The organism is Nocardioides sp. Soil805, from assembly GCF_001429625.1.
Classification (GTDB): Bacteria; Actinomycetota; Actinomycetes; order Propionibacteriales; family Nocardioidaceae; genus Nocardioides.
The window spans coordinates 56685-168685 of sequence record NZ_LMSU01000004.1 but is presented as its reverse complement, the minus strand read 5'-3'; the positions used below and the strand labels follow the sequence as shown (position 1 = coordinate 168685).

The 112001-nt window shown below is 71.2% G+C and carries 111 protein-coding genes (2 of these 111 cut by a window edge); 47 read left to right on the top strand and 64 right to left on the bottom strand.

Features of this window, described 5'->3' with window-relative positions; all coding sequences use genetic code 11:
- The 4 genes from gcvP to ASG94_RS18210 all read left to right on the top strand — a co-directional run.
- Positions 1–2542, top strand: the 3' portion of a protein-coding gene (gene gcvP, locus ASG94_RS18225; protein ID WP_056927901.1) for an aminomethyl-transferring glycine dehydrogenase. It extends 308 nt beyond the left edge of the window; only the last 2542 of its 2850 coding nucleotides appear in the window; the start codon falls outside the window, past its left edge; the stop codon is at positions 2540–2542.
- Entirely contained in the window at positions 2539–3912 is a 1374-nt protein-coding gene (locus tag ASG94_RS18220; protein ID WP_056927900.1) for a serine hydrolase domain-containing protein, read from the top strand. Before gcvP ends, ASG94_RS18220 begins: the two co-directional genes overlap by 4 nt.
- Before the next feature lie 86 nt (positions 3913–3998).
- Positions 3999–5531 (top strand): CYTH and CHAD domain-containing protein, encoded by a 1533-nt coding sequence (locus ASG94_RS18215; RefSeq protein ID WP_056927899.1) that lies wholly within the window; start codon positions 3999–4001, stop codon positions 5529–5531.
- On the top strand, positions 5528–5893 hold the full coding sequence (locus ASG94_RS18210) for a hypothetical protein (protein WP_156411694.1): 366 nt from the start codon (positions 5528–5530) through the stop codon (positions 5891–5893). Before ASG94_RS18215 ends, ASG94_RS18210 begins: the two co-directional genes overlap by 4 nt.
- A 3-nt stretch (positions 5894–5896) precedes the next feature.
- Here the strand turns inward: ASG94_RS18210 and ASG94_RS18205 are convergent, their stop codons facing one another.
- Positions 5897–7291, bottom strand: coding sequence for a metallopeptidase TldD-related protein (locus tag ASG94_RS18205; RefSeq protein ID WP_056927897.1), 1395 nt, complete (start codon positions 7289–7291; stop codon positions 5897–5899).
- On the bottom strand, positions 7291–7560 hold the full coding sequence (locus ASG94_RS18200) for a hypothetical protein (RefSeq protein ID WP_056927896.1): 270 nt from the start codon (positions 7558–7560) through the stop codon (positions 7291–7293). The genes ASG94_RS18205 and ASG94_RS18200 overlap by 1 nt, the downstream gene beginning before the upstream one ends.
- A 533-nt stretch (positions 7561–8093) precedes the next feature.
- Between ASG94_RS18200 and ASG94_RS21460 the strand changes: the two genes are divergently transcribed.
- Both ASG94_RS21460 and ASG94_RS21885 read left to right on the top strand, forming a co-directional pair.
- A complete protein-coding gene (locus ASG94_RS21460; protein ID WP_082624335.1) occupies positions 8094–8336 on the top strand; it encodes a helix-turn-helix domain-containing protein in 243 nt (80 codons plus the stop codon).
- A 48-nt stretch (positions 8337–8384) separates the two neighbouring features.
- On the top strand, positions 8385–9761 hold the full coding sequence (locus ASG94_RS21885) for a hypothetical protein (RefSeq protein WP_156411693.1): 1377 nt from the start codon (positions 8385–8387) through the stop codon (positions 9759–9761).
- 12 nt (positions 9762–9773) lie between these two features.
- Here ASG94_RS21885 and ASG94_RS18195 read toward each other — a convergent pair whose 3' ends face one another.
- Together ASG94_RS18195 and ASG94_RS18190 are read right to left on the bottom strand one after the other, a co-directional pair.
- Positions 9774–11078 carry a hypothetical protein gene (locus tag ASG94_RS18195; protein ID WP_056927895.1) on the bottom strand — a complete coding sequence of 435 codons (1305 nt, stop codon included), beginning with the start codon at positions 11076–11078 and terminating at the stop codon, positions 9774–9776.
- Positions 11079–11094: 16 nt separating this feature from the next.
- A complete protein-coding gene (locus tag ASG94_RS18190; protein ID WP_056927894.1) occupies positions 11095–12615 on the bottom strand; it encodes a TldD/PmbA family protein in 1521 nt (506 codons plus the stop codon).
- A gap of 36 nt (positions 12616–12651) precedes the next feature.
- Between ASG94_RS18190 and ASG94_RS18185 the strand changes: the two genes are divergently transcribed.
- A complete protein-coding gene (locus ASG94_RS18185) occupies positions 12652–13347 on the top strand; it encodes a sulfotransferase domain-containing protein (RefSeq protein WP_056927893.1) in 696 nt (231 codons plus the stop codon).
- A gap of 21 nt (positions 13348–13368) precedes the next feature.
- Here the strand turns inward: ASG94_RS18185 and ASG94_RS18180 are convergent, their stop codons facing one another.
- A complete protein-coding gene (locus ASG94_RS18180) occupies positions 13369–14007 on the bottom strand; it encodes a uridine kinase (RefSeq protein ID WP_235537324.1) in 639 nt (212 codons plus the stop codon).
- Positions 14008–14061: 54 nt separating this feature from the next.
- Here ASG94_RS18180 and ASG94_RS18175 point away from each other — a divergent pair, with 54 nt between their 5' ends.
- Entirely contained in the window at positions 14062–15054 is a 993-nt protein-coding gene (locus ASG94_RS18175) for a DUF2332 domain-containing protein (protein ID WP_056927891.1), read from the top strand.
- Between the two features lie 193 nt (positions 15055–15247).
- Positions 15248–16333: a phospho-N-acetylmuramoyl-pentapeptide-transferase gene (gene mraY, locus ASG94_RS18170; protein ID WP_056927890.1), complete on the top strand. Its 1086-nt coding sequence runs from the start codon at positions 15248–15250 to the stop codon at positions 16331–16333.
- Between the two features lie 35 nt (positions 16334–16368).
- On the opposite strand, the gene ASG94_RS18165 is transcribed toward mraY, so the two are convergent.
- The 4 genes from ASG94_RS18165 to pepN are packed head-to-tail and all read right to left on the bottom strand — an operon-like array spanning position 16369 to position 23892.
- Positions 16369–19347: an AAA family ATPase gene (locus ASG94_RS18165; RefSeq protein WP_056927889.1), complete on the bottom strand. Its 2979-nt coding sequence runs from the start codon at positions 19345–19347 to the stop codon at positions 16369–16371.
- Entirely contained in the window at positions 19347–20510 is a 1164-nt protein-coding gene (locus tag ASG94_RS18160; protein ID WP_056927888.1) for an exonuclease SbcCD subunit D, read from the bottom strand. Before ASG94_RS18160 ends, ASG94_RS18165 begins: the two co-directional genes overlap by 1 nt.
- Positions 20511–20569: 59 nt before the next feature.
- Positions 20570–21406, bottom strand: a complete 837-nt coding sequence (locus ASG94_RS18155; RefSeq protein WP_056927887.1) for a formate dehydrogenase accessory sulfurtransferase FdhD — start codon at positions 21404–21406, stop codon at positions 20570–20572.
- Positions 21403–23892 (bottom strand): aminopeptidase N, encoded by a 2490-nt coding sequence (pepN, locus tag ASG94_RS18150; RefSeq protein WP_056927886.1) that lies wholly within the window; start codon positions 23890–23892, stop codon positions 21403–21405. The genes ASG94_RS18155 and pepN overlap by 4 nt, the downstream gene beginning before the upstream one ends.
- A 183-nt stretch (positions 23893–24075) precedes the next feature.
- Between pepN and ASG94_RS21880 the strand changes: the two genes are divergently transcribed.
- Genes ASG94_RS21880 through ASG94_RS18140 form a run of 3 tightly spaced genes read left to right on the top strand, consistent with a single transcriptional unit; the run spans position 24076 to position 25138 of the window.
- Entirely contained in the window at positions 24076–24219 is a 144-nt protein-coding gene (locus tag ASG94_RS21880) for a hypothetical protein (RefSeq protein ID WP_156411692.1), read from the top strand.
- 42 nt (positions 24220–24261) lie between these two features.
- Positions 24262–24726: an OsmC family protein gene (locus ASG94_RS18145; protein WP_056927885.1), complete on the top strand. Its 465-nt coding sequence runs from the start codon at positions 24262–24264 to the stop codon at positions 24724–24726.
- A gap of 31 nt (positions 24727–24757) precedes the next feature.
- Positions 24758–25138, top strand: a complete 381-nt coding sequence (locus ASG94_RS18140; protein WP_235537323.1) for a VOC family protein — start codon at positions 24758–24760, stop codon at positions 25136–25138.
- A 48-nt stretch (positions 25139–25186) separates the two neighbouring features.
- Here ASG94_RS18140 and ASG94_RS18135 read toward each other — a convergent pair whose 3' ends face one another.
- A complete protein-coding gene (locus ASG94_RS18135; protein WP_056927883.1) occupies positions 25187–25900 on the bottom strand; it encodes a peptidylprolyl isomerase in 714 nt (237 codons plus the stop codon).
- A gap of 56 nt (positions 25901–25956) precedes the next feature.
- Here ASG94_RS18135 and ASG94_RS18130 point away from each other — a divergent pair, with 56 nt between their 5' ends.
- The 4 genes from ASG94_RS18130 (at position 25957) to ASG94_RS18115 (ending at position 28837) form a co-directional block, all read left to right on the top strand.
- On the top strand, positions 25957–26316 hold the full coding sequence (locus tag ASG94_RS18130; RefSeq protein WP_056927882.1) for a hypothetical protein: 360 nt from the start codon (positions 25957–25959) through the stop codon (positions 26314–26316).
- 123 nt (positions 26317–26439) lie between these two features.
- On the top strand, positions 26440–27291 hold the full coding sequence (locus ASG94_RS18125; protein WP_056927881.1) for a lysylphosphatidylglycerol synthase domain-containing protein: 852 nt from the start codon (positions 26440–26442) through the stop codon (positions 27289–27291).
- A 142-nt stretch (positions 27292–27433) separates the two neighbouring features.
- Complete coding sequence (locus ASG94_RS18120) at positions 27434–28174, top strand: phosphatase PAP2 family protein (RefSeq protein WP_056927880.1); 741 nt, start codon at positions 27434–27436, stop codon at positions 28172–28174.
- Positions 28175–28837, top strand: coding sequence for a glycerophosphodiester phosphodiesterase (locus tag ASG94_RS18115; RefSeq protein WP_056927879.1), 663 nt, complete (start codon positions 28175–28177; stop codon positions 28835–28837). It begins immediately after the preceding gene.
- Between the two features lie 8 nt (positions 28838–28845).
- Here the strand turns inward: ASG94_RS18115 and ASG94_RS18110 are convergent, their stop codons facing one another.
- From ASG94_RS18110 to ASG94_RS18085, 6 genes are all read right to left on the bottom strand, one after another.
- Entirely contained in the window at positions 28846–30279 is a 1434-nt protein-coding gene (locus tag ASG94_RS18110; protein ID WP_056927878.1) for a glycosyltransferase, read from the bottom strand.
- A gap of 4 nt (positions 30280–30283) precedes the next feature.
- A complete protein-coding gene (locus ASG94_RS18105) occupies positions 30284–31909 on the bottom strand; it encodes an NAD(P)-binding protein (RefSeq protein ID WP_200958187.1) in 1626 nt (541 codons plus the stop codon).
- Positions 31909–32910 carry a thiamine pyrophosphate-dependent enzyme gene (locus ASG94_RS18100; RefSeq protein ID WP_056927876.1) on the bottom strand — a complete coding sequence of 334 codons (1002 nt, stop codon included), beginning with the start codon at positions 32908–32910 and terminating at the stop codon, positions 31909–31911. The genes ASG94_RS18105 and ASG94_RS18100 overlap by 1 nt, the downstream gene beginning before the upstream one ends.
- A complete protein-coding gene (locus tag ASG94_RS18095; protein ID WP_056927875.1) occupies positions 32910–34181 on the bottom strand; it encodes a transketolase C-terminal domain-containing protein in 1272 nt (423 codons plus the stop codon). The genes ASG94_RS18100 and ASG94_RS18095 overlap by 1 nt, the downstream gene beginning before the upstream one ends.
- Positions 34174–34755, bottom strand: coding sequence for a 2-oxoacid:acceptor oxidoreductase family protein (locus ASG94_RS18090; protein WP_056927874.1), 582 nt, complete (start codon positions 34753–34755; stop codon positions 34174–34176). The genes ASG94_RS18095 and ASG94_RS18090 overlap by 8 nt, the downstream gene beginning before the upstream one ends.
- Positions 34756–34861: 106 nt before the next feature.
- Positions 34862–35047, bottom strand: a complete 186-nt coding sequence (locus ASG94_RS18085; RefSeq protein ID WP_056927873.1) for a hypothetical protein — start codon at positions 35045–35047, stop codon at positions 34862–34864.
- Positions 35048–35173: 126 nt separating this feature from the next.
- On the opposite strand from ASG94_RS18085, the gene ASG94_RS18080 reads away from it, so the two are divergent.
- Positions 35174–35491: an ArsR/SmtB family transcription factor gene (locus ASG94_RS18080; protein WP_056927986.1), complete on the top strand. Its 318-nt coding sequence runs from the start codon at positions 35174–35176 to the stop codon at positions 35489–35491.
- A complete protein-coding gene (locus ASG94_RS18075) occupies positions 35488–36012 on the top strand; it encodes an SRPBCC domain-containing protein (RefSeq protein WP_056927872.1) in 525 nt (174 codons plus the stop codon). The genes ASG94_RS18080 and ASG94_RS18075 overlap by 4 nt, the downstream gene beginning before the upstream one ends.
- Positions 36013–36108: 96 nt before the next feature.
- On the opposite strand, the gene ASG94_RS18070 is transcribed toward ASG94_RS18075, so the two are convergent.
- The 3 genes from ASG94_RS18070 to ASG94_RS18060 are packed head-to-tail and all read right to left on the bottom strand — an operon-like array spanning position 36109 to position 38479.
- On the bottom strand, positions 36109–37278 hold the full coding sequence (locus ASG94_RS18070; protein ID WP_082624334.1) for an AI-2E family transporter: 1170 nt from the start codon (positions 37276–37278) through the stop codon (positions 36109–36111).
- Positions 37279–37311: 33 nt separating this feature from the next.
- On the bottom strand, positions 37312–37902 hold the full coding sequence (locus ASG94_RS18065; protein WP_056927870.1) for a GAP family protein: 591 nt from the start codon (positions 37900–37902) through the stop codon (positions 37312–37314).
- Positions 37868–38479, bottom strand: coding sequence for a GNAT family N-acetyltransferase (locus ASG94_RS18060; protein WP_056927869.1), 612 nt, complete (start codon positions 38477–38479; stop codon positions 37868–37870). Before ASG94_RS18060 ends, ASG94_RS18065 begins: the two co-directional genes overlap by 35 nt.
- Positions 38480–38709: 230 nt before the next feature.
- Here ASG94_RS18060 and ASG94_RS18055 point away from each other — a divergent pair, with 230 nt between their 5' ends.
- The 4 genes from ASG94_RS18055 (at position 38710) to helR (ending at position 43987) form a co-directional block, all read left to right on the top strand.
- A complete protein-coding gene (locus tag ASG94_RS18055; protein WP_235537322.1) occupies positions 38710–40002 on the top strand; it encodes an ABC transporter substrate-binding protein in 1293 nt (430 codons plus the stop codon).
- Positions 39999–40913 carry a carbohydrate ABC transporter permease gene (locus ASG94_RS18050; protein WP_082624332.1) on the top strand — a complete coding sequence of 305 codons (915 nt, stop codon included), beginning with the start codon at positions 39999–40001 and terminating at the stop codon, positions 40911–40913. The genes ASG94_RS18055 and ASG94_RS18050 overlap by 4 nt, the downstream gene beginning before the upstream one ends.
- Before the next feature lies 1 nt (position 40914).
- Positions 40915–41724, top strand: a complete 810-nt coding sequence (locus ASG94_RS18045; RefSeq protein WP_056927868.1) for a carbohydrate ABC transporter permease — start codon at positions 40915–40917, stop codon at positions 41722–41724.
- Between the two features lie 121 nt (positions 41725–41845).
- Positions 41846–43987, top strand: coding sequence for an RNA polymerase recycling motor ATPase HelR (helR, locus tag ASG94_RS18040; RefSeq protein ID WP_056927983.1), 2142 nt, complete (start codon positions 41846–41848; stop codon positions 43985–43987).
- On the opposite strand, the gene ASG94_RS18035 is transcribed toward helR, so the two are convergent.
- The gene (locus ASG94_RS18035) at positions 43974–44435 is read right to left on the bottom strand and encodes a VanZ family protein (protein ID WP_056927867.1); all 462 of its coding nucleotides are present in this window, start codon (positions 44433–44435) and stop codon (positions 43974–43976) included. The two genes, helR and ASG94_RS18035, sit on opposite strands and share 14 nt — an antisense overlap.
- A 34-nt stretch (positions 44436–44469) precedes the next feature.
- Complete coding sequence (locus ASG94_RS18030; protein ID WP_082624330.1) at positions 44470–44832, bottom strand: DNA polymerase ligase N-terminal domain-containing protein; 363 nt, start codon at positions 44830–44832, stop codon at positions 44470–44472.
- An 84-nt stretch (positions 44833–44916) separates the two neighbouring features.
- Between ASG94_RS18030 and ASG94_RS18025 the strand changes: the two genes are divergently transcribed.
- Positions 44917–45765 carry a DNA-formamidopyrimidine glycosylase family protein gene (locus ASG94_RS18025; RefSeq protein WP_056927865.1) on the top strand — a complete coding sequence of 283 codons (849 nt, stop codon included), beginning with the start codon at positions 44917–44919 and terminating at the stop codon, positions 45763–45765.
- 12 nt (positions 45766–45777) lie between these two features.
- Here the strand turns inward: ASG94_RS18025 and ASG94_RS18020 are convergent, their stop codons facing one another.
- The gene (locus tag ASG94_RS18020) at positions 45778–48144 is read right to left on the bottom strand and encodes an ATP-binding cassette domain-containing protein (RefSeq protein ID WP_056927864.1); all 2367 of its coding nucleotides are present in this window, start codon (positions 48142–48144) and stop codon (positions 45778–45780) included.
- 115 nt (positions 48145–48259) lie between these two features.
- Here ASG94_RS18020 and ASG94_RS18015 point away from each other — a divergent pair, with 115 nt between their 5' ends.
- From ASG94_RS18015 to ASG94_RS22240, 4 genes are all read left to right on the top strand, one after another.
- Positions 48260–49471 carry a benzoate/H(+) symporter BenE family transporter gene (locus ASG94_RS18015; RefSeq protein ID WP_056927863.1) on the top strand — a complete coding sequence of 404 codons (1212 nt, stop codon included), beginning with the start codon at positions 48260–48262 and terminating at the stop codon, positions 49469–49471.
- Between the two features lie 12 nt (positions 49472–49483).
- Positions 49484–49966, top strand: a complete 483-nt coding sequence (locus tag ASG94_RS18010; RefSeq protein ID WP_056927862.1) for a pyridoxamine 5'-phosphate oxidase family protein — start codon at positions 49484–49486, stop codon at positions 49964–49966.
- 31 nt (positions 49967–49997) lie between these two features.
- On the top strand, positions 49998–50636 hold the full coding sequence (locus ASG94_RS18005) for an HIT family protein (RefSeq protein ID WP_056927861.1): 639 nt from the start codon (positions 49998–50000) through the stop codon (positions 50634–50636).
- Between the two features lie 205 nt (positions 50637–50841).
- Positions 50842–50988 carry a hypothetical protein gene (locus ASG94_RS22240; protein WP_200958186.1) on the top strand — a complete coding sequence of 49 codons (147 nt, stop codon included), beginning with the start codon at positions 50842–50844 and terminating at the stop codon, positions 50986–50988.
- 43 nt (positions 50989–51031) lie between these two features.
- Here ASG94_RS22240 and ASG94_RS18000 read toward each other — a convergent pair whose 3' ends face one another.
- Both ASG94_RS18000 and ASG94_RS17995 read right to left on the bottom strand, forming a co-directional pair.
- Positions 51032–52750, bottom strand: a complete 1719-nt coding sequence (locus tag ASG94_RS18000; protein WP_056927860.1) for an alkaline phosphatase D family protein — start codon at positions 52748–52750, stop codon at positions 51032–51034.
- 1 nt (position 52751) lies between these two features.
- Positions 52752–53768, bottom strand: coding sequence for a zinc-dependent alcohol dehydrogenase family protein (locus ASG94_RS17995; RefSeq protein ID WP_056927859.1), 1017 nt, complete (start codon positions 53766–53768; stop codon positions 52752–52754).
- A gap of 91 nt (positions 53769–53859) precedes the next feature.
- Between ASG94_RS17995 and ASG94_RS17990 the strand changes: the two genes are divergently transcribed.
- Positions 53860–55386, top strand: a complete 1527-nt coding sequence (locus ASG94_RS17990) for a helix-turn-helix domain-containing protein (protein WP_056927982.1) — start codon at positions 53860–53862, stop codon at positions 55384–55386.
- A 215-nt stretch (positions 55387–55601) separates the two neighbouring features.
- Here the strand turns inward: ASG94_RS17990 and ASG94_RS17985 are convergent, their stop codons facing one another.
- On the bottom strand, positions 55602–55862 hold the full coding sequence (locus ASG94_RS17985; RefSeq protein ID WP_082624329.1) for a TFIIB-type zinc ribbon-containing protein: 261 nt from the start codon (positions 55860–55862) through the stop codon (positions 55602–55604).
- Positions 55863–55901: 39 nt separating this feature from the next.
- Between ASG94_RS17985 and ASG94_RS17980 the strand changes: the two genes are divergently transcribed.
- The 3 genes from ASG94_RS17980 to ASG94_RS17970 all read left to right on the top strand — a co-directional run bounded on the left by ASG94_RS17980 (position 55902) and on the right by ASG94_RS17970 (position 58607).
- On the top strand, positions 55902–56687 hold the full coding sequence (locus ASG94_RS17980) for a glycerophosphodiester phosphodiesterase (RefSeq protein ID WP_056927857.1): 786 nt from the start codon (positions 55902–55904) through the stop codon (positions 56685–56687).
- On the top strand, positions 56684–58042 hold the full coding sequence (locus ASG94_RS17975; RefSeq protein WP_235537321.1) for an MFS transporter: 1359 nt from the start codon (positions 56684–56686) through the stop codon (positions 58040–58042). The genes ASG94_RS17980 and ASG94_RS17975 overlap by 4 nt, the downstream gene beginning before the upstream one ends.
- A 178-nt stretch (positions 58043–58220) precedes the next feature.
- The gene (locus ASG94_RS17970; protein WP_056889132.1) at positions 58221–58607 is read left to right on the top strand and encodes an RNA polymerase-binding protein RbpA; all 387 of its coding nucleotides are present in this window, start codon (positions 58221–58223) and stop codon (positions 58605–58607) included.
- Between the two features lie 32 nt (positions 58608–58639).
- On the opposite strand, the gene ASG94_RS17965 is transcribed toward ASG94_RS17970, so the two are convergent.
- The 7 genes from ASG94_RS17965 to ASG94_RS17935 all read right to left on the bottom strand — a co-directional run bounded on the left by ASG94_RS17965 (position 58640) and on the right by ASG94_RS17935 (position 65757).
- On the bottom strand, positions 58640–59140 hold the full coding sequence (locus ASG94_RS17965; protein WP_056927856.1) for an FxsA family protein: 501 nt from the start codon (positions 59138–59140) through the stop codon (positions 58640–58642).
- Positions 59137–59910, bottom strand: coding sequence for a polyprenol monophosphomannose synthase (locus ASG94_RS17960; protein ID WP_056927855.1), 774 nt, complete (start codon positions 59908–59910; stop codon positions 59137–59139). Before ASG94_RS17960 ends, ASG94_RS17965 begins: the two co-directional genes overlap by 4 nt.
- Entirely contained in the window at positions 59907–61460 is a 1554-nt protein-coding gene (lnt, locus tag ASG94_RS17955) for an apolipoprotein N-acyltransferase (RefSeq protein WP_082624327.1), read from the bottom strand. The genes ASG94_RS17960 and lnt overlap by 4 nt, the downstream gene beginning before the upstream one ends.
- A 449-nt stretch (positions 61461–61909) precedes the next feature.
- On the bottom strand, positions 61910–62329 hold the full coding sequence (locus ASG94_RS17950; protein ID WP_056927854.1) for a hotdog domain-containing protein: 420 nt from the start codon (positions 62327–62329) through the stop codon (positions 61910–61912).
- Positions 62326–63063 (bottom strand): OAM dimerization domain-containing protein, encoded by a 738-nt coding sequence (locus ASG94_RS17945; protein WP_056927853.1) that lies wholly within the window; start codon positions 63061–63063, stop codon positions 62326–62328. The genes ASG94_RS17950 and ASG94_RS17945 overlap by 4 nt, the downstream gene beginning before the upstream one ends.
- 70 nt (positions 63064–63133) lie before the next feature.
- Entirely contained in the window at positions 63134–64705 is a 1572-nt protein-coding gene (locus ASG94_RS17940; protein WP_056927852.1) for a lysine 5,6-aminomutase subunit alpha, read from the bottom strand.
- The gene (locus ASG94_RS17935; protein WP_056927851.1) at positions 64705–65757 is read right to left on the bottom strand and encodes a hypothetical protein; all 1053 of its coding nucleotides are present in this window, start codon (positions 65755–65757) and stop codon (positions 64705–64707) included. Before ASG94_RS17935 ends, ASG94_RS17940 begins: the two co-directional genes overlap by 1 nt.
- Positions 65758–65938: 181 nt before the next feature.
- Here ASG94_RS17935 and ASG94_RS17930 point away from each other — a divergent pair, with 181 nt between their 5' ends.
- Positions 65939–67393, top strand: coding sequence for a KamA family radical SAM protein (locus tag ASG94_RS17930; RefSeq protein WP_056927850.1), 1455 nt, complete (start codon positions 65939–65941; stop codon positions 67391–67393).
- Positions 67394–67594: 201 nt separating this feature from the next.
- Positions 67595–68545, top strand: a complete 951-nt coding sequence (locus ASG94_RS17925; protein WP_056927849.1) for a type IV toxin-antitoxin system AbiEi family antitoxin domain-containing protein — start codon at positions 67595–67597, stop codon at positions 68543–68545.
- 101 nt (positions 68546–68646) lie between these two features.
- On the opposite strand, the gene ASG94_RS17920 is transcribed toward ASG94_RS17925, so the two are convergent.
- Positions 68647–69093: an Lrp/AsnC family transcriptional regulator gene (locus tag ASG94_RS17920; protein WP_156411701.1), complete on the bottom strand. Its 447-nt coding sequence runs from the start codon at positions 69091–69093 to the stop codon at positions 68647–68649.
- Positions 69094–69157: 64 nt separating this feature from the next.
- On the opposite strand from ASG94_RS17920, the gene ASG94_RS17915 reads away from it, so the two are divergent.
- Positions 69158–70069, top strand: a complete 912-nt coding sequence (locus ASG94_RS17915; protein WP_056927847.1) for a 5'-3' exonuclease — start codon at positions 69158–69160, stop codon at positions 70067–70069.
- A 29-nt stretch (positions 70070–70098) separates the two neighbouring features.
- Here ASG94_RS17915 and ASG94_RS17910 read toward each other — a convergent pair whose 3' ends face one another.
- The 12 genes from ASG94_RS17910 to ASG94_RS17855 all read right to left on the bottom strand — a co-directional run bounded on the left by ASG94_RS17910 (position 70099) and on the right by ASG94_RS17855 (position 82116).
- Positions 70099–72891 (bottom strand): DEAD/DEAH box helicase, encoded by a 2793-nt coding sequence (locus ASG94_RS17910; protein ID WP_056927846.1) that lies wholly within the window; start codon positions 72889–72891, stop codon positions 70099–70101.
- Positions 72888–73796 (bottom strand): diacylglycerol kinase, encoded by a 909-nt coding sequence (locus ASG94_RS17905; RefSeq protein ID WP_200958185.1) that lies wholly within the window; start codon positions 73794–73796, stop codon positions 72888–72890. Before ASG94_RS17905 ends, ASG94_RS17910 begins: the two co-directional genes overlap by 4 nt.
- Before the next feature lie 30 nt (positions 73797–73826).
- Positions 73827–74243: a hypothetical protein gene (locus ASG94_RS17900; RefSeq protein WP_056927845.1), complete on the bottom strand. Its 417-nt coding sequence runs from the start codon at positions 74241–74243 to the stop codon at positions 73827–73829.
- A gap of 19 nt (positions 74244–74262) precedes the next feature.
- The gene (gene tatC, locus ASG94_RS17895) at positions 74263–75099 is read right to left on the bottom strand and encodes a twin-arginine translocase subunit TatC (protein ID WP_056927844.1); all 837 of its coding nucleotides are present in this window, start codon (positions 75097–75099) and stop codon (positions 74263–74265) included.
- Positions 75100–75121: 22 nt separating this feature from the next.
- Positions 75122–75421: a Sec-independent protein translocase subunit TatA gene (locus ASG94_RS21455; protein ID WP_082624349.1), complete on the bottom strand. Its 300-nt coding sequence runs from the start codon at positions 75419–75421 to the stop codon at positions 75122–75124.
- A gap of 43 nt (positions 75422–75464) precedes the next feature.
- Positions 75465–76472, bottom strand: coding sequence for a helix-turn-helix transcriptional regulator (locus ASG94_RS17885; protein ID WP_056927843.1), 1008 nt, complete (start codon positions 76470–76472; stop codon positions 75465–75467).
- Positions 76469–77461, bottom strand: a complete 993-nt coding sequence (locus tag ASG94_RS17880) for a helix-turn-helix transcriptional regulator (RefSeq protein ID WP_056927842.1) — start codon at positions 77459–77461, stop codon at positions 76469–76471. Before ASG94_RS17880 ends, ASG94_RS17885 begins: the two co-directional genes overlap by 4 nt.
- Positions 77462–77535: 74 nt before the next feature.
- Positions 77536–78492, bottom strand: coding sequence for an FKBP-type peptidyl-prolyl cis-trans isomerase (locus tag ASG94_RS17875; RefSeq protein ID WP_056927841.1), 957 nt, complete (start codon positions 78490–78492; stop codon positions 77536–77538).
- Between the two features lie 89 nt (positions 78493–78581).
- Positions 78582–79943: a Pup--protein ligase gene (gene pafA, locus ASG94_RS17870; RefSeq protein WP_056927979.1), complete on the bottom strand. Its 1362-nt coding sequence runs from the start codon at positions 79941–79943 to the stop codon at positions 78582–78584.
- A 79-nt stretch (positions 79944–80022) separates the two neighbouring features.
- Positions 80023–81030 carry a proteasome subunit alpha gene (gene prcA, locus ASG94_RS17865; RefSeq protein ID WP_082624326.1) on the bottom strand — a complete coding sequence of 336 codons (1008 nt, stop codon included), beginning with the start codon at positions 81028–81030 and terminating at the stop codon, positions 80023–80025.
- Between the two features lie 8 nt (positions 81031–81038).
- Complete coding sequence (gene prcB / locus ASG94_RS17860) at positions 81039–81869, bottom strand: proteasome subunit beta (protein WP_056927840.1); 831 nt, start codon at positions 81867–81869, stop codon at positions 81039–81041.
- Between the two features lie 49 nt (positions 81870–81918).
- The gene (locus ASG94_RS17855; RefSeq protein WP_056927839.1) at positions 81919–82116 is read right to left on the bottom strand and encodes a ubiquitin-like protein Pup; all 198 of its coding nucleotides are present in this window, start codon (positions 82114–82116) and stop codon (positions 81919–81921) included.
- Between the two features lie 58 nt (positions 82117–82174).
- Here ASG94_RS17855 and ASG94_RS17850 point away from each other — a divergent pair, with 58 nt between their 5' ends.
- Positions 82175–82885, top strand: a complete 711-nt coding sequence (locus ASG94_RS17850) for a transporter substrate-binding domain-containing protein (RefSeq protein ID WP_056927838.1) — start codon at positions 82175–82177, stop codon at positions 82883–82885.
- 27 nt (positions 82886–82912) lie between these two features.
- On the opposite strand, the gene dop is transcribed toward ASG94_RS17850, so the two are convergent.
- The 7 genes from dop to ASG94_RS17810 all read right to left on the bottom strand — a co-directional run bounded on the left by dop (position 82913) and on the right by ASG94_RS17810 (position 91658).
- The gene (gene dop / locus ASG94_RS17845) at positions 82913–84424 is read right to left on the bottom strand and encodes a depupylase/deamidase Dop (protein ID WP_056927837.1); all 1512 of its coding nucleotides are present in this window, start codon (positions 84422–84424) and stop codon (positions 82913–82915) included.
- Positions 84425–84669: 245 nt separating this feature from the next.
- Entirely contained in the window at positions 84670–85026 is a 357-nt protein-coding gene (locus ASG94_RS17840; protein ID WP_056927836.1) for a hypothetical protein, read from the bottom strand.
- Positions 85023–86777 carry a proteasome ATPase gene (gene arc / locus ASG94_RS17835; RefSeq protein WP_056927835.1) on the bottom strand — a complete coding sequence of 585 codons (1755 nt, stop codon included), beginning with the start codon at positions 86775–86777 and terminating at the stop codon, positions 85023–85025. Before arc ends, ASG94_RS17840 begins: the two co-directional genes overlap by 4 nt.
- A 115-nt stretch (positions 86778–86892) precedes the next feature.
- A complete protein-coding gene (locus ASG94_RS17830; RefSeq protein WP_056927834.1) occupies positions 86893–87441 on the bottom strand; it encodes a GrpB family protein in 549 nt (182 codons plus the stop codon).
- A complete protein-coding gene (locus ASG94_RS17825; protein WP_056927833.1) occupies positions 87438–88445 on the bottom strand; it encodes a tRNA (adenine-N1)-methyltransferase in 1008 nt (335 codons plus the stop codon). Before ASG94_RS17825 ends, ASG94_RS17830 begins: the two co-directional genes overlap by 4 nt.
- Before the next feature lie 249 nt (positions 88446–88694).
- On the bottom strand, positions 88695–89177 hold the full coding sequence (locus tag ASG94_RS22235; protein WP_200958190.1) for an HNH endonuclease signature motif containing protein: 483 nt from the start codon (positions 89175–89177) through the stop codon (positions 88695–88697).
- A gap of 1320 nt (positions 89178–90497) precedes the next feature.
- Complete coding sequence (locus ASG94_RS17810) at positions 90498–91658, bottom strand: site-2 protease family protein (protein WP_082624325.1); 1161 nt, start codon at positions 91656–91658, stop codon at positions 90498–90500.
- Between the two features lie 55 nt (positions 91659–91713).
- Here ASG94_RS17810 and ASG94_RS17805 point away from each other — a divergent pair, with 55 nt between their 5' ends.
- Entirely contained in the window at positions 91714–92622 is a 909-nt protein-coding gene (locus tag ASG94_RS17805; protein WP_056927829.1) for a RecB family exonuclease, read from the top strand.
- A 198-nt stretch (positions 92623–92820) separates the two neighbouring features.
- A complete protein-coding gene (locus tag ASG94_RS17800) occupies positions 92821–94017 on the top strand; it encodes a site-2 protease family protein (protein ID WP_082624324.1) in 1197 nt (398 codons plus the stop codon).
- A 34-nt stretch (positions 94018–94051) separates the two neighbouring features.
- Here ASG94_RS17800 and ASG94_RS17795 read toward each other — a convergent pair whose 3' ends face one another.
- Positions 94052–94762 (bottom strand): HAD family hydrolase, encoded by a 711-nt coding sequence (locus tag ASG94_RS17795; protein ID WP_268788632.1) that lies wholly within the window; start codon positions 94760–94762, stop codon positions 94052–94054.
- Positions 94763–94910: 148 nt separating this feature from the next.
- On the opposite strand from ASG94_RS17795, the gene ASG94_RS17790 reads away from it, so the two are divergent.
- The gene (locus tag ASG94_RS17790; protein ID WP_056927826.1) at positions 94911–95171 is read left to right on the top strand and encodes a helix-turn-helix domain-containing protein; all 261 of its coding nucleotides are present in this window, start codon (positions 94911–94913) and stop codon (positions 95169–95171) included.
- Positions 95168–96493 carry a tyrosine-type recombinase/integrase gene (locus ASG94_RS17785; protein WP_082624323.1) on the top strand — a complete coding sequence of 442 codons (1326 nt, stop codon included), beginning with the start codon at positions 95168–95170 and terminating at the stop codon, positions 96491–96493. The genes ASG94_RS17790 and ASG94_RS17785 overlap by 4 nt, the downstream gene beginning before the upstream one ends.
- A 291-nt stretch (positions 96494–96784) precedes the next feature.
- Here the strand turns inward: ASG94_RS17785 and ASG94_RS17780 are convergent, their stop codons facing one another.
- The 8 genes from ASG94_RS17780 to ASG94_RS17745 form a co-directional block, all read right to left on the bottom strand.
- Positions 96785–97621: an NmrA family NAD(P)-binding protein gene (locus ASG94_RS17780; RefSeq protein WP_056927824.1), complete on the bottom strand. Its 837-nt coding sequence runs from the start codon at positions 97619–97621 to the stop codon at positions 96785–96787.
- A 76-nt stretch (positions 97622–97697) separates the two neighbouring features.
- Positions 97698–98528, bottom strand: coding sequence for an alpha/beta fold hydrolase (locus ASG94_RS17775; RefSeq protein ID WP_082624322.1), 831 nt, complete (start codon positions 98526–98528; stop codon positions 97698–97700).
- Between the two features lie 94 nt (positions 98529–98622).
- Positions 98623–98868: a (4Fe-4S)-binding protein gene (locus ASG94_RS17770; RefSeq protein WP_056927823.1), complete on the bottom strand. Its 246-nt coding sequence runs from the start codon at positions 98866–98868 to the stop codon at positions 98623–98625.
- Between the two features lies 1 nt (position 98869).
- Entirely contained in the window at positions 98870–99211 is a 342-nt protein-coding gene (locus tag ASG94_RS17765; RefSeq protein WP_200958184.1) for a GNAT family N-acetyltransferase, read from the bottom strand.
- Positions 99208–99573 carry a nuclear transport factor 2 family protein gene (locus tag ASG94_RS17760; RefSeq protein WP_162260838.1) on the bottom strand — a complete coding sequence of 122 codons (366 nt, stop codon included), beginning with the start codon at positions 99571–99573 and terminating at the stop codon, positions 99208–99210. The genes ASG94_RS17765 and ASG94_RS17760 overlap by 4 nt, the downstream gene beginning before the upstream one ends.
- 24 nt (positions 99574–99597) lie before the next feature.
- Positions 99598–100890, bottom strand: coding sequence for a glutaminase (locus ASG94_RS17755; RefSeq protein WP_056927976.1), 1293 nt, complete (start codon positions 100888–100890; stop codon positions 99598–99600).
- A 50-nt stretch (positions 100891–100940) separates the two neighbouring features.
- On the bottom strand, positions 100941–101642 hold the full coding sequence (locus ASG94_RS17750; RefSeq protein ID WP_056927821.1) for a hydrolase: 702 nt from the start codon (positions 101640–101642) through the stop codon (positions 100941–100943).
- 876 nt (positions 101643–102518) lie between these two features.
- A complete protein-coding gene (locus ASG94_RS17745; RefSeq protein WP_268788631.1) occupies positions 102519–103118 on the bottom strand; it encodes a DUF6518 family protein in 600 nt (199 codons plus the stop codon).
- Positions 103119–103336: 218 nt separating this feature from the next.
- Here ASG94_RS17745 and ASG94_RS17735 point away from each other — a divergent pair, with 218 nt between their 5' ends.
- The 6 genes from ASG94_RS17735 (at position 103337) to ASG94_RS17710 (ending at position 108947) form a co-directional block, all read left to right on the top strand.
- Positions 103337–103963: a M15 family metallopeptidase gene (locus tag ASG94_RS17735; RefSeq protein ID WP_056927818.1), complete on the top strand. Its 627-nt coding sequence runs from the start codon at positions 103337–103339 to the stop codon at positions 103961–103963.
- Positions 103960–105114: an alanine racemase gene (alr, locus tag ASG94_RS17730; protein ID WP_056927817.1), complete on the top strand. Its 1155-nt coding sequence runs from the start codon at positions 103960–103962 to the stop codon at positions 105112–105114. The genes ASG94_RS17735 and alr overlap by 4 nt, the downstream gene beginning before the upstream one ends.
- On the top strand, positions 105114–106055 hold the full coding sequence (locus tag ASG94_RS17725; RefSeq protein ID WP_056927816.1) for a D-alanine--D-alanine ligase family protein: 942 nt from the start codon (positions 105114–105116) through the stop codon (positions 106053–106055). The genes alr and ASG94_RS17725 overlap by 1 nt, the downstream gene beginning before the upstream one ends.
- Positions 106052–107056 (top strand): acyltransferase family protein, encoded by a 1005-nt coding sequence (locus ASG94_RS17720; protein ID WP_056927815.1) that lies wholly within the window; start codon positions 106052–106054, stop codon positions 107054–107056. The genes ASG94_RS17725 and ASG94_RS17720 overlap by 4 nt, the downstream gene beginning before the upstream one ends.
- Before the next feature lie 107 nt (positions 107057–107163).
- Positions 107164–108285 carry a sensor histidine kinase gene (locus ASG94_RS17715; RefSeq protein WP_162260837.1) on the top strand — a complete coding sequence of 374 codons (1122 nt, stop codon included), beginning with the start codon at positions 107164–107166 and terminating at the stop codon, positions 108283–108285.
- Positions 108282–108947, top strand: coding sequence for a response regulator (locus tag ASG94_RS17710; protein ID WP_056927813.1), 666 nt, complete (start codon positions 108282–108284; stop codon positions 108945–108947). The genes ASG94_RS17715 and ASG94_RS17710 overlap by 4 nt, the downstream gene beginning before the upstream one ends.
- 116 nt (positions 108948–109063) lie before the next feature.
- On the opposite strand, the gene ASG94_RS17705 is transcribed toward ASG94_RS17710, so the two are convergent.
- On the bottom strand, positions 109064–109564 hold the full coding sequence (locus tag ASG94_RS17705; RefSeq protein ID WP_056927812.1) for a helix-turn-helix transcriptional regulator: 501 nt from the start codon (positions 109562–109564) through the stop codon (positions 109064–109066).
- 204 nt (positions 109565–109768) lie between these two features.
- Between ASG94_RS17705 and ASG94_RS17700 the strand changes: the two genes are divergently transcribed.
- Positions 109769–110194, top strand: coding sequence for a Rid family hydrolase (locus ASG94_RS17700; protein WP_056927811.1), 426 nt, complete (start codon positions 109769–109771; stop codon positions 110192–110194).
- A gap of 151 nt (positions 110195–110345) precedes the next feature.
- Positions 110346–110762 carry a hypothetical protein gene (locus tag ASG94_RS17695; RefSeq protein ID WP_156411689.1) on the top strand — a complete coding sequence of 139 codons (417 nt, stop codon included), beginning with the start codon at positions 110346–110348 and terminating at the stop codon, positions 110760–110762.
- A 49-nt stretch (positions 110763–110811) separates the two neighbouring features.
- Here ASG94_RS17695 and bla read toward each other — a convergent pair whose 3' ends face one another.
- Together bla and ASG94_RS17685 are read right to left on the bottom strand one after the other, a co-directional pair.
- Positions 110812–111792, bottom strand: a complete 981-nt coding sequence (gene bla, locus ASG94_RS17690; RefSeq protein WP_200958183.1) for a class A beta-lactamase — start codon at positions 111790–111792, stop codon at positions 110812–110814.
- A 198-nt stretch (positions 111793–111990) separates the two neighbouring features.
- A protein-coding gene (locus tag ASG94_RS17685; RefSeq protein WP_056927809.1) for an SDR family oxidoreductase crosses the window boundary here: on the bottom strand, positions 111991–112001 show its 3' end. 709 nt of this gene lie beyond the right edge of the window; only the last 11 of its 720 coding nucleotides appear in the window; the start codon falls outside the window, past its right edge — the gene reads right to left on this strand; it ends in the stop codon at positions 111991–111993.

Here is a 112001-nt window from a genome sequence, read left to right as displayed (position 1 = left end):
CCCGAGCTGGTACACCGCCTACACGCCGTACCAGCCGGAGATCTCCCAGGGCCGGCTCGAGGCCCTGATCAACTTCCAGACGGTGATCGGGGACCTGACCGGCCTGCCGACCGCCAACGCGTCGCTGCTCGACGAGGGCACCGCGGCCGCCGAGGCGATGACGCTCGTACGCCGCGGCAACCGCAAGGCCGCCGGCCCGTTCGTCGTGGACGCCGACGCGCTCCCGCAGACGATCGACGTGGTGCGCACCCGCGCCGAGGCGATGGGCATCGACGTGGTCGTGGCCGACCTCGCCGAGGGCCTCCCCGACGGCGAGCTCTCCGGGGTCCTGGTGCAGTACCCCGGCGCCTCGGGTCGCGTGCTCGACCCGCGACCGGTGATCGAGGCCGCCCACGAGCGCAACGCGCTGACCGTGGTGGCTGCCGACCTGCTGGCGCTGACCGTGCTGGAGGCGCCGGGCGAGCTCGGCGCCGACGTGGTCGTCGGCTCCTCCCAGCGTTTCGGGGTGCCGCTGTTCTACGGCGGCCCCCACGCCGGCTACATGGCGGTCGCGGACGGGCTCGAGCGGCACCTGCCCGGTCGCCTCGTCGGAGTCTCCGTCGACGCGGAGGGCCGCCCGGCGTACCGCCTCGCCCTGCAGACCCGCGAGCAGCACATCCGCCGCGACAAGGCGACCTCCAACATCTGCACCGCGCAGGTGCTGCTGGCGGTCGTGGCGTCGATGTACGCCGTCTACCACGGTCCCGACGGGCTGCGAGAGATCGCGCGCCGCACGCACCGCTCCGCCGCTCGCATCGCCGCCGCCCTGCGGGCCGGGGGAGTGGAGCTCGAGCACGACACCTTCTTCGACACCCTGACCGCCGTGGTGCCCGGTCGCGCCGCCGACGTGGTGGCGGGGGCCCGCAGCCTGGGCCTGCACCTGCGCCACGTCGACGGCGACCGGGTCGGCATCAGCACCTCCGAGTGCACCACGCCGGCCACCGTCGCGTGCGTGCTGCGCGCCTTCGGGGTCACGGCCCACGTCGACGACGAGGACGTGGCCGAGGGGCTGCCCGCGGACCTGCGCCGCGCGACTGCGTACCTCACCCACGAGGTCTTCACCAGCCACCACAGCGAGACGCAGATGCTGCGCTACCTGCGTCGACTCTCGGGCCGCGACTACGCGCTGGACCGCGGGATGATCCCGCTCGGCTCCTGCACGATGAAGCTCAACGCCACCACCGAGATGGAGCCGATCAGCCTGCCCGGCTTCGCCGACCTGCACCCCTTCGCCCCCGCCGAGGACGCGGCCGGCTACCGGCAGCTCGTGGACGAGCTCGAGGGCTGGCTGGCCGAGGTCACCGGCTACGACCGGGTCTCGATCCAGCCCAACGCCGGTTCGCAGGGCGAGCTGGCCGGCCTGCTCGCGATCCGCGGCTACCACCGCGGGCGGGGCGACGAGGCCCGCAATGTCTGCCTCATCCCCTCGTCCGCCCACGGCACCAACGCGGCCTCCGCGGTGATGGCCGGCATGAAGGTCGTGGTGGTGAAGGCCGGTGACGACGGCACCGTCGACCTCGACGACCTGCGGGCGGCGTGCGAGAAGCACGCCGACGAGCTGGCCGCGATCATGGTGACCTACCCCTCGACCCACGGGGCCTACGAGGACACCATCACCGAGCTGTGCGAGATCGTGCACGGCCACGGCGGCCAGGTGTACGTCGACGGCGCCAACCTCAACGCCCTGCTCGGCCACGCCAAGCCGGGTGAGTTCGGCGGCGACGTGTCGCACCTCAACCTGCACAAGACCTTCTGCATCCCGCACGGCGGCGGTGGCCCCGGCGTCGGCCCGGTGGCGGTGCGCGAGCACCTCGCGCCGTACCTCCCGTCGCACCCCATGCACCCCGAGGAGGGCAAGCGCACGGGCATCGGCGCGATCAGCGCGGCGCCGTACGGCTCGGCGGGCATCCTGCCGATCTCGTGGGCCTACATCCGGCTCATGGGCGGCCCGGGCCTCACCCGCGCGACCTCGGTGGCGGTGCTCAGCGCCAACTACGTCGCGCACCGGCTCCAGGAGCACTACCCGGTGCTCTACCGCGGCCACGGGGGCCTGGTGGCCCACGAGTGCATCCTCGACGTGCGCGGGCTGACCAAGGAGTCGGGGGTGAGCGTCGACGACGTGGCCAAGCGGCTGGTCGACTACGGCTTCCACGCGCCGACCATGTCGTTCCCGGTCGCCGGGACCCTCATGGTCGAGCCGACCGAGTCCGAGGACCTCGCCGAGATCGACCGCTTCTGCGACGCGATGATCGCGATCCGCGAGGAGATCGCCCAGGTCCAGGCCGGGACGTGGAGCCCGGAGGACTCTCCGCTGCGCAACGCCCCGCACACCGCCCGCGCGCTGGTCGGCGAGTGGGACCGCGCCTACTCCCGCGAGGTCGGCGTCTTCCCGACCGGCGTGGACCCCGACAAGTACTGGCCGCCGGTGGCGCGCATCGACCAGGCGTACGGCGACCGCAACCTCGTGTGCGCCTGCCCGCCGCCCGAGGCCTTCGCCGAATGAGCCCGGAGGGCCCGGCACGCGGTCACGATGGCGCCCTGCTCGGCGACGCCGTCACCGACCACACGGCGCGACGGCTGCGCTGGCGCACGGCCACAGCACAGGCCGAGGGCCACGTGCCCTCGGTCGTCGCCGGCATCGTGCGCGGCGGCGGGCTCGCGTGGGCCGACGGCGTCGGCGACGTGCCCGGCGACGTCGTCGACACGCAGTACAAGATCGGCTCGATCACCAAGACCCTCACCGCCGTGCTGGTCCTCCAGCTCGTCGAGGAGGGGGCGCTGTCCCTCGACTCGCCGGCGTCCGAGGTGCTCGGCGAGGTCGGCTATGCCGACCGCACGATCCGCCAGCTGCTCGCCCACTCCGGGGGCCTGCAGGCCGAGCCGGCCGGGTCGTGGTGGGAGCGGACCGAGGGCGGGACGTTCGAGGAGCTCGCCGAGGCCAACGACGGCTCTGCGGCGGCGTTCGACCCCGACCGGCAGTTCCACTACTCCAACCTCGGCTACGGGCTGTTGGGCGAGGTCGTGGCCCGGCTGCGCGGACAGACCTGGTGGGAGGCGGTCGAGGAGCGGATCCTCGAGCCCCTCGGCATGACCCGGACGTCGTACCAGGCGAGCGGTGCGCACGCGCTCGGCTGGTCGGTGCACCCGTACGCGCAGACGCTGATCCCCGAGCCGCTGCCCGACACCGCCGCCATGGCGCCCGCCGGCCAGGTGTGGAGCACCGTCGCCGACCTCGCGACCTACTGCACGTTCCTGCTCGACGGCCACGACGCCGTCCTGCCCGCCCCGGTCCTGGCGCGGGCCTTCACACCGCAGGCGGGTGAGGAATCCAGTGGGCTGGCCTACGCGCACGGCCTGGGCTTCCAGGTCTTCCGCGGCGGCGCCGGCACCCTCGTCGGGCACAGCGGCTCGATGCCCGGCTTCCACGCGATCTGCCTCGTCGACCGCACCCGGCGCACCGGCGTGGTCGGGCTCGTCAACGCCACCGGCGGCGTGCCGGTCGCGGCCTTCGGAGCCGCGCTGCTCGACGAGCTGGAGCGGTGCGAGCCGACCCTGCCGCCCGTGTGGCGTCCCAACGAGAGCGTGCCGGAGTCCTTCGCCGACGTGCTCGGCGTCTGGCACTGGGGTGCCACGCCCTACGTGTTCGCCTGCGAGGGCGGCCACCTGGTCGCTCGCCGCCGGCAGGTCGAGCTGTGGCGGTTCGCGGACGTCGAGGGCCGGATCGTCGGGTCGCGCGGCTACCACGCGGGGGAGGAGCTGCTCGTCGTACGCCGCCCCGACGGGTCGGTCTCGCACCTCGACGTGGGCACGTTCATCCTCACCCGGCAGCCCTACGAGCCCGGTGCCCCCGTGCCCGGCGGACACCCCGCCTGAACAGATCCGGTCCGGGCATGCCCTGTCCTGGGGACTCGTACCGGGCGGACGAGGCGGGACCCCCGGCGGTGCGATAGACCTCAGGGGTGCCGGACCACCACGAGGTCGAGCTGACGTGGTCGCCTGCCGCCGAGGCGGAGGTGCCCGACCTGACCGGCCTGCCCGGGGTCGTCTCCGTCCTGCCGGGCGGCACCGACGAGCTGACCGCCGTCTACTTCGACACCGCCGACCTGTCGCTGATGGCCGCCGGCGTCACGCTCCGCCGACGTGAGGGCGGCGCTGACGAGGGCTGGCACCTCAAGATCCCGGCGGGGAGCGGACGTGACGAGGTGCACCTGCCCCTGGCGCGGGCGCGGCACGTCGTGCCGAAGCCCCTGCGCGAGGCTGTGCTCGCCTGGAGCCGGGGGGCGGACCTCGTGCCGGTGGCCACCGTCGACACCCACCGCACCACCCACCGTCTCGTCGGACAGGGCGGAGCCGACCTCGCCGAGCTGGCGGACGACCGGGTCCGTGGCCGGCTGCCCGACACCGCGGACACGCCGGTCGAGTGGCGGGAGTGGGAGCTCGAGCTCGTCACGGACGGTCCGGACCTGCTGGAGGCGGCCACCCGGCTGCTGGGCGACCAAGGCGTCGGGCTGAGCACGGTGCAGCGCAAGGTGGAGCACGTCCTCGGGGACCGGGTCCCGCGAGCCACCCCGTCGCGACGACCGAAGCCGCGGCGACCGGCCGGCCTGGCCCTGGTCGCGCTGCTGCGCGAGCAGCGGGCGGAGCTGGCGTGCCGGGACAGCGCCATCCGCCGCGGTGAGCCGGACTCCGTGCACCGGGCGCGCATCGCCACCCGACGCATCCGGTCGGCGTTGGGGGCCTTCGGAACGCTGCTGGAGCCCGACGTGGCCGACAGGGTCGGGCACGAGCTCCGCTGGCTGGCCCGGACGCTCGGCGACTCGCGCGACGTCGAGGTCGCGCACGCCCGCCTGCTGCACCTCGTCGACGCGCAGCCCGCCGACCTGGTCGTCGGTCCCGTACGACGCCGCATCGACGCGACGTACGCCGAGCGCCAGCGGCGCGCCGACGACCAGGTCCGCACCGCCCTGGAGTCGCCGCGCTACCTGGCGCTCCTGGCGTCCCTGGACACCCTCGTGCTGGACGGTCGGGTGGGCGACGCCCCGTGGACCGAGCTGGCGGGCCGGCCGGCCCGCGACGTGCTGCGCCCGCTGGTCGTCGAGGAGTGGAGGGAGCTGCGGCGTCAGGTCCGCGCCATGCCGGACGCGGACGACCGCGACGCCGCGGTGCACGACGCCCGGAAGGCGGCCAAGCGGCTGCGCTACGTGGTGGAGGCGCTGGTCCCCGTCTGGGGCGACGACGCCCGCGCGCTCGCCGGTGCGGCCAAGCGCATGTCCTCCGTGCTCGGCGACCGCCAGGACACCGTCGTCGCCCGTACCGACCTGCTCGACCTCGCCGCCGCGGCCACCGCGGCGGGCGAGAGCGCCTTCACCTACGGCCGGCTGCACGCCGGCGAGGAGGCGCATGCCGAGCGCCTCGACCGGGACTTCGACCGGCTCTGGGCCGCCGACGTGAGCCGCAAGAAGCTGCGCGCCTGGCTGAAGGGCGCGAGGTGACCGGGCCCCCCGGGGCCACGGTGGAGGAGGGTGCCCGGGACGTGCACCGCGCCTGGTGGTCCCTGCTGCTCTTCCCGGTGTCGTTCCTCGGCGCGTTCGCCGTGGGCGAGGGCCTCGCGTCCCTGTTCGGCCACCCGTCGGGGGACAGCGGGGACGTGCCGGTGTGGGTCATGGCGGTCGCAGGCGGGCCCGCGCTGCTGGTCTTCGTGCTCCCCGCGATCCTGGCGGTGGTGTCCTGCCGGCGGGCACAGCGGCAGGGCAACCCCGGCGGTCGCGTGCCGATGCGGATCGCGGTCGGCACGGCTGCACTCTTCGTGCTGCTGAACGTCGTGCAGGGAGTCCTCGTCGTCGTGCTCGACTGAGCCCTACAGCGCCTGCGACACGCTCGACATGTTGAAGTCCGGGATCCGCAGGGCCGGGGTGGCGGTCCGGGAGAAGTAGTCGTCGCCCCACTCCCGGCTGAAGCTGGGCACCGTCGAGCTGGCCGCGGTGAAGCGGTCGAGCAGGTCGACCGGGCTCTCGTTCCACCGGAAGTTGTTGACCGCCCCGGTGATCTCGCCGCCCTCGACGAGGTAGACCCCGTCGCGGGTGAGGCCGGTCAGCAGCATCGTCTGCGGGTCGACCTCCCGGATGTACCACAGGCAGGTCACCACCAGGCCGCGCTCGGTCCCGGCCACCAGGTCCTCGATCCCGCCGGCGGCGCCGTCGACCTCGAGCACCAGGTTGTCGATCATCGGCGTCGCCGGCTGGCCGGTCATCGCCGCCGAGTGCCGGGTCTGGATGAGGGAGGCGAGCTCGCCGTCGCGGATCCAGTCGGTGCGTCCGAGGGGGAGACCGTTGTCGAAGACCGACTCGGTGTTGTCCGAGGCGGCCGCGACGTTGAACGGCGCGCAGGCCAGGGCGGCGTACGCCGGGTCGGAGTAGAGGTGGACGCCCGGGCGGGCGATCCGCTCGCCGATGCGGGTGCCGCCTCCGCGCCGGCTGTAGACGGACTCGCCCTCGTGGGCGACCCGGGCACCGGCGCCCCAGTAGGCGTCGATCATCAGGTCGGCCACCGAGCTCGGCGGCAGGATCGTGTCGTAGCGGCCGGCCGGCAGGTCGGTACGCCGCCGGCCCCAGCCGAGGCGGGTGGCGACCTGGTCGGCCATGGTGAGGGCGTCCACGTCGGTGAAGTCCCGCGTGGCGCCGCCGACCCAGGCGCTGCTGGCGAGGTCGGTCGTCTTGGCCGTGCACGCGTAGTGACCGGTCGGCTGCGTGTGCCGCAGTCGCAGGCCGCGGGTCGAGCCGAGGAACGTGGTGACCAGCTCGTGGTTGACGAACCCGTAGAGCACGCGATCCGCCGAGGATGCCTGCCCGAACGCCTCGCCGAGGGCCGGCGCGAACGCGTCGTACACGTGGATGTCGGTCTGCTCGGGCACGTCGTCCCAGTCGGGGCTGGTGCGGTCGGCGACGAGGTCGGCGGTGTCCTCGGCGGGGGTGGCTGCCCGAGCCGCGGCGTCGGCCGCCCGCACCAGGGCGTCGGCCTGCTCGCGGGTGCTGGCCGACCCGGACACCGAGCCGGTCGCCGTGCCGGATGCGGCGCCGACGAAGGAGATGACGGTGACGTCGCTGGAGACCATGACGCCGTTGGTGGTGAGGGTGTTGTTGGCCCAGCGCAGGTTGGCGCTGCTCGTCGCCCGCACGATGACCACGCAGTCGTCCGCCGTGGAGGCGGCGAGCGCGTGCTCGAGCAGCTGCTGGGGGGTCACGGTGGTCGCCATCAGTGGCCTGCCTCGTCGTTCGTGTTGAGGATGCGTACGTCGCGGAACAGCGCGGTCGGGCAGCCGTGGCTGACCGCCGCGACCTGGCCGGGCTGGGCCTTGCCGCAGTTGAACGCGCCGCCGAGCACCCAGGTGTCCGGCCCGCCGACCGCCTCCATCGAGCCCCAGAAGTCCGTGGTGGTCGCCTGGTAGGCGACGTCGCGGAGCTGGCCGCCGAGCTGCCCGTCGCGGATCTCGAAGAACCGCTGTCCGGTGAACTGGAAGTTCAAAAGGTTTGCTTGCGGTGTATGCACTTGAGTGTGCGAACGGCCCTCAACGAGGTCGTCGCCTGACGCCCTCGAAGAAGACGACGGCTCGTCGCTGTTCCTCGGTGAGGGGCGGGTATCCGTTCTCACGGAAGTACTTACGAATGGACTTGGCCATCTCGCTGTCCGGGGTAGGGATTCCGCCGGCGCGGGGGCGTGGACCGCCCCGAGGCCGTACGGTGCCAGCTGCATACCCCGCCTTGTCGGTCGCGTTCAGTGAGTGATTGCAGCATATGACCTGGTGGACGCCGTCGGTCCAGTCACCCACGCCGCTCAGCGCGCGTTCTTCATCTGATCTGGTTCCCAGTCTGATGCCGCGCCTCGGGGTTGACCCCATGGGTACGCGCAAGGTCACGCCAGGCATGCCGAGCCGGGGGACCCGGACACGTCGGACCTCACCGTGAGCCTGACGGTCAACCTCGACTCCCCACCACGCCATACCGGGATGCTACTTATAGTCTGTCGACTTATACAAGGCACTCAACGAGTCTCTGGCCGTGCGACAGCGAGGGACGGAAGCGACTCGGAGGCTCCAGCAGTTGGGGCATCGGATTCGGGCTCTGCGTGAGGCACAGGGGCTGTCACAAGAGGCTCTGGCTGAGCGAGCCTCGTTGCACCGGACCTACATCGGATCGGTGGAGCGCGGGGAGCGGAACATCACCGTCGTCAACCTCTGGGCTGTGGCGGACGCACTGGGCGTCGCCGGCGCGGCACTGCTCGAAGAATCAAGCAAGTCGTGAACCCGAGCGCCATCTTGTCGGTTTTTAACATCTTGGGGGATGTCGCGGATGAACGACGCACAGAGTCACATTCGAGCGCTCGCGAGTTTCGCCAAGATCATCGCCAAGAGTGACTTCGTAGATGCAGATGAGATCTGGCAATTGCAGTTGGACCTTCTAGAAGCCCAGCAGGGAATCCAAGTCTCGATCGCGGCAGAAAAGACGCTGCCGCGGGCAAAGCAAGATCGAGAGCGGCTAGAGGAACTTCGGCGGATCCGCTGGCACGCTCGCTCGATGGGTGACGCGCTCGTATGGGTTCTTCTTGGGGGCGACAAGCAGTTGATCGGCGCGCTCTCTCACAACTCGCCTGTGCCTATAGCGGAGGACGGGTACGGAACTCGAGGTGCCCAACACATAGCTGCCGGTCTCAGCAGTCAGGGCTGGGGGTTCCCGGTTCTCCACGACATCTCGAATCTCTTGAGGATTGGAGACGTCACTTTTGTTCGGGTAGATGGGCGGGTGCCCCGGTCGATCACAGTAGAGGTGAAGACGCAACTTCTAGACGTGTCGGAACCCGATGACTCTGGAAAGCGGACCTACCAAGTCAAGACGAAGGTTCTCACGCCGGTCCCGCTAGATGATTCTGGGAATCTGCCACCGGATGTCGTCTATGAACCTGCGGAGCTTCCCCGGGACGACATGCCTCGTGGTCGAGTCGGTCGCCAAAAGGAGCGGATGCGACGTGCCGCCATCCTGGGTTCGTCTCCTGATGGCGTCGTATCGGGACTGACTGAGCCGTTCATCCACATGTCGGTCGACACCTCGTCAACGGACAACTGGCCTCACCTGCGTCGGATCATCCGTCGCGCGCATGCGGAAGGCTTTGCGGGCGAGGTTGTTGACGACGCCTTCTATTACGGAGCGTTCTATTCCAAAGGTGGGGTGACGGCCGACGATATTGCCGCAGCGCCGTTAGAAGAGTCTTTAAAAGACTCCGCATTCAAGAGGACAGATGCGACGGCGGACCGCCCGGTGCTTGTTTGGACGCTGCCGACAGAGCCCTCCCGCGCGCCGACGGTATCGCTGCCCTACGTTCTGTACCCCGTGACCCAGCGCGCCGTTCTTGAGCTCCTGAGATACGAGCTATTGCTCTTGGTCATGGTGGACCAAACGGTAGTTTGCGATGCCTTACGCGCTCGTGGGCTGGAAGTCGAAGTGCGCCCACAGGCTGGGGGACCGGGCGAGATCGTCGTAGTAGACCGTTGGGTGAACGATGACGGTGACCACGTCAAGGCTGAACTTCACGCTGTTCGCCACATCATGCAGGAGACGATCGACGAGTTCCGCGGGCTCGACTACCTCGCAGACATGGTGGCGGGGATGGTTGCCGGGATGCGGACCCACGCCCCCGCTGAGTGGGACGAGGATGAGGCGGGCCAGTCGTAGCGTCGCACGCGCTCACCTCCAGTCAGGTGGGGTTTCGTGCGGCTGGTCCCCCCAAGTTGGGTCAGCGCCCGGAAAATCCTGGGGTGGGAGCTCGCCCGCGTATAGCCACTCGTTCTCTCTGCCCTCGTCCATCGCAATACCTAGTACCAGTCCGCTGGGGGTCCGCCTCCACGCGAACCAGCCCTGACCGTTCCGGCTCACTCGCATGGTGATGCCGTGGTCATGTGGCAGCCCCTGCCGCTTGAAGTCGTCGAGCAGCACCCCACTCATCAGGTCTGGTCGATACCTGCCTCGATTGTTGTAGTGGCCGAGGTGGCAGGTCTGTATCCAGCGAAGCGCCTCACGAGTCTGCTCAAACTCTCGCTGATCGAGCGCCCGGCCGTCGTCGTCGACTCCTTTCAAACCCGCGTTGCGCACGAGTCGGGCTGCTGCTTCTTCCTCAAGGCGTTGTGCCTGAGCTCGGGCCTCCTTGTACAACCGAACACTCGTCAAGCCCTCGCGAAGTGACCGAGATCGGACGATCGCGCGATACTCAGCGTGGTGGCGCGGAAGATCATTGACGGCTTGAAGATCGCCATGAAGCCCGAGAATGAGTGCCACCCGCGCACCTAGAGAGGGTGGCTTGTCGTCGTTGTGAAACCGAGCTCTAGACAGATTTGCGCTGTAGGTGAGCACCAAGGAGAAGAAGTACACGAAGGGCAGCATCGCTAGCGGAAACCAGAGGGAGAACGCGAACTCCAGGCCCTTCTCCTCCGGGTCGAGTCCTTTCCAGGACGCGAGCAGGCCTCGCGTCGTCGCAACGATGATCCAAAGGCCAAGGATTGTGAGCAGGAGGTTGAAGAAGGACTGGGCGGGGCGGGTCTTCCGGTTCGTTCGGGCAACGGCCTCGAGTATGAAGAGGCTGGTGACTAGTGGCAGCAGGGCGAGTTCAATCACAAAGGCGAAGGTGTGAAGGTTAAGAAGGAACTGCATGAGGGCACCCACGCTGACAGCTGCGAGGACGGCGCGGCGGAAGAAGTGCTTCTCCTTCCCCGCTCGCAATGCAGAGAAGATCGCTGCGACGCCATACACGACAACCCATACGATGGTGTCTTTCAGTAGGTGCCTGTTCCACGCACCGATTAGGTGCGCGCCGAAGCAGACGAGCGCAACCCAACCGAGGAACAGCAGGAGGGTGACGTGAAGCTGCCAGAATGCGCCGATCTGGCGTGCCAGCGGCGAGAGTGCTCGCCGTGCCGGCGGGTAGGCCACTGCCGCCAGAACAAGCACGGCCACCCAACAAACGCTCGCCCACTCTCGCGTGTTGAGCGCGTCCATCAACGCTCAGCCTCGCTCAATGGCCGGCTTCGTCGACGGTGTTGAGGATGTTGACCCCGCGGAAAAGGGCGCTCGGACAGCCGTGGCTGACGGCAGCGACCTGGCCAGGTTGGGCCTTGCCACAGTTGAACGCCCCGCCGAGGACCCACGTGTCAGGCCCACCCACGGCCTCCATCGAGCCCCAGAAGTCAGTCGTGGTCGCTTGGTATGCCACGTCTCGTAGCATCCCGTCGATCTTCCCGTCTACGACTTTGTAGAATCTTTGGGCGGTAAATTGAAAGTTGAACCGCTGCATGTCGATGCTCCAGGACTTGTCGCCCACGACGTAGATGCCGCGCTCGACGCGGCCGATGAGCTCGTCGGTGGAGGGGCCGTCGGCGGCCGGCTGGAGCGACACGTTGGCCATCCGCTGGATGGGGATGTGGCCGGGGGAGTCGGCGTACGCGCAGCCGTTGGAGCGGCCGTCGTGGAGCTCGGGCTTCATGTGGCCCATCGACCGGTCCAGCTGGTAGCCGACGAGCACCCCGTCGCGGACGATGTCCCACGACTGCGTCCGCACGCCCTCGTCGTCGTAGCCGACCGTGGCCAGGCCGTGCTCGGTGGTGCGGTCGCCGGTCACGTTCATCACCGGGGAGCCGTACTGCAGCGTCCCGAGCTTGTCGTAGGTGGCGAAGGACGTGCCGGCGTAGTTGGCCTCGTAGCCGAGCGCCCGGTCCAGCTCGGTGGCGTGCCCGATCGACTCGTGGATGGTCAGCCACAGGTTGGACGGGTGGATGACCAGGTCGTAGGTGCCTGCCTCGACGCTCGGCGCCGCCAGCTTGGCCGCGAGCAGGTCGGGGACCTCGGCGAGCTCGGCGTCCCAGTCCCACGTGCCGTCGGTGACGTACTCCCAACCGCGGCCCACGGGCGGCGCGATCGAGGCCATCGAGTCGAAGACGCCGGTGCGCTCGTCGGAGCCCGTCGCCTCGAAGCCGGGCATCATCCGCACCCGCTGCTGGGTGGTGCGGGTGCCGGCGAGGTCGGCGTAGTACTTGTTCTCCTGCACCTGCTGGACGAAGGACGTCGCGTGCGCGACCGCGGCGTGCGCGCGCAGCCGGTCGGTCCAGTCGAGGAGCACGGCCGCCTTGTCGGCGGTGGGCACCTCGAGCGGGTTCACGTCGTACGCCGAGATCCAGGTGACGTCGTCGTGGACGGGCTCGGTAGCGATCTCGACGGGGGTGGTCGTCATCTCCGCGGCGACCTCGGCCACCGCGACCGCGGTCTCGGCGATCCGCCGCGCCTCCTCCGGGGTGAGCACCACGCCGGACGCGAACCCCCATGCCCCGCGGTGGATCACCCGCACCGCGAAGCCGAGGTCCTCGGTGTCCATCGCGGTCTGCAGGTTGCCGTCGCGGGCCGCGAGGTACTGGTAGCGGACCCGCTCGAAGCGGAAGTCGGCGTGGGTCGCCCCGAGCTCGCGGGCACGGCCCAGCGCGACGTCTCCGAGGTCGCGGTAGGGCAGGGCGGCGAAGGTGGGGTCGAGGCCGGGAGCACTCATGGGTCCGAACCTAGCCCAGCGGTTAGGGTGCTCCGCATGACGACACCGGCGTGGCTCGGGATCGGTGCCCAGCGGTCGGGGACGACGTGGTTCACCGACCTGCTCGTCCAGCACCCGGAGGTCGGTCTCGGGACGAACGGCAAGAAGGAGCAGCACCTGCTGCACAAGGTCGGCGACGGCGTGGTGCCGCAGGACGAGTACCTCGACCTGTTCCCGGCCGACGGCGTACGACGCGGGGAGTGGACGCCGCAGTACCTGCGGCATGCCTCCGCCCCGGCCACCGCGGCGCGGCTCCTCGGGCCGGACGTCCCGGTGCTGGTGCTGCTGCGCGATCCCGTCGAGCGGTTCCTCTCCGCCATGCGGCTCGCCGCCACGCGGGCCACCTCGCCGTGGCCCTACCCGGTGCCGATCACGGTCCAGGGCTTCAGCGGCTTCTACGCCGACCAGCTCGCGATGTGGGCCCACCACGTGGGACGCGAGCGGATGGTGGTGATGGTCTACGAGTCCGTACGCCGCTCGCCCCAGGCCGCGGTCGACACCGTGTGGGCGCGCCTCGACCTCGAGCCGGTGCAGCTGAGGGACGTGGACCGCCCGTCGCGCTCCAGCAGCCACGCGACGTGGGAGCCGCCGGAGGGGCTCGTCGAGTCCCTCGAGGTGCTCTACCGCCCGCAGGTGGGCCGGCTGGCCGACGACTGGGGTCTCGACCTGTCGTCCTGGTCGCTGCAGCGTTGAGTCGCTCCCGGGCGCCGGGGGCTACGCGGGATCGCGCGGACCCGTGTCGTCCAGCACGACGGTGGCGCGGGTGCGGGGACGGCACCGGTGGAGGTAGATCCGTTGGCCCTCGACGTAGCGGCGCATGGACGGGTGGTCCGGATCGGGGTGGCTGCCGTCCCGCACGGCCATCCGGCGCGCGGTCTCGGTGAACGGCACGTCGAGGAACACCGACCAGTCCCAGCGGTCGGCCAGCTCGTCGCGGTGCAGGAACATCCCCTCCACGATGACCACGGCGTCCGCCGGCACCTGCTCCTGCGGCGCGTCGAGCGCCGTGTCGGTGCGATGGTCGAAGACGCGGCGTCGGATCCGGCCGTCGCCGTCGGGGCGGAGCGGGTCCAGGACGTGCCGGGCCAGGGCCACGAGGTCGTAGGAGTCGCGGAAGAACCCCAGCGGGGAGTCGCGTCCCCGGCGGTGGCGGACGGCCCGCGGAGCGAGGAAGTCGTCCTCGTGCACGACGAGCGCCGTACGTCCGGCGTCCTCGATCGCGGCCGCGAGTCGAGCCGCGAACGTCGTCTTGCCCGATCCGTCCACGCCGTCGACGGCGACCAGTGCGGGACGTCGGAGCGCACAGAGCTCCTCGGCGAGCTGGTCGCACCGGTGGTCCGCCCTCGAGGTCACCGCCCGGATCATGCCAGCACCCCGGGGACGACTGGGGAGTGCTTGACTGCCTCCGTGCAGGTTCTCGGCGACGTGCAGGCGACGTACCGCAGCTTCGCGGTCTATGCGGCTGACAACTCACCCTGCTTCGAGGAGTGGGCGCTCGGCGTCACCGAGGACCGCGACGTGCAGCGCTGGTTGGCCCGGCTCCCGGAGCCCAAGCGCCAGCCGAACCTCGTCTTCGCCGCGGCCCGCTGGCACGGCCTCGCTGCTCCGGCGCCGTACGACGACCTCCGAGGGGCGCTGCTGGGAGACACCGGGCGGATCCGCGCCACGATCCTGGAGCGGGCCACGCAGACCAACGAGGTCGGCAGGCTGGCGACGCTGCTGCCGGCCGTCGCGAGCGTGTCCGGTGACGGCCCGGTCGGCCTGCTCGAGGTGGGCACGAGCGCGGGACTCTGCCTCTACCCCGACCGGTGGGCCTACGAGTGGACCACCGACGACGGCACGGTGACGACCGGCTCCGCGACCCCGACCCTCCGCGCGGACGTCTCCGGTCCGGCACCTCTCCCGGACCACGTCCCCGAGGTCGTGTGGCGAGGCGGCATCGACCTGAACCCGCTCGACGCCGCCGACCCGGACACCTGCCGCTGGTTGCTGACGCTGGTCTGGCCCGAGCACGAGGACCGACGGGAGCGGCTGCGGCAGGCCCTGGACATCGCTCGACGCGAGCCGGCCGACCTCCGGCGCGGGGACCTGCTGCGCGAGCTGCCCGGCCTGGTCGACGAGGCGATGGCCGCCCTGCCCGACGACGGCCGGCTGCTCGTCCTCCACTCCGCCGTGATCGCCTACCTCGACGTGCCCGGCCGGGAGCGCTTCGACGCCCTCGTGCGGGACCTCCTGACCGATCCACGACTGCACTGGGTGAGCAACGAGCGCCCGCGCGCGCTCCCGGCCGTCACGGCGTCCGGACCCGAGCCGCCGCCCGGGCGCTACGTCCTCGCCGTCGACGGCCAGGCCGTGGGCCACACGCACCAGCACGGTCGCAGCCTGCACTGGTGGGGCTGACCGGCCCTCGCCGATCGTCGCGGCCCCGGGAGCAGGGCCGCCCGGCCCCGGTGGAGCCCTCGAAACTGCGCCTCCTCGCGCGGCGGTGACGCGTGCGGATCGACGGGACTGGCACTCTCGTGACGCACTGCGTGCGCCGGCAGGCCCCTGCCCGCACGCCATCGACCGTCGAGAAGGCAAGGGAGGGAAGCCGATGCGGGCGATCCTGCTGAGCAGCGGGCTGGCGGTGATCTGCTCCCTGCTCGGGACCCGCCTGGCCATCGGCTGGTTCACCACACACGGCTTCGGCCAACCGATCCGGGACGACGGCCCGACGACGCACCACGTCAAACGAGGCACGCCGACTCTGGGCGGGCTGGTGATCCTGGCGAGTGCGACGGCGGCGTACCTCGCCGCGACGATGCTGACAGGCGGGCGGCCCAGTGCCAGCGCCTGGCTGCTCCTGCTCCTGTTCCTCGGGTGCGGAGTCGTCGGGTTCCTCGACGACTTCATCAAGGTCTACACCCAGCACAACCAGGGGCTGACGAGTCGCGCCAAGATGGCCGGACAGACCGTCGTAGCCCTCGCGTTCGGGGTGCTGGCGACGCAGTTCTTCGCCGACGATCAGGGCATCAGGCCCGCATCGCAGTTCATCTCCACCACGCACGACTGGGGGATCAAGCTGCCCCTGGTCGTGGTCCTGCTGGTGATCTGGTTCATCGTGACCGCGACCTCCAACGGTGCCAACCTCGCGGACGGCGCCGACGGCCTGCTCGCCGGCACCTCGGCCATGGTCTTCGGCGCCTACACGATCGTGAGCTTCTGGCAGAACAACCACCGCTGCGGATCCCTCGAGCCCACCGTGGTGGAGTCCCAGTGCTACCAGGTGCGCGACCCGCTCGACCTCGCGGTCTTCTCGGCAGCCATCGCCGCCGCCTGCGTCGGCTTCCTGTGGTGGAACGCCAAGCCGGCCCGGATCATCATGGGCGACGTCGGCTCACTGGCCATCGGCGGAGCGCTGGCCGGCCTCGCGATCATGACCAGGACGGAGCTCCTCATGGCCGTCATCGCGGGACTGTTCGTGCTCGAGACGATGTCCGTGCTCCTGCAGATGGGCTGGTTCAAGCTCACGAGGCGGATCACCGGCACCGGGCGCCGCATCTTCCGCATCGCCCCCATCCACCACCACTTCGAGCACCTGGGTTGGGACGAGGTCACCGTGGTCATCCGCTTCTGGATCATCGCCGGCCTGTGCGTCGTGGCCGGTCTCGGGATCTTCTACGCCGACTGGCTCGGCTGACGCCCGCACGTCTCCCGCCGGCGCCACGGCCACGGTCAGGCCACCACGACCTCGACGCGCGAGCCGTGGTGGCGGTGCTTGTGCACGCGCAGCTGGGTCGGGATCCGGTCGCGCATCTCCGCGACGTGGCTCACGACGCCGACGACGCGCCCGCCGTCTCGCAGGCTGTCGAGGGTGTCCATGACGTCGTCGAGGGTCTCGGCGTCGAGGGAGCCGAAGCCCTCGTCCACGAAGAGGGTGTCGAGGTCCGCCCCACCGGCCTCCTGGGTGATGACGTCGGCCAGGCCGAGCGCGAGGGCGAGGGACACCACGAAGGTCTCGCCCCCCGACAGGGTGGCGGGGTCGCGGGTCTCCCCGGACCAGTCGTCACGGACCAGCAGGCTCAGACCGCCACGTGTCTCGCCGGCACCGCGGCGGCCGGTGTGCTCGAGTGAGTAGCGCTGGTCGCTCATGGTGACGAGGCGCTCGTTGGCAGCCGCCACCACCTGGCCCAGCCGGTGGGCCAGGACGTAGGCGGAGAGCCGCATCTGCAGCGTGTTGTCGGCCGACTTGCCCTCGACGAACGCGGACAGGTGGGTGGCGAGGTCCAGGTCCGCCCGGACCGGCGCCCAGGCGTCGAGCGCGGAGCGCAGCTCGGCGCCGAGGGCATCGAGGCGTGCCACCCGGCGGACGGCGACCTCCAGGCGGGCGTGCGCGGCCCGCGCGTCGGCCTCGAGCGACCCGCGTCGGCGTCGCAGACCCGGCAGGTCGGGAGCGGGCTGGGCCGCCGCCGCGGCGTGGACCGGGTCCTCGAGCGTCTCGCGAGCACGGAGCAACCGGGCCTCGGCCGCGTCCAGCTCTGCCACCAGGCGTCGCACGTCGGCGTCGTCCAGGTGGGCGCTGCGGTAGTCGGCGAGGTCGGCGAAGCCGGCCCTCGCGGCGGCCTCGTCGAGAGCGCGCTCGGCCGAGCGGCGACCCCGCTCCGCGAACCGCAGCTCCTCCTCGGCGGCGCAGGCCTCGGCGAGGCGGTCGTGCCGCCGCCGCAGGTGCTCGCGCAGCGCGGTGAGGGTCGGCTGCCCGGTGCCGTCGAGCACGGTGGCGACCCGCGCTGCGAGTCGGTCGCGCTCGGCCCGGTGCAGCTCGAGGCGGGACCCGAGCACAGCCGACCGCTGCTCCTCGGCGTCGATCTCGGCACGCACGCGCGCGTCCTCGTCCTCCGCGGCCGCGACCTCGGCCCGCAGGGCGTCGACCCGGGCCGCGGCCGCGGCGAGCTCGGTGTGTCGACGCTGCAGGGTCGACAGGTCGTCGTCGAGGGAGCCGGGCTGGGCCGACCCGGTGAGGGCGGCGAGAGCGGCGTGCTGGGACTCCAGCTGCCGGGCGCGGTCGTCCAGGGCGACCAGGACGGTCTCGGCGTCGTCCACCGCCTTGCGCGCCGCGCGCTCACCGGCGGCATCGGGGGACCCGTGGGCGGACACGGCCAGGCTCGGGTGCTCGCAGGACCCGCAGACCGGACAGCTGGACCCCACGGCGATCTGCCCGGCGAGCTCGGCGGCCATCCCCTCGAGGCGGGCCTCACGGATCTCGAGCCAACGCTCCTTCAGCAGGGTGACCTCGGCGCGGGCCGTGTCGCGGTCGGCGACGGCCGAGCGCAGGACCGGGACGAGCGCCGCCCGGTCGCGGGCGGCGTCTCGTCGGGCGCGGAGCTGCTCGACCTCGGCGCTGACGGCCGGCAGCACGGCCGCGGCCTCCTCCGCTCTGCGCACGTCGATGCGCAGGCCCGCGAGGCGCTCGGGGAGTGCCTGCGAACGATCCCGGGCGCTCAGGCGACGTCGCTCGGCGTCCTCGAGGGTGGCGCCGACCTCGTCGCACAGTCGGCGGACCTCCACCAGACGGTCGGCCTCGGGGGCCAGGGCCTCGGCGGACTGCAGGTCGGTCGCCGACTCGGCCAGCGCCCGTGCGAGGTCGTCGGACCCGGGACCCGTCTGCAAGGGGTCCGCGAGCGCGGTCCAGGCGGCCAGCGTGCGCGTCGCCTCGCGTCGGGCGACGTCCCGGAGCGCGGTGGCCTCGACCAGGGCGTCGTCGAGACCGGTCAGGGTCGCGGCCCGCACGGCGCGCTCGACCCGCTGCCGGGACCGGCGATGCCCGTCGGCGTCGTGCTCGGCCAGGACGGCCGCGGCGCCGGCGTGAGCGGTCCGCAGCGCGTCGACCCGCTCGGCGTCGGCGAGGACGGCCGTGACCCGCCTCACGGCGTCGGAGGCGACCGCGTCGGCCACGGCGGCGCCGTAGGCACCCGCCCGCGCGCCGCCGTGCACGTCCTCGAGCCAGCGCCGGAGGTCCTGCGACGACGCGTCCTCGTCGGGCACGGGGACGTCGGCCGTCTCGCTGAGCCTGCTGACCAGCGCCGCGACCGTGGTCGCGTGCTGCTCGGAGGCGCGACGCACCGTCGTGCGGTGCTCGCGCAGCCAGCGCTCCACCTGGTCGAAGCGCCCGGTGCGGAAGACCTGCTGGAGCAGGGCGTGCCGCTCCTCGGACCGCGCGCGCAGGAAGGCCTGGAACCGGCCCTGGGGGAGCATGGCGACCTGGCAGAACTGGGGGAGGTTCATCCCCACGAGCCGGGTCATCAGGTGTCCCGCCTCGTCGAGGCGCGTCGACCGGGTGAGCCAGGCCCCTTCGACCCGCTCGGACAGGTGCACCGACGCCTGCTCGGTGGTGATGCCGGTGCCGCGCTTCTTGGGCCGCTGCCACGCGGGGGACCGCTCGACCCGCCATCGGCGCCCGGAGAGCGTCACCTCCAGCGTGACCGAGGGGGCCACGCCCGGAGCGGCCTGGTCGCAGCGCAACCGCTTGGCCGCCGAGCGGTCGCCGGGGACGTCGCCGTACAACGCGAAGCAGACGGCGTCGAGGACGCTGGACTTGCCGGCACCCGTGGCGCCGCTGAGCAGGAAGAGGCCCGAGGCCGACAGCGCGTCGAAGTCGATCTCGACGGTGTCGGCGAACGGCCCGAACGCCGTGGCCTCGAGGGTGTGCAGGCGCATCAGGCGCCTCCGACCAGGACGTCGAGGTCGGTGTCCTCGCAGCAGGCGTCGACCGCATCCCGGAGCAGGGAGCTCTCGGCCGCGGTGGCGGGCGCGCCGCGCAGCTCGGCGATGAAGTCGAGGGCGACGTCGTGGTCGTCGCGACCGGTGGCGCGGGCCGCCGGTGTGGTGGCCGTCGGGGCCCCCGCCGGGGCGAACCCGAGGACCAGCGCGTGGGGGAACCGGGCGCGCAGCCGGTCCATCGCGTGCAGGGGGCGCACCCGGTCGGTGAGCGTCGCCTGGACCCAGGCGTCCTCGTGCGCCGCCAGCCGGGGGTCGGACAGCAGGGTCTCGAGGTCGCCGCTCAACCGGGCCAGCCGGCGGGGGACCGGTGCCTCGACGAACTCGGCACGGGCCAACCCGTCGGCGTCGAGGTCGACGAGCCAGGAGCCCTTGCGGTGGTCGGCCTCGGAGAAGGAGTAGGCCAGCGGGGAGCCGCTGTAGCGGATCGAGTCGCTGAGGGTGTGGCGTCCGTGGAGGTGGCCCAGGGCGACGTAGTCGATGCCGTCGAAGGCCGACGTCGCGACCCGGGACACCCCTCCGACGCTGATGTCCCGCTCGGAGTCGGACGGCTCGGCACCGGCGACGAAGGCGTGGGCCATCACCACGGAGCGCGTGGACCCGGAGCGGCTCGCGAGGTCGGCCCGCACCCGGGCCATGGCGACGCCGATCGCCGCTTGGTGGGACCGCGCGGAGAGCTGCCACGGCTCGGCGAGGGCACGGGGGTCGAGGTAGGGCAGCGCGTGGATCGCCACCGGCCCGTGCTCGTCCTCGAGCAGGACCGGGTCGCCCACGCTCGCTGCCGACGTGCGGATGAAGACGCCGGCGGCGTCGATGAGGCGGGAGCCGAAGCCGAGGCGCTGGGCCGAGTCGTGGTTGCCGCTGCTCACCACCAGCCGGGCGGGAGATGCGGCGAGCCGGGCGAAGGCCTCGTCGGCCAGGTGGACGGCGTCCACGTGGGGGAGCGCGCGGTCGTAGACGTCACCCGAGACGAGGACGACGTCGATCCGCTCGGTCGCGACCACCTCGAGCAGGTGGTCGACGAACGCACCCTGGTGGCCGAGCAGGTCCTCCCGGTGGAAGGACCTCCCCAGGTGCCAGTCGGAGGTGTGCAGGATGCGCATGGGACGAACCTAATTTCGACCACCGACAGTGGCCGGGAGCCCACGCCGCCGGACGGCCTTCAGGCGTACTGGACGCACCGGCCCGGAGAGGTGAACCCGTAGAGCGTGAGGCCCGCCTCGCGAGCGAGGTCGACCGACAGGCTCGTGGGAGCACCCACGGCGACGAGGCTGCCGATGCCCGCCGTGACGGCCTTCTGGACGAGCTCGAAGCCCGCACGGCCGCTCACCACCAGGCAGGCCGCGTCCGTGGACCGGCCGGCCAGCACGCGGGTGCCGATCACCTTGTCGACCGCGTTGTGACGGCCCACGTCCTCGCGGACGACCTCGAGCACGCCGTCCGCGGACGCCAGGGCGGCTGCGTGCACGCCCCCGGTGCGCTCGAAGACCTGCTGGCCGCCCCGCAGGCGGTCGGGCAGCGTCCGGGCCACCTCCGGGGAGGGGACCGCAGCGCTCCACCGCGCCCCGTGCACGACGTCGAGCACCTCGGCCACGCTGTCCTTGCCGCACACCCCACAGGCCGAGGATCCGGCGCTGCGGGCCTCGTGACGGTGGGCGTCGCCGATGTCGGTGCCCGGTGCGACCGTCAGCGTGACGACGTTGAACTCCTGCTCCGGGTCGAGGTCGGCGTCGGTGCAGTAGGCCACCTGACGCAACGACTCGAGGGGGAAGAGTGACTCGCTCACCGCGAAGCCCGCCGCCAGCTCGAAGTCGTGCCCCGGCGTGCGCATGGTCACCCACACGCGCCGTGCGGGCGCCCCTGTGACGGCCAGCCTGATCTCCAGCGGCTCCTCGGTGGCCAGGCGGTCCTCCCGGTTCCGCGGGCCGTCGTCGAGGTGCTCGGTCACCCGGGTCCGCACCGACGGACCGGGCCGGCGGGCCCGCGCGTCGGTGGTCATGCCGAGACCCGGCGGGCGTCCTGGCGCCGCTGCAGCTCGTCGGCCATCACCCGCAGCTGGCGCCGCAGCGACAGGTCGAGCGTGCCGTCGTCGGCCAGGCGGGCCGCGCGGTGCACGGTCTCGGGATCGCGCGAGGTGATCGGGAAGAACCAGCACGCCGCGTCGGCGAGCACCCACCCCGTGCGGTGCGACGGCGTCGCGGGCAGGTCGGCGAAGAACCGGTCGACGTACGGCGTCGTGAGGTGCTCCTGGTCGGGCAGCCACATGCCCTGCCCGGTCGCCTGGAGCTCGTAGTTGGGCACGTCCTCCACCCCGGTGAAGCGCGCCCACGCCCAGGCCTTGGACTCGTCGTCGGGCATGGAGGCCACGGCACGTGCGTGGTCGACCCGGGAGGTCGCCGTCGGCTCGTCGGCGAGGAAGCGGTCGAGCGTCCGGCGGTCGGTCCCGCCCAGGGCGGCCAGCCGCACCAGCAGGCGCCAGCGCAGCCCTAGGTCGACCTCGACGCCGTCCGGCACGTGGCCGTCCAGCCAGCGCTCGAGCTCGTCGGTGCTGCGGCACGACGCGACGGCGCCCTGGAAGGCCGCGAGCTGGACGGTGCTGCGAGCCTCGGCGGTCGTGGCGCGCGCCAGGCACGCCTGGTGCAGCGACTCGAGGGCGGCCCGGGGGTCGTTCGCGAGGGGGGCGACCTTGGTGAGGAGCCACTCCATCAGCAGCATCGTGCTGGGTGAGGACGCCCAGCCGTTGAAGGACAAGGGCTCGTCGCTGGTCTCGTCCGGGATGGCGACCACCGCGACGGCGAGGACGTCCTCGGCCGTCGCGCCGCCGACCTCGAAGGCGCTGCGCAGGTTGTTCCAGACCGCGGACCGCTCCATGGGGTCCCGGCTGGAGCGGATCACCGAGGGCAGCAGCGAGATCGTCGTCGCGTCGGGCCTCGCCACCAGCCACGAGTTCTCGTCCACGTCGATCACGACCGCGTCGTCCTCGCCGGCCTCGAGGGCCGTGGCCTCCGAGTCCAGCGTCATCGGGACCCGGCGGGTCCCGCCCCCGGCCGGTGTCACCGCGACGGTCAGGGCATGGGTGCGCTCGACCGGCTCGACGGCCGGGGGAGTACGCCGCAGCACCCCGGCCTCCCGGTCATGGGCCACGGTGTCGACCCCGCGCGTGCGCAGCCAGCCGTCGGTGAAGTCGGACAGGTCACCGGCCCCCGCCCGCTCCCAGCTCGCGAAGAGGTCGTGCATCGTCGCGTTGCCGAAGCGGTGCGTCTCGAAGTGGTCGATGACGCCTCGGAAGAACACGTCGTCGCCGAGGCGCCCGTTCAGCTGCTTGAGCAGCGTCGAGCCCTTGACGTAGGAGATCCCGTCGAAGTCCTGGAGGGCGGCCGTCGCGTCGACGGCGCCGTTGCCGGCCACCGGGTGGGTGGCGGGGCCGGCGTCGGCCAGCAGGCCCCACTGGCGGCGCTTGTAGGAGTTGTGCACCCACGCGTCGTCGTACTGCGTGACGTCGGCGGTCACCCGGGTCCCCATGTACTCGGCGAACGACTCGTTGAGCCAGAGGTCGTCCCACCACACGGGGGTGGTGAGGTTGCCGAACCACTGGTGCGCCATCTCGTGCGCCACCGTGGTCGCGCGGACGATGCGGGCGCCCCGGGTCACCTTGGTGGTGAAGATCAACGGGTCGCGGAAGGTCACGCAGCCCGGGTTCTCCATGGCGCCGGCGTTGAACTCCGGCACGAACGCCTGGTGGTAGCTGCCGAAGGGGTAGCGGATCCCGAACAGGCGGTGCATCTCGTCGAAGCCCTGACGGGTCAGGGTGAAGAGCTCGTCGGCGTCCGCGTCGAGCTCGCGGGCCAGGCTGGCCCGCGCCGACAGCCCCAGCGGGATGCCGTCGTGCTCGTCGGTGACGAGGTGGTAGGGCCCGGCCACGACGGTGACGAAGTACGTCGACAGCGGCGGCGTCTCGGCGAAGACCCACGACCCCGGCTCCACCTGTTCCCCCGGAGCGTTGGCGACCACGACCCAGTCCTCCGGGGCCCGCACGGCGAGCCGGTAGGGCGCCTTGAGGTCGGGCTGGTCGAAGCACGCGAAGACGCTGGGCGCCGCGTCCATGAAGGACATGCCGTAGACGTAGTGGCGCCCGTCGGCCGGGTCGACGCTGCGGTGCAGGCCCTCGCCGTCGTTGCGGAAGCGCATCACCGCGTCGACCACGAGCTCGTTGTCACCGGCGACGGTCTCGAGCGGCACCCGGCCCTGGCGGAGCAGGTCCGGGTCGACCCGGTCCCCGTTGAGCGTGATCGACCGGATCGAGACCGGCTTGAGGTCCACGAAGGTCGCGCCGCCGCGGCTGCGGAAGCGGATCGTGGTCTGCGAGGCGAAGGTCGACTCGTCCGTCGCGAGGTCCAGGGAGACGTCGTACGACGTGACGTCGAGCAGCCCCCGTCGGTCGATCGCTTCGGTGCGTTGCAGGCTCAGGTAAGGGGATCCGCTCACCCCGCCACCCTAGCCACCGGCCTGCTCGCGAGGTGGGGGAGATCACCCCTGGGAAGGTCCGGGACGGGGTCGCCGGCGACGTAGGATGTAAGAGTCGCGCAAGCGGCGATGTTCATTACACATCCTTGCCCCGACCGGGGCAACCAGAGCCAGGCCCGGACGGGCCGGAAGGACAGCACCGTCATGACCACGCAGCTCCACCTCGCCTACGGGATCGTCGAGGGACGCATCCACTCGGACGAGGATCCCGCCCAGCGGCGGAGCATCCAGCTGGCCCGCCGCCAGGAGCGTCGCGCCCGCCGCGCCGCGCGCCGTACGACGCGCTGATCCTGCTCGATCCGGCGGGGCGCCGGTCCCTAGGCTGAGGGCATGAGCGATGCCATCCCCAGCCAGCCGAGCACCCCGCCCACCGGCCCCGAGACGCTGCGCAGCGTCGGGCTGACGAAGATCGGCGAGGGGCGCTTCAAGGCCACCAACGCCCGTGGGGGCGAGACCTTCATGGGCTCCGGGGGAGACGATCCCGACTTCACCCCCGTCGAGCTGCTCCTGGCGGCCATCGCCGGGTGCAGCGCCATCGACGTCGACCTCATCACGCGCAAGCGCGCGGACGCCACGACGTTCGAGCTCACCTGCGAGGGCCACAAGGTCCGCGACGAGCACGGCAACCGCCTGACCGGGCTGCGGCTGACCTTCGACGTGCAGTTCGCCGAGGGGCCCGAGGGTGATGCCGCCCGTGACGTCCTGCCGCGGGCCATCGGCCAGTCCCGGGACCGGCTGTGCACCGTGAGCCGCACGGTCCAGGTCGGTGCCGACGTCACCTACGAACAGGCCTGACGTACGCCGCGGTCGGTGCCATGCTGGCGCGATGAGATCTCGTGCGGCGGGCATGTGGTGGGGGATGGCGATCGAGGCACCGGACCCGGCCGCCCTGGCCGGCTTCTACTCCGAGCTGCTGGGCTGGCCGGTCGTGCACAGCGAGCCGGGGACGACCGTCGTCGCGACGGCCGAGGCCGGTCCGTTCGTGGTGTTCCAGCAGGCGGAGGGGTACGAGCCACCGGTGTGGCCGCCCGCCGAGGGTCGGCAACGGCCGATGATGCACCTCGACGTGCAGGTGGGCGACCTCGAGGAGGCCGCTCTCGAGGCGGTGGCGCTCGGCGCCACGCCCGCCGACACGCAGCCGAACCCGCAGGTGCGGGTGCTGCTCGACCCGGCCGGGCACCCGTTCTGCCTGTGCCTGGACGAATGAAGCCGGACGAATGAACCCGGGCGCGTGAGCGCCGGTCCTGCCCGCGAGTCAGCCGACCGTCACGCCCGAGATGGTGACCTCGTCCTTGGGGGAGCCGTCGGGGCCGCCCTCGGCGGTGCCCTTCGCGGCGATCTCCTCGAGGAGGGCGACACCGTCCTCGTCGATCGTGCCGAACTCGGTGTAGACCGGGTCGAGCACGCCGGAGTCGGCGTACACGAGGAAGAACTGCGAGCCGCCGGAGTCGGGGGCGCTCGTCTTGGCCATGGCCAGGACGCCAGGTCCGTACTTCTCGGTGCCGTCGACCTCGTCCGGGATGGTGTAGCCCGGCCCGCCCATGCCCGAGGCCGTCGGGTCTCCGCACTGGAGCACGTAGATGCCCTCGGTGGTGAGGCGGTGGCACTGGGTGTCGTCGAAGTAGCCCTGCTCGGCCAGGGAGAGGAAGTTGTTGACGGTGCACGGCGTCCGGTCGGCGTCGAGCTCGATGGCGATGTCGCCCACGTTGGTCGAGATGGTGCCGCTCACGGTGCCGGACGCGGTGGCCTCGGCGGGGGGCGGCTCGACGGCCTTCGCCGGCTCGGACGCGTCCTCGGGGTACTCGCACGAGGTGGCGTCGGCGGCGGGCTCGTCGCTGGGGCTCTCCGCCGGGGTCGACGCACCGGTCGAGGAGTCGACCGCCTCGTCGTTGTCGGCCTCGTTGCCGCAGGCGGCGAGCAGGGAGAGCGCCAGCAGGGCGGCGGTCGCGGGCAGCAGTCGCTTCAGCATGCGTCGGATCGTACTCAGGGGCCGGGTGGACCAGACCGTGTGCCTAGGATGTGCGCGTGAAGCAGGATGGGATCCTCAGGTTCGACAACGCGACGGTCCTCGTCACCCTCGCCACGTTCCTGCTGCTGCTGGGGTGCCTGCCGCTCGCGCTGCGGCTCGACGAGCGGATCGACCGCAACCGCCCCATGTACGCCGACCTCGCGCGGATGACGGTCCTGCAGGACAAGAGCCTGCTGGACACGGGCAAGGCGGTGCCGGTCGAGCTGGCCGGGGGCGAGTCGACGCAGGTCAACGACGTCGAGTTCGTCGCCTCCGACGGCGTCTCGGTCGTGGTGAGCGGCGTCGACGGGGACACGGCGTACTGCATCACGGTCCGCAACGAGCACGGTGCCGAGTCGGACCAGCACTGCAGCTGAGACCGTGCCGGTCAGCGCCCACGGTGAGACGGATTAGTCCGATTACCGCTCGTTCTTTACCATGGAGAGCACACCTCTCGTCCTTCGTGGTAAGGATTCCCCCCGTTGAGCTGGCGTGCCTTGATGCACTCACGCACCGTCCTGGTGCTCGGAGTCGCGGCGAGCGTCGTGGTTCCCGCCGTCACCCTGCCCCGCCTCCCGCACGTGAGCCTGTGGCCCGTGCTGCTCGGCCTCCTGCCGTGGGTGCTCGGCAAGTACGTCCTGTGCCCGCTGCGGTGGCGCGTGCTCACCGATGCCGGGCTCGACCGGCGTTGGCACCTGCGCGCGTACGCCGAGTCGGAGCTGCTGGGCCTGCTGACCCCGGGGCACGTGGGTGCGGACGTCTGGCGCCTGCACCGACTGACGCGTGCCGGCCTGGGCCGCGGTGACGCCGTGATGAGCGTCGGGATGGACCGGCTGGTCGGGGCGATCGGCCTGGCGGTGTTCGTGGGCTTCGCCGGCGCGGCGCTGCCGACCCGGATGCTGCTCGGCGCCCTGGGCGTGGGTGCGGTGGCCGTGGCCGCCGCGCTGGTGGTCCGCCGCGTGCGGCCCGAGTGGCTGCCCAGCGCCCAGCTCCCGCGGCCCAGGCAGCTGGCGCACGCGCTCCTGCTGTCCACGGGCTACCAGCTCTCGATCGCGGGTCTCCTGCTCGGCACGGTGGCCGCCACCGGGCACACCGTCTCACCGCTCGCGGTGCTCGGTGCGTTCGGGGCCAGCCAGCTCGCCGGTGCCGTGCCGGGACCCAACGGCGCGAGCCCGCGCGACGCCGCCCTCGTGGTGGCGCTGGTCGCGCTCGGCGTGCCGTGGGTGGCCGCGACGGCCGCGGTGACGCTGAAGGCGGCCGTGGCCTGGCTGCCCGCCCTCGTGCTCGGTGGCGTCAGCCTGGTGCTGACCCGGCGGGCGCTGCGTGCGGCCCACCACCCGCAGCTGGCCTGAGGCCGCGCCGCCCACCAGCGGGCGGACCGGGGCGAGCGACCAATGGCCGGGTCGTGTCGGGACCATCGACTCCCGCACCCGGCCGGTGCCGGCGCGACCATGGACACAGACGGTCGAGAGTCCACACGGGAGCGGGGACGACATGGTGCAGACGCGCCCACTCGCCCGATGGACGTTGCCGGCACCGCTGCCCTTCGTCCTGTGGCAGACCGCCCTGGTGGTCTGCGCGATCTTCGTCTACTTCCGCGTCCGCGGGCTCACCGAGTCCTCGATCAGCGCGGCCCAGGCCCACGCCGACGACCTGGTGCGCTTCGAGCGCTGGCTGGGGATCGACGTGGAGGCCGACCTCCAGGCGCTGGTCGCCCCGTCGGAGACGGTGCAGACGATCGCCAACTGGGTCTACATCTGGGGCCACTGGCCCGCCATCATCGGCACCATGGTCTGGCTGGTGTGGCGCCACCGCGTCGTCTTCGTGCGGCTGCGCAACGCGATGCTGGTCTCCGGCGCCCTGGGGGTGGTGGTGTTCGTCAGCTACCCGGTCGCACCGCCGCGCCTGGCCGGGCTCGGGCTGGTCGACACGGTGACCGAGCAGTCCCGGGCCTACCGCGTCCTCCAGCCGCCCGCCTTCGTCAACCAGTACGCCGCGATGCCGAGCCTGCACTCCGGCTGGGACCTGCTGGTGGGCATGGCCATCTTCGCGGCCGCCTCCTCGGTGGTGCTGAAGGTGGTCGGCCTGGCGATGCCGGTGCTGATGGGCCTCGCGGTGGTGGCGACGGCCAACCACTACGTCGTCGACGTCGTGGCGGGGGTGGCGCTCGCCCTGGTCGGACAGGCGGTCGCGCTGTGGCTGGAGCGGCGCCGGGCGCGGGGGAGGGCGGTCTGAGTGACGGTCCTGGCCATCGCCCACCGCGCCGGCAACTCGCTGGCCGGGCTGCACTCCGCCAACCGCCTGGGGGTCGACGTCATCGAGTGCGACGTCCACGACTACCGCGGCCGGCTCGAGGTCCGTCACCTCAAGACGGCGGGCCCGCTGCCGCTGCTGTGGGACCGCTGGGAGCTGGCCTCGGCGTCGGCCCCCCGGCTCGGGCTCGACGAGATGTTCCTCGCCGACGACCACGGCACGACCTTCATGCTCGACATCAAGGGGCGCCGGGCCGCGGCGGCGGTCTCGGTCGCCCGCTTCCTCCACCACCGGGGGCACCACGGCCCGGTGCTGGTCTGCGGACGCTGGTGGCCCTCGGTCGAGACCGTTGCCCAGCTCTCCTTCGTCCGGCCGGTCCTGTCGGCCCGGACCCGCGGCGAGCTCGCCCGCCTGCGCCGCCGGCTGGCCGCCGGGCCACCGGTGCACGGCGTCTCGGTCCACCGGTCCCTGCTCGACGCGGCCGTGGTCGCCGAGCTGCACCGGCACGTCGAGGTGGTGATGACGTGGGCGGTCAACGACCTCCCGACCCTTGACGCCGTGCTCGCCACGGGGGCGAGCGGGATCATCAGCGACGAGCCCGCGGTCCTGGCCGAGCTCCTGAGGCGGCGGGACGAGGGCGACTGAGCCGGGGCTCAGACCGGGGCGCGGTCGAGCATGGAGGCGAACACCTCGGCGTACTGGATCAGGTGCCGATCGCCGAGGAACCGGTCCAGGACCCGCAGGTGAGCACCGTGCCCCAGCCGGTCGGCGGTGTCGCGGTCGCGCAGCAGCAGGTCGACCGCCGCCGCCATGGCGTCGAGGTCGTGGGGGTCGTCGAGGAGCAGTCCGCTCACGCCGTGCTCGACCTGGTCGCGGATGCCGCCCACGGCGGAGGCGACCACCGGCCGGGACTTCCACATCGGCTCGGTCACGGTGAGCCCGAAGCCCTCGACCAGGCTCTTCTGCACCACCACCGACGCGTGTCGCTGAAGCGCGTTGACCAGGTGCGCGTTCTCGTCGACGTCGTCCATGGGCAGGGCCGTCAGGTGCACCCGCGCCCGGGTGGATGCCGACAGCCTCGCGCGAGCCTCACGACAGGCGGCGAGGACCGCTGCCCCCTCCGGGTCGTCCGTCACACCCGACACGTCGGGCCCGGCCAGCAGCAGGTGGGCGTCGTGGGGCAGCAGGCGCAGGTTGTCGACGAAGCCGTGCAGGACCCCCTCCATGTCCTTGAGGAGGTCCCACCGGCTGACCTGGAGGACGACCCTGGCCGATGCCGGGATGGGGTGGTCGTCGAGGACGAGGCTCTCGCGGGCGCGGACGCGGCCGGTCCCGGCGCTGCGGCGGGAGAACCCGGGCCCGCTCCGTGCGGTGGAGGTGCCCACCAGGCCTGAGACCTCGAGGGTGGCGCGCACGTCCTCCTCGCTCATCTCCGCGTTCTTGGCGCTGAAGGGGTCGAGGGACGGTGCCACCACCCAGAGCCGGTCCTGCGCGACCCACGCGGGTGCGTAGGCCCGCCGCGAGAAGACGAACGCCTCGGCCCCCTCGACGTACGGGCGCAGGAAGCCCCACCCGAGGTCGGTCCGCTCGCTGGCGGTGTCGGAACCGATGTGGCACCGCCACGCGACCGTCGCGCCACGCAGCGCCAGCTCCTCCTGGAGGCCCGCGGCCTGCGGGTCGTGGAGCAGGACGAGGTCACCGGGCCGGATCCGCCGGCGCAGGTCGGGCAGGTTGCGCGCGAGGACCTCCTCGTAGTGCGCGCGGGCCCGGTCGTCGAGCTCGAGCCCGTCGCCGGGGGAGCCGTGCAGGAAGTTGTGCAGCCGCTTGGTGACGGTGAAGAACTCGCGGTCCGCGTCGAGCACGAGCCAGCGCGTGTCGACGCCTGCGCCGCGCCCGTACGCGATGAGCACCTGGAGCAGCTCGGCGACCCCGCCGCCGTGGGCGGTGGAGCTGATGTTCCACACCACACGACCCCGCAACCGCTCGGCAGCCTCGACGGCGTGGGCGCGCAGGGCCTGCGCCCGCGCCGGCGGGAGGATGCGCCCCAGGCGCTCCAGGTCCAGCGGGTCGACCCGCACCTCGTACATGGCCTCAGATCTCCTCGGGCACCATCTGGATCGCCCCGGAGGGGCACTCCGCGACGCAGATCCCGCACCCCTTGCAGTAGTCCAGGTCGATCAGGTATGCCTTGGGATCGCCCAGCTTGAGCACCGCGTTGTCCGGGCACACGCCGTAGCAGTTGTCGCACCCGAAGCAGTTGCCGCACGACAGGCAGCGTCGGGCCTCCAGCAGCGCCGTCGACTCGTCGTGGCCCAGCACCACCTCGTCGAAGGTCGACTCGCGTCGTGCCCGGTCGAGCACGGGCCGGTGGGCGCGCGGCGCGTCGGAGTAGTACCAGGTGTTGAGGGTGTCGAAGGTCGCCAGCGCCGGGCGTACGACGGGTTCCGGGGCCGTGCCCGACAGCCAGTCGTCGATGTGGTGCGCCGCCCGCTTCCCGTGCCCGACCGCGACCGTCACCGAGCGCTCGAACGGCACCATGTCGCCGCCCGCGAAGACGCCCGCGCAGCCGGTCATCATGTCCGGCCCCACGGCCACCACCCCGTCCTGGACGACCAGGTCGGGCACCCCCTCGAGCAGCGAGAGGTCCGTCTCCTGGCCGAGGGCGAGGATGAGCGAGTCGGCCTCGAGCTCGTCGAGCTCCCCGGTGGGCTGCGGGACGCCGGCGCCGTCGAGCTCCATGCGCTCCACGACGAGCCGGCCGGCGTCGACCTGGGTGATGGTGGTGAGCCACGTGAACAGCACGCCCTCGTCCTCGGCCTCCGCGATCTCGGACTCGTGGGCCGGCATCCGGTCCTTGGTACGGCGGTAGACGACGACGGCCTCGGCCGCGCCGAGGCGCTTGGCGGTCCTCGCGGCGTCCATCGCGGTGTTGCCGCCGCCGTAGACCGCGACCCGTCGGCCCAGCAGCGGCTTCTCCCCGGTCTCGAGGTCCCGGAGCATGTCCACGGCGTCGAGCACGTGGGCGGCCGACCCGGCCGGCACGTAGGCGCGCTTGCCGAGCTGGGCTCCGACGGCGAGGAACACCGCGTCGTACTCGCTGCGGAGGGCGTCGAGGTCGGTGACCTTGGCGTCCAGCTCGAGGACGACCCCGAGGTCGAGGATGCGCTGCACCTCGGCGTCGAGCACGTCGCGCGCGAGGCGGTAGCGCGGGATGCCGAACCGCATCATGCCGCCCGCCATCGGGCCGGCCTCCTTGATGGTGACGGCGTGCCCGAGCAGCGCGAGGTGGTACGCCGCCGCGAGGCCTGACGGTCCGGCGCCGACCACCAGGACGTGCCGCCCCGACGGTGGGGCGGTGACCGCCACGGTCCAGCCCTGCCGGATGGCCTCGTCCCCGATGAAGCGCTCGACGGAGTTGATGCCCACGGCCTCGTCGAGGTGGCCGCGGTTGCAGGCGGTCTCGCACGGGTGGTAGCAGACGCGGCCCATGATCGCCGGGAACGGGTTGTCCTCCATGATCCGGCGCCACGCGTGCTCGTAGCCGGCGCCGCCCTCCTCGCCCTCGTAGAGCCAGCCCTGGATGTCCTCTCCGGCGGGACAGGCGTCGTTGCACGGCGGCATCCGGTTGGTGTAGACGGCGCGCTCGGTGCGCCAGGACCCGGTCTTGTTGGCGCGGCTGCTGCCCACGTCGAGGGTGATCGCGAACGGCTTGTCCATCACTCGTCTCCTTCTCCGAGCAGCCCGAAGCGGGCGATGTTGCGGTCGGCCCTGGCCTGGATGCGTGCGACGACGTCCGGACGACCCGGGTCGCCGAAGAGGTGGGCGTAGCGCCCCTGGGGCCGCAGGTACTCCTCGACCGGGACCTGGCGCCTGATCCTCGACACCTCGGTGACCTCACCGTGCTCGGCCTCGAAGACGGGGAAGACCCCGCTCTCCTTGGCCAGTCGCGCCAGCTTGATCGTGTCGGCCGCCGCTGCCCTCCAGCCCAGGGGGCAGGGGACGAAGACGTGGAGGTAGCGGGCGCCGTGGAAGCTCATCGCCTTCTCGACCTTGTACTCGAGGTCGCGCAGCTCGGCGACGGTGGCCGTGGCGACGTACGGGATCTCGTGGGCCATCGCGATCAGCGGCACGAACTTGCCCTGCCCGAAGACGTTGCCCGGCTCGGGACCGAGCGCCTTGGTGGTGGCGGTCGCGGCACCCGGGGGAGTGGCACCGGAGCGCTGCACCCCGGTGTTCATGTAGCCCTCGTTGTCGTAGCAGACGAACAGGACGTCGTCGTTGCGCTCGAACATGCCCGACAACGCGCCGAAGCCGATGTCGACGGTGCCGCCGTCGCCGGCCTGGCCGACGACGCGGCTGTCGTCACGTCCCGTCGCCCTGAGCGCGGCCGCAACCCCGGACGCCACCGCCGGACCGTTGCCGAAGAGCGAGTGGAGCCAGGGCAGCTGCCACGACGACTCCGGGTAGGGGGTGGAGAACACCTCCAGGCACCCGGTCGAGTTGACCGCGACCAGCTTGCCGTCGGTGGCCCGCATCGCGGCGTCCAGGACGTAGCGGGCGCCGAGCGCCTCGCCGCAGCCCTGGCAGGCGCGGTGACCGGAGGTCAGCGAGTTCGAACGGCCGGTGCGCGCCTGGACGGAGCGCTGCTCGGGGTCGAGCAGCCGGTTGCCGGCGACGAACGTCCCGGCCTGGTAGAGCTTGATCTCCTGGAACGGCATCAGCCACCTCCGTGGGGCGTGCCCGAGGCGACCGTGCCGAGGTCGCGCAGCATGTGCTCGGCGTGGGGTCCCGAACGCCGACGGGCCCGGGAGCGGGCCAGCTCGCGCTGCACCAGCTCGACGTCCAGGTCGAGGAAGTGCAGGTGGCTCGCGTCGAGGCGGTCCGCGACCACGTCCTCGAAGAGGCCACGCAGCGAGGTCCGGGTGATCGGACGACCGCCCAGCCCGGCGACCACGTCCTGCACCACGACCGGCAGGCCGCGCGTGGCGTCGCGGACGTTCTGCCCGACGATGCCGCCGGCGCCGACCGCGAACGCCCTCTCGACGACCACGACCCGGGTGGCGTCACCCAGGGCCGCGCGCACCTCGTCGTGGGGCCACGGCCGGAAGCAGGTGATGCCCAGGACGCCGATGCGGAACCCGTCGTCGCGCAGGGAGTCGACGACGTCCTCGATCGTGCCGAGCACCGAGCCGAGGGCGACCACCACCGTCTCGGCGTCCTCGAGGCGGTAGCGCTTGAGGAGCCCGCCGGAGTCCCTGCCGAAGGCCCGCTCGAAGTCGGCCGCGATCGCGGGGACCTCGTCGAGGGCCGCCACCTGGGTGGCGTGCACGAGGTACTTCACCTCGGCGAACGCCTCGGGGCCGACCATCGCGCCGATGGTCACCGGGTCATCGGGGTCCAGCAGCTGCTGGGGGACGAAAGGTGGAAGGAAGGCGTCCACCTGCTCCTGGGTGGGCAGGTCGACCTCCTCGAAGGCGTGCGTGAGCACGAAGCCGTCCATGCACACCATCACCGGCACCGAGAGCGACTCCGCGAGCCGGAACGCCTGGACGTGCAGGTCCACGGCCTCCTGGTTGGACTCGGCGTAGAGCTGGATCCAGCCCGAGTCGCGCATGGCCATCGCGTCGGAGTGGTCGTTCCAGATGTTGATCGGCGCGCCGATGGCGCGGTTCGCCAGTGTCATCACGACCGGCAGGCCCAGACCGGAGGTGTTGAAGAGCGCCTCGGCCATGAAGAGCAGGCCCTGGCTGGACGTGGCGGTGTAGCTGCGGGCTCCGGCCGCCGAGGCCCCGATGCACGCCGACATGGCGCTGAACTCCGAGTCGACCAGCAGGTACTCGCAGCCCGCGAGCTCCCCGGTGCGGACCCGGTCGGAGAGGGACTCCACGATGTGGGTCTGGGGGGAGATGGGGTACGCGGCGATCACCTGCGGCCGGCACAGGGCGACGGCCCGGGCGACCGCCTGCGAGCCCTCGAGCTGGCTACGCACGGGCCGGCCCCACGGCGGCGGTGCGCACGTGCTCGTACGCCGCGGTGGCGGCGCTCGCGTTGTCGTCACCGACGTGGCCGGGGAAGCGGTCCCGGATGGCGTCACAGACCGAGTCCAGCGAGACCTCGCCGGTCAGCGCCGCCAGCGCACCGAGCAGTGCGGCGTTGGGCAGCGGACGGCCGAGATGCACCCGGGCGATCTCGGTGGCGGGCACCGCGACCACGTGGCCGTCGGGAAGCTGCTCGACCAGCTCGGCGAGCCCGAGCCGCTCGAGCGGGGCGGAGGTGTTGACGACCAGGTAGCCCTCGGGGGACAGGCCCGCGAAGAGCGCCACCTGGTGCAGCAGCGTCGGGTCCTGGACCACCACGGCATCGGGGTCCATGACGGGCTCACGCAGCCGGATCGGTCGGTCGTCGATGCGGCAGAACGCGACCACCGGCGCCCCGGTGCGCTCGGACCCGAAGGTCGGGAACGCCTGGGCGTGACGCCCCTCGTCGAAGGCCGCCACCGAGAGCAGCTCGGCCGCCGTGACGGCGCCCTGGCCGCCTCGTCCGTGTATGCGTACGGAGAACATGGGCCCCTCCTCACAGCTCGGGGTGGTCCGCGTCCAGCCTCGCCCCGACGTCGACGGCCGGACAGGGGAGGGGGACTGTGGTCGGGGGGTCGTTGGTCCCGGCGGATCAGCGCGCCAGCGCCTCGAAGGCCCGGTAGACCATGAACGCCGGCCAGAAGAGGCCCTCGAAGATCGCCCACACGTGCTCGAGGAAGCCGTCGGCCTGCTGCCAGAACCAGACCAGCGCACCGAAGATCCCGAGGCCGTAGATCGCGCCGCCGCCCGCCGCAGCTCCTGCGTTGTTGTCGCCCATGAGTCCTCCCAGGTCCGAGGCCAGCCTCCTCGGGGACCACCGCCCGGCGCAGGAGGCGAACGTCCCGAACGGGCGTCCTCCGTTTGTATCTTTGCAGTTACGTAACGGATCGGGTACGTTATGGCCATGGATGCGGTGCTCCAGGCCCTGGCTGACCCGAGTCGTCGTACGGTGCTCGCCATCCTGCGCGACCACCCGGCGTCGGCCGGCGAGCTGGCCGACGCGCTGCCGATCGCCCGGCCCGGGGTGTCACGGCACCTGCGGGTGCTCCGCGAGGCCGGGCTGGTGGACGTACGGCAGGAGGCGCAGCGCAGGATCTACAGCCTGCGACCGGAGGCGCTCGTCGAGGTCGACGAGTGGCTGGAGGACTACCGCGCACTGTGGCGCCATCGTCTCGATGCGCTGCACACGGAGATCGCACGAGGGAAGAGGACCCAGTCATGAGGATCATCGGGACGATGCGGGCGCTGGACGAGAGCAGGGGAGTCGTGCGCGTCGAGGACGTGCACGACACCGACATCGACGACCTGTGGCACTCGTGCACGTCACCGGAGCGACTGGCCCGGTGGATCGCCGAGGTCTCCGGGGACCTCCGGCCCGGCGGCACGGTCCAGGCGGTCTTCACCAGCACGTGGAGCGGGCCCGCACGGATCGACGCCTGCGACGCCCCGTCGCACCTGCTGCTCACCATGGAACCCGGCACGGACGACGAGACCCAGGTCGAGGCGTGGCTCACCGCGGAGGGGTCGCGGACCAGGCTGGTCGTCGAGGAGCGCGGCCTGCCGGTCGACTCGTTGCCCGCCCACGGGGCCGGGTGGCAGGCACACCTCGAGGACCTGGCACGTTCACTGGCCGTCGCCGGTCCGGCCCACGTCGACGGGTGGTCCGACCAGGCCCCGGCGCCGGCGTGGAGCGCACGCTGGTCGGAGCTGGCTCCGGACTACCGGGACGCACCGGTCGGGTGACGGCGAGTCCCGGTCGGCAGCAGGAGGAGCAGGCGCTCACGGGGGAGGTCGGAATGACACCCGTGTCGTCCCGCTCCAACTCGGATTGACATAATGTCAGTTATCGGCGAACTGTCCGGGACTGTGGGACGGCGGTGGCTCCGGCCCGTCCGGCGGACCGCTCGGGCTTCCTAGGGATGGCTCTGGCTCCTCGACCCTTGCGTCGATCAGCGCGGCCGCCCACGAGGCCCGGCTGTCGGCGTCGATGAAGAACGCCCGCGTGAGCAGCGTCATCGGCACGGCCAGCAGTGCGCCGAGCGCGCCGAGGAGAAATGTCCACACGACCAGCGACATGAAGGTGATCTCGGCGCTCAGCCCGACCGAGTTGCCGACGATGCGCGGCTGGATGAAGGTCTGGATCGTGACGTTGAGGACGCTGTAGACCAGGACCACCCACAGCACCCCCTCCCACCCGTCATCGAGCAACGCCAAGGTGGCAGGCGGAAGGACGCCGATGACGAAACCGATGTTGGGGATGAAGTTCGTGAGGAACGAGAAGAACCCCCAGACCAGTGGGAGCGGGACGCCCAGCAACCACAGTGCCCCGGCATCGAGCACGCCGACGATGGCGCCGAACAGTGCGGTCATCAGCAGGTAGGTCTGGGAACGACTCACGAACGTCCCCATGGCCGCCGCGAGCTCGGGCTTGGTGCGTCGGAAAGCCGTCATGCGGGGGGCGAAGCCGGGTACCGCGGCGACGAAGAAGAACAACAGGGTCACCAGGAAGAAGAGGAATCCGAGGGCACCGAGGATCCCCGAGGTCAGGTCGACCAGCACGCCGGCGAGCTTCGTCGGATCCAGTTTCGAGAGCGCGTCGCTGGTCGCACCCGTGCTCAGGTCGAGCTGCGCGAGGCCGTCCTCAGCGCTCTTGACGAGGTCGTCGGCCTGCGTGGCGTAGGACGGGAGCAGGTCGGCGAACTTGATCAGGCACGCGACGCTGCCGATCACCATCACCACCAGGATCAGGTACGCCGCGGCCAGGGCGGTGACCGTCGCCAACCAGCTCGGCCAGCCGTGCTTGCGCGCCCATCGACCGATCGGCAGCACCGCGATGGCGAGCACGAGGGCCAGCATCGACGGCGCGATGATCCCTGCGGCCGCCTTGATCCCGATGCCCGCGGCAACGACGCCGAGGATGCCGAGCAGCACGACGATCGATCGCGGCAGCGTCGTGGTGGCACCGCCAGGACCTGGTGCGGAGCGAACCCGGCCGGCCTGCTGTGGCATGACGTCACACTAGCCCCGCCGACATGCGTCGACTCAGGTCTCGAGGCCGAGGGCGATGACGAACAACCCGACGAGGATCGTCAGCACGCCCCCGACTGTGCTGTGGTGACGCGACATCCACCCCTTGGCCCGGACGAGGCGAGGCACGAGTCGCTCGGGCAGCAGCATCGTGGCGACGATGGGCCCGACGACGGTGCACGTGGCCAGCGCGGTGTAGAAGATGGCCAGGACGAAGTTCTCCTCGAGGTTCAGCCGCGCCCCGCTGATGCCGAGCCCGGCGGCCGCGGCCAGGAGCAGCGACTTCGGGCGGAGGTTGAGTGCCAGCCCCACGCCGAGCACGGGGATGGTGCCCACGGACGCGAGACCGTCGATCCAGCCCGCCTGCTTGGCGGGTTTCGGGCGATGTCGTCGTACCAACGTGACGACACCCATCAGGACCATCGCTATGCCCACGGTGACCAGCAGCTTCTCGACGAGGGCGTCGTGCTGGCGAGGACGTCCGGGCAGGGCCTGGCTGGCGACGGTCGCGATCGTGACGACCGTGAACGTGCCGAGGACGGTGCCGACGGCGAAGGCGGAGCCGGAGTGGTTACGACTCTCGGCGATCAGGATGAAGATGGTCACGGTGATCGTGATGGTGCTCAAGGCGGCCGCGATAGCGAGAGGCACCAGCTGAAGAAGCACCCGATCCATCGTGTCCGCCCCTCCGTTCTCCACGTATAGCCGACCCGGGGGCTTGCCGCAAGACCCCCTGCGCGCTGGCACCTGCTGCGTCGCTCTGCAGGTCGGCGCCGTAGACGAGCGCCGGGCTGCCGTTCTTGTGCACCTCGCGCTCCAGCGCCAGCCCGATCTTCTCGGCCACGCCCCGGGACGCCACGTTGGCGGGACGGATGATGGCGATCAGGTGCTCGAGGCCCGACCCGGCGGCCGCGGCACGGACGGCGCCGGCCGCCTCGGCGGCGTACCCCTGCCGGCGCAGCGACGGGCTGACGTGCCAGCCCGCCTCGACGAGCCACTCCCCCTCCACCTCCTGCATGGTCAGGCCGCAGTCGCCGACGAACTGCCCGGCGTGCGTCTCGACGACCCAGAGGCCGAAACCGCGCTCGGCGTAGTTGTCCAGGTTCCACTCGATCCAGCCCTGCGGACCTCGCGAGCCGCCCAGGTCGAGGGTGGCGATGTCAGGAAGGTCGGTCCGCGACATCTCACGGAACCGCAGCCTTCTCGTCGGGGACGGGAGCACGTCGACACGCTACAAGCGGCAGCGCGCCTGCCGCCGTTGGACGTGTGACCGTTTATGGGATGGCGCGTTGGGTACGACGCCCTGCACGTGCTTCCTTCTCGGGAACTCCACTGTGTCTAGTGGATTTGATGGGTTTGGCCTTTCCCCGTTAGGGTCGCCGCGATTCCCAGACCCCGAATCCAGGAGACACCGTGTCCCACCTGACCAGCATCCGTCGTCGCCACTTCCTCCAGCTGCTCGGCGCCGCCGGCGCGGCGTCCCTGGCGGGGTGCGCCGGTCCCGGCAGCCAGGAGTCGGGCCGCCAGACCACGGCGGCCGCCCTCAGTTCCGATGCGTCGGGCTCGATGATCTTCTCCCACTGGCGCGCCGAGGACCAGCAGGTGTTCGACGACCTGCTGACCACCTTCGCCAAGACCTACCCCGACATCTCGGTGACCCAGGACATCGCGCCCTCGGCCGACTACCAGGCCAGCGCGCTGCAGCGGTTGCGCAGCGGCGACACCGGCGACGCCTTCCCGACCTTCCGCGGCGCCCAGTTCAACGCGTTCGCCGACGCGGGCGTGTACGCCGACCTGGGCGACCTCGACCTCGTCGGCAACTACCCGGACGAGCTCGCCGCCATCGGCCGCGCGGACGACATCCAGCTGGCCGTGCCGTACCAGGTGGTCTTCCTCGACCCGGTCGTCAACCTCGACCTGCTCGACAAGGCCGGTGTCAGCGAGGTCCCGACGGATTGGGACGGCTACCTCGCCATGCTCGACGCGCTCAAGGGCACCGGCGTCGTGCCGTTCGGCTGGCCCGGTGGCGACACCGGCAACCTGGGACAGCTCGTCAACACGATGGTGATGAACAACGCGCCCAGCGACGACATGTTCACCCAGGTCGGCGCCGGCGAGCTCAAGCTGACCGACGACTGGTTCCTCAAGACCCTGGGCCAGTACGCCGAGCTGGCGCCGTACATGCAGGAGGGCGTCACCGGCACCCTGCACGACACGCTGCTGCAGCGGTTCGCGAAGGGCGACGTGGCCATCATCGCGAGCGGCTCCTACGCCATCGCCCCGGCGCGCGCCGCGGGTGCGAAGTTCCCGGTGGACCTCGCTCCCCCGGTCACCGTGGCCGCCGACGAGGCCCGTTACGTCGGCGTGCACAACGCGACGTTCCTGCTCGGGGTCAACTCGGCCTCGGAGAACCAGGACGCCGCCGTGGCGTGGGTCGACTTCCTCAGCCAGCCGGAGAACGCCTCGGTCTACGCCGACGCCACCGCCCAGCACGTGGGCGTCGAGGGCGTCACCTACGGCAACGCCGACCTCAAGCAGCTCGAGCGCTGGCTCACCGCCGACACGTTGCTCGCGCCCCGGTTCCAGCTCCTCGACCTCGACGTGCAGGCGGCGGTGGACCAGTCGACCGTGGCCGTCGTGCGTGGGACCAGCCCCGAGCAGGCTGCCGAAGAGGCCCAGGCGATCGTCGACCAGCAGATCGGATGAGCCGCCCTCCGCGTTCCGCCTCCTCGTGGCGGGCGGGGCTGCGTCGCGACCTGCCGTACCTGCTGTTCGTCGTCCCCGCGGTGGCGCTGTACGGCTACTTCTTCGCACTGCCGGTGCTGCAGTCCTTCCAGTACGCGACCACCGACTGGGACGGCGTCAGCGCGACGTACGAGACCGTCGGCCTCGACAACCTCACCCGGGTGCTCGGGGACGACTCGCTGTTCACCAACGCGCTCACCAACAACCTGTGGTTCCTGCTCACGGTCGTGGTCGTGCAGACCCTGATGTCGCTGCTCCTCGCGGTGCTGCTGGTGCGCAACACCCGACCCTCGACGTTCCTGCGGGCGCTCTTCTTCGTGCCGGCGATCCTCTCGTCGGTGTCGGTCGCGTTCGTGTGGTCGTTCATGTACGAGCCGGGCGACGGACTCCTCAACCAGGGCTGGTCGGCCATCGGTCTGGACTCGATGCGCAGCAGCTACCTCGGCGAGCCCGGCATGGCGATCGTGTACGTCGGGCTGGTGCAGGCCTGGGCGCACATCGGGCAGCTGATGATCATCTTCATCGCGGGACTGCAGCAGATCCCGGCCGAGCTCTACGAGGCGGCGGAGCTGGACGGCGCCGGCACGTGGACCCGCTTCCGGCACATCACCTGGCCGCTCATCGCGCCGGCCACGACGATCGTGGTCTCCTACACGACCATCCAGTCGTTCAAGGCCTTCGACCTCATCCTGGGCCTGTCGGGCAACCCGCCGTCGGCATCCCTGGACATCCTCTCGACGCGCATCTACACGACGTACTCGGACTCGGAGTTCGGCTACGCCGCCGCCCAGTCGATCATCTTCATGATCATCATCGCGGCCGTCACGGTGATGCAGCGGCGTGCCCTGCGACTCTCCCAGCAGGAGGTCTGACGTGACCCAGCTCGCCCGCCGCACGGTCCTGGCCGTCTACACGCTCATCATCGTGGTCCCCCTGCTCGTCGTGGTCACCGGCGCGTTCAAGACGCGCAGCGAGCTGGTCGACTCCCCCCTCGGGTTGCCCACCTCCCCCACGCTGGCGAACCTCGACCGGGTCTTCTCGACCCAGTCCATGGGCACCGCGTTCCTCAACAGCGTCATCGTCACCCTCGCCGCGGTGCTCGTCTCGCTCTTCGTGGCCAGCCTGGCGGCCTTCGGGCTGGCCCGGATCCGGGGACGCTGGGGGTGGCTGGTGTTCGGCTTCCTCGTCCTGGGGATGGCCGTGCCGGCCCAGACCGCGATCGTCCCGCAGTACGTCCTGTTCCGGCAGCTCGGGCTGCTCAACAGCCTGACCGGACTGGTCGTCGCCGAGGTGGTCGTCAGCCTGCCGGTGGCGGTCTTCATCCTCACCGGCTTCATGCGCACCCTGCCCGGCGAGCTGTTCGAGGCCGCCAGCATGGACGGCGCGGGACCGTGGCGGACCTACCGCAGCGTCGTGCTGCCGCTGTCGCGGCCCTCGCTCGCCGCGGCCGCGATCTTCCTGTTCGTGATCACCTGGAACGACCTGCTCTACCCGCTGCTGTTCATCTCCACGCCGGACAAGCGCACGCTGCCGCTGGTGCTGCTCGGGTTCAAGGGCGAGTTCCTCACCGACTACCCCGTGCTCTTCACCGGGGTGCTGGTGGCGTCCGCGCCGTTGGTCATCATCTACGTGTTCCTGCAGCGCTACTTCGTCGCCGGCCTGACCGCGGGGTCCGCGCGCTGAGGCGCGGGTCCTGCCCCCTCGTTCTCAACGTATAGCTGACCCGGGGGCTTGCCGCAAGACCCCGGTCGTGGCCCAGAATCCCGGCTCCAGCCCCTCGCCACCCGCTCCGGAGCCGATGCCCGTGACCCCTGTGACCACCGATGTCTTCGCCCTGGCCTCCCACCCCGCCAAGGCCGATCCCGCGCTGATCGGCCCCGACGAACGCCACTTCGCCGCGCTGGCGGCGAGCCTCGAGCACTCGGTCGCCGACCTCACCCGACGGCTCGACGAGGCCCGCCGCGCACCCGGCGGCACCGGACAGGCCGCGATGGACCGCGACCTCGAGGTGCACCGGCTCACCGCCCGCCTGCGCCTGCTGCGCCGATTCAGCCTCGACCTGTGCCTGGGCAGGATGGTCCCTGCCGACGGCAGCGACCCGGTGTACGTCGGGCGCCTCGGCCTCACCGACGCCGGGTCGCGGCTGCTCGTCGACTGGCGCTCCCCCGCCGCCGAGCCGTTCTTCGCCGCCACCCACGCCCGTCCGCACGGCCTGGCCAGCCGACGCCGCTACCGGTGGACGCGCGGGCGGGTCAGCGACTACTGGGACGAGGTCTTCTCCGCCGACGGGCTGGAGGGGCACGCCGCCCTCGACGACCAGTCGGCGTTCATCGCCAGCCTGGGCGCCAGCCGTTCGCCGCGGATGCGCGACGTGCTCGGCACCATCGCGGCCGACCAGGACGCCGTGATCCGCGCCTCGTCCCGCGGTGCGCTCGTCGTCGACGGGGGTCCGGGCACCGGCAAGACGGTCGTCGCCCTGCACCGTGCGGCGTACCTCCTGCACGCCGACCCCCGCCTGGGCGCCGGACGCGGGGGCATCCTCGTCGTGGGACCGCACCAGCCCTACCTCGCCTACGTCGCCGACGTGCTGCCGAGCCTCGGCGAGGAGGGCGTGCAGACCTGCACGGTCCGCGACCTCGTCCCCGAGGGCGCCACCGCCGGCGATGAGGCCGATCCGGAGGTGGCCCGGCTGAAGGCCGGTGCCGCGATGGTGGCGGCCGTCGAGCCGGCCGTGCGGTTGTACGAGGAGCCGCCCACCGAGGGCCTGGAGGTCGACACGCCCTGGGCCGACCTCTGGCTCTCCGCGAGCGAGTGGCGGGAGGCGTTCGAGTCCCCCGATCCCGGTACGCCGCACAACGAGGCCCGTGACGAGGTGTGGGAGTCGCTGATGGAGATCCTCCTCGACAAGGTCGACGACGAGGTCCCGGTGCGCGCGCTGCGCCGCACTCTGGCCCAGCACCCGGAGCTCACCGACACCTTCCACCGTGCGTGGCCGCTCATCGAGCCGACCGACCTCGTCGGCGACCTGTGGTCGGTGCCGGCCTACCTGAGGATGTGCGCCCCCTGGCTCGAGCCCGACCAGGTGCGATCGCTCCAGCGCGCGGACCCGCAGGCGTGGACCGTCGCCGACCTCCCGCTCCTGGACGCCGCTCGCCTGCGCCTGGGCGACCCCGAGGAATCACGGCGGCGACGCCGGCGGGACGCGGCCCTCGCCGCAGAGCGTGAGCAGATGGCCGACGTGGTCGACCACCTCGTCGCCACCGACGACTCGGAGATGCGGGTGATGTCGATGCTGCGCGTGTCGGACGCGCAGTCGATCATCGTGGACGAGGCCGCACAGCCCGCCGCCGACCCGGACCTGCTGGCGGGTCCCTTCGCCCACGTCGTCGTGGACGAGGCCCAGGAGCTCACCGACGCCGAGTGGCAGATGCTGCTGCGCCGCTGCCCGTCGCGCAGCTTCACCGTCGTGGGTGACCGGGCCCAGGCGCGGCACGGCTTCACCGAGTCGTGGCAGGAGCGGCTCGAGCGCGCGGGGCTGGCCGACGTCTCGATCTCGACGCTCGACGTCAACTACCGCACCCCGGCCGAGGTGATGGCCGAGGCCGAGCCGGTCATCCGTGTCGCGCTGCCCGACGCCAACGTGCCCACCTCGGTCCGGCGCTCCGGGGTGCCGGTCACGCACGGCCCGGTGGCGGAGCTGGAGCGGGTCCTCGAGGAGTGGCTCGCCACCCACGCCGAGGGCACCGCCTGCGTCATCGGCCACCCGTCGTACCGGGCCCCCGCGCGGGTCCGGTCCCTCTCCCCCGTGCTCGCGAAGGGCCTGGAGTTCGACCTGGTCGTGCTGGTCGACCCGGCGTCGTTCGGGACCGGCATCGAGGGGGCCGTCGACCGCTACGTCGCGATGACCCGCGCCACCGAGCGCCTCGTCGTGCTCACGCGTGGGTGAGGGACCTGCGTGAGCGCCGGCGGCGCAGCGTGCCGGGCAGGGTCAGCACCATGGCGAGGACCACACCGATCAGGGCGCCGATCGAGTTGGCCACGACGTCTCGCGGGTCCGAGACCCGGCCCGGCACCGAGCGCTGGGCGGTCTCGATCGCCGCGGTGAGCGCGACGCTGCCCGCCACAGCCAGCCACCACAGGCGGGAGCCGAACAGCAGCAGCACGAAGACACCGACCGGCACGAAGAGCGCGATGTTGGCCAGGAACTCCACCCGCTCCACGCTGAGCCGCACGGTGAGCGGATCGAGGTCGGGGTACCTCTCCAGCCGCGCGATCACGCGCGCGGCCAGCGCCGAGTAGTCCGGCTGCTCGGACGCCGGGGTCAGGGTCACCAGCCCCACGAAGCCGAGGTAGGCGAAGGTGAGCAGGCTCAGGAAGGGATGGCGGTGGAACACTCCCCCATCCTCCCGGTGCCACCCAGCCGCCCGGTCAGCGGTCCTCCCGGGGCTGCTCACGGGTGAGGTGGAGCAGCCACTGGTCGCCGCCGGTGTGGATGAGCGCGTAGCGGCGTACGCCGTCGCGTCCGTGCAGCGAGAACAGCAGCCGCCTCTCGGTGCGGTCGTGCTCCTCCCAGGTCCCGTCGTCGGCGATGGACTTGTGCTCGTCGGTGAAGTCGACGTGGTCGAGGCCGTGGTCGTCGACCGCGATGGCCAGCCGGTCGTGTCCGCTGTCCTCGGGCAGGCCCCTGGGCACCGCCCAGCTGCGCAGCACCCCGCCCTCCTCGAGCCGCAGGTCGAAGTGCGGCCGCGGCCGCCGGTGGTCGTGGAGCACGAAGCGCCTCTCCCCTGTCATGGCCCCGACCCTGCCACGCGACCGGCCCGACATGGCTCGACTGGGCGTGACAGGGCGTGACCAGCGGACGGGCAGGATGGGCGCGTGCCCGAGGGAGACAGCGTCTGGAAGCTCGCCCGGCGCCTGGACCGGCAGCTGGTGGGCCGCAGGGTCGTGCGCTCGGACTTCCGGGTGCCGCGGCTCGCGACGCGCGACGTCTCGGGACGGACCGTCGTGGGGCACGACACCCACGGCAAGCACCTGCTGACCCGGCTCGCCGCGCTGGACGGCTCTCCCCCGGCGACCCTGCACAGCCACCTGCGCATGGACGGCTCGTGGACGACGACCGGACCGGGCAAGCGTCTGCCCGCGCGGGTCCAGGGCGACGTCCGGCTGGTGCTGGCGCTCGACGACGGACGGACGACCCACGGGATCAAGCTGCACGACCTCGACCTCGTGCCCACCACGGACGAGCACCTCCTCGTCGGCCACCTCGGGCCGGACCCGCTGCGCGCGGACTGGGACGCCGCCGAGGCCGTCCGTCGCCTGTCCGCCGACCCCGCGCTCCCTCTCGTCAGCGCCCTGCTCGACCAGCGGCTGATGGCCGGGCTCGGCAACCTCTGGGCCAACGAGCTGGCGTTCCTGACGGGGGTCAGCCCCTGGACGCCGATCGGCGACGTCGACGTCGTGCGGCTGGTGGACCGGGCGGCGACGATGCTGCACCACTCCGCGACCGTGCCTCAGGCCTACCAGGTGACGACCGGGTCGATGTGGCCCGGGACGGACCACTGGGTGACGGGCCGTCAGCGCCGAGGGTGCCTGCGCTGCGGCACGGCCGTCCGGGTCGTCGCCGAGGTGCCCGGCGACGCCGGCAACCGGCGTACGTGGTGGTGTCCCCGCTGCCAGCCCGGCCCTGGCCCCGAGGCCCGGCGGCGCTCCCTCGGCGTGGCCTGACCGTCCGCCGCGTCAGGCCCCGACGTACGTCGCGAGGTGCTGGCCCGTGAGCGTGGACCCGTCGGCCACCAGCGCCGCAGGAGTGCCCTCGAAGACCACGTTGCCCCCGTCGTGCCCGGCGCCGGGTCCCAGGTCGATGACCCAGTCGGCGTGCGCCATCACCGCCTGGTGGTGCTCGATGACGATGACCGACCTGCCCGACTCCACCAACCGGTCGAGGAGACCGAGCAGGTTGGCCACGTCGGCGAGGTGGAGCCCCGTCGTGGGCTCGTCGAGGATGTAGACGTCGCCCTTCTCGGCCATCTGGGTGGCCAGCTTGAGGCGCTGGCGCTCGCCCCCGGACAGGGTCGTGAGCGGCTGTCCCAGGCTGAGGTAGCCGAGCCCGACGTCACGGAGCCGGTCGAGGACCTTGTGCGCCGCCGGGGTCCTCGCCTCGCCGTCGGCGAAGAACTGCTCCGCCTCGGTGACCGACATGGCGAGCACCTCGGCGATGTCCTTGCCGCCGAAGGTGTACTCCAGCACGGAGGCCTGGAACCGCCGCCCCTCGCACTCCTCGCAGGGCGACTCGACCGTGGCCATCACCCCGAGCTCGGTGAAGATCACCCCGGCGCCGTTGCAGGTCGGGCAGGCGCCCTCGGAGTTGGAGCTGAAGAGTGCCGGCTTGACCCCGTTGGCCTTGGCGAAGGCCTTGCGGATCGGCTCGAGCAGTCCGGTGTACGTCGCGGGGTTGCTGCGGCGCGAGCCCTTGATGGCGCCCTGGTCGACGACCACCACCCCGTCGCGGCCGGCCACCGAGCCGTGGATCAGGGAGCTCTTGCCCGAGCCGGCCACCCCGGTGACCACGCAGAGCACGCCGAGAGGGATGTCGACGCTGACGTGCTTGAGGTTGTGGGTCGAGGCGCCCTCGACGGAGAGCTGCCCGGACGGGGTGCGTGGCTCTTCCTTGAGCGTCGCCCGGTCGTCGAGGTGGCGGCCGGTGACGGTGTCGCTGCCTCGCAGGTCCTCGACGGTGCCCTCGAAGCAGACCTCACCGCCCGCCGTGCCGGCGGCGGGACCGAGGTCGACGACGTGGTCGGCGATGGCGATCGTCTCCGGCTTGTGCTCCACGACGAGCACGGTGTTGCCCTTGTCGCGCAGCTGCAGGAGGAGCTGGTTCATCCGCTCGATGTCGTGGGGGTGCAGCCCGATCGTGGGCTCGTCGAAGACGTAGGTGACGTCAGTGAGCGACGACCCGAGGTGCCGGATCATCTTGGTGCGCTGGGCCTCTCCCCCGGAGAGGGTGCCCGCGGGCCGGTCCAGCGAGAGGTAGCCGAGGCCGATCTCGGTGAACGAGTCGAGCAGGTGCTGCAGGCCCCTGAGGAGCGGGGCGACCGACGGCTCCTCGAGCCCACGGACCCAGTCGGCGAGGTCGCTGATCTGCATCTGGCAGAGCTCGGCGATGTTCTTGCCCTCGACCTTCGACGAGAGCGCCTCGCGGGTGAGGCGGGTCCCGTCGCACTCGGGGCAGGTCTGGAAGGTCACCGCGCGCTCGACGAAGCGGCGCACGTGCGGCTGCATCGCCTCGGGGTCCTTGGACAGCATCGACTTCTGGATCTTGGGGATGATGCCGTCGAAGGTGAGGTTGATGCCCTCCACCTTGATCTTGGTCGGCTCGGCGTAGAGCATCGTGTCGAGCTGCTTTGTGGTGAACGAGGAGATCGGCTTGTCCATCGGCAGTCCGACGCCCTCGAAGAGCCGGCCGTACCACCCGTCCATCGAGTAGCCCGGGATCGTCAGAGCCCCCTCGCTGAGCGACTTCGACTCGTCGTACAGCGCGGTCAGGTCGATGTCGCTGACGTTGCCCATGCCCTCGCAGCGTGGGCACATCCCGCCGAGGTAGACGGCGTCCTTGACCACCTTCTTCTCGGTGCGACCGGCCTTCTCCGTGCTCATCACGCCGCCGGCCCGGCGCGTGGGCACGTTGAAGGAGAAGGCCGTCGGCGGGCCGACGTGGGGGGTGCCGAGGCGGCTGAAGAGGATGCGCAGCATCGCGTTGGCGTCGGTGGCGGTGCCGACCGTCGAGCGCGGGTTGGCGCCCATCCGCTCCTGGTCGACGATGATCGCGGTGGTCAGCCCCTCGAGGAAGTCCACCTCGGGCCTGGCGAGACTGGGCATGAAGCCCTGCACGAACGCGCTGTAGGTCTCGTTGATCATCCGCTGGGACTCGGCCGCGATGGTCGCGAAGACCAGCGAGCTCTTGCCCGAGCCGGAGACGCCGGTGAAGACCGTCAGGCGCCGCTTGGGCAGCTCGACGCTGACGTCCTTGAGGTTGTTCTCCCGCGCGCCCTGCACGCGGATCAGGTCGTGGCTGTCTGCTGCGTGCGCCCCGGTCGTGGCCATGTCCGTCCGTCCCTCCGTAGGACCGCCCCCGCGGTCGCCCTCACGTGTGGGTCGATCCAACCAGAACCCGCGGACACCCCGCGTCCTCGTTCTCCCGGACCCCTACCCTCCACGCATGGGTACGACGCACGGTGGCGGCACGTCGCACGCCGTCGTGGCCGGAGTCGTGACCGCGCTCGTCGGGTTCACGTCCTCCTTCGCGGTGCTCCTCACGGGCCTGACCGCCGTGGGTGCGTCGCCGCAGCAGGCCGCGTCGGGCCTCGCGGTCCTCTCGGTCACCATGGGTCTCGGCTGCGTGGTCCTGTCGCTGCGCCACCGGATCCCGGTGACGATGGCGTGGTCGACCCCGGGCGCCGCGCTGCTGGCCGGTGCCGCCGTGCCGGCCGCGGGATGGGGCGGTGCCGTCGGCGCCTTCGGGTTCGCCGGGGCGCTCTACCTGCTCACGGCGGTCGTGAAGCCGCTCGGGACCTGGGTCGGCAGGATCCCGCCGGCCATCGCCAGCGGCATGCTCGCGGGGGTGCTGCTGACCCTGTGCGTGGCCCCGTTCCGGGCCCTGGCCGACGACCCGGCAGCGATCGCTCCCGTCCTGCTGACCTGGCTGGTCCTGCTGCGCGTGGCGCGGCGCTGGGCCGTTCCCGGCGCGCTCGTCGCGGCCGGTGTGGTCGTCGCCGTGGCCGGTCGCCCGCTGCCGGAGGGCTCGCTGCTCCCCACCCTGACGTGGACCAGCCCGGTGCTGGACGCGGGCGCGGTGGTCGCGCTGGGCGTGCCGCTCTACCTGGTCACCATGACCGGGCAGAACATCCCGGGTGTCGCCGTGCTGGACTCCTTCGGCTACCGCGCCCCGCTGCGCCAGGCGCTCGGGTGGGCGGGGGTCGCCACGGTCGCTACCGCACCGGCGGGCGGCTACAGCATCAACCTGGCCGCCATCTCCGCGGCCCTGGCCGCCGGGCCCGAGGCCGGTCCCGACCGAGACCGGCGGTGGATCGCCGGCGTGGCCTGCGGGGCGTCGTACCTGTGCCTGGCACCCCTGTCCGTCCTGGTGACCTCGCTCAGTGAGGCCGCCCCGGACGGCGTCCTCACTGCCGTCGCCGGCGTCGCGCTCATCGGCACCTTCGCCGCCGCGGCGACCTCGGCCCTGGCGCAGCCGCGGCACCGCGAGGCGGGCGCGGTGACCTTCCTGGTCGCAGCGTCCGGGCTCTCCTTCGCCGGGGTGAGCCCCGCGTTCTGGGCCCTGGTGGTCGGCGGGTTGGTGCTCGCCGTCACGACGGCCGGAGGCCAGCGCGTGATCACGCCTCCTCGGGGTGAGGCGGCCCCCCGACCCGGGTGACAGGGTCGGGTCATGACCACCCACGACGACCAGCTCGCCACCGTCACCGAGATCATGCGCGACACCCGGATCGCGGTGCTGACCCATCTCTCCCCCGAGGGCGACCTGGTGTCCCTGCCCATGGGGACCCAGGACTTCGAGCACCCCTCGACGGTCTGGTTCCTCACCGAGCGGCACACCCACAAGGTGCACGCCCTCACCGCCGACCCTCGGGTCAACGTCTCCTACTCGAGCAAGTCCGGGTGGGTCTCGCTCAGCGGCACCGCGCGCGTCAACGAGGACCGCGACAAGCTCCGCGAGCTCTGGGACGCCTCGGCGGGCATCTTCATGTCCGGTGGCCCGGACGATGCGGACAACGTGCTGCTCGAGGTCAGCGGCGTGACCGCGGAGTACTGGGAGTCGCCCGGGAAGGTCGCGATGGCCGTCGGCCTGGTCAAGGGCCTGGTGTCGGACGCCGAGCCCGACCTCGGCGACAACGACACGGTCACCCTGTGACGCTCAAGCACGGTCACGCTGTGATACCCGGGTGACCGACCACCTGGAGACACCCGAGGAGTTCCACGCCCGCGTCGCCGCGGCGACCGACGACGAGGGCAGGCTGCCCGTCGCCGTCAGCGAGATGCCGGGATGGGACATCTTCCCGTTCGAGATCGACTCGTTGCGGGTCAAGCCGTTGCACCCGCTCGCCGACGCGGAGCCGCCGCGCCGCGGTGAGGACCCCGGCGAGTGCTGGTGCGCCGGGTCGGGCGGGGATGACCCGGAGCGGACCCTGTGGAGCAACGAGCGCTGGGTGGCCCTCCTCGACACCAGGATGCGGCTCCCGGTCGCGGTGACCCTGCTCCCCCGCGCGCACCACGACCTGACGGACCTCCCCGACGAGCTCGCCGGCGAGATGGGTCGACTGGTCGTCGCGCTCTCCGCCGCGATCGAGTCGCTGCCCGGCGTCGGCCGCGCCCAGGTGGCCAAGTACGGCGACGGAGGAGCGCACCTCCACCTCCTCCTCATGGGTCGCCCCGCGCGGATGCTCCAGCTGCGGGGCTCACCGCTCCTGGACTGGGAGGAGAACCTGCCCGCCGTCCCGCTCGAGGTGCACCGCGCGCACGGTGCCCACGTCGGGGCACGGCTCGTCGAGCGGCTGGGCGGAACCGGACCGTCCTGGTCCTGAGCCGGGCCGCAGGACGGGTATCAGGAGCCGCCGGGCGGCCTCCGCGCAGGTGGGAGGTCTCGCCACCCGGTGTGACCACTCCCGATGACCCGAACGGGTCATCTTCATACCGCATACGGCGTGTTCGCACGCTGATCGCGTCAGGACGCCGCGCTTCGCGTGTCACGGTGATGACACGTCAGCAACCTCAGCCAGGAGCAGCACCATGTGGGACACCGTCGACACCAGCGGAACGCACCTCTCGCACGACATGCCGTGCACGGGGTGCGGCCACGCCGCGCACAGCTACCTGCCCTGCTCGGACGCCTGCAGCTGCGTCCAGGGCCGGGTGCTCGCCGGCGCTCGTCGCTGACGCCCCCGGACCGGACGACGCGGCCCGCTGACCCGCTGCGTCGTCAGTCCCCCAGGGTGTAGTCCGCGACCTTGGTGAGCCGCGGTGCGTCGTGGTCGCCGTCGACGACCTTGCCACTGACCCACCACATCCGCAGCGACCGCGGCGCCAGCTCGAGGAACGCGAGGTTGTTGTCGAACCACGGCCCCTCGGCGTACTTCCAGGTGATCGGGCTGTTCGGCACCTTCGTCGACCTCGACGCCAGCCGGCCCAGCGGACCGGCCACGCCGTAGCTGAGCACCGCCGTCGCGAAGCGCATGTTGCGCGAGAGCGGGTTGCGGATCGGTGAGCAGACCGCCTGGATCAGGTGGCTGCGCAACGCCGGGCTGCGCCGCGCCGTACGCCGTGACAGCCGGGCCTCGCTGACGTAGCTGTGGTGCACGTCGCCGGACAGGAACGCCACGCTGACCGGCGCCCGGCCACGCTGACCGGTCGCGACCTCGATGGCCATCTCGGCCACCTTGCGGAAGCTGTCCTGGAACGCCGCCCAGTGCTCGAGGTCCACGAGCTGGCGGGCCCACTCCCCCACGCCGGCCCCGCGCCGCCCCCACGCCCCGGCCGCCATCGCCTCGCCGGCGGCCTCGAGGTGGTGCAGGCCGCGGGCGAGCATGAAGGGCAGCGAGGTGCCGATGAGCAGGTGGTCGACGTCGCCGCGCAGGTGCTCGTCGAGCCAGGCCAGCTCGTCGGGGTCCAGCAGCGCCCGCTCGTCGGGGTCGAGGACCCGGGCGGCGCGGGAGTCCACCACGACGAGGCGGGCCTGGTCGTCGAAGTCGCGGGCGTAGCTCCACCGGTACGTCGTCGGCTGCTGGTCCACCCGGTCGGCGAACGCGTCCAGCACGTCGGTGAGGTCCAGCTCGTCGTCGCCCTCGTGCTCGAGGACCCGGCGCCAGATCTCGTCCTCGAGGCGCGCCTCGGGCGAGAGGTTGCCGAGGTGCTGGTAGACCCAGTACGACGCCAGCCCGGCCACGATGCGCCCGTGCCACCACGAGGTGGCCTCCATCTCGTCGCGCCACGCCTGCGAGGTGTTCCAGTCGTCGCGGATGTCGTGGTCGTCGAAGATCATCGCGGACGGCAGCGTGGACAGCAGCCAGCGGTTGGTGTCGTCGGTCCACGCCAGCGAGTAGAGGTGGGCGTACTCCTCGTAGTCCTTCAGCTCGGTCCACGGGGGCTGCTCGATGTCGCGCCGGGCGCTGATGAACTCGCGCATCGCGTCGGTGGTCTCGTCGGCGTAGACCTGGTCGCCGAGGAAGAGCACCAGGTCCGGCCACCGCGGCTCGGCCAGGTCGGGGTCCTCGTCGTGCGCCGGCGCCACCCCGCCCATCCGCAGCGCATAGGTGCGCAGGGCGTCGATCCCGTGGGTCCTGTTGCCCTTCTCGTCGTGGGTGACCGAGGTGCGGCACGAACCGAAGGCCATCCGCAACGGCTTCCCCGGCACCAGCGTCGCGATCACCGGGTCCGGCAGCGTGGAGCCCTCGGGGGGCCACACCGGACGGTCGTCGATGGAGACGGTGTACGGCGCGCGCGAGCCCGGCTCGAGGCCGTCCAGCTCCACGAGGGCGTAGTGGTGCCCGTGCACGGCGAAGGTGGACGCCGACCAGGTCCGGCCGTCGCACGTCACGGAGACCCGCGAGTGCTCGCGGGTCTCGACCCACACGGAGGCGGACGTCGCGTCGACGTACCGCAGCAGGGGGCCGACCACCAGATCGGCCGAGGTGGCGGTCATCTCACGGCTCCAGCAGGACCTTGATGGCGCGACGCTCGTCCATCGCGCGGTAGCCCTCCGGCGACTGCTCCATCGGCAGGGTCATGTCGAAGACCAGGCCCGGGTCGATGGCGCCGCTGAGCGTGAGCTCCAGCAGCTCGGGGAGGTACTTGCGGACCGGCGCCATGCCCCCGGCGAGCCCGATGTTGCGCTGGAACATCCGGCGCACGGGGAGCTCGACGCCGTGCGGCACGCCGACGAAGCCGACGGTCGAGCCGGGACGGGCGACCGAGAAGGCCTGGGTGATCGAGCCGTCGGTGCCCACGCACTCCAGGACGGCGTCGGCGCCCACGCCGTCGGTCAGCTCGGCGATCCGCGCGGCCCCCTCCTCGCCCCGCTCGGCCACGATGTCGGTCGCCCCGAAGCGACGGGCGATCTCCTGGCGCGGCTCGTGGCGCGACATCGCGATCACGCGCTCGGCGCCGAGCTGGGCCGCGGCGAGGACGCCGCACAGGCCGACGGCGCCGTCACCGACGACCACGGCCGTGCTCCCCCGGGTGACACCGGCGGAGACCGCCGCGTGCCAGCCGGTGGCCATCACGTCGGACAGCGTCAGCAGCGAGGGGTACAGCGAGCGGTCCGGCATCCCGTCGGTCTTGACCAGCGAGCCGTCCGCCTGGGTGACCCGGGCGTACTCCGCCTGGCCACTGCGGGTGAAGCCGAGGTTGACGCAGCCCGAGTGCGCCCCGGCCCGGCAGTGCACGCAGGTGTTGTCGCAGTGGTCGAAGGGCACGATGACGAAGTCGCCGGCCCGGAAGCCGCTGACCTCGCTGCCGACCTCCTCCACGACGCCGATGCACTCGTGGCCGATGGTGTCACCCGCGGTGACGTCGTTGGCCCCGCGGTAGGGCCACAGGTCGGAGCCGCAGATGCAGCCGGCGACCACCTTGACGATCGCGTCGGTAGGAGCCTCGATGGTCGGGTCGGGGACGTCCTCGACACGGATGTCGCCGGGGGCGTGGATGGTCGTTGCGCGCATGTCGCCGATCCTTGCACGCCTCGCGAGGACCACGCCGACACGGCTTTGCACGAGTGTTGTCGTATCTCATATCTGAGATACCGTGGTCGGCATGGAGACCGACTACAAGGGACGCATCGGCAACCTGATCCGGGACGCCCGCAAGCACCGCGGGCTCACCCAGCACCAGCTCGCCGAGCTCCTGGCCACCAGCCAGAGCGCCATCAACCGCATCGAGAAGGGTCACCAGAACCTCTCCCTCGAGATGCTGGCCCGCATCGGCGCCGCACTCGACTCCGAGATCGTCGCCCTGGGCGCCGGTCCCACCCACCTGCGCGTCAATGGCCCCACCACGCTGTCCGGCTCGATCGCCGTCAAGACCTCCAAGAACGCCGGTGTCGCGCTGCTGTGCGCCTCGCTGCTCAACCGCGGGCGTACGACGCTGCGCAAGGTCGCGCGCATCGAGGAGGTCAACCGGCTGCTCGAGGTGCTGAACTCCCTCGGCGTCCAGACGCGCTGGCTCAACGAGCAGAACGACCTGGAGATCATCCCGCCCGCCGACCTCAACCTCGTCGCGATCGACGAGGCGGCCGCACGGCGTACCCGCTCGGTGATCATGTTCCTCGGCCCCCTGCTGCACCGCTACGACGAGTTCGAGCTCCCCTACGCCGGCGGCTGCAACCTCGGCGAGCGCACGGTCGAGCCGCACATGTCGGCCCTGCGTCCCTTCGGGCTCGAGGTCAAGGCCACCGAGGGCAGCTACCACGCGACGGTCAACCGGGCCGTCGAGCCGGAGCGCCCGATCGTGCTCACCGAGCGCGGCGACACGGTCACCGAGAACGCCCTGATGGCCGCCGCCCTGTACCCGGGCACCACCGTCATCCGCAACGCCTCGTCCAACTACATGGTCCAGGACCTGTGCTTCTACCTGCGCAAGCTCGGCGTGCAGATCGAGGGTGTCGGCAGCACGACCCTGCGGGTCACCGGGTGCGAGACGATCGACGTGGACGTCGACTACGCCCCCTCCGAGGACCCGATCGAGGCGATGTCGCTGCTCGCGGCCGCCATCGTGACCCGCTCCTCGATCACCATCCAGCGCGTCCCGATCGAGTTCCTCGAGATCGAGCTCGCGACCCTGGAGGAGATGGGCTTCCGCTACGACCGGACCGCGGAGTACGTCGCCAACAACGGCGAGACCCGCCTGGTCGACATCACCACGCACCCCTCCGAGCTGCGGGCGCCCCTGGACAAGATCCACCCGATGCCGTTCCCCGGCCTCAACATCGACAACCTGCCGTTCTTCGCGGTCATCGCCGCGGTGGCGGAGGGCCAGACCCTGCTCCACGACTGGGTCTACGAGAACCGCGCCATCTACCTCACCGAGCTCAACAAGCTCGGCGCGCAGGTCAAGCTGCTCGACCCGCACCGGGTGCTGATCGAGGGCCCGACCCACTTCTCCGGTGCGGAGATCGTCTGCCCGCCCGCCCTGCGACCGGCGGTGGTGATCCTGCTGGCGATGCTCGCCTCCAAGGGCACCTCGGTGCTGCGGTCGACGTACGTCATCCACCGCGGCTACGAGGACCTCGCCGAGCGGCTCAACCTGCTGGGCGCCAACATCGAGACGTTCAGGGACATCTGACCGAGCAGCGGGGCGCGAGGTACGAGCGTCCCGCGTGGGCTCGGTCAGATCGAGCAAGCCCGGGACCGAGGAACGAGGTCCCGACGGGGGGTCGAAATCTCGGCGAGCAGGGGCGCGAGGTACGAGCGTCCCGCGTGGGCTCGGTCAGATCGAGCAAGCCCGGGACCGAGGAACGAGGTCCCGACGGCGCGTCGAAATCTCGGCGCGCAGCCCGCTCAGTCGAAGATCGTCTCCACCCACGCCCTCGACCGCTTCGTCGCGGCCGGGGGCGCGGTCATGTCCGGGGTGATCCGGGGCAACGGTGCCGTCTGGGTGGCCGAGCCGGCGTGCCAGTCGGTCTCGGCCTCGACGAGGGTGCCCAGGTCGGCACGGTCGAGGAAGACGCCGTGCCCCTCGGGGCACTGGTGGACGGTGGCGAGGCCCAGCGAGCGCTCGCGCATCTCGGTCCCGCAACGCGGGCAGGGAAGGGGCTCCATTCCTTAGACGGTACTCCCGGTGGGGCCCATACTGCTCGCGTGACACGGCCCGAGCCCCGCGCCCGCCCCCGGGTGCTCGCCTTCGCCCACCGAGGTGGCGCCTACCACCCGGAGGTGGAGGGCCTCGAGAACACCTTGGCGGCCTTCCGCCACGCGGTCTCGCTGGGCTACCGCCACCTCGAGACCGACGTGCACGTCACCCGCGACGGCGTCCTGCTGGCCTTCCACGACACCGTGCTCGACCGGGTCACCGATCGCGTCGGCTCGATCGCCGAGACGTCGTACGCCGACGTCCAGCAGGCCCTGATCGGCGGTCGTGAGCGGGTCCCGACGCTGGCCGAGCTCTTCGACGCCTTCCCCGACGCCCACTTCAACATCGACCTCAAGTCCCACGGCGCGGTGGAGGCGCTGGCGGCGTTCCTCGACGAGCGCGAGGCCTGGGACCGGGTCGTCGTCGGCTCCTTCTCCATCCGCCGCATGCACGCCTTCCGCCGCCGCACCGCCGGGCGGGTGGCGACCTCCGCGCACCCCCTCGAGGTCGCGGCGTACGTCGTGCTCCCCAGCGCCCGGCTCGTGCGCCGCGTGACCCGGGACCAGCCCCGCGCGCTCCAGGTACCGCACCGTCGAGGCCGCCTGGTCGTGGTCTCCCCCGGGCTGGTCCGACGCGCCCACGCCAACGGGCTCGACGTCCACGTGTGGACCATCGACGACCCGTCCGAGATGCACGAGCTGCTCGACCGTGGTGTCGACGGCCTGATGACCGACCGCACCGACATACTCAGGGACGTGCTGCGCAGCCGTGGCCTGTGGGAGGAACCATCGTGACCAACCCTGACGTGCCCGTCGGCGTCGCCGACCTGCGTCCCCTGGCCCAGGAGCGCGAGCAGAAGGCCTGGTACTGGTACGACTGGGCCAACAGCGCCTACGTCACCACCATCGCCACGGTGCTGCTCGCGCCGTACCTCATCGCCATCGCCGAGGAGGCCGCGGTCGACGACCGGATCAGCGTGCTCGGGCTCTCGGTGGCCCCGGGGTCGCTGCCGTCGTACCTCGTGACCTTCTCCACGATCCTCTCGGCCCTGATCCTGCCGCCGCTCGGCGCGATGATGGACCGCACCGAGAAGAAGAAGCAGTGGCTGGCCGGCTTCGCCTGGACCGGGGCGGGATTCGCCTCGCTGCTGTGGTTCTGCCGGGGCGAGAACTGGCAGATCGGCGCGGTCGCGGTGATCGGCGCCAACCTGTGCCTGGCCGCGTCGATGGTGGTCAACGACTCCATCCTGCCGCTGATCTCCGACGAGGCCAACCGCGACCGTGTCTCCTCGCGAGGCTGGGCGTGGGGCTACCTCGGCGGCGGGCTGCTGCTGGCCGTCAACCTCGCCGTCGTCACGATCCTGCCGTTCGGGCTCAGCACCGGCGACGCCGCGCGGCTGTGCATGCTGTCCGCCGCGATCTGGTGGGCCGGCTTCACGATCATCCCGTTCGTCCGGTTGAACAACCACCCGCCGACCAACGTCGAGCCCGCGGAGGGCAACGTCGTGGCGCGCAGCTTCGGCCAGCTCGCCCAGACGTTGCGTGACATGCGCAACTACCCGATGGCGCTGACCTTCCTGGTCGCCTACCTGTTCTTCAACGACGGGATCCAGACCGTCATCGCCAGCTCCTCGACGTACGGCTCCGAGCAGCTCGGGCACGGTCAGTCGGTGCTGATCGGGACCATCCTGCTGGTGCAGTTCGTCGCGTTCTTCGGCGCGCTCCTCTTCGGGCGGCTGGCCCAGCGCCAGGGCGCCAAGAAGACGATCCTGATGGGGCTCGTCATCTGGATGGTGATCGTCACCGCGGCGCTGTTCCTGCCGGCGGGCAACGTCGCGCTCTTCATGGTCTTCGGCGTGGCGGTGGGCATCGTGCTGGGCGGCACGCAGGCGCTCGCCCGCTCCTACTACTCGCTGCTCATCCCGCGCGGCAAGGAGGCCGAGTACTTCAGCTTCTACCACGCCATGGACCGCGGGACGTCCTGGTTCGGGACGCTCGTCTTCGGCCTCGTCTACCAGTTCACCGACTCCTACCGCCCCGCGATCTTCGCGCTGATCGCCTTCTTCCTCCTCGGTGGCTTCCTCCTCACCCGGGTGGACACCGAGCGCGGCATCCGCGAGGCCGGCAACGCCCTCCCCGGCGTCGTCTGAGGGGACACCCGATCGGGTGGTGGCCCGTACGCATGATTGGTCGGATCTTTGCCCGTCCCGCTACCTTGGGAGGAACAGGGAACGTACGACGCTGCCGAACTGGCGTCACGGATCGTCAATCCGATCGTTCCACTCCCGACTCATTCGGGGTCAGCACACATCATCTGGAGGTGGCTCAATGGCGGAGCGCACGCTACGTGGCGCAAGGCTCGGCGGCCAGAGTTTCGAGGACGAGCGCGGGATCGAGTTCGCAGCCCGACAGCAGGTCGGGTACCGCTGCGAGCAGGGTCACGAGTTCGAGGTCACCATGTCGGTGGAGGCGGACATCCCCGCCATCTGGGAGTGCCCTCGCTGTGGGGCGAAGGCACTCAGCACCGCGGGCATCAAGCCCGAGGAGAAGGCCGAGAAGCCCGCTCGCACGCACTGGGACATGCTCCTGGAGCGGCGGTCGGAGAAGGAGCTCGAGGACATCCTCAAGGAGCGTCTCGAGCTGCTTCGCGGCGGCGAGATCGGCCCGGCGCACCTGCACCGCGCCAATGCCAAGAAGCGCAAGGCGACTGCCTGAGTCAGCACTGCCTGACGGCAGCCGCGGACGACTCAGTCGTCGTCGACCACTTCGCCCCGGACGACGGGCCCTGCGGGGCCCGGTCCGGGGCGTCGTGCGTCTCCGGGGGCGCCACCGGATGCGCCGGGGCTGCCGGGGCCGCCCATGGGGCCGAGGAGCCGGCTGCTGACCACGCGGGTGAGCAGGCGACGCGCAACGGGGCGGGTGACCGGCAGGATCAGCACGATGCCCAGGATGTCGCTCACGAAGCCCGGCGTGAGCATCAAGGTGCCGCCGATCAGGATCAGGCCGGCGTCGGCGAGCTCGCGGGCGGGCATCCGGCCGGTCTGCAGCGCCACGCGCAGCGCCTCCCACGACCGTGCGCCCTCCCGCTTGACGAGCCACGTCCCGAGGATGCTGTCGGCGACGAGCAGCAGGATGGTCCACCACGGTCCGATCACCTGGCCCACCTGGATCAGCACGAAGATCTCGACCAGGGACACGACGATGAAGGCCACGAAGAGCAGCCAGCCGGGGATCCGCACGCGCCTCATCGGGTACGCCGTCCCTGGCGGGCCTGCGACAGCTGGGTGCGGCGTTCGCGCAGCCCCCAGCGGGTGATGAGCCGCAGGGACTCGGAGGCCACCGAGCCGCTCATCTTGGAGTCGCCGCGGACCCGCTCGACGAACTCGATGGGCACCTCCACGACGCGCAGCCCGGCCCGCACGGCGCGGTGGGCGAGGTCGGTCTGGAAGACGTAGCCGGCACTCTGGACGCTGCCCAGGTCGATCTTCTCCAGCGCCTCGCGACGGAAGAGCCGGAAGCCGGCCGTGGCGTCCTTGACGTGGATCCCGAGGAGCAGGCGCACATACAGGTTGCCGCCGCGCGAGAGGGCCTCGCGCGAGCGCGGCCAGTTGACCACCGAGCCGCCGGGCACGTAGCGGGAGCCGATCACCAGGTCGGCGGTGCGCAGCGCGTCGAGCAACCGGTGCAGCTGCTCGGGCTGGTGGGATCCGTCGGCGTCCATCTCCCCGATGACGTCGTAGCCGGCGTCCAGGGCGACCCGGAAGCCGTGGAGGTAGGCCGCCCCGAGCCCCGCCTTCTCGGTGCGGTGCAGCACCCGGACCTGGGGGTCCGTGGCCGCCAGCCGGTCGGCCACCTCGCCGGTGCCGTCCGGCGACCCGTCGTCGACCACGAGGAGGTCGACGCTCGGCTGGGCGGCCCGGAGGCGCCCGACGATCCACTCGAGGTTCTCGACCTCGTTGTAGGTCGGGACCACCATCACGACCCTGCCCAGCCCAGGAGTCATCGGTGGCGTGCTCATGCGGGGACCCGCGCCATCGTCCGTGCCCTTCCGGTCTGTCCCCTGCTGTCGGGGCGTGCGGGACGACGATACGGAACCAGGGCCAGCAGCACGCCGAGAATCGTGACGGCGACCGCGGCGCGTCCCGGCCAGGCGCCCATCCAGACCGCCGGGGTCACCCCGTGGGCGAGGGCCACGTCGGCCACCAGCACGTCCTGGGTGCGGGGCGCCGCGCTCTGCACGACGCTCCCGTCGGGCGCCACGATCCCGGAGACGCCGTTGATCGCGGCCACGACGACGTACCGACCGGTCTCGACGGCCCGTAGCCGGCTGATCTCGAACTGCTGGTCGATCTGCGCGGTGTGGATGAACATCGCGTTGCTGGTCTGCACGGTCACCAGCTCCCCCCCGTTGGCGACCTGGCCGTGCACCACGTCGTCGTAGGCGATGTCGAAGCAGATGGCGTCGGCCACGAGGGCGTCCCCGACGCGCAGCGGCTCGAGGCTGGTGCCCCGGGCCATGTCGCGCGGGATCAGGGCGAGCTGGCCGTAGGTGTCGGGCAGGACGGAGCCGCGGAACGGGATGTACTCCCCGTAGGGGACGGGGTGCCGCTTGGTGTAGCGGTCTCCCCCACCCAGCCGCGGGCGCCACACGATGCCCTGGTTGAGCACCTCGTCGGGCCGCGGCGAGTCGGCCATGCCGCCGACCAGGATGGGGACGCCGATGGCGTCGGAGGCGGCCACGATGCCGGCATTGACGCCGACGTCGGTGAAGGGGTCGACCGCCGTGGAGTTCTCCGGCCACACGACCAGGTCCGGGCGCGGAACTTCGCCCGCCTCGACGTCCGCGGCCAGCTGCTCGGTGAGCGCGACGTGGTTGGCGGTGATCTGGCGGTGCACGGCCGGCACGTCGGTGCCGTCCCCCGGTACGTCGCCCTGGACGGCCGCGACCGTCAGCTCCTCGCCGCGGCTGCTGACGCCGGGAACGGCGGCGTACGAGCCGAGGGACGGCAGCAGGGTCACTGCCGCAAGCCCTCCGACGGCCACCAGCGCCGCCACGCGGCGTCGCAGACGGCTGGTGACCAGCCAGGCGAGGGTGGTGCCGGTGAGCGCGACGAGCAGGCTGACCCCGGTCATGCCGAGCCACGGGATGAGCGGCTGCCACAGGGTGTCGACGGTGGCGTAGGTCAGCCGACCCCAGGGCAGGCCCCCGAAGGGCCACGCCCCGCGCCAGGTCTCGACCGCGACCCACGCGAACGCCGCCCAGACGGGCCAGGCGCGCAGCCGCGTCACGAGCGCCAGGACCATGCCCAGGGGCGCGAAGTAGAGGGCCTGGAAGAACGACAGGGCCACCCAGGCGTCGGTGCCGACGGCCTGCATCCACCACAGCAGCGTGCCCATGAAACCGGCGCCGAAGAGCCAGCCGACCAGCGCACCGTGCCGGACCTTGAGTCCCCGGACGGCCAGGACCAGCACGGCCAGGGCCACCGGCATCAGCACGGCGAGCCCGACCGGCTCGAAGGCCAGGGAGAGCACGACGCCACCCACGAGGGCGGCGAGGCAGCGGAGCATCACGGCTCCACGCTATCCGGACGGGCCACGGCACCGCCGACGCGGCACGCATGCGGCACCCATGCAGGGGGACGGGGGGCTCGCTGACCCTTCGGACCAACCCACGACCGACCGGCTGCCGACAGAGGGAAGTTGTCTACGGAGCCAGCAGGCCCCCCGTATCCACCCTCGTGGTGCGAGACCGACCTCCGTGGACAAGTCGGCTCGGATGCTGGCTTCACACCGGCCCACCGGCCACTCGGACGTCGGTCCGCTGGCCACGATCTGCACAGGCGGACCGTGGAACCCTGTCTCGCCACCGCGAAGGTGTCAACACGGCCTTGACCTGCGCAAATGCGCGAAATCGCAGGTCAGCGACGGGGCCTATACCCACAATCGGGTAGGAAATTTCACTTGCTCGCGGCGTGTCGTCCCAGGACACGCCGACGTCGCGTGGTGGTGCAAGCCGATCAGGCGCGCGAGGGGGGTACGACGACCGTGCCCGTGGCCGTCGTGGCGACCACCGGAGGTTCGAGCAGAGCGGCCGCGCCGGGCGCCTCGTCGGTGGCGGCACCACGGGCGACCACGCGCACCACGAAGTCCATCACCCGGCTGCGGGTGCCCTCCCGCGCGAGCGTCGCGGTGACCTCCAGGACGTCCCCGGCGCGCACCGGCGCGACGAACTGGACGTCTGAGTACGACGCGAACAGGCCCTCGTCGCCGTCGAGCAGGATGCACATCTCGGTGGCCACGTCGCCGAAGAGGCCCAGCGAGTAGGCGCCGTCGACGAGGTTGCCCGCGTAGTGGGCGTGGCTGTAGGGGACGTAGCGACGGTGGGTGACGGTGGTGCCCTCCCGGGAGCCGTCGGTCGGGGTCGAGGAGTCGCTCATGAGGCCTTCCCGTTGGTGACGCGGTGGACGAGGTAGGAGGCGACCTCGCCGGGCGTCGTACCCCGGCTGAAGACGCGGTCGACGCCGAGCTCGTCGGCCATCGTCTCGTCGAAGCGGGGCCCGCCCACCACGAGCAGCGGTCGCTTCGCCGGCGGGTAGGACTCGCGGAAGGCCGCGGACATCTCCCGGGTGTTGAGCAGGTGGGCGTCGCGCTGGGTGACGACCTGGGAGACGAGGACGGCGTCGGCCTTCTCGGTGATCGCGGCGTCGACGAGCTCCGGGACGCTCACCTGGGCGCCGAGGTTGACCACCTTGACCTCGCGGTAGTACTCCAGGCCCTTCTCCCCCGCGAACCCCTTGATGTTGAGGATCGCATCGATGCCGACCGTGTGGGCGTCGGTGCCGATGCACCCGCCCACCACGACCATCCGGCGGCGCAGCGAGCGCTTGATGGCGGCGTTGGCCTCCTTGGGCGTGAGCAGCGGGTAGTCACGCTCGACGACCTCGACGAGGTCGGTGTCGACGAGGTGGTGGACCCGGCCGTAGACGACGAAGAACGTGAAGTCGTCGCCCATCGGCTTGGCGTGCACGACCAGCGCCGGGTCCATGCCCATCTTGTTGGCCAGCTGGGCCGCGGCGCCCTCGGCGACCTTGGAGTGCTTGACCGGCAGCGTGAAGGACAGCTGCACCATGCCGTCGCCGGTGGTGTCGCCGTACGGGCGGACGATGCTCATGCGGGGTCCCCGGGGTGTTGTTCGACGGAGGAGCGCAGCGGAGGAGGCGAAGAACGCCGTGGGGTGAAGGTCATGCGGTGCGGGCCTCGCCTTCCAGGATCTCGGTCGCGGGGTTGTAGTAGTCCGCCGCCTTGCGGGCCACGCCGTCGAGGCCGCGACCCTTGTCGGCGGGGCGCTTCATCAGGCCGAAGGTGCCGTCGGCGATGGCGTCGAGGAGCCCGTTCTGGTGGGCCTTGATGTCCTCGAGCAGACCGATGGACTCGCCGAGGACCTCGCGGGCCCGGGTGTTGATGAAGCCGCCCGGCGTGGGGTGGAAGTCCTCGTGCAGCTTGCCCGCTGCGTCCATGACGTAGCGGACGTTCTGCAGGGCCAGGTCACGGTCGGAGATCCACGGCGTCACGACCGCCTCGGTCATCATCCCGACCAGCAGGATCCCCTGGTCGGTCAGTGCCCCGACCAGGTTGAAGAAGCCGTCGAGCAGGTAGCCGCGGAAGACGTCGCCGGTCATGTGCCGGGTCGGGGGCATCCACTTCAGCGGCGCCTTCGGAAAAAGCTGGCGCGCGAGCAGCGCGTGGGCCAGCTCCAGGCGGAACGAGTCCGGCACCGCCGGGTCGATCTCGAAGGCGTGGCCGAGGCCGAGCTGCCAGTCCTCGAGGCCGGCCTCCTTGGCGAAGTACTCGTTGAGGAGCTGGCTGGTCGTCACCGTGTGGGCGGCCTCGACGGCGTCGGCGGTGGTGAGGTAGTTGTCCTCGCCGGTGTTGATGATGATGCCGGCGCGGGCGTGCACCTGACGGCTGAACCGCTGGTCGACGAAGGTGCGGATCGGGTTGATGTCGCGGAAGAGGATCCCGTACATCGAGTCGTTGAGCATCATGTCGAGTCGCTCGAGGCCGGCCAGCGCGGCGATCTCCGGCATGCACAGGCCCGACGCGTAGTTGGTGAGGCGCACGTAGCGGCCCAGCTCGCGGCTCGTCTCGTCGAGGGCCGCGCGCATCAGGCGGAAGTTCTCCTGGGTGGCGTAGGTGCCGGCGAAGCCCTCGCGGGTCGCGCCCTCGGGCACGAAGTCGAGCAGCGACTGCCCTGTGCTGCGGATCACCGCGATGACGTCGGCGCCCTCGCGCGCCGCCGCCTGGGCCTGCGGGATGTCCTCGTAGATGTCGCCGGTGGCGACGATGAGGTAGATCCACGGCTTGCGCGGGGCGTCGCCGACCTTGGCGATCATCCGCTCCCGCTCGACGCGTCGCCGGTCGATCTGCTTGATCCCGGCGCCCACCGCCTTGCGGGCGGTGCTGCGGGCACGGGTGAGGTCGCGTCCCTCGGGGATGCGGAAGGTCACCGACCCGGCGCTGGCCTTCTGCGCGAGGGTGGTGAGGTCCTCGGCCTCGCCGCGGAGCAGCGCGTCCCAGACGGGGACGGACACGCCGTGCTCGAGGCCGACGTCGGCGCGGACCACGTCGGAGAGCCGGTTGACCCAGGGCGTCCCCTCGCCGTCGGCGCCGCCGAGGCCGGCCAGCCGCAGGGTGGCGCGCTCGACGCTGACGGTCGTGTGCTGCTGCGCGGTGCGGACGATCGGACGCCCGACCTGGCGAGCGAGGGTGCGCGCGCGGCGTACGTCCGCGGCGTCGAGGGTGAGCTTGCCCATCAGAGCCTCCCCTCGAAGAGCCCGCGCACGCCCTCGTGGGCGCGGAGCAGGTCGATCGCGTACGCCGCGTGACCGGGCACGTAGCCGTTGCCGACGATCATCCGCACGTCGGCGGCGAGCCCCTCGGCGCCGAGCGCGGCCGCGCTGAAGCTGGTGGCCATCGAAAAGAAGATCACCGTCCCGCCCTCGGCGGTGGCCAGGATGGCGCCCCCCTCGCACCCGGGGACGTCGACGCACACCACCGTGACGTCGGCCGGCCCGCCGGCCGCGGTGACCGCGTCGCGCAGGGCGATGGGGTCACGGGCGTCCGCCACGACGACCGCGTCGGCCAGCCCGGACGCGCGCAGCCGCTCGGCCTCCGCCTCGGTCGGCACCACGCCGACGGTACGGCGGCACCCGGCGTCGCGTGCCGCGGCCAGGCTCAGGGAGCCCGACTTGCCGCCGCCACCGATCACGGCCACGACGGCCTGCTCGTACTCCGTCACGACGCGCTTCGTCAGCGCCGGGGCGCCGCAGACGTCCATCACGCTGAGGCTCAGCTCGGGGGCGAGGTCGTCGGGCAGGACCGCCGCGATGGACCGTCCGAACAGGATCGCGTAGCCGTCGCACGGCACCTGCTCGCTCGTCCCGTCCCAGGCGGCGAGGCCGTCCTCGATGACGAGCGGGGTCAGGGTGAGGCTCACCAGCGTGGCGACGCGGTCGCCGACGGCGAGGCCGAGGGGCGAGTCGGGGCCGACCTCCTCGACGGTGCCGACGAGCATCCCCCCGGAGCCGGTCTCGGGGTTCTGCATCTTGCCGCGGGTGGCGACGATGTCGAGCACCGCGCGGCGTACTCCGTCGCCGTCGTCGTGGGTGCGCTCGAGCTGGCGGAACGAGGCCGCATCGAGGTTCAGCCGCTCGACGCGGATGCGCACCTCGTCGGGCCACAGCTCGCGCCGGGTGTCGAGGCGCTGGGCGGCCTGCGGGAGCACGACCTGCGCGTCCAGGACTCGGTGAAGACCCGTGGGGTCACTGGTGGCCGCGTGGATCGACAGGGCCGGCGAGGTCGACATGACCGCTTGTTCCTTCGCTGCTTGGTGCATATGACGGGAAATATTGCGGCGCGCCATTGGACTCGCCGGATGATCTCCGCCTACTCTGGCAGATGAGTCGCGCGCCACACAACCGACGCGCCGCTGCCCACCGCCCCGCCCCGGGTCACCACCCGCCCGCACGCCACAGGAGCACCAGACCATGAGCATCGAGACCGCGATCGGCCTGGCCACCGGCCAGCCGTACCCGTACGAGCGCGTCGAGCTCGTCGAGCCGGACTGGACCCGCTTCCCCGGCTGGGCCTCCGTCACCGCCGACGAGTGGGCCTCGGTCCAGTGGCAGCGTGCCCACTGCGTCAAGAACATCAAGCAGCTGCGCGAGCTCATGGGCGACCTGCTCGACGAGCGCTTCTACGCCGACCTCGAGCGCGACCAGGCCGAGCGGGCCACCATGTCGATGCTCGTCCCGCCGCAGATGATGAACACGATGGTGCCCACCTTCTCCCCGGGTGCCGCCGGCTCGATGACCGAGGCTTTCTACGCCGACCCGGTCCGCCACTACATGATCCCGGTGTTCAGCGACCGGCGCACCGACTGGTCCTCGCACCCGCACGCGACGCGCGACTCGCTGCACGAGCACGACATGTGGGTGGCCGAGGGCCTGACCCACCGCTACCCCACCAAGGTGCTGGCCGAGCTGCTGCCGACCTGCCCGCAGTACTGCGGCCACTGCACCCGCATGGACCTCGTCGGCAACTCGACCCCGGTCATCGAGAAGCTCAAGTTCACCGCCAAGCCGGTCGACCGGCTCGACTCGATGTTCGACTACCTGCGCCGCACGCCGCAGGTGCGCGACGTGGTCGTCTCCGGCGGCGACGTCGCCAACATGCCGTGGCCCCGGCTCGAGGACTTCCTCACCCGGCTGCTCGAGATCGAGAACATCCGCGACATCCGGCTGGCCACCAAGGCCCTGATCGGTCTCCCGCAGCACTGGCTGCAGCCCGACGTGGTCGAGGGCGTCGGCCGGGTGGCCACCCTGGCCCGCCAGCGCGGTGTCTCGCTGGCCATGCACACGCACGCCAACCACGCGAACTCCGTGACGCCGCTCGTGGCCGACGCCACCACTGCGATGCTCGACGCCGGGCTGCGCGACGTGCGCAACCAGGGCGTCCTGCTCAACGGCGTCAACGCCGACCCGCACGCCCTGCTCGACCTGTGCTTCCGCCTCCTCGACGGGGCGCGGATCATGCCCTACTACTTCTACATGTGCGACATGATCCCGTTCTCGGAGCACTGGCGGGTCTCGGTCGCCGACGCCCAGCACCTGCAGCACCACATCATGGGCTACCTGCCGGGCTTCGCGACCCCGCGCATCGTGTGCGACGTGCCGTTCGTCGGCAAGCGCTGGGTGCACCAGCTGGCCGACTACGACACCGAGCGCGGCATCTCGTACTGGACCAAGAACTACCGCACCTCGATCGAGGCCACCTCGGACGACGCGCTCTCGCGCACCTACGAGTACTACGACCCGATCCACACCCTCCCCGAGGCCGGCCAGCAGTGGTGGGCCGAGCACGGCGGGCTCGAGCAGGCCGCCCTGAAGGCGGCCGAGGTCGCCGAGGCCTCCCGGCGTACCGCGGCGCTCCAGGCCTGGTGAGGCTCGGCTAGGCGTCTGTGTCAAAGTCCCCGCTGAGGTCGCGGCGGAGTCCCCGGCTGAGCGGGGACTCCGTCACCGGGGGGCTGTTGCAACGGTCACACTGTGTCGGACTCGCCGACACAGTGTGGCTCCGAGCCGGGTTCTCCACAGATTGCCGGTTGCCGGTTTCCCGGACCGCCGTTCACGGGCATCTGACCCTGCATGTACGACGACTTCCCGGTCCGCCTCGCTGACATCGACCTGCGCCGAGACCTCGTGGCCGACGGATGGACTGACCGCGACATTGCGTACGCCGTCCGTAGCGGTGAGCTCGTCAAGGTCCGGTACGGCGCCTACGTCCGCGCGTCGCTCGTCCGCGAGCTCGACCCGGTCGCCCACATGCGGGTGCGTTCGCGAGCGGTCCTGCGCACAGCCCATCCGACCTCGGTCGTCACCAACCACAACGCGCTGGCCGAGCACGGCGTGGCCCTCTGGGGCGTCGACCTCACCGAGACCCACCTCGCCCGCACCGACGGCAGGAGCGGGCGCCGGGAGGCGGGCATCGTGCACCACAGGGCCGGCGTCGATGATGACGACTGGACGCTCCTGCACGGGATCCCTGTCATGCGCCCCGCGAGGGCTGCGCTGGAGGTGTTGTTGACGCACACCGCCGAAGTGGGGCTGGTGGCCGCCTGCGGCGTACTCACTCGCAACCTCACCTCCTCCGACGACCTCCGGGCGGCCGCCGACGCCGCCGAGCGCTGGCCGAACAGCCTGACGGCACGGCTGGTCCTCTCTCGTGCCGATGCGGCTCTCACGAGCGTGGCCGAGGCCAGGACGTGGCACTTCTTCCACGAGCAGCGAATCCCGCGCCCCACACCGCAGGTGACCGTCCACGACGAGCATGGTGAGATCGCCGGCATCGTCGACTTCCTGTGGCGCGAGCACGGGATCTTCCTCGAGTTCGACGGCAAGATCAAGTACACGACGTTCCGTCGGCCGGGCGAGACGCTGGACCAGTACCTCATGCGCGAGAAGAAGCGCGAGGAGAGGATCTGCCTGCTCACGGGCTGGGTCTGCATCCGCATCACGTGGGCCGACCTCGAGAACCCGCTCCGCACCGCGCGCCGCATCGTGCAGCTGCTCGAGAGCCGGGCTCGGCGCGGCGCCTGAGCGCGACAGTGTCGGCGAGTCGGTCACCGTGTGACTGTTGCAACGGTCACACGGTGACAGAGTCCCCGGCTGAGCGGGGACTCCCCCGCAAAAGCCGCCCCTCAGCCGAGCGGGCGGTTCTCGTACGCCGTGGACAGCACGATGGTGGTCCGCGTGGAGACGTTGGCGGCGAGGCGGATACGGGCGAGCAGGTCCTCGAGAGCGCGAGGGGTCGCGACGCGGATCTTGAGGATGTAGGACTCCTCCCCCGCCACCGACCAGCAGGACTCGATCTCGGTGATCCCGACCAGCCGCTCGGGGTAGTCGTCGGGCTGCGAGGGGTCGATCGGGGTCGCCGAGATGAAGGCGGTGAGCGGACGCCCGAGCTGCTCGTGGTCGACCAGCGCGGCGTACCCCATGATCAGGCCCCGCGCCTCCAGCCGCTTGACCCGCTGGTGCACCGCCGAGGTCGACAGCCCGGTGGCCTTCCCGAGGTCGGTGAAGGACATCCGGCCGTCCTCGGCGAGCAGCGCGAGGATCTTGCGGTCGGTGGCCTCCACCTCAGACATCGTCACGCGGCACAGGCTAGCCACAAGATCGTGCGAGGATCGCGCAGTGACCGCACAGCGACTCATGCTCCTCGACACCGCGTCCCTCTACTTCCGGGCCTTCTTCGGTGTCCCCGACTCCGTGCAGGCCCCGGACGGCACCCCGGTCAACGCGATCCGCGGCCTGCTGGACTTCATCTCCCGCCTCGTCGACGAGTACCGGCCGACCCACCTCGTGTGCTGCTGGGACGACGACTGGCGCCCCCAGTGGCGCGTGGACCTGATCCCGTCGTACAAGGCCCATCGCGTCGTCGCCGTGCGCCCGGGCGACACCCCCGACATCGAGGAGGTGCCCGACCCGCTGCAGGTCCAGGTGCCGGTCATCCTCGAGGTGCTCGAGGCGTTCGGGATCTCCGTCGTGGGCGCCGCGGGCTACGAGGCCGACGACGTCATCGGCACCCTGGCGACCGGCGCGGGCATGCCCGTCGACATCGTCACCGGTGACCGCGACCTGTTCCAGCTCGTCGACGACGCCGCCGAGGTGCGTGTGCTCTACACCGCCCGCGGCGTCGGCAAGCACGAGAGGGTCACCGAGCACACGGTCGTCGAGAAGTACGCCGTCCTCCCCCAGCAGTACGCCGACTTCGCCACCCTGCGCGGCGACAGCTCCGACGGCCTGCCGGGGGTCGCCGGCGTCGGCGACAAGACCGCCGCCTCGCTGCTGCTGTCGTACGGCGACCTGGCCGGCATCCGGGCGGCTGCGGAGGACCCCGGCTCGGCCCTGGGCCCGGGACCGCGCGGCAAGATCCTGGCCGCCGCGGACTACCTCGAGGTGGCGCCCACCGTGGTGGCCGTGGCCCGCGACATCGACCTCGGCGAGCGCGACCATGTCCTCCCCGGCGAGCCCGCCGACCCGACGGCGCTGGCGCAGCTCGCCGAGCGCTGGGGCCTCTCCAGCCCCGTCGAGCGCCTCACCGGCGTCCTCGCTGCCCGCTGACTCCCCACCCGCTGACTCCCCGCGCGCGGTCACTCGGTCAGCGCCGAGTAGGCCACCACCCCGCGCTTGAGCAGCCCGACGGTCTCGCGGGCCGTCGCCCGCAGCGGCGTGCCGCCCGCCGCGTCGGCCACCTGCCCGGCGAGGTCAAGGAGCTGCTTCATCCAGCGCACGAAGTCGCCGGCCGCCAGGTCGGTGCCCGTGAGCACGTCGTCGAGGTCGTCGCCCTCGGCCCACCGGTAGGCGGCCCAGGCGAAGCCGAGGTCGGGCTCGCGGAGGAAGTCGAGCTTGTGGTCGCGCTCGAGGGCGTCGAGCTGGCCCCACACCCGCACCATCTCGCCGAGGACCTTCTGCATCCGGGCTCCCGGCACCCGCGGTGCGGAGGCGTCGTCGGGACGCCGCGCCTCGAAGACCAGCGCCGACAGCACGGCGGCGAGCTCGGACGGCGTGAGGTCGTCCCACAGCCCCTCGCGCAGCGACTCGGCGGCCACCAGGTCCATGTCGGTGTAGATGCGCCGCAGGTGGCTGCCCCGCTCGGTGACCTTGTCACCGTCGAGGTAGTCCAGCGCGGTCAGGACGTCGCACACCCGGTCGAAGGTCCGGGCGACGGTGTTGGTGCGCTGCTCGACGCGCCTCTTCAGGGTCTCGGTGTCGCGCGAGAGCTTGAACCAGCGCTCGGCCCACCGGGCGTGGTCCTCGCGCTCGGGGCACTGGTGGCACGGGTGCGCCTTGAGCCGGTCGCGGAGCTCGGCGATCTCCCGGTCGACCGGTGAGTCGCTGAACGCATCCCCCCGCTCGCGGCGCCGGGGCGGCGGCGTGAAGTCGTGGGTCTTGGACCGCAGCGCCGAGGCGAGATCGCGACGCATCGCCGGGTTGCGGCCGTTGAAGGACTTCGGCACCCGCATCCGGGTGATCGCCTCGACCGGGGTCGGGAAGTCCATCGGCGCGAGCCGCCGGGCCTGGCGGTCCTGGGTCAGCACGTAGGGCCGCGGCTCGTGGCCGGACAGCCCCGGGTCGATCACCACCGCGAAGCCGGAGAACTTGCCCGACGGCACCATGATCACGTCGCCCGGACGCAGCTTGGTGAGCGACTCCATCGCCTCGTCGCGGCGGTCCTGGCGCCGCTCCCGGGCGGCCCCCTTCTCCACGTCGCTGATGCGGCGGCGCAGCGCGGCGTACTCCATGAAGTCGCCCTGGTGGCAGGTCGCGGCCTCGGCGTAGCCGTCGAGCGCGTCCTCGGCCTTCTGCAGCTGCCGGGCCAGCCCGACGACGGCCTTGTCGGCCTGGAACTGCGCGAACGACTGCTCCAGCAGCTCGCGCGAGCGCGCCCGGCCGAACTGGTGCACGAGGTTGACCGCCATGTTGTACGACGGGCGGAACGACGACCGGAGCGGGTAGGTGCGGGTCGAGGCGAGGCCGGCCACCTCGCGCGGGTTCATCCCCGGCTGCCACAGCACGACGCCGTGGCCCTCGACGTCGAGGCCCCGGCGCCCGGCGCGCCCGGTCAGCTGGGTGTACTCCCCCGGCGTGATGTCGGCGTGGGTCTCTCCGTTCCACTTCGAGAGCTTCTCGATGACCACGGTGCGCGCCGGCATGTTGATGCCCAGCGCCAGGGTCTCGGTCGCGAACACCACCTTGCACAGCCCGCGGACGTAGAGCTCCTCGACGCACTGCTTGAAGGTCGGCAGCATCCCCGCGTGGTGGGCGGCGACGCCGCGGGTGAGGCCGTCGAGGAACTCGTGGTAGCCGAGCACGTGCAGGTCGTCGTCGGGCAGGTGCCGGCACTTCTCCTCGACGTACGCGTAGATCTCGTCACGCTCCGTGGGGCTGGTGAGCCGCACGTTGGCCGACAGGCACTGGGTGACCGCGGCGTCGCAGCCGACCCGGCTGAAGACGAACACGATGGCCGGCAGCAGTCCCTCGCGGTCGAGGCGCTCGATCACGTCGACCCTGCTCGGGATCCACACCCGGCGACCGTTGCCCACCTGCCGAGGGTTCTTGGAGGAGCCCGGCTTGCCCTTGCGTGGCGAGCGCCGGTCGCGCATCAGCCGCGAGCTGGCCCAGTCGTCGCGGGCGATCCGCACCAGCTCGTCGTTGACCGGTGCGCCCTCGCGCACGAAGCCGGCGCTCGCGTCGACGTCGGAGGAGGCGAAGAGGTCGAGCAGGCGGCGCCCGACCATCACGTGCTGGAACAGCGGGACCGGGCGACGCTCCTCCAGGATGGTGGCGGTGTCGCCGCGGACGGTGGAGAGCCACTCGCCGAACTCCTCGGCGTTGGAAACCGTGGCCGACAGCGAGATCAGCGACACCGACTCCGGCAGGTGGATGATCACCTCCTCCCAGACCGCGCCGCGCATCCGGTCGGCGAGGTAGTGCACCTCGTCCATCACGACGTAGCCCAGCCCGAGCAGGGTGCGTGAGCCGGCGTACAGCATGTTGCGCAGCACCTCGGTCGTCATCACGACGATCGGCGCCTCCCCGTTGACGACGTTGTCGCCGGTCAGCAGGCCGACGTTGGCGGCGCCGTGGCGGGCGACGAGGTCGTTGTACTTCTGGTTGGACAGCGCCTTGATCGGCGTCGTGTAGAAGCACTTGCGCCCGGTGGCCAGCGCCAGGTGGACCGCGAACTCGCCGACGATCGTCTTGCCGGACCCGGTGGGCGCGGCGACGAGCACGCCGCGGCCGTCCTCGATCTCCTTGCAGGCGCGCACCTGGAAGTCGTCGAGGGGGAAGTCGTAGTGGCCCGCGAAGTCACGGAACGCCGGGTGGGCCTTGTCGCGCGAGTACGACGCGTAACGCTCGGCGGGGCTCGGCTCCTCGCTCATGCCAGCACCACCAGGGCGCCGGGCGCGGCCTCGACGGTCAGCGGCAGCTCGCCGAAGCGCTCCCCGTCGGCGTAGGCCACGATGCCGGGTGCGGCGACGGTCACCCGTCGGACCCGGTGGTGCTCGTACTCGGCCACCGTCGTGTGGGTGCCGGAGAAGAGCTTCGGATAGGTGCGGACCAGCTTGGCTCGAGACATCTCCTTGATGATGACCACGTCGAGCAAACCGTCGTCCAGCAGGGCCCCCTCTGTGATCCGCAGGCCACCCCCGAAGGAGGGGCCGTTGCCCACCGCCACCAGCATCGCGTCGACCCGGCGGGCCGCCCCGTCGAGGTCCAGCGTGTAGGGCAGCGGGTGGAAGGTCCGCAGCTCGGCGACGGTCGCGAGGTTGTAGCGCATCTGGCCCCGGGGCCAGCGCATCGTGTTGGCCCGCTCGTTGACGATCGCGTCGAAGCCGGCCGCCATCACGGTCACGAAGTGGCGCGAGCCGCTGCGCGCCAGGTCGAGCGTGCGGGTACGCCGCGCCACGATCCGGTCCGCGGCCGCCACCGGGTCGCGGCGTGGCAGGTCGAGGTAGCGGGCGACGTCGTTGCCCGTGCCGGCCGGGACGATGCCCAGGGGCACACCCGTGCCCGCCAGCACCTGGACGGCCAGGTGGACCAGCCCGTCGCCGCCGCAGACGACCAGCGCCTCGACCCCGTCGGCCACGCTGGCCCGGGCCAGGTCGGCCGCCTCGTCCGCGTCGCGGCCGGCCAGGTTGCGCACCACGAGGCCGCTGTCGCGCAGCCGCTGCAGGGCGGCCTCGCGGTAGCGGGCCCCGCGGCCGCCGCCGGCGGTCGGGTTGGTCAGCATGGCGACCTCCCCGGTCAGGGCACTCCCACCGACTCGTCCCGCGCCCGCGTCCATGGGTGCGACCCTAGCGCCGCGGAGGAGGTGTCACCGGGACCGGCGCGACTTCTCCTCGCCGATCCTCAGCAGGGTGGCCCAGCGGTCCGGTGAGGCGCCCACGGCCTTGGCGAGGCGTCCCAGGGCGTCGAGGACGAGACCCGCGTCGAAGCGGGTGCCGGGCACGGCGAGCGTCAGCCGGTCGGCGTACTGCACCAGGAGCACCTGCTCGTGCCGCCACGCCTGGTGGGCCCGCAACCGGGCGGCGTCGTCGGTCACCGGGACGGGGTAGGCCTCGTCGACGGCGAGCAGGTCGCACACGACGTCCTCCTCGCCCTCCGCGGTCAGGCGACCGGCCACCCGGTGCCCGCCACGCAGGCCGCCGTCCGCGCGCCAGACCACCTGGGCGGTGCCCAGCCACTCGGGCAGGTCGAAGGGGTCGACGTCGACGACCGGCTGCACGTCCATGGAGGCAGCCTGTCAGACCTCAGAGGGGCGAGAGCTCGTCGGGGCTCAGGCCGGCGTTGGGGCTGCTGCTCGCCTTGCGACGGTCGTGCGAGCGGGCGATGACCTCGGAGACCAGGTAGAGCAGCACCATCGGCACCGCCATGAAGGTCATCGTGAAGGGGTCCGCCGACGGCGTCGCGATGGCCGCGAAGATGAAGATGCCCACGATGATCCAGGGCCGGTGCGCCGCGAGCGTCTTGCCCGAGACGACGCCGGCGCGGTTGAGCATCACCACGAACACGGGGATCTCGAAGGCCAGCCCGAAGACGAACAGCGTGCGGGTGAAGAACTGGAGGTACTCGTTGAAGTCCACCAGGTTGGTGACGCCGTCGGGGTTGAGCCCGATGAGGACCTCGAGCCCCTTGGGCAGGGTGACGTAGCCCATGACCACCCCGACCAGGAACAGCGGCCCGGCCACGATCACGAAGACCCGCGTCCACTTGCGCTCGTGGGCGTGCAGCCCCGGCAGGATGAAGGCCCACACCTGGTAGAGCCAGTACGGCGCGGTGACCACCAGGGCCGCGAAGCCGCACAGCTTGAGGTAGAGCATGAGGCCGCCGCCGGCCCCGCTCGTGGTGGCGAAGGTGCTGCCCTCGGCCAGGGCCGCCGCCGCCTTCTCGTAGGGCCCGTAGACCAGGTCGTAGAGCAGGTCGAACTGCCACAGCGCGACACCGAGCGTGAGCAGACCGACGACGGCGACGCGCAGGATCCGCGCGCGCAGCTCACGCAGGTGGTCCGACAGGGCCATGCTGCCGTCGGGACCGACCGGGTGTGCGGGGCGCGTGGAGAAGAGGCGGAAGAGGCTGGGGACCTTCACAGACGTACGACGGGCGCGGCGCTCAGCCGGGGTGCTTGTCGGAGCGCGGCTCCGTGGGCAGGTCGTTGATGCCGGTGCGCGTCCCGTCGGTGTGGGTCACGTCCGTGTGGGTCGGCGGCAGCTCGGCCGTCGTGGCCGGCGGCGCCGGCTGGTCCTTCTCGTCGTCGCGCAGGCCCTTGGTCTCGGTCTTGAAGATGCGCAGCGCCTGTCCGGTGCCGCGCGCGAGCTCGGGGAGCTTGGCCGCGCCGAAGACGAGGACCACGATGGCCAGGATGACCAGCCACTCCGCGCCCTGGGGCATGCCGAACAGGGGTTGGATCATGAGTCTCTCCAGGGTGTGTGTGTCGGGGATCGTGTGGTCCATCTCATCGTACGCCGGGACCGGTGTAGAGCCGGACCGCTTCTCGGGCACTGGCGGTGAACGATTCGGCGAACTCCCGGGGGGCCACGACGCGCGCGTGCGGCGCGACGCGGAACAGCAGCTGGCGCAGCCACGCCTCGCTCGCGACCTCGAGGTCGACGTCGAGGCTGCCGCTGGGGCCGGGGCGCGTCTCGGTCACCGGGTAGTACTCCGTCACCCAGTGCGCGGGCGGCGCCAGCCGGACGGTCACCGTCGTCGCCGAGCCCTCGTCGGCGAACCAGCCGGAGCCGAGCTCGCGGGTCCGGGAGGCCTGCTCGGACACCGGCGTGTCGAGCTCGGTGGCCCGCAGGATGCGGTCGAGACGGAACACGCGGTCGCCGCCGGCCGTGTGGCACCAGGCGTCGAGGTACGTCGCGTCGCCCACCCGGGTGAGGGCGCGGGGCTCGACGACCCGTGTGGAGTGCTCGTCGCGGCTGGCGACGTGGTAGTCCAGCTCGAGCTGGTGGCCGTGGTCGATGGCCTGCTGGAGCGACGGCACCAGCTCGCTGCCGGGCTCGGGAGCGGTCTCGACGTGCACCCGCTCCGCGGCGGCGGTCTGGCCGGCTGCCTCGAACTTGGCCAGCGTGCGGCGTACGACGTCGCGGGTCTCGGGTGCGGCGCTCTGGGCCAGCGCGCGCAGCGCCACCACGAGGGCCGCGGCCTCCGACGGGGCGAAGCTCACCGGCCGGGCGAGGTAGTCGGCGTTGTCGACCCGGATGATCCGCTCCCCCTCGAGGGCGTCGAGGTCGACGTTGATGAGGTCGTCGGGGAAGCCGCCGGGCAGGCCGCACATGAACAGGACCCGCAGGTCCCGGTCCAGCTGCTCGGGGTCGACCCCGAGTGCCGCGGCGGCGTCGACGAGGCGCACCTCGCCGCGGGAGTGGAGGTAGGGCACCAGGGCCAGCAGTCGTGCCACCTGCTCGCGGGCGGCGTGGACGACGGGCCTGTCGGAGTCGTGGGGAGCGGCGTTCACCGGGTCACCCCCTCCTGCTCGAGGATCGCCTGCAGCCGGGCCAGCACGTCCGCCCGCAGCTCCTCGGGGGCCTCGACGACCACGGACGCGCCGTACGTCAGCACCTCGCCGGCGAGGTCGGAGCCGGGGCCGGTGATCACGAGGCGGTCCCAGCCGCTCTCCTCGTCGGGGCCGGCGACGTCCTCCTCGACCCGGCTCGCCCGGCGGCGCAGGCCCACCCCGGCGCGCTGGCGGACCAGGACGGTGGCCTCGACGTCGGGGGTGCGGGGCGCGAGGTTGGCGGCGATGGCCGAGACGTCGGTGCCGGGCGGGACGTCGTACGCACCGGCCTTGCCGACGCCGCTGACGCGTCCCTGCACCCGGGAGAGGCGGAAGACGCGCTCGGCGTCGCGGTCGACGTCGTGGCCCACGACGTACCAGCGACCGGAGCTGCGGACCACGCCCCACGGCTGCAGCCGTCGCTTGCGGGGCTGCTCCCCCGGACGCTTGTAGTCGAAGGTGACGACGCGGCGCTTCTGGGTGGCGTCCCAGAAGGCGTCGAAGGCCGGCTCCTCGGCCCGCAGGCTCGGCGGCACCAGGTCGAGACGGGCGGAGTCCACCTCGACGCCCTGGGCGGTGAGCTTGCGCATGGCCTCGGTCGTACGACGCGCCAGCGTCGCCTGCTCCCACGCCCGGGCCGCGATGCCCAGCACCGCGGCCTCGTCGGCCTCGAAGCGGATCTCGGGGAGCGCGGAGGTGTCGGTGGAGATGCGGTAGCCCGGCTCGTCGTCGAAGAACGCGTCCAGCGACCCCACCTCGATGACCACCCCGAGCTCGCGCAGGTCGTCCTTGTCGCGCTCGAAGGCCTTCTCGAAGGCCTCGTCGCCGCGCTCGGTGTCGGGGTAGTCGGCGTAGTGGGCGCGCCGGATGTCCTGCTTGGAGACGAACCGGGTCTGCGCGAGCAGCATGATGTACAGGTTGAGCAGCCGCTCCGCCTTGTCGCTGGCCATCGTGCCTCCCCCTGCCGTCCCCGGCTCGTCGCGTCGGCCGCCCCGGGACGGCCGGACCGAGTGTCCCCCTCGGATCAGGCTGCGCCGAGGATGTCGACCACGAAGAACAGCGTGTCGGTGCCCTTGATGCCGGCCTGCTCGTTGCCGGTCTTGCCGTAGCCGAGCTCCGGCGGGATCGACAGGATCACGCGCGAGCCGACCGTCTGGCCCACGAGGGCCTGGTCCCAGCCCTTGACGACCGCGCCGGTGCCGATCGGGAACGACGTCGGCTGCTTGGAGTAGGACTCGTCGAAGGGCTTCTTGGCGTCGTAGACCTGGCCGAGGTAGTCGACCGCGATGGTCTGGCCCTTCTCCACGACCGGGCCGTCGCCCTTGACGAGCGTGGTGTCGAGGAGGTTCTTGCTCGGCCGGTTGGCCTCGGTGAAGTCGAGGCCGGTGATGGTGCCGCCGTCCTCGACGAGGGTCGGCGCCCACTTGGCCGGCTCGCGCTCCTCACCGCTCGGCTCGGCGGCCACCTTGGAGAGCAGGTCGACGACGATGACCAGCCCGTCCTGGTTGCCGATGCCGAGCTGGGGGTTGCCGCCCTCGCCGTAGGTGTCCTCGGCGCTGGCCACGACCGTCACGCGGGAACCGACGGTGTGGCCGTCGATGGCCTCCTGGAACGGCTCGCCGAGGTCGGCGTAGGTCAGCAGCTCCGGGGCCTTGGCGTCGTAGGTGCTGAACGCCTTCTCCTGCGTGAAGCCGTTGCCCATCCAGATGTGCGCGAGCACGTTGTCGCCCTCGCCGAGCTCCTCGCCGTCACCCTCGGTGACGACCTCGGACTCGATGCCGTCGGGCTCGACCTGCTCGTCGAACGTGACCTTCGGCTCCGTGCCCGGGTCGCCGGTGACGCTGACCGCGTCGAGGCCGGCGCCGGAGGACGCCCCGTCGTCGTCGCCGCAGGCGGCGAGGCCGACCGTGGAGAGCAGGAGGACCCCGCTCAGTGCGGCGAGGCGGGTACGACGGGTGCGGGTGCTGCGGGGGCGAGACACGTGCGGTCACCTTCTCGGATCGGTGCGGGGGGCGGCCTGGACGGCGCGGTCACCCTATCCGGCGACTCTGAGCGGGTGCTGAGGCAGGCTCACATGCCGTCGATGAGGCGCTGGACGCGCTCGTCGTACGCCTTGAAGGGGTCCTTGCAGAGCACGGTGCGCTGGGCCTGGTCGTTGAGCTTGAGGTGCACCCAGTCGACGGTGAAGTCGCGGCGGCGCTCCTGGGCCTTGCGGATGAACTCGCCGCGCAGCCGGGCCCGGGTGTTCTGCGGCGGGACGCTCTTGGCCTCGAAGATCTTGAGGTCGGTGGTCACCCGCGCGACCGCTCCGCGCTTCTCGAGCAGGTAGTAGAGGCCACGCCCACGGTGGATGTCGTGGTAGGCGAGGTCCAGCTGGGCGACGCGCGCGTGGCCCAGGGGCAGGCCGTGCTTGGCGCGGTAGCGGTCGATGAGCTTCCACTTGATGACCCAGTCGATCTCGCGGTCGACGAGGCCGAGGTCGTCCGACTCGATCGCCTTGAGCCCGCGCTCCCACAGGTCGAGCGCCTGCTCGATGAGCGGGGTGCTGATCTGGCGACGGTCGACGAAGTCCCGGGCCTTGCCGAGGTACTCCGCCTGGATCTCCAGCGCGCTGGCCTCGCGGCCGTTGGCGAGGCGCACCTTGCGGCGGCCGGTGACGTCGTGGGAGATCTCGCGGATCGCGCGGATGGGGTTCTCCATGGTGAGGTCGCGCATCACCACGCCCTCCTCGATCATCCGCAGCACCAGGTCGCAGGAGGCCACCTTGAGCATGGTGGTCGTCTCGCTCATGTTGGAGTCGCCGACGATGACGTGCAGGCGGCGGTACTTCTCGGCGTCCGCGTGCGGCTCGTCGCGGGTGTTGATGATCGGGCGGCTGCGGGTGGTGGCGCTGGAGACGCCCTCCCAGATGTGCTCGGCGCGCTGCGAGATGCTGTACGACGCCCCGCGCGGGGTCTGGGTGACCTTGCCGGCGCCGACGATGATCTGGCGCGTCACCAGGAACGGGATCAGCACGTCGGCGAGCCGGCTGAACTCACCCGCGCGGCCGACCAGGTAGTTCTCGTGGCAGCCGTAGGAGTTGCCGGCCGAGTCGGTGTTGTTCTTGAACAGGTAGATGTCGCCGGCGATGCCCTCGTCGTGGAGCCGCTGCTCGGCGTCGAGGAGCAGGCCCTCGAGCACCCGCTCACCCGCCTTGTCGTGGGTGACGAGGTCGACGATGTCGTCGCACTCGGGGGTGGCGTACTCCGGGTGGCTGCCGACGTCGAGGTAGAGGCGCGCGCCGTTGCGCAGGAAGACGTTGGAGGAGCGGCCCCAGCTGACCACCTTGCGGAACAGGTAGCGCGCCACCTCGTCGGGACTCAGTCGGCGCTGCCCCTTGAACGTGCACGTGACGCCGTACTCGTTCTCGATACCGAAGATCCGCCGGTCCATGACCACACCCTAGGCCGCGGGACCACGCCTGCGGGCCGTCCCGACGGAAGACACGCACGGCGACCCGCACGGGCAGGGCTCAGGGCCGGGGCGTACCCGGGTCCGCCGGCGGGGTGCCGGGGGCCGGGGGCTGCACCGGGTCGCTCGGCTCCGGCGTGGGAGCCGGCTGCGGCGAGGGCTGCGGCGAGGGCTGCGGCGACGGTGACGTCGGGGGTGCGACCGGAGGGGCGACCGGCGGCTGACCAGGCTCCCCGGTGACCGGGTCCTCGAGCGGCGGGGTGGTCCCGCTGACCTGGTCCGTAGGGTCGGCCGGGTCGTCGACCACCGGTGCCGTCGGCCCGTTGGCGCCGCCGGTGTCCTCGGGCTGCGGGGTGTCGCCCTGCTCGGGTCCCCGCTCGCCCAGCAGCTCGACGAGGCGCGACTCGCGCAGCCGGACGAACTTGCGCGGCTGCGGGCGGGTGCGCTCCAGCGCGGCGACCTCGAGGTCGCGCGTCGGGATGACCCGGTCGTCGGCCTCGCTGTGGCCCAGGGCCGCGACCGCGAGCTGGACGGCCTCCTGGAGGGTGGCGCCCTCGACGTAGTGCTCGCGGAGGTGACCGGCCACCACGTCGGCGGCCCCGCCCATCACGGCGAACCCGTGCTCGTCGGCCACCTGGCCGTCGTACGTCAGGCGGTAGACCTGGTCGTCGGCGGGCGAGTCGCCCACCTCGGCGACGAAGATCTCGACCTCGTAGGGCTTCTCGCCGCCGGAGGAGAAGATGCTGCCGAGAGTCTGCGCGTAGGCGTTGGCCAGCCCGCGGCCGGTCACGTCGCGCCGGTCGTAGGCGTAGCCGCGCATGTCGGCGAGACGCACCCCGGCGATGCGGAGGTTCTCGAACTCGTTGTAGCGCCCGACCGCCGCGAAGGCGATCCGGTCGTAGATCTCGGAGACCTTGTGCAGCGCCTGCGAGGGGTTCTCGGAGACGAACAGGATGCCGTCGGCGTACTGGATCACGACGACCGAGCGGCCGCGCGCGATGCCCTTGCGCGCGAAGTCCGCCCGGTCCTTCATGAGCTGTTCCGGGGAGACGTAGAAGGGGGTGCTCATGTCAGTCCTCAGGTCAGGGCCGCGGCGGGCCCGTCGGGCCGCTGCATGCGGGCGGCGATGATCCGGTCGGCGATGGCCGCGACCTCGTCGTCGGGGACGCGGCGGCCGCCGTCGGCGGTGATCACGTGGACGACGGGGAAGATGCGGCGGGCCAGGTCCGGCCCGCCCGTCGCGGAGTCGTCGTCCGCGGCGTCGTACAGCGCCTGGACGGCGGCGGTCACGCAGCCCTCGGCGTCGAGGTCCTCGCGGTAGAGCTTCTTCAGCGCCCCGCGGGCGAACAGCGACCCGGAGCCGACCGAGTGGAACGCGGTCTCCTCGTAGCGGCCGCCGGTGACGTCGTAGCTGAAGATGCGGCCCTGGTCGGCGGCGAGGTCGTAGCCGGCGAAGAGCGGCACCACGGCCAGGCCCTGCATCGCGAGGCCGAGGTTGGCCCTGATCAGCGTCGCGAGGCGGTTGGACTTGCCGTCCATCGAGAGCGTGGTGCCCTCGATCTTCTCGTAGTGCTCGAGCTCGGTCTGGAACAGCCGGACCATCTCGACGGCCAGCCCGGCGGTGCCGGCGATGCCGACGACGGAGTACTCGTCGGCCGGGAAGACCTTCTCGATGTCGCGCTGGGCGATGATGTTGCCCATCGTGGCGCGCCGGTCCCCCGCCATGACGACCCCGCCGGGGAACGTCGCCGCGACGATGGTGGTGCCGTGGGGCGCGAGGTCGCCGGCGTTGCCCGCGGGCACCGCCCGGCGGCCGGGGAGCAGGTCCGGCTGGTGGTCGCCGAGGAAGTCGGCGAAGCTCGAGGTGCCCGGCGACATGTAGGACGCGGGCAGGCGGGAGTCGCTCATGCGGGGTCCCTGTCGAAACCGGAGCGCAGCGAGGACTTCGATGGGGTGATCACTGTCCACCCTTCTGGATGAACGACTTCACGAAGTCCTCGGCGTTGGTCTCGAGGACGTCGTCGATCTCGTCGAGGATGGCGTCGACGTCGTCATCGATGACCTCCTTGCGCTCGGCGACGTCGGTCTCGACGACCTCCTCGGTCGTCGTGTCCTCCTGGGAGGACTTCCGCGGTTGCTTCTGCTCCTGGGCCATGTCTCCGACCCTATCCACACAGGGAAGACCCGTGGGGGACGCCACTAGGCTCCGGTGCATGGAGCCCGTCGATCCCGCCGTGCGGGCAGACCTCGCCCCGACCGGCGCGCTGCGCGCGTCGATCAACCTGGGCAACCCGGTGCTCGCCTCCGGCTCGCCCGAGGCGCCGTCGGGCATCACCGTGGCGCTGGCCCGCGAGGTCGCGGCCCGTCTCGGGGTGGACGTCGAGCTCCAGTGCTACGGCGCCGCACGCGACTCGGTCGCCGCGGTGGCCGAGGGACGTGCCGACGTCGGCTTCCTGGCCGTCGACCCGGGGCGTCCGCTGCAGTTCACCGCGCCGTACGTGCTGATCGAGGGCGTGTACGTCGTGGCCGTCGACACACCGCTCGCGACGGCCCCCGACGTGGACGCGGACGGCGTCCGGGTCGGCGTCAAGGAGGGGTCGGCGTACGACCTGCACCTGACCCGCACCCTGACGCACGCGACGGTCGAACGGGGGGCCGAGGGCATCGACACCTTCGTCGCGCGTGCGCTGGAGGTCGGTGCCGGCATCCGCCAGCCGATGACCGCGTGGGTCGACGCGCACCCGGGGCACCGGATCCTGGAGCCCGCCTTCATGCAGATCCGTCAGGCCGTGGCGGTCCCCGAGGAACGCGCTGCCGACTCAGTGGCGTGGCTGCGCGACGTGGTCGACGCGCTGGTCGCCTCCGGCTGGGTCGCCGCCGCGCTCACCGACGCCGGGCAGGACCCCGCCCTCGCCGCAGGCTGACCGCGTCCGGCCCGTGTCGGCGCCCGGTCAGCGCCGGGTGAGCGCGCTGACGAGCTCGAGGGCGGTGTCGCAGCGGTCGAGCAGCTCCCCCACGTGCGCCCTGGAGCCACGCATGGGGTCGATGGTCGGCACCCGCTGCAGCGACTCGCGGCCCGGGAGGTCGAAGATCACCGAGTCCCAGGAGGCGGCGGCGACGTTGTCGGCGTACTTCTCCAGGCACCGGCCGCGGAAGTAGGCGCGGGTGTCCTCCGGCGGCTCGTGCATGGCCCGTTCGACCGAGGAGTCGTCGAGGAGTCGCTCGATGCGACCGGCGGCGACCAGCTTGGCGTAGAGCCCCTTCTCGGGCCGGATGTCGGAGTACTGGAGGTCGATGAGGTGCAGCTTGGCGTCGTCCCAGTCCAGTCCGTCGCGGTCGCGGTACTGGGAGAGCAGCTTGAGCTTCGCCACCCAGTCCAGCTCGCCGGCGCACAGCATGGGGTCCTGCTCCAGGCGGGTCAGCACCGACTCCCAGCGGTCGAGCACGTCGCGGGTCTGCTCGTCCACGTCGTTGCCGAGCCGGTCGTCGACGAACTTGCGGGCCAGGTCGAGGTACTCCATCTGCAGCTGGACCGCGGTGAGCGTGCGGCCGTCGCGGAGGGTGAGCAGGTGCTGCAGCGTCGGGTCGTGGGAGACGGCGCGCAGCGAGGCCACCGGCTGCTCGACGGCGAGGTCGCGGGTGAGGAAGCCGTCCTCGATCATCGCCAGCACCAGCGCGGTCGTGCCGACCTTGAGGTACGTCGAGACCTCGGCGAGGTTGGCGTCGCCCAGGATCACGTGCAGCCGGCGGTACTTCTCCGGGTCGGCGTGCGGCTCGTCGCGCGTGTTGATGATCGGCCGCTTGAGGGTGGTCTCCAGCCCCACCTCGACCTCGAAGTAGTCGGCACGCTGGCTGATCTGGAACCCGTGCTCCCGGCCGTCCTGGCCGATGCCCACCCGGCCCGCGCCGCACACGACCTGGCGGGAGACGAAGAACGGCGTCAGGTGGCGCACGATCTCGGCGAACGGGGTGGAGCGCCGCATCAGGTAGTTCTCGTGGGCGCCGTACGACGCGCCCTTGTTGTCGGTGTTGTTCTTGTAGAGCACGATCGGCGTCGCGCCGGGCACCAGCGCGGCGGCCCGGCAGGCGTCGAGCATGACCTGCTCCCCCGCCTTGTCCCAGCGCACGATGTCCAGCGGGCTGGTGACCTCGGGCGTGGAGTACTCCGGGTGCGCGTGGTCGACGTAGAGCCGGGCGCCGTTGGTGAGGATGACGTTGGCCAGCCCGAGGTCCTCGTCGGTCAGCTGGCTGGGGTCGGCGACCTGGCGCGACATGTCGAAGCCGCGGGCGTCCCGCAGCGGCGACTCCTCCTCGAAGTCCCACCGGGCCCGGCGGGCCTTGATGGTGGAGGTCGCATAGGCGTTGACGACCTGCGACGACGCCACCATCGGGTTGGCTGCCGGCTGGCCCTGCACGGAGATGCCGTACTCGACCTCGGTGCCCATGATCCGCCGAACGCTCATGGGAGGAGCCTACGAGGCACGACCGAGGACTGCGCGGGACGTGCGCGTCGAGCGCGCCGGTCGGCGTACGCACGACGGACGCCCCCGGACACAGGTGTCCGGGGGCGTCGCGGCCGCGGTACGACGGTCAGCGGCTGCGCAGCTTGCCCAGGACGGCCAGGACCACGAGGACGATCACGACGATGATGAGGATCTTGACCATGGGGGCTCTCTTCTCTGTTGTGGGTGGTGCCCGGCGGCCGGGTTCAGGGCCGGCGCGACTGCCAGGCGTGCGTGAGGTTGACCCCCACGATGCCCGCCAGGGTCACCAGCAACGCCAGGAACTCGCCATTGAGCCCCAGCGCGATGCTGATCGGGATGAAGGCGACCAGGGAGATGATGCCTAGCGCGAGCTGTCGCGCTCCGGCCCCCGCGACGGCCGCGGTGCGGCGCTGCTGCAGGGCGACCTGCTCGGAGACACGGTGGTCGACGGCCCGCTCGATGCGCTCGGCGAAGCCGTCGACCAGCTCCGCGTCGTACCGCGCCCCCAGCTCGCGACGGGTGGCCAGGGCGGCTTCGATGTCGCCGTGGCCCAGCTCGTCGTCGGCCGGGGGGTGGATCACAGGTACTGGCCGGTGTTGGCGACGGTGTCGATGGAGCGGCCGGGCTCGGTGCCCTGCTTGCCCGTGATGAGCGTACGGATGAAGACGATCCGCTCGCCCTTCTTGCCCGAGATCCGCGCCCAGTCGTCGGGGTTGGTGGTGTTGGGCAGGTCCTCGTTCTCCTTGAACTCGTCGACGCACGCCTGCAGCATGTGCTGGACCCGCAGGCCGCGCTGCTGGTGCTCGAGGAAGTCCTTGATCGCCATCTTCTTGGCGCGGTCGACGATGTTCTGGATCATCGCGCCGGAGTTGAAGTCCTTGAAGTAGAGGACCTCCTTGTCACCGTTGGCGTAGGTGACCTCCAGGAAGCGGTTCTCCTCGGACTCGGTGTACATCCGCTCCACGGTCGCGCGGATCATCCCGGCCACCGTCGCGTCGCGGTCCCCGCCGAACTCCGCCAGGTCGTCGGCGTGCAGCGGCAGGTCGGCGACGAGGTACTTGGAGAAGATGTCGCGCGCCGACTCCGCGTCGGGACGCTCGATCTTGATCTTCACGTCGAGGCGGCCGGGGCGCAGGATGGCCGGGTCGATCATGTCCTCGCGGTTGGAGGCACCGATGACCAGCACGTTCTCTAGGAGCTCGACGCCGTCGATCTCGCTGAGCAGCTGCGGGACGATGGTGTTCTCGACGTCGGAGGAGACGCCCGACCCGCGGGTGCGGAAGAGCGAGTCCATCTCGTCGAAGAACACGATCACCGGGGTGCCCATCGACGCCTTCTCACGGGCACGCTGGAAGACCAGCCGGATGTGGCGCTCGGTCTCTCCGACGTACTTGTTGAGCAGCTCGGGACCCTTGATGTTGAGGAAGTAGGACTTCCCCTCCTGGCCCGTCTTGGCGGCGACCTTCTTGGCCAGGGAGTTGGCGACCGCCTTGGCGATCAGGGTCTTGCCGCACCCGGGCGGGCCGTAGAGCAGCACGCCCTTCGGCGGCTTGAGCCGGTGGTCCTTGAAGAGGTCGGGGTACAGGTACGGCAGCTCGACCGCGTCACGGATGGCGTCGATCTGGGAGATCAGGCCACCGATCTGCGAGTAGTCGATGTCCGGGACCTCCTCGAGGACGAGCTCCTCGACCTCGGACTTGGGGACCCGCTCGTAGGCGTAGCCGGCCCGGGAGTCCAGCAGGAGGGAGTCGCCCGCGCGCAGCGGCTCGTCGAAGAGCGGCTTGGCGAGTCGTACGACGCGCTCCTCGTCGGCGTTGGCGATCACCAGACCGCGCTCACCGTCCTCGAGGAGCTCCTTGAACATCACGACCTCGCCGACCTTCTCGAAGCCGAGTGCCGCCACCACGTTGAGGGCCTCGTTGAGCATGACCTCCTGGCCCTTGACGAGCTCGTCGAGGTCCACGGCCGGGCTGACGTTGACCCGCAGCTTGCGACCGCCGGTGAACACGTCGACGGAGTCGTCCTCGTTGCGGGCGAGGAAGGTGCCGAAGCCGGCCGGCGGCTGGGCCAGCCGGTCGACCTCCTCCTTGAGCTTCATGATCTGGTCGCGGGCCTCGCGCAGCGTCTGGGCGAGCCGCTCGTTCTGGCTGGTCACGGCGGCCAGCGAGCGCTGGGTGTCGGCGAGCCGCATCTCGAGGCCACGGGACTGGCCCGGGACGTCGGTGAGGCGTCGTCGCAGGTCCCCGACCTCGGCCTCGAGGAAGCGCACCTGCTGCACCAGCTCGTCGGGCGTGCGCCCGGCTCCTGCGGCGCTGGATGTCGATTCGGACATGTGCGTCACCTCCTTGGTCCTTCGGACACTACCCATCTGGTGATGGGACGGAAGTGGATAACCGATCGTGTTGGTCACGATTTCGTCGCGAGCCGGCATCCGCGCTGGTGCAGGCTCAGACCGAGGGGTCGTTGAGGCGGTGGATGGCGAGCAGCTCCTCGTCGCTGAACTCCCCGGAGGCGCGCAGCACCTCCTGGACCACGGCGGACTTGCCGGCCAGGTAGGCGTCCATGTCCATCGCTGGATCGTCGGCGAGCGCGAGCTTGGCGGCGGCGTACGCGTCCCGGAGGTCGTCACGGCGCCGCAGCACGTCGCGTACGGCGAGGTGGTTGCGGACGTTCGTCGTGCCGGCGCTGCACAGGTAGACGTTGCGGCGCGGCTCCCGGTCCGGTGCGTGGAAGGCCTCGCGGCCGGCGACGCCGAGGTCGCCGCGGTGGACGTAACCGGCTTCCTCGAGGCCGCGGACCGCGGCCGGGACGTGCTCGGCGTCGACGATCACGTCCACGTCGAGGATCGGCTTGGCGGCGAGGCCGGGCACGGACGTGGAGCCGACGTGCTCGACCCGGGCACCGGGGATGCCGGCGACCGCTGCCCGCAGGACGACGGCGAGCTCCTCGAACTGAGCTGCCCAGGCCGGGGACCAGGCGACGACCTCGACGCTCACACCTCGTCGGTGTCGCCGGCGACGGCGGCCTCGACGGGGGCAGCCTCCGGCAGCGGCGGGATGTCCGCGGGGCGGGGGCCGGTGTAGTCGGGACCGTAGGCGCCCGGGGCCGGTCGGCGGGTCTTGCGCGGCGGCCTCTCCCCCGGTGCCATCCGGCGTGCGGTGACCAGGAAGGCCGTGTGGCCGATCATCTTGTGGCCGGGACGGACGGCAAGGCCCTCGACGTGCCAGTCGCGGACGAGCGACTCCCACGGCTGCGGCTCGGTGAAGCCGCCGTGGACCCGCAGGGTCTCCACGACCCGGGAGAGCTGGGTGGTGGTGGCGACGTACGCGCAGACGATGCCGCCGGGCACGAGCGCGTCGGCGACGGCATCGATGCAGTTCCACGGGTCGAGCATGTCCAGGATGATCCGGTCGACCTTCTCCTCGAGCTGGGGCAGGCCCTCCTTGAGGTCACCGAGTCGCAGGTCCCACGCCGGGTGCGTCTCGCCCTCGGGGGCGGAGAAGAACTGGTTCACGTTGCGCTGGGCGACCTCGGCGAACTCCTCGCGGAGCTCGAAGGACGTCACCCGGCCCCACGGCCCGACGGCCCGCAGCAGCGAGCAGGTCAGGGCCCCGGAACCGGCGCCGGCCTCGACGACGCGAGCGCCCGGGAAGATGTCCGCAAGCGAGATGATCTGGGCGGCGTCCTTGGGGTAGACCACCGCCGCACCGCGGGGCATGGAGACCACGAACTCGGTGAGCAGCGGCCGGAAGACGAGGTACTCGCCGCCGGCGGAGGACACGAGGGTGAAGCCCTCGTCCCGGCCGATCATGTCGTCGTGCTCGATGTGGCCGCGGTTGGAGAAGAACCGCTTGCCCGGCGTCAGCTCGAAGTTGTGGCGGCGACCCTTCTGGTCGGTCAGGCGCACCCACTCACCGGCCCGCAGGGGTCCGCGGTGGACGCCGGACCACGCCTCGTGCGGGACGTCTGCGGACGGTACGGCGGGGGTGGTGTCAGGCATGCGCGAACCCTAGTGCGGGCCCTCGGGACTCGCGGAAACGACGCGGAGGGGCCGGACGGAACGGCGGGTGGCGGGAGCGTGCGCCGCCGCGGGACGACGGCTGTGCCTCTGACGCCTGTGCCTCTGACGCGCGACGCGTTGTGCGTGCGCTGGTCGCCGACGCCGTCAGGGGTCAAGCGCGGCGACAGAAGGCCACGAGTGCCTGCGGACCCGCCGGGTGCTGCTCGGGCGGGGTCCGGGGCGTGGTGGTCAGGAGTCCGGTGGCTGCGCAGTGCCGGGCTCGGTCCAGGCACGCCCCAGAGGTCGACTGCCGGTGCGGTCGCGGAGGTAGGTCCAGCCGAGCGGGCTGGTCCACACGAACACCCCGGGCTCAGTCGTCTCGTAGCGCCACCGGCCGTGGGTCTTCAACCGATGGTGCCGGCGACACAGCGCGGCGAGATTGTCGGTCGACGTCGGTCCGCCCCGGTCCGGATGATCGTGGTCGTACGGGACGACGTGGTCGAGGTCGGCATGGCGGGCGTTGCGGCCGCACCACGGGAACACGCACGTCCCGTCGCGGACGATCACGTGCTCGCGGATCTTCTCGGTGGGCTCGTAGCCCTTGCACTCGAGTCGCTCGCGCAGGTCGATGATCGGCTTCACCACCACGGTCACGTCGGGGCGGCCGCACCAGGCGCGGATCTGCTCCACCGACAGGACTCGCTGGCTGGCCTGCTCGATCCGCCCGCTCATCTCCTGGCCGTGCGTCACGTCGTGGTGGGTGATGGCGTCGGCGGACAGGTGGGCGTGGAGCACGATCTGGGTGACGGGTGTCGAGGGTCGCTGCGCCGGGACTTCGCTCGCCGGGGTGTCCTGGTCGAAGCCGATGGTGAGCTGGCGTCGAGCGAGGTCGCCGAGTGCGGTGGCGCGGCGGCCGTCCGCAGTGTCGGTCGACCCGAGGCGGGCGAGGTGCTCGGCACCGGACTTCACCGCGGCCGCGAGGGCGAGGGCGTCGGGGATCTCCAGGCTGGCCTCGAGCCCCATGGTCCCGTCGTAGGAGGCCTGCTGGGTGTCGAAGGTGACGTGCCGCTTGTCCGCACTCTTCTCCAGGGCATCAGCCACCTGATCGGGCATGAACCGCNCTTCACTGCGGCAGCGAGGGCGAGGGCGTCGGGGATCTCCAGGCTGGCCTCGAGCCCCATGGTCCCGTCGTAGGAGGCCTGCTGGGTGTCGAAGGTGACGTGCCGCTTGTCCGCACTCTTCTCCAGGGCATCAGCCACCTGATCGGGCATGAACCGAACCCGGGCCTCGTCCACCACCCGCCCCAGCTGCGCGGGCGTCAGCCGCGACGCACACCAGAACACCTGCCCATCGACATACGTCGCCGCTTCCAGGGAAAGGTCGATGGTCGTGTCGGCGACCAACCGTGCCCGCCACCCCGCGACAAGGCCCGCCTGCACNNGCACGCAGAACTCGTCGATCGCCGGCGACCCCTCACCCGCGAACGTCTTCGGCGAGGTGAAGCACGCCTCCGCGAACTCCGGATCCGCCAGGTGCAGGTCGGCCCAATGGACACCGAGACGCATCATCTCGACGTCGGCCCGGTCGGCCGCCTTCTTCTGGTCACGCACCGCCCGCAGCAACGCAGCCGGGGTCTCCGGCAGCGCAGGTGCAGCGGTCGACGTCATGGCTCAAGCCAAGCAGGGACCACCGACAACCACACCCCGGAAACAGCCGACGCGACCGGCATGTGGACACCAGTTCCGACCGGTCCCACCGACCGCGAGAACCCGGGAAGAGACCTGCGCCGGACGGCGTACGGGACTGCACGAAAGGGGGGGCGGCACCGTCCACGCGCACGAAAGGGGGGAGGTCGGCACCGTCCACGCGCACGAAAGGGGGGAGGTCGGCACCGTCCACGCGCACGAAAGTGCCCGCTCGGCGTGTCCTACGCGCCAACAACTGCCCGGTCGGCGTGAGCCAGGTGTCAGGAACTGCCCGCTCGGCGTGTCCTACGCGCCAGGAAGTGCCCGGTCGGCACCATCCAGACGACAGGAAGTGCCCTCTCGGCACTCAGCGCGCGGTCTCCCGGAACGCCTTGTCGACGTCGGCGGTGACGAGGACCCCGCAGATCTGGCCGTCCTCCTCGAGCAGGAGGTACTCGTCGGCGGGGCGACGGCTGATGGCCAGGATCAGCTCCTCCCCCGCGATGGTCGCCGGCAGCGAGAGCCCGTCCTCGAGCGTGCGCGCGACCGTGGAGACGGCCATCCACGGCCGCCGCTCGACCGGCGTGGCCTGCACGGCCGCCTCGTTGACGATGCCGGTGGCCCGTCCCGAGCCCGTGGTGGTGACGATGCTCCCGGCCCCGGCCTCGTGCGCGCGTCGTACGGCCTCGGCGAGCGGCAGGTCCTCCGGGACCGTGAGGGTACGACGCGCCAGCGGGCGCGCGACCAGGTGCGGCAGGCGCCGGCGCAGCCGCGCCTGGGCCATCGCAGCGGTCGCGCCGGTCCACAGGAACACGGCGAGCACGAACACGAGCACGTAGTCGAAGAGCGTCGGCTCGATGTCGAACAGCTCGCGCTGAAGCAGAGGCCAGAGCAGCACCGCGACGGCGGTGAGCCGTCCTCCCCAGCCGGCGACCAGCGTGCCCCGGTGCTCGTTGCCGGAGACGCGCCACACGACGGCCTTGAGGACCCGCCCACCGTCCAGCGGCAGGCCGGGAACGAGGTTGAGCACGCCGATGAGCAGGTTGGCGCCGGCCAGCCCCTCGATCGTGACCTGGACCAGCCCCTCGGGCACCACGAACCAGGCGGCCGCCGCCACGAGGCCCACGGCGATCGAGGCCAGCGGGCCGACGACGGCGATCCAGAACTCCTGCCGCGGCTTGCGTGCCGCCCCGTCGATCTCCGTCATCCCGCCCAGGAAGTGCAGGGTGATCGAGTTGACGACGTAGCCGTAGCGCTGGGCGACCAGCGCGTGCGACGCCTCGTGCACCAGGACCGCGAGGTAGAGCATGACCGCGAAGACCAGGCCCGCGACGTACTTGAAGACACCGAGCCCCGGTTGCGCCAGCTCGATGCGCGGTGCGATGGCGAAGGCGATCAGGGCGGCGACCAGGAACCAGGAGCCGGTGACCAGGACGTCGATCCCGGAGACCGAGCCGACGCGCAACGTCCCCGCGGGGCGCGGTCGATCCGCAGGTCGTCGATCGGCCGGCGGAGGAGTCTCGGTCACTCCACGAGCCTAGCCGCGGACCGCGATGTCGGTGGGGTCACCTAGGGTGCGGCGCATGAGCACACCCGCCCCCTCACCCGCCGACCGCGTGTCCACGCCGGTCGACGGCGTCGACGTGCTGGGGGCCCTCTCGCCGAGCCGGGCGGGCGACTTCATGACCTGCCCGCTGATGTACCGGTTCCGCACCATCGACCGCCTGCCCGAGCAGCCGTCGCCGGACGCCGTCCGGGGCACCGTCGTGCACAAGGTCCTCGAGGACCTCTTCGACCTGCCCGCGACCGACCGCACTCCGGACGTGGCCGCCGACATGCTCGTCCCCTCGTGGGAGGCGCTGCTCGAGGCCGAGCCCGGCGTGGCCGAGATGTTCGGCGCCGAGGGCCCCGACGTCGCCTCCTGGCTGGTCTCGTGCCGTGAGGTCCTCGACCGCTACTTCACCCTCGAGGACCCGCGCCGCCTCGAGCCCGCCGAGCGCGAGCTCTACGTCGAGACGGTGCTGGACAGCAAGCTGCTGCTGCGCGGCTTCGTCGACCGCCTCGACGTCGCCCCCGACGGACGCGTGCGGGTGGTGGACTACAAGACCGGTCGGGCTCCCGGCCTCGGCTTCGAGGCCAAGGCGCTGTTCCAGATGAAGTTCTACGCGCTGGTCGTCTGGCGCACCCGCGGCGTGCTCCCGAGCGTGCTCCAGCTGGTCTACCTCGGCAACGGCGAGATCCTGCGCTACGAGCCGGACGAGGCCGACCTGCTCGCCACCGAGCGCAAGGTCGAGGCCGTGTGGCGCGCGATCCAGGAGTGCGAGGAGACGGGCGAGTGGCGTCCCAGCCCGTCCAAGCTCTGCGGCTGGTGCAGCTACAAGCCGTTCTGCCCGTCGTACGGCGGCACGCCACCGCCGCTGCCCGAGCGGGTCCCCGTCCCGGACCCGTCCGGGGACCTCGACACCGACGAGGGCGTCACCGCCACACCCTGATCAAGCCCGTGGCGCGCGCCACCCCCTGCGTCGACGTGCGGTCCGACCGTGCCGTCCCCAGTGCAGGCGGCCGAAGGCCCCTCGGCCGCCCGTCGCATGACGAAGGCCTCTGGTCCGCCCGCGATCCATCGGCTGGTCTGGACGTGAAGGACGCGACGACGCTCCCGCACCGGACGGCGAGGTACGAAGGACGACGTGATGGCGAGACCGACAGGTGCGACCAGACCTCCCGGCCGCCGGGACGAGGTCGAGGAGCGCGGGCTGCCCGGGAGCGTGTCCCTGGGACACTGGGGCGGAGTCGAGGTCCGGGCCCACTGGTCCGTCCTCCTCGTGGTGGGACTCTTCGCCACCCTGCTGGCGACCAGCAGCCTGCCGCAGGCGCACCCGGGCGACACCCGGGCCGCGTACTGGCTGGTGGCAGTCGCGACGACGGTGGTCTTCGTCTTCACCCTCCTCGCCCACGAGCTGGCGCACGCCCTGGTGGCCCGCGCCCACGGCATGCGGGTCAAGCGGATCACGCTGTGGATGCTCGGCGGCGTCACCGACCTCGGCGGCCCCAGTCCGACCGCGCGGGCAGAGCTCTTCGTCGCCCTCGCCGGCCCGGCCATGAGCCTGGTGCTCGGCGCCGTCAGCGCTGCCCTGGCCCTTGTCGTGGGGACCTCGGGCCTGGTCGGCACCGCACTCGTCTGGCTCGCCTCGGTCAGCGTCCTGCTGGGGGTCTTCAACCTGCTCCCCGGAGCACCGCTCGACGGCGGCCGAGTGCTGCGTGCACTGATGTGGTGGCGCTACCGGGACCGTGACCGGGCCACGGTCGTCGCCGCACACGCGGGACGGCTCCTGGGCTACGTCCTCGTCGCCGTCGGGGTGCTCAACACTCTGAGCGGGTACGCGGAGGGCCTGTGGCTCCTCCTGATCGGCTGGTTCATCATCAGTGGCGCCAACGCGGAGCGGACCGCAGCGGGCGACACCCATCTGAGCGGCCTGACGGCCGCCGACGTCATGACGCCCGTCGCGGTCCCGGCGTTCTCGTGGTGGACCGTCGAGCAGCTCGTCGCGCAGCTGTCCCCGGCCCACATCGCGGCCGGGATCTTCCCGGTCCAGGACCTGGACGGCCGTACTGCCGGCGTCGTCACCCTCGCCGACCTCGAGAGGGTGCCGGCCGCCCAGCGCGGCATCGTCCGGATCGACGCTCTCGCGGCTCGGCACGCCTCCCCGCTCGTCATCGACCCGGACATCGACGCGGCCGAGGTCGCGGCACGGATCCGTCCGCTCGACGGTGTCGCCGTCGTCGAGCAGGCGGGCCGCCCGATCGGCCTGGTCACGACGCTGGAGCTGAGCAGGGCCGTCCACCTCTCGGCCCTGGGCTGGCGGACGGCGCCGCACGACCTGCCGTGACAGGGCCCCGACGGCGGGGATCGGACCGCGGGGGTCAGAGGGCTCTGTCGGTGAGCGCCGTGAGCGACGCGGTGTCCAGCCCGGCCAGCGTCTCGACGAAGACCCGGCGCTGCCCCTCCAGGATCGGCACGTGGTTGGGCACGCACAGCACCAGGCACCCGGCGGACTCCGCCGACTTGGCGCCGGTGTTGGAGTCCTCCACGGCCACACACTTCCCCGGCTCGACGCCGAGGTCCGCGGCCGCCTTGAGGTAGGGCTCGGGGTGCGGCTTGCCGAACTCGACCCGGTCACCGGTCACGACGGTGCCGAAGGTGTCCTGCGGCAGGTGCTCGAGGATGGGCTCCACGAAGCGCATCCACGACATGGTCACCAGCGCGCACGGCACGTCGTGGGCGCGGAGGTCGGCCAGCAGCTCACGACCGCCCGGGCGCCACGGCACCTCGCGACGTACCCGCTCGACGACGCCGTCCAGCAGCTCGTCGACGATCTCCTGCGGCGTGCGGTCGATGCCCATGTGCTCGCGGATGTAGACCCCGGAGTCGAGCAGCGCGTTGCCGACGAGGTTGAGGGCGTGCTCCTGGGACCAGGTGCCGCCGTACTTGGCGGCCATCGCGTACTCGGTCTCGATCCAGTACGGCTCGGTGTCGACGAGGGTGCCGTCCATGTCCCACAGGACGGCCGCCGGCCACCGCTTCGGGTCATTGAGGGGCTGACCTGCAGGTTTACCCGGAAATGCGGTGTTCAGAATGTCCTCCCAGACGCTTCATGCAACGTTCCATGCAATCAACCACCCTAAATCGAAGGTGTGCCGCATAGGCCATCGTCGCGGCGACCCACCGGCATCCAGATACCCACGAGGAGGTTCGGCGGCACCGCCGGCGCACCTGAGGGGCATGAGCAACCACACCATCGCCACCCCGATCACGACCTGGGCCGCCGCCCGCACCACGGACCGAGAGGTCCTCAACCGCGCCGAGGTCGCCGCCCTCCTCAGCCTGGACCCACGCACCATCGACCACGCCATCGCCGACGGCACCATCCCGGCCGTCCATGTCGGACGACGGGTGCTCATCCCACGCCGCCCGTTCCTTCACGCCTTCGGAGCCGACGACCCCACGACCACAGGGCTCCCGCGCGATGAGGAATCGGCATGACCGACCCCCGACGCCGATCATCCAGACGCCGATCCGTCCGCGGCCGAGGCACCGGGTCGATCACGCCCTACGACACGAAGGCAGGGACGCGATGGCGCTTCCAGGTGAACGTTCCCGTGGATCCCGCCCGCCCGGAGATCGGTGATCGCAAGCACTCGCGGGCAGGGTTCACCAGCTACGAGGCAGCCGACGCCGAACTGACCCTGCTGCGCGCCGACCTGATGCGCCAGGTGCCGCAACCACGCGGCCGAGACACCTTCGCCGCCTACGGCCAACGCTGGCTCGACGGGCACGCCGTCGGAAACGGGACCCGGATGTACATCCAGCGCGTCCTCGACGCGATGGACCCCTACATCGGGCCTGTTCCGATGGCCGACATCCGTGCCACCGATCTGGCGGCCGCCTACCGCGGCCTCGAGAACGGCGCCAAGCAGACGCCATCGCCGAAGCGGAGAGCGAAGGGGCTCGCCACCTCCACCGTCGCTCGCTACGCCAACTGGGTGAACACCATCTTCCTGGCGGCGCTGGACGAAGGGATCGTCGCCCGGAACCCGGCAAACTCCAAGCACTCCGGCCGGCCGCGGGGCGAGACGGCGAAGCGGGTCAAGCCGTTCGTCATCTGGAACGTCGAGCAACTCACCTCGTTCTGCGACTGGGCCCTCGCCGACGACGAGCCCTGGGCGCGCGCCTGGATCCTCCTGAGCCGCACGGGACTACGCTCCGGCGAGCTCCTCGCCCTGCGGTGGGGGGACGTCAATTTCAAGAAGAGCGAGCTGCGCATCGAACGCGCCCTCCACTACGACGAGACCCGCCCGGTCGGCGAGCGCTACGTCACCGGATCGGTCAAGGGCGGACGGCCCCGCACCGTGTCCTTCGACCGGACCTGTGCGTCCATCCTCGACGACTGGCGAAAAGTCCTACCCGCGCTTCTGGCCGGCGGCCGTGGGAACGTCACTGCCTTGTTTGGCCTTCGTGCCCACGATCCGGTGTTCCCTTCCCTGCCCGGCCGCGCCGCCACCCAGTCCGGACTGCACGGGGCGTTCCTCCGGGTGCAAAGGCACTACCGGGAAGCCCATCCCGAGCGCGACCTCCCCCGCCTCACCGTCCACGAACTCCGCCACACCCACGCCTCACTGCTCTTCGAGGCCGGCCAGTCGGTCAAGGTCGCCCAGGAACGCCTCGGGCATGCAAGCGCGCAGGTCACGCTCAACACCTACGCGCACCTGCTCCACGACGCACAGTCACGTGCCGCCGCGGCACTCGACGACCTCCTTGGAGGCAAAGCCGGTGCGGTTGAGTCAGGGTCGACTCGGTCTGATTGAGACGCATCCGATGCGCTGCGTCATCGGGAAGAGTCCGATGATCCTGAGCGTGAGCGCGATCCTTTGCAGTCGGTTGCGCTCGGGAGGCGAAACCGGCCTCTGATCTGCGGCGATGCCGTCCTCGGGGACTGCGGGCGCCGGAGCGGTGTTGCGGGCCTTTGCGAATCAAAGCGAGCCCGTTCCGAGCCCTCCTGTCAGCGGCTTCGAACGACCAATAACAACTGCAGAGACCGGGCATCGCAACCAGAGTCTTGTTCGAGACCAGGTTGAGCACAACGCCTACCCCCGGCGTCACAGGCGACCGCTTCCCGCGAACGTGTCGGTCGCGAACTGGGCGAACGTCCTTCCCGGACGGCCCAGGACCTCTTGCACGGCGCCGTCCACGACCGCCACCATTCCGCGGCGAATCCGATCGTAGGCACCGAAATCGTTCTCGCGGTCGAAACCCTCGCGTCCCTCCAGCGCTTGCTCCATTGGGAGGTCGATGTACTCGACCGGCCTACCAAGTGCCGCTGCCAGGACAGAGGCGGTCTCGGCGAGGGTCAACGCCTCAGGGCCAGTGATGTCCAGCGTGCGAGCGCGCAGGGCCGGATCGAGCAAGGCCCGGGCCGCGACGGCAGCGATGTCTCGAGCGTCGATCCAGGCGATGCGCTGGCCCTCGGAGGGGAACGGCAGCCTGCCGGATCGGATGTCATCAAGCATGAACCGCTCGTCGGCGAAGACCTGGGAGAACCACCCAGGACGCAGGATCGTCCACGTGCGACCACTTTGTAGGACCGCTCGCTCAACCCGCGGAGCCCAGTCGCCAGGCCTGAAGTAGCCGCCGTCAAGCTCCGAGAGCAGAACGACGTGGGTGTGCGGCGGAGTCTCGGAGATCAGTTGCTTGATGAGGTGGGGTGCGTCAGCCCGGTCGGGGCGCACGACGAAGATGGCATCCACACCTTCAACGGCGCTCACCCAGCTCGTCGGGTCGTCCCACGAGAAACGGACAGGTTCGACGCCGGGCAGGTCAACCGAAGCTGGTTGGGCACTGCCGCCGCGAACATAGACGTCAGGCTCGCCCGCGAGCAGGCGTGCCAGGGGAGCTCCGGTCTTCGCGCGGACGCCGGTGATGAATACGTTGGTCATAAAAGCCTCCCTCGGTTGGACGCTCGTGACCTCACTGGTCCGAGCATGGTTGTGGCCGCTGGGTGTCAGCGCGTCGTCACAAACCCTTCGCCTCCGCTGCCCGCTCGATGAGCTTGGCGGTCACGATCGGTCGGGACACGGGGACCGCGTGCGAGGCCTTCGGCAGTCGTACGACCGTCGCGCCGGCGCGGCGGGCCATGAACTCCTGTGCGGCGGGCGGGATGTTCTTGTCGCGCCCGGGGATGAGGAAGTAGCTGGGCGCGCTCTTCCAGGCAGGCCTGCCAGAGGCATCGGTCAGCGCTGCGGTCGTGATCGGTCGCTGCGACACCGCCATCAGGCGTGCGGTGGGTGCTGGGACGTCTGCGGCGAACTGTCGACGGAACAGCTCTGGCTTGATCGCTAGGTCGACGCTCCCGTCGGGGAGCGACGTCTCCAGGAGCGTCTCTCCCAGGGTGCTTCCCGGATAGAGCGCCGCAAGCTCCCCTGCCGACTCGCCTTCGTCGGGGGCGAAGCCCGCGACGTAGACGAGTGCCTCGATGGCGTCGTTGCCACGTGTGGCGTTGGTGATGACCGCGCCGCCGTAGGAGTGACCAACGAGAACGACGGGACCCTCGACGGTGCTCAGCACCGAACGGACGGCTGCGGCGTCGCCGTCGAGGTCACGGAGCGGGTTGGCCACCGCGACCACGTCGTAGCCGTCGCTGAGGAGGCGCTTCGTCACGCCGTTCCAGCTGGACGAGTCCGCGAAGGCGCCGTGGACGAGGACGATCGTGGGCCTGTCCTGGGCAGAGCCAGTCCTCGCCGTGGGCTGCACGGTGCCGTGTGCGGCGAGGTTCGGGGTGACCAAGACCGCGGCCGCGGCCACGAAGGCGGTGACGGCTGCGGTTGCGTGACGTGCGTGCTTCATCGGATTTCGCTTCCTGTGTGGTGGGGAGGGCAGCGCCGGACGGCGCTGTCCGGGTTGGCTGGTGAGGGCGGTGCAGTGCTGACAGCGGGTGGCACTACACGGATGCGGGTCGTCCGGTCCCGGGCTCGACGACGTCGAGTGCGCCCGACGGGCATCTGCCCACGACGCGCCGCAAGGCTTGGGTGGAGTCCTCCGTGGCGGCCTGGCCGGGATCGATCCAGGGGCGCCTGGACACGTCGAAGACCTCGGGCATGCCCCGGACGCACACGGCGGCATGCCGGCAGAGGTCCGCGTCGAACGACACGTCGATGATCGGTCCTGCAGAGGTCCTTCGGGGCATGTCAGTCCTTCGCGGTGGACGCAGGGACGCCGTACACCATCGGCCGGTACTCGCGATGACGTCCGATCCACCCCTTGATGAAGGGGCACAGCGGCAAGACCTTGCGCCTGCCCTCCGCGCGGACCTCGTCCAGCGCGCGAAAGGGGCCATCGCCGATCCCACGCACGCCCTCGATCCGCGGATCGACCTGAGTGTGCGTGAATACGATCAGCTCGTTGGTCACGATGTACTCGGCGAATCCAGCCGCCTCACCGTCGACGCTGGCCGCGTACCGCGAACGGCATGGGTCGTGGATGACCTGGACCTCTGTCGCGTCTTCGTCCTTCCGTCGTGTGCTGGTCACGAGGCATCGATGACGACGTAGAGGCGGGTGACCTTGCCACCGCCGACGATGAGCACGTCGCGGCCGGCGGCGACAGCCGGGCCGTCCTCGGCGCCGAGCGACCAGCGGTAGGTAACCATGTCCTGGGCCACCTGGATGGGTCCGGACCGGGTGATCCTGGTGCGTGGGAGCTGGGCCTGGAGACGGGCGATCGCCTGTTCCATGCCGTCGTGCCCTCGCATTGCTTCCTGCGGCTCGCCGACAAACACGTCAGGCGCGTACAGGGAGGCGATCAGCTGGGTCCTGTCCGGGCCCGCCGGTGCGTTCCAGGCGTCGAGGTGTCCCGCGACGATGTTCTCCATGTGGTGCATGGCTTCCTTCATGTGGTGGTGGGACACCCGACTGCGTCAGCGCAGCGGGCTCGTGGTCTCGTCGAGCTCGTCGAGGTGCCCGATGAGGACGGCTCGACCGCCGTCGCCCGGGTCGGGATCTGGGAGGACCGACTCGGGGTCGACCAGGTAAACCTCGTGGCCATCGAGAGTGAGTCTGCGAGCGACTTCGAGCAGCATGCGTCGGGCGACGTCGTCGAGCGAGCTGACCATTGTGAGGTCCAGCGCCACCCTGACCTCGGCTGCCGCTGTGCCCACTGCCTCCCGCACCACGCGCTCAGCTCCTGCGAAGCCGATCCCGCCCTGCAGCTGGAGCACCCGGATCGCACCCGGCCCGGTGCCCACGACGTGGTTGGACCGCACGGCCGCGCGCGCAGCGGGGGGGACCTCCATCAGGTGCAGACCCATGTCAGAGGAGAACCGTTGGAACAGTGACGTCCCCCGCACGCTGTTGCCGTGAAGGTCCAACCGGGGCGAGAACGTGGCGATGCCGATCTGCCCGGGAAGCGCGCCGATCAGGCCTCCGGCCACGCCGCTCTTGGCGGGGATGCCGACCTGCGTAGCCCAGTCACCCGCGGCGTCGTACATCCCACAGGTGGACATGACGCTCAGCACCTGACGCACCACCCGGTCGGGCACGACCCGCTCGCCGGAGAGAGGGTTGACGCCACGGTTGGCCAACGTCGCGGCCATCACGGCGAGATCGCGGGTCGTGACCAGCAGCGAGCACTGGCGGATGTAGCCGTCGACGACGGTGGCGGGGTCCTCGGCAAGGATGCCGTGGTTGCGGAGCATGTGCGCGATGGCGAGGTTGCGCCAGGCGTTCGCCTTCTCCGAGACGTACACAGGCTCATCCATCGCCAGCCGACGCCCGGCGAACGCGGACAAACCGATGATCACCCGCTCCATGCGGCCGGTCGCATCCAGGCCTTCGGGTCCGGCGAGCGAGTGCGTGGTGATCGCCCCAGCGTTGATCATGGGATTGAGGGGACGTCCCGTGCCGGCCTCCAGCGAGATCTCGTTGAAGGCCTCCCCCGACGGTTCGACGCCCACCTTGGCCAGCACCGCGTCCAGGCCGCGATCAGCAAGGGCGAGCGCGTAGACGAAGGGCTTGGAGATCGACTGGATGGTGAGCTCCACGTCGACGTCGCCGGCGCCGTAGACCTGGCCGTCGACGGTCGCGAAGACGGCGGCGACGCGCTCGGGATCGGCTCGTGCGAGCTCGGGGATGTATCCCGCCGGGGCACCGGACGTGTCCGACTCGACAGCTGTGATGGCCTCGGCCAGGTAGTCAGGAATCGGTGAGCGCATCATCCTGCCCGTCACGGGCGCGCCCGTGCTGTCGTCGAAATCCTGGGTCATCAGGTCTTCCTCTCGGGGTGCGCTTCTGAGGAGAACAGGTCGCCCGAGGACTGCCCTGCCTCACGCTTGCGACGGAAGTAGTCGTTGATGACGGTTCGGTATCGCTCGGCATCTGGGCGGGCCCAGTTGCGCATGAGCTCGCAACCGAGTGCCAGCGAGGTGATCGGCCGTGCTCCGGCCTGGACCATGCGGTCGAGGGCTGCCTGGTGGGTCACGGTCGAGACGCCTCCCACCGCGTCGACCACGGGGTAGATCTCGTAGCCCTCGGCGAGCATGTCCAGGGTCGGGAAGGTGAGGCAGACCTCCGTCCACAGCCCGGCCATCACGATCTTCTTGCGTCCCGTGGCCTCGATGGCGGCACGGAAGTCCGCGTCCTCCCAGGAGTTCACACCGGTCCGGTCGATCTCGGTGATGCCGGGGAGCTCACGGGTGATCTCGTCGAGCGTCGGCTCGTGCACCCTCATTCCCACCGCGACCGTGGTCACGACAGTCGGGATCTCATAGGCGCGGGCCAGCTGTGCCAGCGTCACCACGCCGAGGTTGATCTCGTCCCTGGTGGTGGAACCGACGGTCGCGTACTGGCCCTCCTGATAGTCGATGAGCGCGATGGTGCAGTTCTGAGGTGTCAGGAGATGATCGGTGCGGGGGTCGCGGATCGGCTCGGGATCCACCTTCGTGCGGATGGACGGCACGGTGGTCATGGGCGCTCTCCTCCGGTCGCGTTGTTCGCCGGCGGAGCGCGTCAGGGGACCGGAGGCGCTTGCCTCGGTCCTCGGACACGGTCGTCCGCCGCTCGCGACACCACGGTCGCATCGCTCGAGGGGACGTCGCGTCGGTACTGCACCCTTAGAAGCCCACCGAGAAGCACCTGTGTCATCACAGACGGGCACCGAAGGCGGTGTGACGCACAGCTGCAGGTTCCCCGCGAGCCAGCACAACATCTCGAGGGTGGGGGTCGTTCCAGTAGGCCCGCGTGTGGACGCCGTCGCCCGTGACCCCCGGATCAGGGGGCACCGGCGCAGCGGCGGCCAGGGCGAGGGCTCCGTCCCGAACAGGGTCCCAGTTCCCGCACCACAGGCCCCACGGACGCTCTGCCCAGGGCTCCTAGGTCGAAGGAGCAGCGGGTCGTCGGTCCGATGCCTGGACTGAAGAGCGCCAGGGCCGGCGCTCAGCCGGGTTGTCGACCGCGAACCGCAGAGCGCCGTACGCGCCACGACACCAATTCCACAGGGCCCGCCGCTCGACGGCGTACCCACGCCCGGCAAGCCAACGTGGCAGTTCGTCGCGCAGCATCCGGTGAGGATCGACGCTCCCGCTCGGGACCCGGCCCGCAGGTCCGTCGTCAGTGCCCCAGCACGAAGGGCGGGGTTCCGGCCTCGACTGCGGCGGCGACGGAACGACCGAGGCCGAAGTCGCGCAGGTCGGCCGCAGACGCGCTCTAGCCGTGGAGGACCACGACGACCGGGAGACTCGCCCCGTCCCCGTGGCCCGCCGGAACCGCCGTGAACAGGTCCAATTCTCCCATTGCCGGGAGCTCACGCGTTGCACGGCGCCAGCACTCGGCGCCGTCCTGGCTCTCACGCGCCGTTCAGCCCGTTCAGCCACGCCGAGCCCACGCTCAGTGTCACGGTCGCGGCGAGGAACGTGACACCCAGGACCGCGATCGGCGCGACGGCGCGAAGCCGCCGCGGGGTCGCGAGCAAGAGGACGAGACCCAGCACGAGGACGGTGGTCCAGTAGACCGGGCTCGTGGTGTCCGCCACCACCGTGAGGCCGTAGATCCCGTCGGCGACCAGCACGCCGGCGAGGACCCCTGAGCCGAGCGCGACGGGCAGGGAGCGCGCACTGACCACCCCCGCCGCAGCCGCGCCGATGAAGGGTCCGGTGACCAACGCGATCGCGCCCCACAGCATGGGGTCGTAGGCGAGCCCTCGCAGCTCGGAGGCGAGGGTGTAACCGAGGAGCAGGAAGACGAAGCCGACCGTGCCGAACACGGCACCCCACGGCAGTGTGGGCCGGAACGTCATCACCACCAGTGCCGTCATGGCAGCCCATCCCGACGGAGAGTTCGCCAACGGCGCCCACGCGTCGGGCAGAAAGCTTTGCGCCCAGGACGTCACGGCTCCCAGGACGAGGCCGACGACGGCGACCCCCAGGACGGATCCGATCGAGGTCACGGCGACCGCCGTGAGTGTGGGCGTGGTGGTGGAGGAGTCGCTGTTCGTACGCACGCGGCCTGTCTAACAGTGCAGCCGGAGCCTCACCAGCGGAACGCCGGAGACCTGGACCTACGGCCAAGAGATCGGTACTTGAGGAGGAGTGTCGAGCCTGTAGGACATCCAGCAGGTACCCCAGGTGGAAGCGGTCGCCGGTGGCAAGACTCCACAGTGACGGCATGACGATCCTCCTGTCCGACCCACGGGTCTCCTCCGTCCCCTTGCGCGAGTCGGGCGAGCCCCTGGTTCCCCTAGACGCATCGTTCGGGCCGGCCAGGGCGCTCGTGCGCGCCGGTCTGGCAGCCCGGCTCGTCGAGGCGCAGCGCCTGCTGCCGTCCGACGTCGAGCTGGACGTCGTGGAGGGGCACCGTCCAGCTGCGGCGCAACACTCGATCATCGCGCGCTACTCGGACGAGGTCCGCGCGGCCCATCCGGGCGCCTCCACCGCCGAGCTGCACCACCTCACCAGCCGGTTCGTCGCCCCGATCGCGGTGGCACCCCACGTCGCAGGAGCAGCAGTCGACCTGACCCTCGTCGACGGGAACAGGACAATGCTCGACCTCGGGACCCAGATCGATGCGACCCCGGAGCAGTCCGACGGTGCGTGCTACTTCGCAGCCGACGGCATCAGCAACGAGGCGCGGGCGCGCCGCGACATCCTGGCCGCCGCGCTCACGCGTGCGGGTCTCGTCAACTATCCGACCGAGTGGTGGCATTGGTCGTATGGGGACCGCTACTGGGCCCTGCTGACCGGCGCACCGGCAGCGCTCTACGGACCCGTGGACGTGCGGAGCGACGCGGCATGAACGCTGTGTCGATCGCTCCCACCAATCATGTCGTGGGCCCGCGGCTCAGTATCGACCTGGATGCCGTGGCAGCGAACACGCGCCTCTTCGTCGGTCGTGCTGCGGGCGAGATCATGGCTGTCGTCAAGGCCGATGGGCTCGGCCACGGAGCTGCTGACGTCGCGCGGACGGCTCTCGCCAACGGCGCGACCCGCCTGGGCGTGACCAGCATCGGCGAGGCGGTGGGGTTGCGGTTCGACGGCCTCACAGCACCGGTGCTGAGCTGGCTCAACGCCAAGGGTGCGGACTGGGACCTGGCCGTGCGTTACGACGTGGAGCTGGCCGTTCCGTCCGTGGACCACCTGGAGGCGATCGAGCGTACGACCACCGGGGCGCGGATCCACCTCCACCTCGACACGGGGATGGCCAGGGACGGGGCCTCGCCCAGCGACTGGGCCGAGCTCTGCCGGGCCGCGAGGGTCGCGGAACGACGGGGGCGGCTTCAGGTCGTCGGAGTGATGGGGCACTTGGGCTGCGCTGACGACCCGTCGGAGGAGTGCAACCGTACGGCGCGCCAGCTCTTCGACTGGGGCGTTGGGACCGCGTGGTCGGCGGGGCTGCGCCCGCAGCACCGGCACCTCGCGGCCACGGCCGCCACCCTCACCGATCCCGACGCCCACCACACGATGAGCCGGATCGGCGCGGGACTCGTGGGCATCGACCCCTCCCGGACGGTTGCCCTCAAGCCTGCGCTCACCTTGCGCGCCCCACTCGTGAGCGTCCGCACCGTAGGTGCCGGCACGCCCGTCGGCTACGGCCACGCGTGGACGGCACCTGCCGCGACACGCCTGGGGCTCCTGCCGGTCGGGTACGCCGACGGGCTGCCGCGGATCGCCTCGGGGCGGGCCGAGGTGCTGGTAGGGGGTCAGCGTCGCCCTCTCGTCGGCCGCATCTCCATGGACATGGCCGTCGTGGACCTGGGCGACGCAGCGGTCACCCTCGGCGACGACGTCGTGATCCTGGGTCCCGGACATGCCGGAGAGCCGACTGTGCGGGAGTGGGCTGCGTGGGCCGACACGATCGAACACGAGATCGTCACCGGCCTCGGGGCGCGCCTGCAACGCACGACGAGCGTCGCTGCAACGCGCCCCGACGTCCTGCGGACCGTGTGATGCGGATCCGGGTGGCAGTGATCGGCGGCGGCCAGAACTGCGAGCACGATGTCTCACTCGCGTCCGCGGCTGGCATCTCGGATGCCTTGCGGAGCCAGGGGCACGAGGTCGTCCCGCTGACGATCGAGACCGACGGGACGTGGCGCGACGCCGCGGGGCGAAGAATCGAACTGGCCGACGCCGTGCGTGTGCTAAGCACCTGCGCGGTAGCTGTCCCGGCGGTGCACGGTCCTCGGGGTGAGGACGGCACCCTGGCGGCGCTCTGCGAGCTCGCCCGGGTGCCGTACGTCGGCTCCGGTGTCCGGGCGGGAGCGATCGCCATGGACAAGTGGACGACGAAGCTGGTCGCGCAGTCGGTGGGCATCGCCACCGCCCCGGGTCGCTTGCTGACCGCAACCACGGCCGGGTCGTACGCCTGGACCCGGCCGGTCGTCGTGAAGCCGGTCGCCGCGGGGTCGAGCCACGGCGTCTCGATGGTCTCGGTGCCCGACGGCCTCGAGCCTGCTCTCGCCTCGGCGCTGGCGCTCGACGACCGTGTGCTGGTGGAGGAAGTGGTGTCGGGTCGTGAGATCGACGTCGCCGTGCTCGGCCGGCCCGGGGGACTCCGAGTGGTGGCGCCGACCCTCGAGATCAGGGTCGACGGCATGTTCGACTTCGAGGCCAAGTACGGCGGAAGCTCCACGTTCACGGTGCCTGCCCACCTCACCGAGGCCGAGACAGCAGCCTTGACCGAGGCGGCCGTCGCCATGTACGACGCGCTCGGGTGCGCGGGCCTGGCTCGGGTCGACTTCTTCCTGACCGCCGAGGGCCCGGTGCTCAACGAGGTCAACACGATGCCGGGGTTCACCGAGCAGTCCCAAGTGCCGCGGATGTTCGCCGCAGCCGGCACGTCGTACGGTGACCTGCTCGACCTGATGGTCCGCGACGTGATCGAAGGATGAGAGAGCCGACAGCGCGGATGGCCGGGCTCGACGTCCTACGGGGGATCGCCATCGCCCTGGTGATGCTGAGGCATGCTCTGCCCACTGTCTTCCCGGGGGCAGGCGTGGTCGGGGTGGTGATGTTCTTCGCCCTCAGCGGCTACCTCATCACCGGTGTGCTGCTGGGCGAGATCGAGCGGACAGGGACGGTGGACCTCCGTCGCTTCTACGTCCGCCGTGCGCGGCGCCTGGTGCCGGCGCTGGTGGCGCTGGTCGCTGGGGTCGTGATCGTCACCCTGGCCGTGGACCCGCTGGACGACCGTGACCAGCTGGTGAAGACCGTGCTGGTGGCGCTCACCTGGACAGGGAACCTGCCGTTCGGCCATGCCAGCGAAGCCACCTTCCACCTCTGGACCCTGGCGACCGAGGAGCAGTTCTACCTCTTCTGGCCGGCCGTGCTGGCCCTGGCCGCCGCACGACAGCGAGTCGGCGCGGCCCTGGTGCTAGCCGCGACAGCTTGCACCGTCGCCTGTGTGGCCACGGTGCTGTGGCTGCGAGAGGCCCCGGATCTCGCCTACTCGCTGCCGACCTCGTGGGCACTCTGCTTCGTCATCGGGGCCAGCACGCGGATTCTCCAGCACCGCCTGTGCGTGCCGCCCTTGCTGGTGATGCCCTCCTTGGCGGCGCTGGGTGTGCTGAGCGTGATTCCATTGCGGGGACACGCGCTCACCTACCTGGCAGGAGGTCCCGCCATCGCGGCCCTGACGGCGGTCCTGCTGGTCTCCTGGTGCACCTGGAGGGACGTGTCGACGCCGTGGCTGCGGGCGCTGGCATGGCTCGGCACGGTCTCATACGGCGCGTATCTCTGGAACTATCCGCTCACCCTCTGGCTCCGCCCCTCGTGGGGCGAGCTCGCTGGTCCGTCGGCCATGGCGCTCACCGTGGTCGCTGCCGCGGCGAGCTGGCACGTGGTCGAGCGCCCGGTCCAGCACCGACGAGCTCCAGAACCAGCGCGGCCATGACCAGCGCGGCCATGACGCGGCGATCGCACGCCTGGGCACCCGACGTCGGCGCGGGTATGGCAGTCCTGGCGGTGGGTGTGGCCGAGTTGACGCCGGTTTCTCTCAGCGTGCTGACCGTCATCGTCGGTACCGCTGCCGCGGTCGCATTCAGCCGGCGGGCGCCCGGCGTGGCACTGATGGTCGTGTGGGCCGTCTACGTGGTACAGCTCCTGGGAGGCACGCCGCCGATGCTGGTCCAGGTCGCCATTGCGTACGTCGCCTTCGGCACGACCCGATGGGGCAGCACCGCCACCGTGTGGCTCAGCGGTCTTTCGATCCCGGCTGCCGGGCTGGTGGTCTACCTCGCGCTGGTCGTCGACCAGTCCTTCTTCGATGTTCCCACCTACGGCGGGCCACTGGACCTGGCCTTCCGCTTGGTCGGCACCTGGCAGGCCGTCACCGTGCTGTTCGCCACCCTGCTGCTCGCCGGACCATGGCTGCTGGGGCTCGTGGCGCGCTACGACGCCCGCGCCAGGCAGTCGAGGGTCTCGCAGGTCGCCGCAGAGCAGGACGCCGCCACCGCCCACCGTGAGGCGACGCAAGCTCTGGAGATCGCCCGTCTGCGGGACGAGCAAGCGCAGTTGGCCCGCGACGTCCACGACGTCGTCGGGCACTCTCTCGCCGTCATCCTCGCTCAGGCGGAGTCTGCGCAGTTCCTCCCCGACGACCCGGAGGGCCTCAAGAAGACGATGAGGACGATCGCGTCGTCCGCGCGCACCTCGCTGCAGGACGTCCGCCACGTGCTGACGTCGACGCAGGAGCCTGTCCCCCACCCAGGTGAGATGGAGGAGCTGGTCGAGAACGTCCGCTCGAGCGGTCACGATGTGGACCTCGTCGACGTGGGCACCCCTCGCCCCCTTCCGCCCGAGCTCGACGCCGTGGCCTATCGCGTGCTGCAGGAGATGCTCACCAACGCCATCCGGCACGGGCGTCGCGACGAACCCATCAGCGTGGAGCGGCAGTGGCACGACGAGCTGCGCCTCGAGGTGCGCAACGCGGTCGACGAGACGGACGACGAGACCGCACCGATGACTGCCGTTGGCACGGCGCACGGCGGTCGCGGCCTCGACGGCATGGGGCGCAGACTGGCCTCGGTCGGTGGTCGCCTCCACGTACAGCGTCGCGACGAGGACGCAAGCGCAACCTTCACCGCGACCGCGTGGATCCCGCTGCGTGCGGTGCAGGCGTGACCGACGACATCCGCGTCCTGCTCGTCGACGACCAGGAGCTCTTCCGTGCCGGCGTCGCGGTCATCGTCAATGCCCAGGACGGAATGCGGGTTGTCGGACAGGCGGGCGATGGCCTGGAGGCGCTACGTCTCGTCGACGAGGTCGAGCCCGACGTCGTGCTCATGGACATCCGGATGCCCGAGATGGACGGCGTGGAGGCAACACGCCAGCTGTTCCAACGCGACCACGCCGCCCGACGGACCAAGCCGCTGCGGGTTGTGGTGTTGACGACGTTCAACCTCGACGACCGTGCCGCGACCGCCATCCGACATGGCGCGAGCGGTTTCCTGCTCAAGGACATCACTCCTGTGATGCTCCGCGACGCTATCCGCACCGTCCATACAGGCAACGCTGTGCTGGCGCCGCGGGACCTGTCGGTGCTGCTGAACAACCAGTTCGAGTCGCCGAGACCGGTCCCGGCGGCCTACAGCTCGCTCACCGACAGAGAGCGACCCGTCTTCGCCGCGGTGGCCAAGGGCTTGTCGAACGCTGAGATTGCAGCCCAGATCTTCGCGAGCGAGTCGACGGTCAAGACCCACGTCGGCAGCATTCTGCGCAAGCTGTCGCTGCGCGACCGGGTGCAAATCGTCGTCTTTGCGCACGAGCACGGCCTGGCGGGGTAGCTGCGTGAGGCCCGGGTGCGGGGGCGGCCGCGTACGGCTCCGCACCAGCGTCGGCGTCACTGCACCGCGCGGCGCGGCGCGGCGCGGAACAGGCAAGAGCACTGACCCCTGGGTCGTCAGGCGAGACGTAGGTCCTTCAGATGACGACGCGAGGTGATGCCGACCTTGCGGAAGATGCTGCGCAGGTGGGCCTCGATCGTGCGGGGACTGAGGAACAGCTGTGCGGCCACCTCTGGCGAGGTGGCACCGGTGGCCACGAGGCGGGCAATCTGCAGCTCGTGCGGGGTGAGGGCGTCCGTGGGTTGGGTGGAGCGCTTGCGGGGATGCTCGACGGTGGCGCGCAGCACCCGGGCGGCGCGCTCGGCGAACGCGTCCGCGCCCATCTCCGACAACATCTTGTGGGCGGTGCGGAGCTGTTCGCGAGCGTCCTGTCGCCGACCCTCGCGGCGAAGACGGGTCGCCGTAGAGGAGCTGCGCGCGGCGGTCTCCCCCTTCATCAGGCACTGGCCCAGCCTCTCGATCGCCTCGCGGTAACTCTCCTCCGTGGCCGCCCCGACGCCGGTGAGCGCGCGGCAGCGGGCAGCAAGGGTCCTGCTGGGTTCCGGCGAGGGCTTCATGACCGGTCTACTGCTGGAGCTCAGCACCGACACCTACCTATCCCTCACGCCGAAGCGCGGCCTCAGGGAGGTACACCGACGCGAAGGCACGGCCCCCTGCGACAGCATCGAAGTGTCGCGATTAACAAGCAGGCCGCCACGCCCACCGACGGGGCAGGACCTGAGGCGTCCACATCGGCCACGACGACAAGGATTCGACCACTCATGGACTCGCCGCACTTCTTCGTCACACCCGGCTATGGCGCGATCTTGGAAAGCAAGCTCGGCTACAGCCAGGCCGTTCGCATCGGCAACCGCGTTGAGACGTCTGGGCAGGGAGGTTGGGACGACGACTTCGTGCTTCGGGAGTCGCTCCGCGATGAGATCGTCCAAGCGTTCGACAACACGGAGCGCACCTTGGCCGAGGCGGGCGCCGGATGGCCCGATGTCGTTCACGTCAACTCGTACCACGTGCCGGAGTCGTCGACGAGCATCGGCGACTCGCACAACGACGTGATGGTCGAGCAACTGCGCGAGCGGATGGGTGGTCGTGCTCCCATCTGGACGCAGACCGGCGTCTCGGCTCTCGGGGCTCCTGGCATGCGGATCGAGATCCGCGTCACGGCCATCGTGACCTCCCCTGACCGCTGACACTCCTCTTGCAGAGCTGTCCGTTCCCCACCGTGCTGCTGTTCCTCGAGGTCGAGCGTCCGGTCCGGCCATGGAGTCCGCCAGCCAGCTCCGAGGCGTATGCCAGACCACCGCTCCCCCTGATCACCCCTTCACAGACAAGGAGCCCCAGATGAAGATCTTCTCGACCGTCCTGACCCGCTTGGCCGTGATGGGTGCCGGACTCGCCACTTACTACGGTGCCGTAAGCCTCGTGACGTCCGACGACGGCGGCGGCGCCGACATCGGCGCCGGGCTGCTCGCCTTCTCCGGCTTGATGCTGGCCAGCTTCGTATGGGCGTTTCTCGACGGACGATCCAACGACCTGGCTGCGACAACGGTCGTCTGGTCGTTGGTCGCAGTTGCGCTGGCCGCCGGCTGGAGGGTGGTGGTCGCGGTGGCATCGGCCGACACCAGCATGAGCTTCGCCGAGCGGCTCAGCGCTGACGCGCTCTCTACACTCTTCACCTTCGGACTGGTCCTGGTCCCGGCGGTTCTGGGTGCTGTCGTCGGTGGCGCTTCACGTTCAGGACAAGCCGTCCGACGGTGATCCGCGAGATGACGGCAACAACACATCGTCCCGCTCCGCCCCGACGTGCCTAGTGCGGTCCGCACCAGGATCCGACGACTGCCCTTGCAGCCTCTGCGACCAGCCCGTCGTCCGTGGCGGCGTCCGCGGTGCTGTGCCGAGTCAGGACGGCAACGACGACCGGGGTGCGTCCCGGCGATGTGACCACGGCAATGTCATTACGAGTGCCGTAGCTGGCGGAGCCTGTCTTGTCCCCGACCCGCCAGCTCGCCGGCACGGCCGCGCGGATCAGGGCGTCGCCGGTGGTGTTGCGCAGCAGCATGTTGTTGAACAGCCGCTCGTCCGATGGTTTCAGCTCGCCCCCGACAGCGAATGCAGCCAGGCTCGAAGCAATCGCGCGCGGAGTCGTGGTGTCCCGTACGTCGCCCGGCGTGTAGTCGTTCAGGTCGGGCTCGCGACGGACGGCCTCCGTGGTGTCATCGCCGACATCTTCCAAGGCCTCGTCCAGCCCCCGCGGGCCCCCGATCAGGTCGAACATGAGGTTCGCAGCCGTGTTGTCGCTGACGGTCACCGCTGCCTCGAGCACCGCTCGCACGGTCAGGCCGTCCTCGACGTGAAGCTCGGTCACCGGTGAGTACGGCACCAGGTCCGCCTCGGTCCAGTAGAGGCGACGCGACAGGTCTCGGGAGGACAACTGATCGAGCACGACTGCGGCTGCGAGCGCCTTGCCCGTGGACGCAAACGCGAAGCGCTCGTCGGCCCGATAAGCAAGATCTTCGCCCGTACCGGTGGCGAAGGCGTACACGCCCACGACTGCGTCCTTCTCTCGCTCGAGATGCCGCAGTCGCCCGGCGAATGCATCCTCATCCGTTGCACACGTGTCACTGGCTGCGAACGTGCCGTCCGGTGTGACGGCCGCCGGGCTCTGGGGGTCGTCGGCGCCCGCGTCGGCGCCGGCGCAACCCATGACAACTAGGGCAGCCAGGCCGGCACCTATGCGGCGACACAGACCTGTCATCGCTGCGGCCATCCCGATGGTGAACATCTTCATGTTTCGCATGTCAACCACTGTCGCGGAGCGAGCCGGTGGAGTCGAAGACAGGTGCCGATCGGTCCATGCGCAAACTGCATCACCGAAGCGGATGTCCAGCGATGGAGGCCGAGCATCCGTCGACATGCGTGACCTCCATCGCTGCAAAAAGGGCCGGTGCCACAGCCCCCAGCGCGCTGAGCAGTGACTCCATACCCTCTAGCTCATGC

Bases quoted from the DNA above. Each gene is read 5' to 3' on its own strand.
- ASG94_RS18220 (WP_056927900.1), top strand. From the start codon at position 2,539: ATGAGCCCGGAGGGCCCGGCACGCGGTCACGATGGCGCCCTGCTCGGC.
- ASG94_RS18205 (WP_056927897.1), bottom strand. From the start codon at position 7,291: ATGGCGACCACCGTGACCCCCCAGCAGCTGCTCGAGCACGCGCTCGCC.
- ASG94_RS21885 (WP_156411693.1), top strand. From the start codon at position 8,385: ATGAACGACGCACAGAGTCACATTCGAGCGCTCGCGAGTTTCGCCAAG.
- ASG94_RS18195 (WP_056927895.1), bottom strand. From the start codon at position 11,078: ATGGACGCGCTCAACACGCGAGAGTGGGCGAGCGTTTGTTGGGTGGCC.
- ASG94_RS18190 (WP_056927894.1), bottom strand. From the start codon at position 12,615: ATGAGTGCTCCCGGCCTCGACCCCACCTTCGCCGCCCTGCCCTACCGC.
- ASG94_RS18185 (WP_056927893.1), top strand. From the start codon at position 12,652: ATGACGACACCGGCGTGGCTCGGGATCGGTGCCCAGCGGTCGGGGACG.
- mraY (WP_056927890.1), top strand. From the start codon at position 15,248: ATGCGGGCGATCCTGCTGAGCAGCGGGCTGGCGGTGATCTGCTCCCTG.
- ASG94_RS18165 (WP_056927889.1), bottom strand. From the start codon at position 19,347: ATGCGCCTGCACACCCTCGAGGCCACGGCGTTCGGGCCGTTCGCCGAC.
- ASG94_RS18160 (WP_056927888.1), bottom strand. From the start codon at position 20,510: ATGCGCATCCTGCACACCTCCGACTGGCACCTGGGGAGGTCCTTCCAC.
- ASG94_RS18155 (WP_056927887.1), bottom strand. From the start codon at position 21,406: ATGACCACCGACGCGCGGGCCCGCCGGCCCGGTCCGTCGGTGCGGACC.
- ASG94_RS21880 (WP_156411692.1), top strand. From the start codon at position 24,076: ATGACCACGCAGCTCCACCTCGCCTACGGGATCGTCGAGGGACGCATC.
- ASG94_RS18145 (WP_056927885.1), top strand. From the start codon at position 24,262: ATGAGCGATGCCATCCCCAGCCAGCCGAGCACCCCGCCCACCGGCCCC.
- ASG94_RS18140 (WP_235537323.1), top strand. From the start codon at position 24,758: ATGAGATCTCGTGCGGCGGGCATGTGGTGGGGGATGGCGATCGAGGCA.
- ASG94_RS18135 (WP_056927883.1), bottom strand. From the start codon at position 25,900: ATGCTGAAGCGACTGCTGCCCGCGACCGCCGCCCTGCTGGCGCTCTCC.
- ASG94_RS18125 (WP_056927881.1), top strand. From the start codon at position 26,440: ATGCACTCACGCACCGTCCTGGTGCTCGGAGTCGCGGCGAGCGTCGTG.
- ASG94_RS18120 (WP_056927880.1), top strand. From the start codon at position 27,434: ATGGTGCAGACGCGCCCACTCGCCCGATGGACGTTGCCGGCACCGCTG.
- ASG94_RS18110 (WP_056927878.1), bottom strand. From the start codon at position 30,279: ATGTACGAGGTGCGGGTCGACCCGCTGGACCTGGAGCGCCTGGGGCGC.
- ASG94_RS18105 (WP_200958187.1), bottom strand. From the start codon at position 31,909: ATGGACAAGCCGTTCGCGATCACCCTCGACGTGGGCAGCAGCCGCGCC.
- ASG94_RS18100 (WP_056927876.1), bottom strand. From the start codon at position 32,910: ATGCCGTTCCAGGAGATCAAGCTCTACCAGGCCGGGACGTTCGTCGCC.
- ASG94_RS18090 (WP_056927874.1), bottom strand. From the start codon at position 34,755: ATGTTCTCCGTACGCATACACGGACGAGGCGGCCAGGGCGCCGTCACG.
- ASG94_RS18085 (WP_056927873.1), bottom strand. From the start codon at position 35,047: ATGGGCGACAACAACGCAGGAGCTGCGGCGGGCGGCGGCGCGATCTAC.
- ASG94_RS18080 (WP_056927986.1), top strand. From the start codon at position 35,174: ATGGATGCGGTGCTCCAGGCCCTGGCTGACCCGAGTCGTCGTACGGTG.
- ASG94_RS18075 (WP_056927872.1), top strand. From the start codon at position 35,488: ATGAGGATCATCGGGACGATGCGGGCGCTGGACGAGAGCAGGGGAGTC.
- ASG94_RS18070 (WP_082624334.1), bottom strand. From the start codon at position 37,278: ATGCCACAGCAGGCCGGCCGGGTTCGCTCCGCACCAGGTCCTGGCGGT.
- ASG94_RS18060 (WP_056927869.1), bottom strand. From the start codon at position 38,479: ATGTCGCGGACCGACCTTCCTGACATCGCCACCCTCGACCTGGGCGGC.
- ASG94_RS18050 (WP_082624332.1), top strand. From the start codon at position 39,999: ATGAGCCGCCCTCCGCGTTCCGCCTCCTCGTGGCGGGCGGGGCTGCGT.
- ASG94_RS18030 (WP_082624330.1), bottom strand. From the start codon at position 44,832: ATGACAGGGGAGAGGCGCTTCGTGCTCCACGACCACCGGCGGCCGCGG.
- ASG94_RS18020 (WP_056927864.1), bottom strand. From the start codon at position 48,144: ATGGCCACGACCGGGGCGCACGCAGCAGACAGCCACGACCTGATCCGC.
- ASG94_RS18015 (WP_056927863.1), top strand. From the start codon at position 48,260: ATGGGTACGACGCACGGTGGCGGCACGTCGCACGCCGTCGTGGCCGGA.
- ASG94_RS18010 (WP_056927862.1), top strand. From the start codon at position 49,484: ATGACCACCCACGACGACCAGCTCGCCACCGTCACCGAGATCATGCGC.
- ASG94_RS22240 (WP_200958186.1), top strand. From the start codon at position 50,842: ATGTGGGACACCGTCGACACCAGCGGAACGCACCTCTCGCACGACATG.
- ASG94_RS18000 (WP_056927860.1), bottom strand. From the start codon at position 52,750: ATGACCGCCACCTCGGCCGATCTGGTGGTCGGCCCCCTGCTGCGGTAC.
- ASG94_RS17995 (WP_056927859.1), bottom strand. From the start codon at position 53,768: ATGCGCGCAACGACCATCCACGCCCCCGGCGACATCCGTGTCGAGGAC.
- ASG94_RS17990 (WP_056927982.1), top strand. From the start codon at position 53,860: ATGGAGACCGACTACAAGGGACGCATCGGCAACCTGATCCGGGACGCC.
- ASG94_RS17985 (WP_082624329.1), bottom strand. From the start codon at position 55,862: ATGGAGCCCCTTCCCTGCCCGCGTTGCGGGACCGAGATGCGCGAGCGC.
- ASG94_RS17970 (WP_056889132.1), top strand. From the start codon at position 58,221: ATGGCGGAGCGCACGCTACGTGGCGCAAGGCTCGGCGGCCAGAGTTTC.
- ASG94_RS17965 (WP_056927856.1), bottom strand. From the start codon at position 59,140: ATGAGGCGCGTGCGGATCCCCGGCTGGCTGCTCTTCGTGGCCTTCATC.
- ASG94_RS17960 (WP_056927855.1), bottom strand. From the start codon at position 59,910: ATGAGCACGCCACCGATGACTCCTGGGCTGGGCAGGGTCGTGATGGTG.
- lnt (WP_082624327.1), bottom strand. From the start codon at position 61,460: ATGCTCCGCTGCCTCGCCGCCCTCGTGGGTGGCGTCGTGCTCTCCCTG.
- ASG94_RS17950 (WP_056927854.1), bottom strand. From the start codon at position 62,329: ATGAGCGACTCCTCGACCCCGACCGACGGCTCCCGGGAGGGCACCACC.
- ASG94_RS17945 (WP_056927853.1), bottom strand. From the start codon at position 63,063: ATGAGCATCGTCCGCCCGTACGGCGACACCACCGGCGACGGCATGGTG.
- ASG94_RS17940 (WP_056927852.1), bottom strand. From the start codon at position 64,705: ATGGGCAAGCTCACCCTCGACGCCGCGGACGTACGCCGCGCGCGCACC.
- ASG94_RS17935 (WP_056927851.1), bottom strand. From the start codon at position 65,757: ATGTCGACCTCGCCGGCCCTGTCGATCCACGCGGCCACCAGTGACCCC.
- ASG94_RS17930 (WP_056927850.1), top strand. From the start codon at position 65,939: ATGAGCATCGAGACCGCGATCGGCCTGGCCACCGGCCAGCCGTACCCG.
- ASG94_RS17925 (WP_056927849.1), top strand. From the start codon at position 67,595: ATGTACGACGACTTCCCGGTCCGCCTCGCTGACATCGACCTGCGCCGA.
- ASG94_RS17920 (WP_156411701.1), bottom strand. From the start codon at position 69,093: ATGTCTGAGGTGGAGGCCACCGACCGCAAGATCCTCGCGCTGCTCGCC.
- ASG94_RS17915 (WP_056927847.1), top strand. From the start codon at position 69,158: ATGCTCCTCGACACCGCGTCCCTCTACTTCCGGGCCTTCTTCGGTGTC.
- ASG94_RS17910 (WP_056927846.1), bottom strand. From the start codon at position 72,891: ATGAGCGAGGAGCCGAGCCCCGCCGAGCGTTACGCGTCGTACTCGCGC.
- ASG94_RS17905 (WP_200958185.1), bottom strand. From the start codon at position 73,796: ATGGACGCGGGCGCGGGACGAGTCGGTGGGAGTGCCCTGACCGGGGAG.
- ASG94_RS17900 (WP_056927845.1), bottom strand. From the start codon at position 74,243: ATGGACGTGCAGCCGGTCGTCGACGTCGACCCCTTCGACCTGCCCGAG.
- ASG94_RS21455 (WP_082624349.1), bottom strand. From the start codon at position 75,421: ATGATCCAACCCCTGTTCGGCATGCCCCAGGGCGCGGAGTGGCTGGTC.
- ASG94_RS17880 (WP_056927842.1), bottom strand. From the start codon at position 77,461: ATGGCCAGCGACAAGGCGGAGCGGCTGCTCAACCTGTACATCATGCTG.
- pafA (WP_056927979.1), bottom strand. From the start codon at position 79,943: ATGGACCGGCGGATCTTCGGTATCGAGAACGAGTACGGCGTCACGTGC.
- prcA (WP_082624326.1), bottom strand. From the start codon at position 81,030: ATGAGCACCCCCTTCTACGTCTCCCCGGAACAGCTCATGAAGGACCGG.
- prcB (WP_056927840.1), bottom strand. From the start codon at position 81,869: ATGAGCGACTCCCGCCTGCCCGCGTCCTACATGTCGCCGGGCACCTCG.
- ASG94_RS17855 (WP_056927839.1), bottom strand. From the start codon at position 82,116: ATGGCCCAGGAGCAGAAGCAACCGCGGAAGTCCTCCCAGGAGGACACG.
- ASG94_RS17850 (WP_056927838.1), top strand. From the start codon at position 82,175: ATGGAGCCCGTCGATCCCGCCGTGCGGGCAGACCTCGCCCCGACCGGC.
- dop (WP_056927837.1), bottom strand. From the start codon at position 84,424: ATGAGCGTTCGGCGGATCATGGGCACCGAGGTCGAGTACGGCATCTCC.
- arc (WP_056927835.1), bottom strand. From the start codon at position 86,777: ATGTCCGAATCGACATCCAGCGCCGCAGGAGCCGGGCGCACGCCCGAC.
- ASG94_RS17825 (WP_056927833.1), bottom strand. From the start codon at position 88,445: ATGCCTGACACCACCCCCGCCGTACCGTCCGCAGACGTCCCGCACGAG.
- ASG94_RS22235 (WP_200958190.1), bottom strand. From the start codon at position 89,177: ATGAGCGGGCGGATCGAGCAGGCCAGCCAGCGAGTCCTGTCGGTGGAG.
- ASG94_RS17805 (WP_056927829.1), top strand. From the start codon at position 91,714: ATGAGCACACCCGCCCCCTCACCCGCCGACCGCGTGTCCACGCCGGTC.
- ASG94_RS17800 (WP_082624324.1), top strand. From the start codon at position 92,821: ATGGCGAGACCGACAGGTGCGACCAGACCTCCCGGCCGCCGGGACGAG.
- ASG94_RS17790 (WP_056927826.1), top strand. From the start codon at position 94,911: ATGAGCAACCACACCATCGCCACCCCGATCACGACCTGGGCCGCCGCC.
- ASG94_RS17785 (WP_082624323.1), top strand. From the start codon at position 95,168: ATGACCGACCCCCGACGCCGATCATCCAGACGCCGATCCGTCCGCGGC.
- ASG94_RS17780 (WP_056927824.1), bottom strand. From the start codon at position 97,621: ATGACCAACGTATTCATCACCGGCGTCCGCGCGAAGACCGGAGCTCCC.
- ASG94_RS17775 (WP_082624322.1), bottom strand. From the start codon at position 98,528: ATGAAGCACGCACGTCACGCAACCGCAGCCGTCACCGCCTTCGTGGCC.
- ASG94_RS17770 (WP_056927823.1), bottom strand. From the start codon at position 98,868: ATGCCCCGAAGGACCTCTGCAGGACCGATCATCGACGTGTCGTTCGAC.
- ASG94_RS17760 (WP_162260838.1), bottom strand. From the start codon at position 99,573: ATGAAGGAAGCCATGCACCACATGGAGAACATCGTCGCGGGACACCTC.
- ASG94_RS17755 (WP_056927976.1), bottom strand. From the start codon at position 100,890: ATGCGCTCACCGATTCCTGACTACCTGGCCGAGGCCATCACAGCTGTC.
- ASG94_RS17750 (WP_056927821.1), bottom strand. From the start codon at position 101,642: ATGACCACCGTGCCGTCCATCCGCACGAAGGTGGATCCCGAGCCGATC.
- ASG94_RS17735 (WP_056927818.1), top strand. From the start codon at position 103,337: ATGACGATCCTCCTGTCCGACCCACGGGTCTCCTCCGTCCCCTTGCGC.
- alr (WP_056927817.1), top strand. From the start codon at position 103,960: ATGAACGCTGTGTCGATCGCTCCCACCAATCATGTCGTGGGCCCGCGG.
- ASG94_RS17725 (WP_056927816.1), top strand. From the start codon at position 105,114: ATGCGGATCCGGGTGGCAGTGATCGGCGGCGGCCAGAACTGCGAGCAC.
- ASG94_RS17720 (WP_056927815.1), top strand. From the start codon at position 106,052: ATGAGAGAGCCGACAGCGCGGATGGCCGGGCTCGACGTCCTACGGGGG.
- ASG94_RS17705 (WP_056927812.1), bottom strand. From the start codon at position 109,564: ATGAAGCCCTCGCCGGAACCCAGCAGGACCCTTGCTGCCCGCTGCCGC.
- ASG94_RS17700 (WP_056927811.1), top strand. From the start codon at position 109,769: ATGGACTCGCCGCACTTCTTCGTCACACCCGGCTATGGCGCGATCTTG.
- ASG94_RS17695 (WP_156411689.1), top strand. From the start codon at position 110,346: ATGAAGATCTTCTCGACCGTCCTGACCCGCTTGGCCGTGATGGGTGCC.
- bla (WP_200958183.1), bottom strand. From the start codon at position 111,792: ATGAAGATGTTCACCATCGGGATGGCCGCAGCGATGACAGGTCTGTGT.